Source organism: Sandarakinorhabdus sp. (genome assembly GCF_051860625.1).
Classification (GTDB): domain Bacteria; phylum Pseudomonadota; class Alphaproteobacteria; order Sphingomonadales; family Sphingomonadaceae; genus Sandarakinorhabdus.
In genome coordinates, this window is record NZ_JBHYDQ010000005.1 from 57,672 (window position 1) to 169,836 (window position 112,165).

Consider the following 112,165-nt stretch of genomic DNA (forward strand, 5'->3'; position numbering starts at 1 on the left):
GCGGGAACTTCGTCGCCGTGTCGCGCGGCAATCCCGATCTGCGGGCAACTGTCTCCACCAACTTTGATGCCAGCCTGGAATATTATTTCCAGCAACTGGGCGTGGTGTCGGCCGGTGTGTTCTACAAGGATCTGAAGGATTATGAATTCGACATCGTGCGGTTCGGCCAGTTCAACGGCATGAACGCGCGGATCGCCGAAAAGGACAATGCCGACAGTGGTCGCATTATCGGCTTCGAACTGGCAGCGCAGGGCAATTTCACCTTCCTGCCCGGCTTCCTGAAGAATTTCGGCGCCTATGCCAACTACACCTTCTCTGATGCGAAGATCACGCTGCCGTCGGACGTACCCAATCGCACCGGTTCGGTGCGCCTGCCCAACCAGTCTCGCCACGTTTACAACATGGCGCTGTTCTATGAGGTCAAGGGCTTCAACGCTCGCCTCGCCTACACCGGCCGTTCGGATTATGTGGACGAATTCTTCGGTGATCCGCGTCTGGACAGCTTCTGGGAAGGCCGCGACCAGCTTGACGCAACATTCAGCGTGGACGTGACCAAGAACATCAACGTCTATTTCGAGGCCAAGAACCTCACCAACACCTTGGGTGTGCGTTACAATGGCATCCGGGCTCGCACGCAGGAAGTCGAGCAGTTCGGCCGCCTGTTCTTCCTTGGCGCCCGGGCCAACTTCTGATCCGATCCAATCGTTTGAAAGGGATGGCGATGCGCCGTGTCACGCTTGCGGCCATCGCCATGTTGTTGGCGGCGCCGGCCTTTGCCCATGGCAATCATGGTGGGCTGGCGGCGCAATATCACAACAAGCCGACGGCGGGCGCCGTGCCCGCCACCGGCCGGCAATGGCTGCCCGGTGATCACCATATCCATTCCGAATTCAGCGCCGATTATCAGGCCGATCCGGCCAGCCCGCAGACTGCGCCGATCCCGCTGCTCGGCAAGGATGGTCGCTATGCCATCGTCAAAAATGCCGAAATGGCGCGGCAGTTCGGCTTGCGCTGGATGGTGAGCACCGATCATGGCGGGCCGAACCATTCGAAACTGAACTACGAACAGGCCTGGCCCGAAGTGAACCGCGCCCGCACCGCCGTGCCGGAAATGCTGATTTTCTATGGCATGGAATTCGATACGCCGGCGGGCGATCACAGCAGCCTGATCATCCCGTTCACCGGCGACGAGCGCGACCAGTTGCGTGCCATCGAAGCTGGCTTTTCCAAGCGTGAACCCTGGCCGCGCGATCCGGCGTGGGACACCGAAGGCCGCATGATCGATGCGCTGAAACAGATGCGCGACCAGAAGGCGCCGCCGGTGCTGATCGCCAATCACCCCAGCCGTTCCGCCACCGGCCCTTTCACCTGGGGCCAATATACACCGGCCGAATTCCGCAACTGGAACGATACCGCGCCGCGCGTCGCGATCGGCATGGAAGGCGCGCCCGGCCACCAGGCCAGCGGCCTGAAACCGGGCGGCAGCCGCGGCGGCTATCGCAACAGCCCCACAATGGGCGGGTTCGACCAGATGACGGCGACGCTGGGCGGTTTCTGGGATTCGATGCTTGCCGAAGGCCGGCGCTGGTTTATCACGGCCACGTCCGACAGCCATGCCAACTGGCGCGACGGCGGCAATGATTTCTGGCCAGGCGAATATGCCAAGACCTATGTGCAGGCGCGGCCTGATCATGGCGACATCATCGATGGCCTGCGGTCGGGGCGCATTTTCGTCACCACCGGCGATCTGGTGTCCGAAGTGGACGTGATTGCCACCAGCGGCGCGCGCACGGCCGGCATCGGCGGCACGCTTATGGCCCGCAAGGGCCGCCCGGTGACGGTGACGATCCGCCTGCGCGATCCGGCCGCCGCCAATGCCGCCGGCAACACCCCCAGCGTGGCGCGCGTCGATCTGATCCTGGGGCCGATCACCGGCCCAGCCGCCAATCGCAGCACCGATCGGGCGCCGGGCACGGCGGTGGCCAAACGCTTCACCGCCGCTGATTGGCAGCGCGATGGGGAGATCATCACCATGGCCTGGCAACTGCCGCCGCTCAGCGGCCCGGCCTATCTGCGCGTGCGCGGCACCAGCACCGCCGAACTGGAGCCGACCGCCGACCCCAAGGGCGAGAATCCCTGGGATGACCTCTGGTTTTATGCCAACCCGATCTTCATAGTGGCAAAATGATCATGTCGCGCGCATCCGTTTTCCTCACCACGCTGCTGCTGGCGGCCTGCGCGCCGCCGGCGGTGGTGCCGCAGATCACCACCGTCAGCGTGACGGCAGACGGTGAAACCGTGCCGGTGGCGACCCTGGATGATGCCGCCGACGATCCGGCGATCTGGCGCAATGCCGCCGATCCCGCCGCCAGCCTGATTGTCGCCACCGACAAGAAGCGCGGCCTGCACGTCTATGGTCTGGATGGCGCCGAGCGTAGTTTCGTGGTGGCGGGGCGCGTCAACAATGTCGATCTGGCGACCACCCCGGCCGGCGTGATCGTGGCGGCCAGCGATCGCAATGATGATGCCAACGGCAAGATTGCGCTGTTCCGGCTCGACCCCGGCACAGCGCGGCTGCTGCCGCTGGGCGTTGTGCCCGCCGGCCCCGGCGAAGCCTATGGCATCTGCCTGTGGGCAACGCCGGGCGCGTTGACCGCCTTCGTGACGTTCAAGGAGGGCACTGTCCGCCAGATCGAGCTGGATGCGCCGGCCGCAACCGGGCGGATCGTGCGCACCATGAAACTGGGCAGCCAGCCCGAAGGCTGTGTGGTCGATGCGCGCACCGCCCGGCTGTATGTCGGGGAAGAAGATATCGGCATCTGGCGTTTCGATGCGCGCGCCGCCGCCGGGCCGAAAGGCACGCTGATCGCCCGCGTCGATGGCAAGCGGCTGTTCGATGATGTCGAAGGGCTGGCGATTGCCACCGAGGGCACGACGAACGGTGGCTATCTGGTGGCGTCTTCGCAGGGGGACAACGCCTTTGCCGTCTATCGCCTGTCCGATGAGCGCTATGTCGGCCGCTTCCGCATCGGCGATGGCCAATTCGGCGGCACGCAGGAAACCGACGGGATCGAGATCAACGCCGCCGATTTCGGCGCGGCCTACCCGGGCGGGTTGATGGTAGCGCAGGATGGCGACAACCAGCCGGCGCAGAATTTCAAGCTGGTCAGCTGGGCCAAGGTGAAGGCTGCGCTGAAGCTGCGCTAACTGCGCGTTTGACCCGCCGCGCGTCCTGCTTCACCTTGCGCAAAACAGCTTGGGGAGAGGCGGCGATGGCGCTGCTTGAGGGATATCAACGTTTCACCTTCGCGCGCGGGGGCTTCGGCCATGCACGCGTGCTTACGGCCACCATCACCGGCAACAATCCGGTCAACGGGGTCGATGAGCAGATGCACCATGAACTGGCGCGGGTGTTCACCGATCTGCAGCAGGACAAAGACAGCGATATCATCGTGTTGACCGGGGCGGGGCGCGCCTTTTGTGCTGGCGGCGATTTCGACTGGTTTGAAGAACAGATCGCCAATCCCGCCCAGTTTCGCGATATCGGCTGGGACGCCAAACGCATCGTCACCAGCCTGCTCGATATCGAAAAGCCGGTGATCTGCCGGATGAACGGCGCGGCTGCCGGGCTGGGCGCCACCATCGCCCTGCTGTGCGATATCATCGTGGCCGACGAAAATGCGGTGATCGGCGATCCGCATGTGAAGGTCGGGCTGGTGGCCGGCGATGGTGGCGCAGTGATCTGGCCACAATTGATCGGCTATGCCCGCGCCAAGGAATTTCTGATGACTGGCGATCTGATCAAGGCGCCGCGCGCCGAAGCGATGGGCCTGATCAACTACAGCGTGCCCGGCGATCAACTCGATGCCAAGGTGACCGAGATGGTCAGCAAATTGATGGGCAATCCGCGCTTTGCGGTGCGTTGGTCGAAAGTGGTGGCCAATCAGCCGCTGCGAGTGCTGGCGCAGCAGTTGATGGATGCCTCCATCCCCTATGAAACCCTGTCCAACCTGGCTGCCGATCGCGCCGAAGCCGTCCGGGCTTTTCGCGAACGCCGCGCACCGAATTTGACGGGCGAATGAGCGCGCCCGCCCTGCCACCGGTGACCTACACCGACGAGCCTGACCATGTCGGCCAGTTGCGCGACACGATCCGAAAGTTCGTCGCCGCCCATGCGCCGCGCGAAAAGCGCATCCAGTGGGACCGCGATCAGCGCTGGCCGCGCGATGTCTATGCCGAATTGAACAAGCTGGGGCTGACCGCGCTGACCGTGCCGGAGGAATTTGGCGGCGCTGGCCAGGATCTGGTCGCGGCCATCGCGGTGATCGAGGAATTGTCGCAGGCTGGGGCGTTTCTGGCCGGGCCCTATATTCACACCGCATTTTATGGCGGCATGAACCTGTCTGAAAACGGCAGCGCCGAACAGAAGGCCGAATTCCTGCCCCGGCTGGCCCGCGGCGAATTGTTCTTCGCCTATGGCCTGTCGGAGCCTGATGTGGGCGGCGATCTCGCCAGCGTCACCACCCGTGCGCGACTGGAGGGTGACGAGGTGGTGATCGACGGCGCCAAGCGCTGGTGCACCGGTGCCGACTGGTGCCATTATATCTATACGCTGGTGCGCTCCGGCCCTGCAGAGGACCGCTATCGCAACCTGTCGTTCGTGCTGATCCCTTGCCATGCGCCCGGCGTGCGGATGCAGGATATCCACCACGCCAACCTGCGCTACACCGCCAGCCAGGATGTGTATTTCGATGGCGTGCGGGTGCCGAAGGCCAATATCGTTGGCGGCGAAGCCATGTGGAACCAGGGCTGGAAACTGCTCGCCGGCCGCGCGCTGGATGTGGAGAAGCTGGAAATCACCGCGGTCGCCTTCGGCATCGCCCGCGCTGCGCTGGATGAAGCGTGGGATTATGCCCAAAGCCGCGTGCAGTTCGGCAAGGCGATCAGCCAGCATCAGGCCGTGCGCCACAAGTTGGTGGTGGCGCGCACCAAGCTGCAGGCGGCGCGGCACATGCTGTATCACGCGGCGTGGCTGGCCAATGAAGGCCGGCCGTGCAGCGCGGAAACCAGCATGGCGAAACTGTTTGTCGCCGACGTGGGCGTGGAGATCGCGCTGGCGTGCCAGCAGGTGATGGGCGCCTATGCGCTTTCGGACGCGTTCGACATGGAGCGCCATGTGCGTGATCTGCTCGGCATGCCGATCGTGGGCGGGTCCAGCGACATGCAGAAGAATAATCTGGCCGGCCTGTGGAAATTGTGATGGGCGCCCTCTCAGCCGCTCTCGCCCTTGCCCCCACCATCACCGCCCGCGCCGCCGATACCGAGCACGCGCGCCGCCTGCCGGCCGATCTGGCCACGGACCTGGCCCATGCCGGCCTGTTCCGGATGCTGGTTCCACGCGTGCTCGGCGGCAGCGAAACCAATGTGGCCACCATGTTTGCCACGTTGGAGGCCCTGGGACGCGCCGATGCGGCCACTGGCTGGTGCGTAATGATCGGCGGCACCACGGCGCTGCTGTCGGCGTGGCTGCCTGAAGACCATGCGCGGGAAATCTGGGCTGATCCCAACGTGATCACCGGCGGTGTGTTTGCGCCGATGGGCAAGGCGGCGGCCGACGGCGATCATTATGTCGTTTCTGGCCGCTGGGCCTGGGCATCGGGCAGCGCCAATTGCGCCTGGCTGCTCGGCGGCGCGGTGATCCTCGATGATGGCCAGTTGCGGCGACTGCCGAACGGCGCGCCCGATCACCGCATGATGGTGATGCGGCGCGATGATGTGGAACTGCTCGATACCTGGGATGCGCTGGGCATGCGCGGCACCGGTTCGGGCGACATGGCTGCCAGCGATGTGCGCGTGCCGCAGAGCCGCAGCGTGTCCTTCTTCACCGATACGCCCCGCCACGATGGGCCGCTGTATCGCTTTGCGCCGTTCGGCCTGCTGGCGCTCGGCATCGCGGCGGTGGCCAGCGGCAATGCGCTGGGTGCGCTCGATGATCTGAAGGCGCTGGCCACCGCGAAAAAGGGCCAGGGATCAAGCCGCACGCTGGCAGAACGCAGCGTGGTGCAGGCGGATTTCGCGGTGGCCCACGCCGATCTCGATGCCGCGCGCGCGCTGGTTCATGCCGAAATCGCCAGCGCCTGGGACCGGGTGACCGCCGGCGATACGCTCGATCTGCCGGCCCGCGCCCGGCTGCGATTGGCAGCGACACGGCTGACCCAGGTTTCGGCGCGGGTGGCGGCCAAGATGCACGAACTGGCCGGCGGCAGCTCGGTCTATGCCAGCCATCCACTGAACCGCCGCTTCCGCGATGCGCATGTCGCCACCCAGCATGTGATGGTGGCACCGCCCACGCTGGAACTGGCCGGGCGGGTGCTGCTCGGCCTGCCCACGGATGACATGCTGCTATAATCCGCGATTGGCGGGACGCACCTGCACGGTGACAGGCCCGGCCGGGACATCGGTGATCGTGCTGGCAAAGGCCAGACGTTGATCGGGGGCAATCATCGCGGCCGGCGGCGGGATCGTCCAGTCCCGCACCGCTTCACCGCCCACCAGCATCTGCGCATGCAGCGCCGGGACGGCAACGGAACGGCGGCCGGGGTTGGCGATGGTGCCGGTCACTTCCAGGATGGCGCTGCGGCCGGGCAGGCTGGTCTTGCGCGCGGTAACCGCCACATCGAGCCGCGGCGGCGGCGGTGCAACTTGCGCCAGCAGATCGCCGACACCGGGCAAGGATTCGGGATCGATGCGGCCAATCCACAGCCCAACCGACGCGGTGGTCAACGCCGCGCCCAGCACGATCGCCAGCAGCCATTTGCCCCATTGCGGCCGATCGGGATCGGGCTGCGGCGCGGCGTCTTCGGGGTCTGGCGCGGTTTGCGGATCAGGCTCCGGCGGCGGGTTGCGGGCGGCGCGCACCTCCTCCTGCACGGCGGCGACCGCCTCATCCTCGTCAATCTCTTCGCCCGGCACCCAGCGCAGGTTGCAATCGGCGCATTTCAGCCTGGCCCGGCGCATGACGACGCCGATCTCCAGACGATATTGGGCGGCGCATTGGGGACAGGTGACGATCACGCTGCCACCATAGGACAAAGCCGCGTGGATAAGGAAGCGCCGGCTTGCAGGCTGGGCGCGAGGCGGGCAAAGGCAGAGGCATGCACGATATAAAGTTTCTGCGCGCCGACCCGGAAGGCTTTGCGGCGGCCCTCGCCCGGCGCGGCGTGACCGACGCTGCATCGGCCCTGCTGGCGGCTGATACGGCATGGCGCAGTGCGGAAACCGCGCTGCAGGAGGCATTGGCCCGCCGCAATGCCCTGTCGAAGGACATCGGCGCCGCCATGGCCGCGAAGGACGGCGCCCGTGCCGACACGCTGAAGGCCGAAGTCGCGGCGTTGAAGGAAACCATGGCGGGTCTGGAAGAGACTGCACGCACCGCATCGGTGGCCGCGGATGCGGGCCTGGCATCGCTGCCCAATCTGCCGGCCGCCGACGTGCCCGATGGCGTGGACGAGCATGGCAATATCGAAGTGCTGCGCTGGGGGACCCCGCGCGCTTTCGATTTTCAGCCACTGGAGCATGACATCGTTGCAGCGAAACTGGGCTATGATCCCGAAGCGGCGGCGCGTGTGGCCGGGGCGCGCTTTGCCGTGCTGAAAGGTCCGCTCGCCCGGCTGCAACGCGCACTCGGCCAGTATATGATCGACGTGCAGACGGGGGCGCATGGCTATAGCGAAACCTATGCGCCGCTGCTGGTCGGGCGGGATGCCGCTTATGGTGCGGGTCAATTGCCCAAGTTCGAGGACGATCTCTTCAAGACCACCGACGGCCGCTACCTGATCCCCACCGCCGAAATGAGCCTGACCAATCTGGTGGCCGGCCAGATCATCGACGCCGCCGACCTGCCGATCCGCATGACCGCGCTGACCCCCTGTTTCCGCAGCGAAGCCGGCAGCGCCGGGCGCGACACGCGCGGCCTCATTCGCCAGCACCAGTTCGAAAAATGCGAGCTGGTGACAATCTGCACGCCCGAACAGGCCGAGGCCGAGCACGCGCACATGCTGGCCAGCGCCGAAGCCATCTTGCAGGCGCTGGAATTGCCCTATCGCCGCATGCTGCTGTGCGCCGGGGACATGGGCTTTTCAGCCCGGAAGACCTATGATCTGGAGGTCTGGCTACCCGGCCAAAATAGCTATCGCGAAATCTCGTCCGTGTCCGATTGCGGTGATTTCCAGGGCCGGCGCATGAACGCCCGTTGGAAAGTCGCTGGCGAAAAAGGCAGCCGCGGCCCGGTCAATACCTTGAACGGCTCCGGGCTGGCGGTTGGTCGCACCCTGGTTGCCGTGATTGAAAATTATCAGCAAGTCGATGGCAGTGTCATCATTCCGGCGGTGCTGCAGCCCTACATGGCCGGCATTACCCGGCTGGAGCCTTGATTATGCGTATATTGGTTACGAACGACGATGGCATCAACGCCCCCGGCCTGGTCGCGCTGGAGGCCATCGCTGCCGAATTGTCGGATGATGTCTGGGTGGTCGCCCCGGCCGAGGAACAGTCCGGCGCCGGGCACAGCCTGACGCTGAGCCAGCCGGTGCGGCTGCGCGAAATCGCACCGCGGCGCTTTGCCGTGCGCGGCACCCCCACCGATTGCGTGATGCTGGCGCTGGGTGCGGTGCTGGAAGATCACAAGCCCGATCTGATCCTGTCCGGCGTCAACCGCGGCGGCAATCTGGCCGAAGATGTCACCTACAGCGGCACCGTGTCGGCTGCGATGGAAGGCTGCCTGGCCGGCATCCGTTCCATCGCGCTGTCGCAGGTGATGTCCGATTACACCGCCGGCATGGAGGATTTCACCACCGCAACGGCACATGGGGCGGGCATCATCCGCCGCGTGGCCGACACGGAATGGCCGGAGGGCGTGCTGATCAACATCAATTTCCCGCCGGTCGCCGCCGATGCCGTGGCCGGCGTGCGCGTGACCGAGCAGGGTTTCCGCGATTACGGCAATATCCACCTGGTCAAACGCACCGATCCGCGCGGCTTTCCCTATTACTGGCATGGGTTCGGCAAGGAAAAGCCAGCGCCTGGCCATGAAACCGATCTGAAGGCGATGCACGAAGCCTGTATTTCGGTGACGCCGCTGCATCTGGACATGACGCATTATCATTCGCTGGCCCGGTTGAAATCCGCATTGGCGGATCTGGCCGAACGCTGATGCGGGCCGCCGGCGCCCCGGCCCTTCTGTTGCTGGTCGTGCTGGCCGGCTGTTCCAGCAGCCCGCGCTCGCCATCGTTGCGCTCGACGATCCGGGTTGTACCGCCGCCGGCCCCGGCGCCGGCGCCGAAACGCACCGATTGGGTGGCGCGCAAGGTGGTGCCGGGCGCTGTCGTGACGCCGCAAGGGCGGTTCCATATCGTCAAGCAGGGCGAAACCGGCATCGCGATCGCGCGCGCCTATGGAGTGCCGTGGCGGGAAGTGGTGGCGCTGAACCGATTGTCGGAGCCTTATGTGATCCGCGTCGGCCAGCGCCTGCGGCTGCCCGGCCCGGGCACGGCACCAGCGCCGCCGGCCGCGCCGCCCACCGCCGCCAGCCTGGAAGAACGCGCCCGCGCCTTTGCGCTGAATATCGATGATGTGGTGACCGGCGGCCAGCCCGCCGCGCCCCGCCCCGCCCGGCCGGCCCCCGCCACGGTGGAAGAGCCGCCGACCCCGCTGCCCGCCGTCACCGGCAGCGCCCCAGCCTTTCGTTGGCCGTTGCCCGGCCGGATCATCTCCGGCTTCGGCCCCAAAGCCGGCGGGCGCTTCAACGATGGCGTCAATCTGAAGGCCAGTGCCGGCGAACCGGTGCGCGCGGCCGGGGACGGCGTGGTGGCCTATGCCGGCGATGCCATTCCGGGCTTCGGCAATCTGTTGCTGGTGAAACATGCCGGCGGCTGGGTATCGGCCTATGGCCATAACGAGGCGCTGCTGGTGGCGCGCGGCGCTCGCGTGAAGGCTGGCGAAGTCATCGCGCGGGCCGGCCAGACCGGCGCGGTTGCCGAACCGCAACTGCATTTCGAACTGCGCCGCGGCCGCGCGCCGGTGGATCCGGCCAAGGTGATTGGCGGGCGTTAGCATGACGTGTCACACTTGCGTCGCGCCGGATTCCAGTTCAGGGGCCGCGCCATGAACGACAGCATCGCCACGGCGCCGCGGGTCGGCATGGTGTCGCTGGGCTGCCCCAAGGCATTGGTCGATTCCGAACGCATCCTCACCCAGTTGCGCAGCGACGGCTATGCCCTGTCGGGCGATTATGCCGGCGCCGATGTGGTGATCGTCAACACCTGCGGGTTCCTGGATTCGGCCAAGGCCGAAAGCCTGGAAGCCATTGGCGAAGCCATCGCCGAAAACGGCCGGGTGATCGTGACCGGCTGCATGGGCCATGAGGCCGACGCCATCCGCGCCCGCTTCCCGGCGGTGCTGGCCGTGACCGGGCCGCAGCAATATGATCAAGTGGTCAGCGCCGTGCACGATGCCGCGCCGCCGGTTCGCAGCGCCTATGTCGATCTGGTGCCCGACCTCGGCCTGAAGCTGACGCCGCGCCATTATGCCTATGTGAAAATTTCCGAAGGCTGCAATCACACATGCGCCTTCTGCATCATCCCTGATCTGCGTGGGCGCCTCGTCAGCCGCCCGCCGGCCGCCATCATCCGCGAAGCCGCTGCGCTGGTGAACAGCGGCGCGAAGGAACTGCTGGTGATCAGCCAGGATACCTCGGCCTATGGTGTCGATCTCAAGCACGCCCGGTCGTCGCTGGGCGGGGTGGATCGGCGCGCGCACATCACCGATCTGGCGCGCGAGCTCGGCGAACTCGGCGCCTGGGTGCGGCTGCATTATGTGTACCCATATCCGCACGTCGATGATCTGATGCCATTGATGGCCGACGGGCTGGTGCTGCCCTATCTCGACATTCCGTTCCAGCATGCGTCGCCTGCGGTGCTGAAGGCGATGAAGCGTCCGGCCAACGAAGCCAAGGTGCTGGAGCGTATCGCCAAGTGGCGCGGGCTGGTGCCCGATCTTGCCATCCGCTCCACCTTCATCGTCGGCTTTCCCGGCGAGACCGAGGAAGATTTCCAGTATCTGCTCGATTGGCTGCAACAGGCGCAGATCGACCGCGCCGGCTGTTTCAAATATGAAGCGGTGGACGGCGCGCGCGCCAATGCCCTGCCGGGCGCGGTGCCGGAGGATGTGAAGGAAGAGCGCTGGCATCGCTTCATGGCGGTGCAGAGCGCGATTTCCGAAGCGCGGCTGGCGCAGAAGATCGGCCGCACGCTGGATGTGCTGATCGACGAGGTTGACGACGAAGGCGGTGCGTCGGGCCGCAGCAAATATGACGCGCCGGAAATCGACGGCATGGTGCATCTGCGCGATTGCAGCGGCGTGGCCCAAGGCGACATCATTTCGGTGCGCATCGAAGATGCCGACGAGGTCGATCTGTTCGGGGTACCGGCATGACCGATTTTGCCGCGATGTTGGCCCCGGCCGATGGCCAGCCGGCAGTGCCGTTGATCCCGCTGGCGGCCGATCAGTTGGCAGCATGGCTGGCAGGTCAGGGCGAGCGGGTGCGCACTGGCGTGGCCGCGCAAGGCTTCAAGGCGGCGGCTGATCAGGTGGCGATGATCGCTGGCGATGGCCCGTCCGACTGGCTGGCGCTGGCCGGGGTGGCGACTGGCGCGCTGGGGCCGTGGGCACTGGCTGCGGCGGCACAGAAATTGCCGCCCGGCCGCTATGCGCTGGCCGGCGAATTGGGCCAGGCCGGGCTGGGCTGGTGCCTCGCCCAGCATCGCTTCACCCGCTATCGCCGCGCCGAACCGGTGGCCCCGCGCGTGCTGACCACAACCAGCCTGGCCGCGATTCACGCCGCCGTGCCGGAGGCCGAAGCCGTGGCGCTGGTGCGCGACCTGATCGACACGCCGGCAGGCGACCTGACCCCGGCCGATCTGGCGCAGGCGGTGATCGACATCGCACGTCCCTTCGGCGCCGATGTGCGCGTGGTGACTGGCGAGGCGCTGCTGTCGGAGAATTTCCCGGCCATCCACGCCGTCGGCCGCGCCGCCAGCGCTGCGCCGCGCCTGATCGAGCTGTATTGGGGCGATGCGGCCCACCCGCGCCTGGCCATCATCGGCAAGGGCATCACTTTCGACAGCGGCGGGCTGAACATCAAGCCGACCAGCGGCATGGCCAACATGAAGAAGGACATGGGCGGCGCCGCGCATGCGCTTGCACTGGCCCGGCTGGTGATGCAGGCGGGCCTGCGCGTGCGGCTGCATATGCTGATCCCGGCGGCGGAAAATGCCATATCCGGCAATGCGTTCCGGCCCGGTGACATCATCGCGACGCGCGCTGGCAAGACGGTGGAGATCACCAACACCGATGCCGAAGGCCGGCTGGTGCTGTGCGATTGCCTGGCGCTCGCCGCCGAGCACAGCCCGGAATTGATGATCGATTTCGCCACGCTCACCGGCGCGGCGCGGGTGGCGCTGGGGCCGCAATTGCCGGCGCTGTTCGCCAATGATGATGCGCTGGCCAGCGAATATCTGGCCGCGGGCGCCAGTGTTGGCGATCCATTGTGGCGGCTGCCGCTGTGGGCGCCCTATCAGGACATGCTGAAATCCGAAGTCGCCGACATGGTCAACAGCGCCGATGGCGGCTTTGCCGGCGCGATCACTGCGGCGTTGTTCCTCGAACGCTTCGTGCCGGCGGGCCTGCCATGGCTGCATCTGGATACCTTCGCCTGGACGCCGGCCGCCAAGCCCGGCCGGCCCAAGGGCGGCGAGGCGCTGGGGCTGCGCGCCGCCTGGGCGATGTTGCGCAGCCGTTATCAATGAGCTGGGTGCTGAAAGGCCCGGCGCAACGCTTCGAGCCGCGCGAATGGTTCGCCGGGCCGGAGCATGTCGAACTGGCGCTGGCCGGCGACATTGCTGCGGTGCGTTTCGTCGAGCCGCGGTCTTTGGTGTGCACCGTGCCGCGCGTGATGCTGCGCAAGGGGCCTGGCGCACACGTCGAGGCGGTGAGCGAATTGCTGTTCGGTGAGACGTTCGAGATCGTCGATGTGAAGGACGGCCATGCGCTCGGCCGCTGCAGCCAGGATCGCTATGTCGGCTGGGCGCCATTCGACGCGCTGGCACTGCCCGGTTCAGCGCCCACCCATATGGTCACGACGCGGCAAGCCCTGGTGTTTGCCAGCCCCAGCATCAAGGCGCCGGTGCTGATGGCGCTGCCACACGGCGCGCGGCTGACCGGCCAGAGCGACGGCAATTTCCTGGCACTGGCTGGCGACGGCTTCGTCCATCGCCGCCATGTCGAGGCTGCCCCGGCCAACCGTTTTGCGGCAGCCGCGCTGTTCATGGGTGCGCCCTATCTGTGGGGCGGCCGCACGCCCGATGGGGTCGATTGTTCGGGCCTGGTGCAGGCCGCGCTGGCCGCCGAAGGCATATCACTGCGTCGCGACACCGATCTGCAACTGGAACAGGGTGAGGCGGTCGAATTTACCGCCCGCACCGCCGGGGATCTGGTGTTTTTCCCCGGCCATGTCGGGCTGCTGCTGGCGGATGACCAACTCTGCCACGCCAATGCGCACTGGATGGCGGTGGTGATCGAGCCGCTCAGTGATGTGATTGCGCGCGGCAGTGCGGTGACCGGCGTGCGCCGGTTCTAACCCCTCTCCCTGCTGGGGGAGAGGGGTTTCACATCAAGGCTTCATGAACTTCAGCGTCATGCGGTCGCTCTCACCGATCGCGGCATATTTCGCCCGGTCCGTGTCGCCCTCGGTGAAAGTCGGCGGCAGGGTCCACACGCCCTTGGGATAATCCTTGGTGTCCTTCGGATTGGCATTCACTTCCGAGGATCCGACCAGCTTGAAGCCGGCCTTTTCCGCCAGCATCCGCACATGGCTCGCCTTCATGTAGCCGCTCTTCTTCTGGTCGGCGTCGGGGCGGGCTTCGGGCAGGCGGTGCTCGACCACGCCCAGCGTGCCGCCCGGCTTCAGCGCCTTGAAGAAGGCGTTGAACGCCTCCTGATCCCAATCGCCCATGTGCCAATTATGCACGTTGCGGAAGGTCAGCACGACATCGGCGCTGCCCGGCGCGACGATATCGGCCACGCCCTTGCCGAAGGTGCCAATGCCGATGTCGCCGTAGATCGCCTTGTCGGCATATTTGGCCTTGAAGGATTCAACGCTCTTGGCGGCGTTCACCGATGCCAGCGGGTTGGCGAGGCCGGCGACATATTTGCCGTTACCCTTCATCGCCGGCGCGAGGATTTCGGTGTACCAGCCGCCGCCCGGCGACACTTCCACCACCGTCTGGCCCGGCTTCACGCCGAAGAAGGCCAGGGTTTCGGCTGGATTGCGATACTGGTCGCGGGCCTTGTCGGCAGGCTTGCGCCACGGGCCGGCAATGGCGGCATCAAAGGGGCCAGCGGCAATGGCCGGCGCGGACACAGCAGCAACAGCAAGGGCAGTGGCAAATGCGATGGAACGGATCATGAGTCGTCTCCCCGAAAAATTACCGTGATGGGTAAACCTGTGGTCATAGCCCTGCAAGGCGCATCATTGCGCTGCGCTGAACCGACTGCCAAAGCGCGGCCGATGGACGCGCAAACCACCTGGATCATGCTGGCCGCCGGGCTGGTGGCTGCGGTGATCGGCGCCATCGGCGGGCTGGCGCGCGATCGGGCGCCGCTGGCCTGGCATGCCTATCTGCCGTGGAATGGCATGGCGTTCGGCGGCGTCGCCATCGCGCTGGTGGCGGCCGTGCATCTGGCCACGCTGTTCAGGGCCGCATGAACGGCGCTGCAATTTCGGGCCGCACCCGCGCCAGCCGGCCGCTGGCGCGGTCGAGAATCGCCCACGTCGTCACCGCCTTCACTCGCAACTGTCCCTCGGCGCCGCTGATGTCCACATAGCGATCAAAGCGCGCGCCCTTGGGCTCACCGACCCAGGTGGTCAGCGTCAGCGTCTCGCCCAGCAAGGTCGGGCGCAGATAATCAATCTCGTGACGCGTCACCACCCACACATAGGCCGCGAGATGTTCGGGCGCCGCCACCGCGCTCCAATGCGCCGTCGCCACATCCTGAATCCAGCGCAAATAGACCGCATTGTTGACATGGCCGAGTTCATCGATGTCGGCCGCGCCCGCGGTGACATTCAGCCGAAAGACCGGCCGGTCAGCGCTGTTCATTGCGGAAATAAAAACCGATGACCAAGGTGACCACTGGCAGCAACACCTGGGCCACGACCGCCAACATGGCTTTCGACACCTCCACCCACAGCGCGCCCTGCCACAGGGCAAGCACCGGCGTCGCAACCAGCACGATCAGGATCGAGCCCGCGAACAGCCTGAGGGTGAGTTTCGCAATCCAGCTCCGGTCTTCGTCAACGCGCGGCTGCGTGGATTGCGCGATGGCCTGTGCCCGCGCGCGCAGCTGCGAGAGATCGGCTTCCAGATCAGATAATTCTGCGGTCAACGCGTTTACCGCGGAATGCCGTCAAGCCGTTGGCTCAGCATTCTGGCTTCATCGCGCAGTGTCTGCACTTCCTTGACCAGCATTTTGCGGTGGTCATTGTCTTCCGGCAGGGCGCGTGCCTCTTCAAGTTTGGCCTGCGCCCGGCCAATGACTTCCAGGATGATGGTGCTAACGGTGTTGGCCTGGATCGCCTGATTGAGATTGGCTGCCATCGACTGCTCCTTGACCTGAATATATATCGTTTGGCGCGGGCATCGACAAGGCGGCTATTTGACGGCCAGCCCGAACTGTTCGAGGATGAAGGCATATTCCTCCGCCAACTCCTCAAGCGCGGCAAAGCGCCCGGATTTGCCGCCATGGCCGGCGCCCATGTTGGTCTTGAAGATCAGCGGGTTGTTGTCGGTCTTGGTCACCCGCAGTTTCGCCACCCACTTCGCCGGCTCCCAATAGGTGACGCGCGGGTCATTCAGCCCGGCGGTGACCATCAGCGGCGGATAGGCCTGGGGCCGCACCTGATCATAAGGCGAATAGCTGCGGATCAGTTCGAAATCAGCCAGGGAAGTAATCGGGTTGCCCCATTCCGGCCACTCGCCCGGCGTCAGCGGCAGGCTGTCATCCAACATGGTGTTCAGCACATCGACGAACGGCACATGCGCGACCACCGCGCGGAACAGCTCGGGCGCCTGGTTGACAATGGCGCCCATCAATTCGCCGCCGGCCGAGCCGCCACTGGCCGAGATCATGCCCGGCGCCGCCCAGCCGGCCGCGTTCAGGCCGCGCGCCGCATCGACGAAATCGTTGAACGTGTTGGTGCGCTTGGCCAATTTGCCATCCAGATACCATTGATAGCCCAGATCATCACCGCCCCTGATCTGCGCGATGGCAAAGGCCATGCCGCGGTCCAGCAGGCTCAGCCGGTTCGCCGAAAAGCTCGGCATCATCGGGATGCCATAGGCGCCATAGCCATAAAGATGCAGCTTGCCGGTGCCGTCCGGCTTGAAGCCCTTTTTAAACACGATTGCCACCGGCACCTTCGCGCCGTCGCGCGCCGTCACCCAGATGCGCTGGCTTTCATATTGGCTGGGGTCATAGCCCGAAGGCACATCCTGCACCTTGCGGTTGATCAGCTTCGCCGCCTTGACGTCATAGTCAAACACGGTGGCCGGCGTGACCATGGAGGCATAGCTCAGCCGCAGCAGCGGCGCGTCCGGCTCCAGATTGCTGCCCAGCCCGGCGGTGAACGCTGCTTCGGCAAAGGGAATGGCGGTCTCGCTGCCATCATCGCGGCGCAGCACGATGCGGTCCAGCCCGTCGCGGCGGCCCTGAATGGCGAGGTAAGACGTGAACGCCGCCAGCCCGATGATATAGTCGCGATCGCTACCGGCAATCAGCGTCTGCCAGTCGCCCGGCCTGGCGATGCTGGCGGTCGCGACGCGGAAATTCACGTGCTCATCGTTGGTGCGGATGAACAGCGTATCGCCCCGCACATCGACATCATAAGCCACGCCCGCCTGCCGGCTGCGCACCAGCAGCGGCGCGGCCGTCGGATTGCCGGCCGGCACCAGCCGCACTTCGCTGGTCACGTGATCCGATGTGCTGATGATGATCCACTGGCCGTCCTGGCTCTTGCCGACACTGACCCCGAAGCCCTTGTCCTCCGTTTCCTCATACAGCACGCGGTCCTCGCCAGTTTGGCCGAGCACATGCAGCCGCGCCTTGATGCGCCGCCAATTGTCGTTGACCTCGGTCCACACGATGGCACTGGAATCGGCCGTCCACACGATGCCGCCGACGCTGACCTTGGTCACCGTTTCGATATCGGCGCCGCTCGCGATGTCGCGGATGCGGATGGTGAAGCGCTCGCTGCCGTCGCTGTCGGTGGCATAGGCGATCAGCCGGCCATCCGGGCTGACGCTCTGCGTGCCCAGCCGGAAATAATCATGGCCCTTGGCCAGTTCCGGTTCGGCCAGCAGCACCTGCTCGGCACCGCCGGCTTTGGGTCGGCGCAGCCAGGTGCGATATTGATCGCCCGGCTGGAACTGCCACCAATATTCGAAATCGCCATTGGGCACCGGCACCGAGGCATCATCCTGCTTCACCCGGCCCTTTAACTCGTCGTAGATGCGGTCCTTCAGCCCGGCGATCGGCGCCATGTGCGCCTCGTACCAGGCGTTTTCGGCCTTCAGATAGGCCAGCACATCGGCATCATCGACCTTGGGATAGCCGGGGTCCTTCAGCCAGTTGTACGGGTCTTCCACGGTGATGCCGTGATGGGTGAAGCTGTGCGGGCGGGTCGGGGCAATCGGAGGGTTCATTGGAGGTGGCTGCATCTGGGCAAGGCTTCCGGAAGCGAGGAGGAAAGAAACAAGGGCAGCGGTGATCAGGCGCATCAAATATCCCGTGCTTGAGGCGCACTGCCAGCACGCCTATCTGAAGGGGCTTAGATAAAGGGTTGAACTGCCATGTCCATCACCGCCGCCCGCCTTGCCGCCCAGAGACTCTCTGCGCTGCGTGCGCAATTGGTCCATAATGGCCTCGCCGGCTTCGTCGTGCCGCTGACCGATGAACATATGAGCGAATATGTCGGCGAATATGCGCAGCGGCTGGCCTGGCTCACCGGCTTTGGCGGCTCGGCCGGCAGTGCCGCCGTGCTGGCATCGCGCGCTGCGATGTTCACCGATGGCCGTTACACCGTGCAGGTGCGCCAACAGGTCGCCGGCGATCTGTTCGAGTATCAGGACGTTCCCGCCACCAGCGCCGCGCAGTGGCTGGCCGAGCATGTGGAGGCCGGCCAGCGCATTGGCCATGATCCCTGGCTGCACACCCGGGCCTGGGCGCAGGGCACGGCAACCTTGCTGCAGGCCAAGGGCGCCGAACTGGTTGCCGTGGCCGCCAACCCGATCGACGCCGTCTGGCACGACCGGCCGGCACCGTCGGCAGCGCCGCTGGAACTGCACGATGAGACCTTCGCCGGGCGCAGCCACGCCGACAAGCGCGCCGACATCGCCGCCTGGCTGCAGGCGCGTGCCGCCGACGCCGTGGTGATCGCCGCGCTGGATTCCATCGCCTGGCTGCTCAATATCCGCGGCCGCGATGTGGCGCGCACGCCGGTGGCGCTGGCCTTTGCCGTGGTGCACGCCGATGCCAGTGTCGATCTGTTCACCGCGCCGGCGAAGATCACCCCCGCTGTGCGCGCGCATCTGGGCCCGGACATACGCTGCCAGCCGCGCGACCAGTTCGAAGCTGCCCTCAACGCCATGGCCGGCAAGACGGTGATCGCCGATCCGCAAAGCTGCGTGGCGGCGATCTTTGCCGCGCTGGAGGCTGGCGGCGCACGAATCCGTGAAGCGCGTGACCCGTGCGTGCTGCCGCGCGCCATCAAGAATGACGTTGAAATCGCCGGCACCACGGCCGCGCATGTGCGTGACGGCGCCGCGCTCACCCGTTTCCTGGCCTGGTTCGACCATGAAGCACCAAAGGGCGGCCTCGATGAACTGAGCGCGGCCGAACGGTTGCGCCAGTTCCGCGCCGAGACCAACAGCCTGGAGGACCTGTCCTTCGACACCATCTCTGCGGCCGGCCCCAACGCTGCGCTGCCGCATTACCGGGTGAGTGCGCAGACCAACCTGCCCATCACCCGCGACAGTATCTATCTGGTCGATTCCGGTGGCCAGTATCGCGATGGCACCACCGATGTGACACGCACCATCGCTGTCGGCACGCCCAGCCCCGAAATGCGCGATCGCTTCACCCGCGTGCTGAAGGGCCATATCGCGCTCGCCCGTGCGCTGTTCCCGGCCGGCACCAAGGGCGTGCAACTCGATGCACTGGCGCGTCAGCATCTGTGGATGGCGGGGCTGGATTATGCGCACGGCACCGGGCACGGGGTCGGCAGCTATCTGTCCGTCCACGAAGGCCCGCAGCGCATCGCCGCGGCCTGGTCGGCGCAGCCGGGCAATGACGAACCGTTGCAGCCGGGGATGATCCTGTCCAACGAGCCGGGCTATTACAAGCAGGGCGCCTATGGCATCCGCATCGAAAATCTGGTGCTGGTGGAATCGCGCGAGGTGCCCGGCGCCGAGCGGGACATGATGGGATTCCGCGAACTGACGCTGGCGCCGATCGACCGCCGGCTGGTGGATGTGGCGCTGCTCAGCGCCGAAGAGCGGGTTTGGTGGAATGATTATCATGCGCGCGTGGCGGCCGAGATCGGGCCATTGCTGACCGATGCGGAGGAGCAGGCGTGGTTGGAGCAGGCCTGCGCGCCGCTTTGAGATGCAACGGACGATCTTCCGAACAAAGTGACCAGTTATCGCGGACTTGATCCGGGATGACTGGGATCAGCGCCACGCCATGCGCTTCGTTGGAGGCATTGGTCCCATGGGTCCCGGATCAAGTCCGGGATGACTGATTTCTGTTGAGACGCGGGCCCACGCGCAAAGACGCCCCGCGACCCTGCGTCACCCTACGCCTTCGCGCCGGTGCGACATCATGCTATGCCACCACCAACTTTGGATGGGAGAAACGACATGATGAAGCAGATCACCCCAAGGCTGGCACTCGCCGCCGTTGCCATGGCCGCTCTGGTTGCTGCTGCGCCGGCCGCGCAGAACCTGCACCAGTTCAACCTGAAGACCATCGACGGCAAGCCGATGCCGATGGCGCAATACAAGGGCAAGGTGGTGCTGCTGGTCAACACCGCGTCGATGTGTGGCTTCACCCCGCAGTATGAAGGCCTGCAGCAGCTCCACGACAGCTACAAGGCCAAGGGCTTCACCGTGATTGGCGTGCCGTCGGGCGATTTCGGCGATCAGGAATATGGCAGCAACAGCGAAGTGAAGCAGTTCTGTGAATCGAAGTTCGGCATCAAGTTCCCGATGACCGAAAAGGCTGTCGTCAAGGGTGCCAAGGCCATCCCGCTTTACAAATGGGCGGCGAACACGCTGGGTGAGGAACAGACCCCGCAGTGGAACTTCCACAAATATCTGATCGGCAAGGACGGCAAGCTGATCACCGCTTTCGGCACCAAGACCACGCCAACCGCGCCGGAAGTGACCGCCGCCGTCACCAAGGCGCTGGCCGCCAAGGGCTAATCGGAATCGCGGGCGGGATGCCGGTCCTTGCTGAGGTCAGCCGAATTGTTTGATGGGTGCTGATCCTCAAGTGGATCAGCACGCCCGCCCACACCCTTGCGCTTGCGCAAATTCGCCCGCAGCGCCGCCGCCAGCCGTTCAGCGCGCGCTTGCGCCTGTTTATCGGGTTCCTTGGTCATTCCCCTGTTCTAGCCGATTGCCCCGCGTCCGTCAGCGCATCCCTCAACGCTTGACACCATGGCGGGGCTTGGCCATAGGGCCGCTTCCTGACGGGTCAGCCCGGCAGGCTCAAGCGTGGGGCCGTGCTGCCGTAGCTCAGTGGTAGAGCGCATCCTTGGTAAGGCTGAGGTCGGGAGTTCAATCCTCCCCGGCAGCACCACCCCCCGCTTCCCTTATGTTCGTCTGGCCATGACAGAGTGCCCGTCATGCATGATCGCGCTGCCATCACGCGGATCGGCGAAGGCCTGATTGCCGCCACCCTGCCCAAGCCGGAATGGACCCACGCCGCGCATGTGGCGGCAGCCGTGCACATCATCATGGCCCGGCCCGACATCGATCCCGAAGCCGACATGCCCGGCCTGATCCGCCGCTACAATGTCGCCTGCGGCGTCGTGAACAGCGATACCATGGGCTATCACCACTCGATCACCCTCGCCTCCATCGCCGCGGTGCGCGCCGGGCTGGCGCTGGCGCCGGCAGGCGATCTGGCCGCGCAGCTTGCCTGGCTGATGGGCGGCATGCTGGGCGACAAATATTGGCCGGAGCGCTTCTGGCATTACGACACATTGTTCAGCCCGGCAGCGCGGTTGGGCTGGCTGGCGCCGGATCGGGCGCGATTGCCGTTCAGTGTACGGGTGTGAACGCCGCCCAATCGACCCCGGACGGCGGCGATATCCCCTGCACCTGCGCGGCCACCGCCAGGCTTGCCGCTGGCCCGCCGGAAAAGCCCATCCACGGCACATAGTTGATGAATACGCCCGGCGCCTGGGGCAGCTCACCGATGATCGGCAGCCAATCGTCGGTGCCGTTGACGAACGCCGCCCAGCTGCGCACCAGTTGCAGCCCGCCCAACGCCGGCACCACCCGCGCCGCCACGCCCAAATTGCGGCTGAGATTGGCCATGTCCACCTGCGGGCGGCCCTGTTCGTCCAGCCGCGCATCCCAGCCACCGCCGATCAGCAGCGTGCCATTCTTCGCCTGTTTCAGGGTCAGTTTGGCGCCGGCGCAATAGACAAGATGCGGCACCAGCGGCGCTGCCGGCTCGGTGACGCTGACCTGAATCGGAAAGGCCTGGATCGGCAGATGCGCGCCCAGCGGCGCCGCCAGCCGCCCGGTGGCACTGCCGGCCGCCAGCACATAGGCCTCTCCGTCGCGGGCAATCGCCACATCACCGGTACCTGCCTCGATGACCGCACCCGCTGCCGCTGCGGCACGCGCCACGGCGGGCGTCACCACCAGCGGATTGGCCTTGCCCTCCCCTGCACAAAAGGCGCCGCCGACGGCATCCCTGCCGAGATAAGGTGCCAACGCCTGCAGCGCGAATTGGTCGAGCAGATCGATCTCCAGCCCGGCGGCGCGCTCGATGGCCACTTTCGCGCGGATTTCCGCCATTTCCCTCTCGCTGTGCGCCACCAGCAGGCCGCCGCCGAAATGCACTTCCAGATCAGCGCCAAGCAGCGCTTCCATCTCACGCCACAGCAGCAGCGACTCCTTCAGCATCGTCACCGCTGGCGCAAAGCGTGTCGCCCAGCCTTCGCCCAGGGTGCGAAACGGATCGTGCGGGATTTGCGCGTGGAGGCTGCCGGCATTGGCGCTACTGGCCTGGCCGCCGATCACCCCGGCCTCGATCACGCGCACCGCCACGCCGGCGCGCGCCAGGTGCAGCGCGGTCAGGCAACCGGCCAGTCCGCCGCCGACAACGATCACTTCATCTGACATACTATCCGGGAATCCTGTGCAAATAGCGGCGATTGCTGCATCAAGCACACACACAACGCCGGTGAAAGCGCGACATGATCGAACAACCCTGGACGCAGAGCGAAGCCGATGTGCGCAAGTTGATCGGCCGGGTGCGCGCCGGCCAGTCGCTGCGCCCGGCGCAGTGGCCAGGCGGCGCCCGCGCGGCGGTCGCGCTCAGCTTCGATTGCGATCATGAATGTTTCGAGCTGGGCGGCGGCGGTGCTGCAATGGGCCGGCTGGCATGGGGCGAATTTGGCCGCCGCGTCGGCGTACCGCGCATCCTCGCTGTGCTCGCCCGCCACAATGTGCCGGCCAGTTTCTTCATGCCGGCGATGTGTGCACTGCTCGATCCCGACGAGAGCCGGCGCATCGTCGGTGCCGGCCACGAGTTGGGCCTGCACGGCTGGATTCACGAGAACAACAGCAAGCTCGATGCCGCCACCGAGCGCGATCTGATGCTGCGCGCCCATGATGTGATCGCACCGTTGGCCGGCGGCGGGCGCCTTGGCTTTCGTTCGGCCAACTGGGATTTGTCAGCCAACACCATCGAAATCGTCGCCGAAATGGGCTTGGCCTATGACTCATCGCTGATGGCCGACGATGATCCCTATGAACTCAATATCGACGGCCGGCCGAGCGGGCTTGTGGAAATTCCGGTCGAATGGCTGCGTGATGATGCCGTCTATCTGCTGTTCAACCGCAATCCCGCCACGCGGCCATGGACGCCGCCGGACCAGGTATTCGATATCTTCGCGCGTGAACTGGATGGCGCGATCGCTGATGGCGGCCTGTTCCAGCTGGTGATGCACCCGTTCGTCATCGGTTATCGCAGCCGCATCTGGATCCTGGAGGCGCTGATCGAGCGGGCGCAGGGCCGGGTGTGGTTCGCCACCCATAAACAGGTGGCCGAATGGGTCGCGCAGCAGGCCGGCCTGTGATTACAGCCCGCTGGTGATCGCCTGAGATGCCGCCAGCAATTGCGGCAATATCTGCTTGCGCATCTCGTCCTGGGTCATGCGCGAGGAGGGGCAGCAGACATTCAGCGCCGCCATCACCCGGCCTTCGGCGCTGCGGATCGGCACCGAGATCGAACCGAGGCCGATTTCCAGTTCCTGATCGACGATGCTGTAGCCTTCGCGCCCGGCCCGTTCGATCTCGCTGCGCAACTTTGCCTTGGAGGTCAGCGTGTGCGGCGTGAACAGCTTCAGCTTCACCCGGTCCAGATAGCGGGTCAGCGCGTCTTCCGGCTCGGCCGCCAGCAGCACCCGCCCGGTCGACACCGCATGCGCCGACGCGCGGCCACCCACCGCCACCGACACGCTGACGAACCGATCCGATCGCGCGCGCGCCACATAGGTCACGTCTTCACCGGTCAACACCGCGCAAAACACCGATTCGTTCAGGGTGCGCGCCAATTCATTCATCACTGGCTGCGCCACATCGAGGATGCCCATCGACGACAGCGCCGAATAGCCAAGCTCCAGCACCTTGGGCTTCAGGCTGAAGATCTTCTCGTCCTTTTCGGCATAGCCTTCACGGACCAGCGTCAGCAGCAGGCGGCGCACGGTGGCACGGGTCAGGCCGGTTTCCTGCGCCACCTCGCTCAGCGTCATGCGCGGGCGGGTCCGGGTGAAGGCGCAAATCACATCGAGGCCGCGTGCCAGCGAATTGACATAGTCGCGGTCAGTCAGATCGTCGATTTCGGCCACATTCATCCGTAATTCGCCTTCAGATCTTGCACGCACACCGAGTCTAGCGGCGAATGTGCGGCGATGCACAGGGATTTCACCGCCTGTGCAAGCCCGAACATGGCCGCAGCATCACGTCAATCGCCGGGCAGCGCGTTGCCATGCTTGCGGCGCCACGCTGCCCAGGTCGTCGCCCAATTGGCCGGATCATCGAGGTTGGTATCGTCCAGCTTGCCCACCACCTGGTTATAGGGTGCATTACGAACCAGCGCCGGATCGCGATAGGCTTCCTCGATCACCTGGGCCAGACCATCGATCCAGTAATCGATATCCTCCTGGCTCCACATTTCGCCAGCTTCGGGCGTGAACGGCTGCGGCACGATCCACGGTTCATGGCTGAGCCAGAAGGCATCGATGCCGAAATCCGCCATGCGGTTCTGCACCTCCACCGCGCTGATGCCGGTGTCTTCGAACAAGGTGCCAAGGCTGTAGCGGGTCATCTCCAGCCGCGGCAGCGCCTGATCAGGGTGCGATCGGGTGACGCCGCGCAAGCCCAGCAGCCGGGTTTCCATATAATTGTTGAGCAGCACCGACATGTCGGACGCATCGGCCAGCCCCTCAGCCCCCATCGCGCGGAGCCACGCCCAGGCCTTCACCACCTGCTGCAGATTGCCCATATATTCGCGCACCCGCGCCGCCATCTGCGCCGGCTGTTCCAGCGCATAATGCCCATCGCTGTGCGTGACCAGCGGGCCAGGCAGAAACGGCGCCAGTTCGGCGGTGCAGCCATAAGCGCCCACCGCCGGCCCGCCGCCGCCCTTCGACACGCCGAACGTCTTGTGCAGCATGAACATGCAGGCATCGAAACCGAGATCGCGCGCGCGGATCTTGGTCATCACGCCGTTGAAATTGGCATGATCATAAAAGGCCAGCGCGCCGGCCTGCTTGGTAAGCCGCACCCATTCGGTGATTTCGGGATTGTAGACGCCCATATCGTCCGGGTTGTTGATCATCAGGGCCGCGGTGTTCGGGCCAAGCGCGGCCTGCAGCGCCTCCAGGCTGGGATAGCCGTTCGCGCCCAACGGCAGGGTGATGATCTCATAGCCGGCCGTGGCGGCGGTGGCCGGATTGCACGGGTGGCTTTGCAGGCTGGTGATGATCTGGGTGCGCTGATTGCCCTGCCCACGCGCTGCATGCCAGGCCCGGGTGATCACCGCCTGCGTCCACGCCGCATCGGCGCCGCCGGCCGCCTGAAAGCTGAAGCGATCCATGCCCGACAGCGCCCGCAGCGCCAGATCGAGACCGTGCACGCATTCCAGCAAGCCCTGCATGGTCTCGGCCGGCTGCTGCGGGTGTACGCCGGCCAAAGCGCGCGCGGCCTGCTCGCCGGCGCGCGGGTTGTATTTCATCGTGCAGGTGCCGAACAGGCTGACCCCCAGCATGCCCATCGTCTGCTGCGACAGCCGCAGATAATGGTGCAGCACTTCGGGCTCAGCGAGTTCCGGCAGATCGGGCGCAGTGGTGCGCGCCAGCCCTTCCGGCACCAGATCGGCGCCGTCTACCAGCGGGAAATGCTGCCCGCGCCGGCCGGGCGCGCCGATGCGGTGGATCAGCGGCTCGTCCCAGCTTGCAGCCTGAAAGCGACGCAGCTTGCTCATGCCAGGACCTCCGCCAGCGCCGCACCAAGCCGGGCGATGTCGGCCTCATCATGGCATTCGGTTACGGCAAACAGCGCGCGATGCGTGTCGATGGCGATGCCGCCCAATATATCGTGACCGTCCAACAGCGCGGCATTGATGCTGGCCACATCACGGCCGGTGCCGGCGAAATCCACCACCACCTCCTTGAAGATGCCGCGCGTCACCGGCACCGTCACGCCCGGTACCGCCGCCAGCGTGTCCGCCAGCAGCGCGGTGCGCGCGAGGATCAGCCGCCCCAGCTCGGCAAAGCCGGCCGGCCCGAGCAGCGCCATGTACGCCGCCGCCGCAATCGCCCACAAATAGGTGCTGTTGCCGGTCCAGTCCTTGCCCAATTCCCGGCTGCCATAGCTGGACTGGTGGAACAGCATCAGCCCGAACCCCATCTGGCCATCGACCGTTGTGGCCAGACTGTTCAACAGCGTCGGATATTCGGCGGCAATGCGCGGATCATCCGCACTGGCGATGAAGCCGCCCAGCCCGCCACCGGCATGCATGTGGATGCCCAGCGGCTGGATCGTGCCCACCGCAATATCGACGCCAAGCGCACCGGGCGGCGCGATCACCCCCAGGCAGGACGGATCGATGCCGGCAATCACCAGCGCGCCGGCGCCGTGCGCCTGGGTCGCCAGCGCGGCAGCACCCGTTTCCAGCCCGCCCAGCCACGCCGGATTTTCATAATAAACCGCCGCCACATCATCGCCAAGCATCGCGCCAAGCGCCGCCAGATCGATCCGGCCCGCCGCGTCACAGGGCACCGCCTCCACCAGGATTTGCATCGCCGGATCCACCGATGCGGCATAGCCATCGAGCATCGCGCGCCGCTGCGGACACATTGCCGCCGGTACCAATAGGCGCCGCCTGCCCGTCAGCCGCAACGCCATCCGCGCCGCATGGCCCAGCGCCGCGCCCCACGAATAGACCGGCAGGCCAACCAACTCCATCTCCAGCAGCGCCCCCAACTGGCTGGTGAATTCGAACCACGCCTGGTTGCGGCCGAAATCGCTGCTCGGCGTGCCCCATACCGGGGTCAGGAACTCGCTGCGGCCGACGATTTCATCGACCACCGCCGGCACATGATGCTGCCAGATGCCGCCGCCCAGAAAGCTCAAGCCATCCGCGGCCGGCCGATTGCGTGCCAATGTCTGCTTCAGATAGCGCGCCAGTTCGACCTCGCTGGTCAGCGCCGGCGGCAGGTCCGGCAGCGCCGCCAACCGGTGCGCTGCGGGGATCTGGGCAAACAGGGGCTCGACGTGATCGAGGCCCAACACAGCGAGCAGCGCGGCTTTGCGGTCGTCGGTATCGTTGGGCATGAACGGGTGGGCGCGGCTGGTCATTGCTCTCTTTCGCATTGCAAAGCTTTTGGTCTCGGTGCGCATATCGCACAATATGACATATTGCGCACAATTCTGGCCAGTGTAAGTTAGGGGCAGGATGATGCTGCCAGACCAATTCACGCCCCTGCCCGATCTGATCCGCGCGGCTGCCCGCCAAGGTGACAAGCCGGCGATCATCTGCGGTGATGCCACGCTGGGCTGGGCCGCGCTAGACGCGCGCGTGGATCGCGTGGCCGCAGCCCTGGACCGCGACGGCCTGGGCAAGGGTGACTGCATCGCCATTTCCGCAACGATGCAGCCGGATTATCTGGTGTTGTGGCTGGGCGCGCTGCGTGCCGGGCTGGCCGTGGCGCCGCTGCCGCAATCGGCGACGGCCGACACCATCGCCACGATGGTGGCAGATGCCGACGCCGCACTGTTCTTCGACGATGCCGCGCTGGCTGCTCTCGATACCTGGCTGGCCCCGCCCGGCACCGCAGCGCCCGCCGCCACAGCGCCCGACGTGACGATCGGCCCCGATGATCCGTTCAACCTGATCTACAGCAGCGGCACCACTGGCCGGCCCAAGGGCATCGTGCAGCCGCACCGCCAGCGCTGGGCGCATGTGCAGCGCGGAGTCACCCAGGGCTATGGACCCGATGCGGTCACGCTGGTGGCGACCCCGCTCTACAGCAACACCACGCTGGTCAGCGTGATTCCGACCCTGGGTCTGGGCGGCACATTGGTGTTGCTGCCGAAATTCTCGGTCAGTGATTTCCTTGAACGCGGCGAGCGCCATGGCGCCACCCACACCATGCTGGTGCCCGTGCAATATCGGCGCATCATGGACCACCCGGATTTCGATCGGTTCGACCTGTCGTCCTGGCGCCGAAAATTCTGCACCTCGGCGCCCTTTTCCGCCGCGCTGAAGGCCGATGTGCTGGCGCGCTGGCCCGGTGGCCTCACCGAATATTATGGCATGACCGAAGGTGGCGGCACCTGCATCCTGCAATGCCACGACCACCCCGACAAGCTGAGCACCGTCGGCCAGCCGGCGGCCGGCAGCGATATCCGCATCATCGACGAACAGGGCCAGGAACTGCCGCCCGGTGCTACCGGCGAAGTCGTCGGCCGCTCCCCCGCGATGATGACCGGCTACCACAAACTCCCTGACGCCACCCGCGCCGCCGAATGGTACAGCCCTGACGGTACGCGCTTCATCCGCACCGGCGACATTGGTCGGTTTGATGCCGATGGTTTCCTCACCCTGCTCGATCGCGCCAAGGATGTGGTGATTTCCGGCGGCTTCAACATCTATCCGATTGATCTGGAACAGGTGTTGCTTACCCACCCAGCCGTGCAGGATTGCGCCGTGGTCGGCGTGCCGTCCGACGCCTGGGGCGAATCGCCGGTCGCCTTCGTGGTGCTGCGGGATGAAATCGCGACCGATGTGCTGCTGGCCTGGGCCAATGCCCGGCTCGGCAAGACGCAGCGGCTGATCGCCGTGGAAACCCTGCCCGAACTGCCGCGCAGCGAGATCGGCAAGGTGCTGAAACGCCAGCTTCGCGACGGCTGGCGCAGCCTCCAGCGTTGAGTATCCCGCCAATTGGCCCTAACGCGCTGGCATCATTGCACGCCGCGCCAAACATTCAGGAACATGATTCATGCTCATCGGTGTCCCTCGAGAAATCAAGCGCCACGAATATCGCGTCGGCCTGACCCCGGGCAGCGTGCGTGAATGCGTGGTGCATGGTCACAGCGTGCTGGTCGAAACCGGCGCGGGGGCCGGCATCGGCGCCGATGATGCGGCCTATGTGGCGGCCGGTGCCGAAATCGCGCCCGACGCCGCCAGCGTGTTTGCCCGCGCCGACATGGTGGTGAAGGTGAAGGAGCCGCAGGCCCCGGAATGGGCCATGCTGCGCGACGGGCAGATCTTGTTCACCTATCTCCATCTCGCCCCCGATCCGGACCAGGCGCACGGCCTGATCGCCAGTGGCTGCACCGCCATCGCCTATGAAACCGTGACCGATGCCGCCGGCCAATTGCCGTTGCTGGCGCCGATGAGCGAAGTCGCCGGGCGCATCGCCATCGAAGCCGCCGGCCAGGCGCTGCGCCGTCACGCTGGCGGCATGGGCCTGTTGCTGGGCGGCGTGCCGGGCGTGAAGCCGGCGCGCGTGGTGATCATCGGCGGCGGCGTGGTCGGCACCCAGGCCGCGCGCATGGCGGTGGGGCTTGGCGCCGAAGTCACCATCATCGATCGCTCGCTGCCGCAATTGCGCAGATTGGATGATCTGTTCGGCGGCCGCGTGCGCACCCGTGCCGGCAGCCGCGCCGTGCTGGAGGAAGAACTGGCCGCCGCCGATGTGGTGGTCGGTGCTGCGCTTGTCGCCGGGGCCAGCGCGCCGAAATTGATCACCCGCGCCGATCTGCAACTGATGACCAAGGGCGCGGTGATCGTCGATGTCGCCATCGATCAGGGCGGCTGCGCCGAAACCAGCCGGCCGACGACGCATGATGACCCCACCTATGAAGTGGATGGCATCATCCATTATTGCGTCGCCAACATGCCCGGCGCCGTGCCGAAAACCAGCAGCACCGCGCTCAACAACGCGACCCTGCCCTATGTGCTGGCGCTGGCCAACAACGGCCTTGCCGCGCTGCACACCGACGCGGGCCTGCGCGCCGGGCTGAACGTGCATCGCGGGCAGATCACCTATGCCGCCGTCGGTGCGGCGCTGGGCCTGCCGCATCATGATCCGCTGGCGGTGCTGGCCTGAGCCATGCGTCCCGCAGTTGACCTGACCGGCAAGACCATCCTGCTCACAGGCGCGTCCAAGGGCATTGGCGCGGCCACCGCCGCCATATTGGGTGCCGCCGGCGCGCATGTGGTGGCGCATTATGGCAGCGACCGCGCTGGCGCCGAAGCCGCGACTGCCGCCATCCCGCCCGAACGCCTGTTGCTGGTGCAGGCCGATCTGGCCGATCTGGACGCGGTGGAGGCGCTGTGGGACGCAGCGCTGGCGTGGCGCGGACGCATCGATGTGCTGGTCAACAACGCCGCGGTGATGGATTTTTCCGGCGGCATCGATGCACCGCTGGAAATCTGGGATGCGGTGTGGGACGCAGCGCTGACCGTGAATGTGAAGGCGCCGTCTCGTCTGATGCGCCGCGCCGTGCAGCATTATCTCTCCGAAGGTGGCGGCGCGGTGATCAGCATCGGCAGTTGGGCGGCGCAGCGCGGCGTCACCAACCCTGCCACCATCGCTTATGGCGCCTCGAAAGCCGCCATTCGCGCTGCCACCCAGTCCATTGCCCGCGCCTACGCCCGGCAGAAAATCCTCGCCTATGTGATCACGCCCGGCGTGGTGCGCACGCGGCTTTCCGAACAATTCGCCGCCACCAATGGTGGGGAGGCCGCCGTTTCAGCAACATTGGCCAGCGGCGAATGGGTGACGCCGGATGAACTCGGCCGGCTGGTGGCGTTCCTGGCGTCGGGCGCGGTGCCGCAATTGTCGGGGGCGACCCTGGACGTCAACGGCGCGAGCTATATCCGATGATGCGTGTGGGCCTGCCTGGCGTGCAGCGGGTGGGTGCCGGGTTCGGCCTGCTGTTCGAAGGCCGCACCATCCGGGCCTGGCCCGGCGAGACGCTGGCCGCAGCATTGCTCTCCGCCGGCGAACCGGTGCTTCGGCAAACCGCAAAGGGTGACGGGCGCGGCGTGTTTTGCGGCATGGGCGTGTGCGGCGAATGCACGATGCTGGTCGATGGCAAGGCGCGGCGCACCTGCATGACAGCGGCAGCGCCCGGCCAGTTGGTGGAGCCGCTGCCGGCGCGCGTGCAGGCCACGGCACAGGCGGCCAAGGCGCAGTCCCACCATGATTGCGATCTGCTGGTCATCGGCGCTGGCCCGGCTGGTCTTGCCGCCACGCTGGCGGCGCGCGCTGCCGGCCTGTCGGTGATCCTGGTGGACGAACGCGCCAAGCCCGGCGGCCAGTATTTCAAGCAACCCGGCGAGGGCCTGGCGCTCGACAGTGCCGCGCTGGACCGGCAATTTTCGGCAGGCCGCGCGCTGATTGCCGAGGTCGCCGCCAGCGGCGCCGCGATCTGGCGGGAAAGCCAGGCCTGGCACGCCGCGCCGGCCGACGATGGCGTGACCGTGGCGATCACCACCCCCGACGGGCCGGCGCAGGTGCGCGCCCGCCGGCTGGTGGTCGCCGCCGGCGCCATGGAGCGGCCGTGGCTGGTGCCCGGTTGGACCCTGCCCGGCGTGATGACCACCGGTGCTGCCCAAACGCTGGTGCGCGGCAGCGCCACTGCGCCCGGCCGCAATGTGCTGATCGCCGGCAATGGCCCGCTCAACCTGCAATTGGCCTGCGAACTGCTGGCGGCGGGCATCAACATCTTGGCGGTGGTTGAGCAGGCGCGGCGGCCAGGCCCGGCGCTATTGGGCGCCTTGCTGAACATGCTGACGAGCCACAGCGGCCTGGCGCTCACCGGCGCGGCGCAGGTTGCCAAGTTGGCCAGCGCCGGCGTGCCCTTGCTGTTTGGCCATGTCGTGACCCAGATCACCGGCAGCGACCGTGCCGAGCGTGTGGCGGTGGTGTCAGCCGCCGGCAAGGAACGCTGGTTCGATGTCGACGCGGTCTGCATCGGCGCCGGCTTTCAGGCGCAGGCCGAGCTGCCGCGCGCGCTCGGCTGTGCGATGGCCGCCGATGGCCTTTCGGTGCAGCGCGACGACAGCGGCCGCACGTCGGTGCCAGCAGTCTTTGTCGCCGGCGATGGCGGCGGGCTCGGCGGCGCCGTGGCGGCGCAGGCGCAGGGCTGGCTGGCCGGCGCGGCGGCTGCCCGCGATCTGATCGGCGCCTTGCCGACTGCGCTGGCCAGCCAGGACGCCAAGGCCCGCCGCGAACTGGCGCGTGCACAGCGTTTTCAGCGCGGCCTGTGGCAGTTGTTCGCGCCCGCCGGCCCGACCGCGCCGCCGACCACGCCGGACACATTGGTCTGTCGCTGCGAATCGGTGTCGCTGGCCCGGATCGATGCGCTGATCGCGGCCGGTGAGCGCGACATCGGCAGCATCAAGCGCGCCACCAGGCTGGGCATGGGTCGCTGCCAGGGCCGCTATTGCGCGCCGTGGCTGGCGGCGCGGCTGGCACAGGCCGGCAGCCCGCCCGATCTGTTTGCGCCGCGCCCGCCGTTCAAGCCGGTGACCATCGCCGCCATCGCCGCGGTGAACGACGCATGATGCGTGCGATCATCGCCCTGATTTTCCTGCTGCTGGCGCTGCCGGCTGCCGCGCGCGACCTGGCGGAGATCAAGGCCAGCGGCGTGTTGCGCGTTGGCGTCAATCCCAATTTCCCGCCGATGAGCAGCTATGGCCCCACCGGCCAGTTGCAGGGTTTCGATGTCGATGTCGCCCGCGCGCTGGCGAAACGGCTGGGCGTGCGCGCCGAACTGGTGCCCACCGAATCGGCCAGCCGGGTGCCCTTCCTGGTGTCGGGCCGCATCGATGTCTCGCTGGGCGCGCTCACCATCACGCCGGAACGCCGCGCGTTGATCGACTTTTCAGTGCCGCTGCACGCCGAAGCCATGGGGGTGATCACCACCGATCGGCTGACCGTCACGCGCTGGCAGGAGCTGAACCGCAGCGACGTCACGCTGGTCAACATGCGCGGCAACCAGTCGGTGGGGGTGCTCGCCGAAAAACTGCCTTTGCCCAAGACCCTGCTGGTCGATGGCAATGCCGATACGATCCGCGCGATTGCGCAGGGCCGCGCCGATGCGCTGGTCGAGAATGTCGATTTCTTCCTTGGCTTCACCAAGCTTTATCCCGACATCAAATGGCGGGTGCTGCCCGAACCGATCTTCACCGCCTGGTGCGGCATTGGCCTGGCCAAGGGCAATGAGCCGCTGCGTGCCGCCATCGATACCGCCCTGATCGCCTTGCACCGCGACGGCAGCATCGGTGAGCTGTGGACCACGGCCTATGGCGCGCCGATGAGCGTGCCGCCCAGCGCCGAACAATTGCGCCCGGTCGCCGCCAGCGTGGGCGGTGGCGGCTATCGCTTCGATTGGCAGCCGGTGCTCGCCGCGCTGCCCTATCTGGCTGGCGGAGCGTTGGTGTCCTTGCAGATCGCTGGCATCGCCTTTGCCGCCGGCGCGGTGCTCGGCCTCGGGCTGGCGCTGGCCCGGCTGAATGGCCCGGCCTGGGCGCAGCGCGCGGCCAGCGCCTATGTCTCGGCGATCACCAACACGCCGGCGCTGGTACAGATTTTCCTGCTCTATTACGCGCTGCCTGATGCCGGGGTGCTGCTGCCGGCGTTCGTGGCCGTCACGCTCGGCCTCACGCTCAACGCTGCGGCCTATCTGGCTGACATCCTGCGCGGCGGCATCGCGGCGCTGCGTGCGGCGGAGCTGGAGGCCGCCGCCGTGCTCGGCCTCTCACCCTTCGATCGGCTGCGTTTCGTGATGCTGCCGGCCATCGTCACCACCGTCTATCGCCCGCTCGCCAATTTCTTCATTGTGCTGGTGCTGGGCAGCTCGATGGCCGCGCTGTTCGGCGTCGAGGAGTTGACGGGGCGCGCCATCAACATCTCCACTGCCAATCTGCGCACCATCGAGACATTTGCGGTCACCGGCCTGATCTACATCTTGCTCACCCTGATCGCATCCGCCGCGCTCGGCCTGTTCGGCCGCCATGTGCTGAAGCTGCAGCGCTGATGGCCGGCGCCGACGCCTTTTTCACCGCCGATACCGCCTGGTTCCTGATCCAGGCGCTGGGCCGCACGCTGCTGATGACCGTCATCGGCTGCAGCATCGGGCTTGCCGTAGGCGGCGCGCTGGCCGTGCTGCGCGGCAGCAGAACGCCCTGGCTGGCCCCGGCGCGGGCAGTGGCGGCGCTGCATGTCGAGACGTTCCGCCGCCTGCCGTTTCTGGTCATCCTGATGCTGGTGCTGTTCTGCGTGCAGGCCATCGCGCCCGATCTGTCGGTGATCGGTGTCGCCACCATCGCCGTCACGCTGGCGGCTTCGGCCTATCTGTCCGAAATCGTCCGCGCCGGCCTCGAATCGGTGCCCCAGGCGCAGCGCGACAGCGCCGACATGCTCGGTCTGTCGTGGTTCGACACGCTGCGGCTCGTCATCCTGCCGCAAGCCTGGGGCGTGATCCTGCCGCCCGCCGCCGCCTTCATGGTGATGTTCATCAAGGACACCGCGCTGGCCAGCCATGTCGGCGTTGTCGAGCTGGCGTTCGCCGGCAAGATCATGGTGGGCAAGGGCGTGTCGCCCATGCTCGGCTTCGGCGCTGTGCTGATCCTTTATGCCTTGCTCAGTTGGCCGCTGGGCCGCGCGGCCAAGGCGCTTGAAACCCTGCTGGAGACTCGCCGTGGCGCTGCTCACCATCGCTGATCTCACCGCCGGCTATGGCGGCACGACCATATTGAACGGCGTCAGCCTGACCGCCGAACGCGGCGATATCATCAGCCTGATCGGGCCATCGGGATCGGGCAAATCCACCCTGCTGCGCGTGTTGATGGGTCTGACCCCGGCCAGCAGCGGCAGTGTGATGCTGGATGGCGCGGCGGTCGATTACCGCAGCAAACCGGCGCTCACTGCGCTGCGCCGGCGCATGACCATGGTGTTTCAGCAATATAATCTGTTCCAGAACATGACCGTGCTGGCCAATGTCACGCTCGCCCCGGTGCGGGCGCTCGGTGTGCCAGCCGCCGAAGCCGAAGCGCGTGGCCGCGATCTGCTGGCGCGTGTCGGCCTGGCCGATCATATGGCGAAATATCCGGCGCAATTGTCCGGCGGGCAGCAGCAGCGCGTCGCCATCGCCCGCGCGCTGGCCATGCAGCCCGACATATTGCTGCTCGATGAAGTCACCTCCGCGCTCGATCCCGAACGCGTCGGGGAAGTGCTCGACACCGTGCGCGACCTTGCCGCGACCGGCATCACCATGTTGATCGTCAGCCACGAAATGGCCTTCGTGCGCGAGATTTCCAGCCAGGTGGTGATGATGGACGCCGGCCAGGTCATCGAGCGCGGGCCGCCCGCCACCATGTTCACCGCCCCCACCCAGCCGCGCACCCAGGCCTTCATGCGCGCCATCATCCGTCATTGACGATGCCACCAAGGGATTTTACCCCCGCACTATTGTTCGCTCTGCCATCATTTGTGCGCAAACCGACCATTCAAACAGGGATCTCGTCATGACCAAGCAATTTCGCGGCAGCCATTCGGTGATTGTCACCCCATTCAACGATGATGGCAGCGACATCGATCTGGGGCGCCTCAACGCCTTTCTGGATTGGCAGCATGACTGCGGCGTGCCCGGCGTCATCATCCTGGGCACCACTGGCGAATTTCTGACCATTTCCGATGATGAGCGCCGCCGTCTGGTCGATGCCACCGTCAAGCATGCCGCCGGCCGTTATCAGGTGATGGTGGGCACCATGAACGCCTATACCGCCACCGCCGTGCGCTACAGCCGCGAGGCACAGGATCTTGGCGCCGATGGCCTGATGATCATCCCGCCTTATTACTACACGCCAACCGACGATGAAATCTTCAACTATTACCAGGCGATCTGCGCCGCCGTGCAGGTGCCGATCATGATCTACAACAACCCGTTCACCGCCAATCGCGACATGAAAACCCCGCTGGTCGCCCGGCTGACCGCGGCGTTCGAACAGGTGCGCTACATCAAGGAAGCCAGCCAGGACATCGCCCGCGTGTTCGAGATCGTCGAGGAAACGCATGGGGTGATGAACGTGTTTGCCGGGGAGAAGCCGGTGGAAAGCTTCCTGCTCGGCGCCGTCGGCTATGTGAACCCCTATGGCAATTATCTGCCCTACCAGACGACGCGGATGTGGAACCTGCTGGAGGAAGGCCGCATCAAGGAAGCCGCGCGCATCCAGCATCTGGTGCACAAGTTCGACAAGGTCATCGCCGAAGGCCACCCGACCTATGGCCATCAATGCTATTCCAAGGCGCTCGCCGCTGCCCAGGGCTATCCGGTGGGCGACGTGCGCGATCCGCTGACCAAATTCGCTTCGCTCGGTGAAGAAGGCCGCACCAAGCTGAAGGCCATCCGCGCCGTGTTCGACGAGATCGACGCCGCGCTGATCGAGATTGACGGGCGCGCCGCGGCATGAGTGTGCCCCAACTGTTCACGCCGCTCACCATCCGCGGCGTGACCTTCCCCAACCGCGTGATTCTGTCCCCGATGTGCCAGTATCGCGCGCGTGATGGCCTGGCGCAGCGCTGGCACACCGCCCACCATGGCCGGCTGTCGCTGTCCGGCCTGGGCGGCGCCATCTTCGAAGCCTCGGGCGTCTTGCGCGACGGTCGCATCACGCCGGGCTGCCTGGGCATCTGGAGCGACGCCCATGTTCCGGGCCTCCGCGACCTGACCGCGCTTTATCATGATCAAGGCGTGCCCGTCGGCATCCAGCTCGCCCATGCCGGGCGCAAGGCCGCCGCTGCCACGCCGTTCGATGGCGCACGGCCGCTGCCCGCCGATCATCCCGATTGGTGGGCCAGCGTCGCCCCCAGCCCGATCCCGTTCGGCGATGGCTGGCAGGTGCCGCAACCACTCGACGCCGCCGGGATTGCCGCCGTGATCGACGCTTTCGTTGCCGCCGCCCGGCGCAGCATCGCTGCTGGCTTCGATTTCATCGAACTGCACGGCGCCCACGGCTATCTTGCCGGCAGCTTCTTCTCGCCGGCCAGCAACCAGCGCGACGACGAATATGGCCGGGATCGCGGCCTGTTCGCCGAAACGCTGGTGCGCGCTGTCCGCGCCGCCATTCCCGATTCAATGCCGTTGTTGTGGCGCACGTCCGCCGTCGATACCGGCGTGACCATCGACGACACCGCAAAACTGGCGCAGCGCCTGCACGCCGCCGGTGTCGACCTCGTTGATTGTTCTTCGGGCGGCAGCAGCGGGCCGTCCGGCGTCTCCGGCAGCCCGCCAGCACCCGGTTACATGGTGCCGCTGGCCACGGCCGTGAAAGCCGCCGGCGTGCCGAGCATGGCCGTTGGCCTGATCATGGACGGCACCCTGGCCAATGGCGTGATCGCCGATGGCCGCGCCGATCTGGTGGCGGTGGGGCGCGAGTTGCTGGCCGACAGCAGCTTCGTCTATCGCTGCGCCCGCGAGCTCGGGCTGGAAAAACCGCAGCGGGTGTTGCCGCAGGAACTGCATTTCTGGCTGGAGCGCCGGAAATATGAAGGAATGGACGCATGAAGACATTGATCGCCGCGCTGTTGCTGGCTGTGGCTGGCCCCGCTCTGGCGCAAGACTACCAGCGTCCCGGCGTGCCCAATCTGCGCGACCGCGTCGCTGCCCATGATCGGCTGATCAAGGCGCGGCTCGATACGGTGGTGCCGCGCATCATGCGCGAGGTCGGTGTCGACATGTGGGTGCTGGTCGCCCGCGAATATAACGAGGATCCGGTGGTCAAGGCGATGCTGCCCGCCACCTGGGCATCGGCGCGGCGGCGCATGGTGCTGATCTTCTTCGACAATGGCACCACGGTGGAACGGCTCGCCATTGCCCGCTACCCGGTCGGTGATCTGTTCCCGTCGCTGTGGAACCCCGAAGAACAGCCCGAACAATGGGCCCGCGTCGCCCAGATCATTGCCGAACGTGACCCAAAGCGCATCGCCATCAACATCAGCCGCGATTTCGCGCTGGCCGATGGCATGACCGTTGGCGAGCATCGCCAGTTGGTCACAGCGCTCGGCCCGATGGCCAACCGGCTGGAAAGCCACGACCGCCTGGCACTGGGCGTGCTGGAAACCCGCACCCCCGAAGATATGGACGTCTATCAGGGCATCATGCGCGTCGCGCACAGCCTGATCCCGGAAGGCCTGTCGGAAAAGGTGATCACGCCCGGCGTCACCACCACCCAGGATGTCGTGTGGTGGTATCGCGAACGGCTGGCCGATCTGCGCCAGGATGCCTGGTGTCAGCCGTCGGTCAACATCCAGCGTGCCGACAAGGCAGCGACCACGCCCGGCCAGCAGACGCTGCCCGAAAACACCGTCATCATGCCCGGCGATCTGCTGCACGTCGATTTCTGCGCCGGCATGCTGGGCCTGAAGACCGACACGCAGATGCTGGCCTATGTGCTTCGCCCCGGCGAAACCGAAGCGCCAGCCGGGCTGCGCGCCGGCATGGCTGCGGCTAACAAGGTGCAGGATGCGCTGACGTCATCGTTCCGCACCGGCCTGACCGGCAACCAGTTGCTGACCATCGCGCGCGAAAAGGCGACTGCGCAGGGGCTGAACCCGGTCATCTACACCCACAGCATCGGGCTGAACGGCCACGGCGCCGGGCCGTGGATCGGTGCCTGGGAACGGCAGGACATGATCCCCGGCCTCGGCGAATATGGCATTTATCCCGACACCGCCTGGTCGATCGAACTGACCGCAGTGCACAATGTGCCGGAATGGGGCGACAAGGAAACCCGCTTCCCGCTGGAGGTCGACGGGTTTTTCGATGGCACGGGCTGGCGCTGGATCGATGGGCGGCAGACGGAGCTGCTGCTGATCCCGCGCGCGGCGAAGTAGGGGGGTTAGCCCAAACCGCCCTCACGGCATCGGCGGCGCATCCCGGAACCGCTTCACCTGGCCTTCATCGCCCAGCATCTCCCACCGCGTCAGCGCGATCGGGATGATGCCGCTGGCGATGAAACGATCATGGAACCGGCCCAGGTTGAATGCCTGGCCTTCCTTGTGGCCGACTTCGGCCAGCAACTGTTCCAGTTGCAGCTTGCCGAAATAATAGTTCAGCCCCAGCCCCGGCTGCCGCAGATACAGCGCCATGTCGTACACGGCGGTATCATCGGTCTTGGCCATCCAATAGGGCGTGCGTCCCGCCAGGCTGGTCAGCGCTTCGTCCAGGCTCCATTCGCCCGAATGCACCTTCAATTCCGGCGCCAGCCGCGCGGCGCGATTGGCCTGCAGGATATAATGAATCTCGCGCGCCTTGGGCCGGGCATCGAGCCAGCCGGCCTGCAGCATCATTTCCTCCAGATAGAAGGCCCAACCTTCGAAGCGCTGTGAATCAAGGAAATTCACCCGCGCCTGCCCGCGAATTGGGCGCGGGTCGCGGCTGCGCCACAGGAAATCGAAGATATGGCCAGGCAGATTATGCGCCCGCAAACTGCGCGGGTCGCGATCTTCGGCCTGGCGGAAGAAATTGCGGCGGATCGGCGGATCGAACGGGCCACCAACGGCCGGATCCTGATTCTGCGGCATCACATACGGGCCTTCCGGCGGCGGCACCACCAACCAGTCCGGCACGGTCATCAGGTCCTTGGCTTTCAGATAGGCCAATATATCCTCGTCCGCCTCCCGCCTGATGCGTTCGAAATCGGCGAGCGTCGTCACCGCCGGCAGCATCGGCTGGCCGCGATGCTCATGCTCCTCCATCTTCAGGAAGGCGACGCTGCGTTCCCACTCGCGCTCACCCAGCACCGCCATTTCGGCGGAATTCCACGGGAAATACAGCACATGCACCAGATACCAGTCCATCGCGGCCTGGCCGATGCCGGCGCCGGCCGGCACCTTGGAGTGCGTCTGTTCCAGCCAGTCGGCAAAGGATTTTGACGCGGCCTCCGCGGTACGCGCCGCTTTCGCCAGTGCCGGATCACTCTTCCCCAGATCGGCCGCCATGCGCGCATAGAGCCGGGCTTCGATACGGTGATGCGCCAGCGCCAGCGTGATCAGATCGCCCTTCATATCCGTCAGCGATGCACGCGCGGCGGTCAGCACGGCCGGCACGCTGGCCAGTTTCTGCGCCAGATCGGCGCGTGCGGCGGCATCTTTCAACGGCAGTTTTGGCGGCGCCCACGCCGTATCGACCTTCGGCCCCCAGCCGATGTCCAGCGTTGCCCACCACGACGGATCGCGTTGCCATTGGCGCAGATGGCGATGCTGGAACAGCACAGCACGCATTTCGCCAAGCGCGATCATCCAGTCGACGCGCTCCGCCACCGGCCAGCCGCTGTCGTCCATCGCCTCCAGCCGCACAAGCGCCGTGCGCGCTGCCGCTTCGCGCCGCGCCATGGCAGCCGGCGTGTGATCGGGCACGTTGGCGTTCGCGGTGAAGCCAATGTCGGCGCGGAACTGCGTGTAGAGCGCCACCAGATCGGCGTGGGTTGCCGCCAGCGCCGGCGTGGCAAGCAACAGCGCCGCCACGACCAGGCGCAGCGCCCACATCATGGCTGCACACCCATCGCCGTCACTTCATCCGTCGCGCCCAGCCACTGCCAGCGGATCATGCTGACCGGGATCATGCCGAAATCGCCGAGTCGGTCATAAAATCCCTTCACGGTGAAGCTGTCGCCCGGCAATTGCGCGCGCTCCTTCTCGGCCAGTTCGGCGAACAATTGCTCGATCTGGGCCTTGCCGGTGATGTAGCTGGGGCCATAGCCGGGGAAGCGCAGATACAGCGTCTGTTCAAAGCCGAGCAGTGGCAGATCGGGGCTCATCCAGCCGTTGGGCGTGCGCGACACCTGCATGGCCATCGCCGCCTTCAGGTCGATCTGATTGGCCTGGGCATAGAGCGCCGCCAGCCCGCGCGCGGCACGCTGGGCCTGCATGATCCACACCACCTCGCGGCTGCGCGGTTCCTTGTCGAACAGGCCGGCATCCAGCATCATCGCTTCCATCGCGGTGGCATTGCCCTCCGCGCGGCTCAGCCAGATATTGTACAGCAGCGCGTCGCGGCGGATCGGCGAGGCATGCGGGCGCGCCTGCATTTCGGCCAGATCCCACCAGTGATAGAAATGCGCGAACAGGCTGTTGGGTGCGCGCCCTTGGGCGATCGCGAAGAAATTCTGTTGGTCCGCCGGCACCCATTTGCCGATGCGCTTGGCCAGTTCCGGCTTCATGTAGGGGCGGATGGTCGCCACGCCGGTCTGGTCCATGAAATCGATGAAATAATCGATGTCGGCCAGGCTCTTGGCGTCCCATTCGGCCTGGCTGGTCGGGCTGGTCAGCGCCGGCAGCGCCTTGTGGTGATTTTCCTCCAGACGCAGGCCGCTATGGGCGCGAGCCAGCTCACGCTTCAGGATCGCGACCTCGTCGCTCCAGGTATAGGGCGAGAGCTGCACATTCTTCAGAAACCAGTCATAGGCCGGGATGCCGACGCCCGACGGCCCGGTCTTGGTTGGCCCTTGCGCCTTCACCCAGGTGATGAACGCTTCGGTCGCCGCCAGCGCATCGGCCGTGGCCTTCTCCAGCGCGCGAAACTCTTTTCCCTGGCCCTTGATCCTGCCCTGCAAACCACGCAGCGCATCGGCCTGCTCGCCCAGCGTGACCGGGCTGGCGTTCCACAAATCGCCGGCATTGCCGGTCAGATTGCCGCGCGCCTGTTGCAGCAGCCCCGGGATATGCGCCAGTTCACCGGCCAGCTTCGCTGCATCGGCCGTGCTCAGCGGAAAGCTGTACTGCCACAATTCAACGGGCGCGACGTGCACCGGGCCTTCGTGCGCCGGCGTGTCGCTCTGCGCCGACCACACGCTCAGATACCAGGCCGGATCGCGCTCCCAGGGCTTGGTCACCTCCAGATCGAACTTCAGCCCGTTCATTTCGGCCTGCACCAATTGCCGATCGACCTTGTCGGCCACCGTCCAGCCGTTGGTGTCGATCGCGTTCAGCCGCGCCTGGAACTGCGCCAGGCCGGCCGCCCGCGCCGCATTGGCCGCGGGCGTATAATCGGGCACGCCGCCGGTACCGCGTGAATTGTGGAACTGCCGCCAGTCGGCAAACAGCGCGTGCAGCTCCGCCGGCGTGCTGGCCTGCGCCGGGGATAGAGCGGGCGCGGTGGCCATCACGGCCGCCACAGCGATTGCGATCAGATATTTCATGCGGGCACCCCCCAGATAAGGTTCGTTGTAAAGCGCGGTCACTTGTTCGCATAGAATACATCGGTGCGCAAAGCGCGCAAATTTCTTGACGCTGGCCGGGCTGGCCGGCAGGCTGGGTTCAGCATTTTCAAACAGGATAGGGGGTCGGACATGACGCGGCAAATGGCAATGATGGCCTCGGCACTGGCTTTGGCGTTGAGCGCGCCGCTGGCGCTGGTGGCGGCGCCAGCCCACGCCGCCACCGCAGCGCCGGCAACCCCGCCGCAAGGCCGCGGCGATTACCGCGCGCTGAATGCCGTGTGGCAGGAATTTCTCGCCTGGCGCGATGCCCGCCCGGCCGCCGGCCTGCCCGATTTCACGCCGCAGACGATCGCGCGCCAGAATCTTGAACTGAACGCGCTGATGGCCCGCGTCGAGGATATGAACGTCGCCAGCTTCAGCCGCGCCGAGCAGGCGGACTGGCTGGCGGTGCGGTCGAAAATGGCGCAGCAGATGTTCTGGCTGCAGGTGTCCAAGCCGTTTTCGCGCGATCCCGGCTATTATGTCGATCAGATGCTGTATCCGCCGATGACCGAACTGCCGGTCAGCGGTGCCGACAAGGATCGGCTGCAGGCCCGGCTCAAGATGATCCCGCTGATCGCCGAACAGGGCAAGCGCACGCTGACCGAAGCCGCCGCCGACTATGCCGATCTGGCGCTGTATAATCTCGAAAATGCCGACGGCGTTGGCCACAATCACCCGTGGCGGCCGGTGCCGCCGGCCGGCGTGATCGGCTGGTTCGACGACATGGCGGTGCGCGCCAAGGAAAAGCAGCCCGAACTGATCCCCGAGATCATGGCGGCGCGTGCCGCAGCCATCCAGTTCCGCGACTGGTTGAAGGCCAACCGCCCGAAGATGACCGCCAAGGCCGGCATCGGCGAGGCGCGCTACAACTGGTATCTGAAAAACGTCAAGCTGCTGCCTTACAACACCGATCAGCTTTATGTGCTCGGCGCCCGCGAATCGCAGCGGCTGTGGTCGATCCACGCGCTGGAGGAACATCGCAACCGCAAGCAGCCGCCGCTGCTGCCCGCCGCCACCAAGGAAGACTATGATCGCCGCAAGGCCGACACCAAGGCCGCGATCACCAAGTGGCTGACCGACGAGGAGATCATCACCATCCCAGCCGATATCGGCAATCTGTATGTCAACGTGCCGTGGATCGAGCGGCAGGGCGGCCGCAACTTCTGGGAAGAAGTCCAGTATCGCGATCCCACCCCCGATCTGCTGCACGCCACCGTGCCCGGCCACGCCTTTGATGGCGCCATGGGCAAGCGTGACACCCACCCGATCCGCTCGCGCATTGGCGATGGCGTCCGCGCCGAAGGCTGGGGCGTGTATCTGGAAGAGGCCGCGCAGAAATTGGGTTTCCTGGCCGACCGGCCGCGGACCCGCGAGCTGATCGACATTTTCGGCATCTTCCGCGCCGTGCGTGTGGCCGGTGACATCGATCTGCAGCTTAACCGCAAGGGCGTGAAGGAGATTGTCGAGGAATGGCGGCAGATGACGCCCTGGCTCGACGAGAATGTCGCCCGGGTGGATGCCGAAATCTATCTGCGCCGCCCGCCTGGCTATGGCATCGGCTATACGGTCGGCATGATCGAGATGCAGAAACTGCTGGCCGACGTCCGCTTCCAGGAGGGCGACAAGTTTGAACTGAAGCGCTTCCACGACCGAGTCATGACCATCGGCCGCATCCCGATGAGCCTGATCCGCTATGACATGACCGGCCGCGACGACGAGGTGAAGCATTTCTGGCGGATGGATCCCCTGCCACCGGCTTGACCGGTGGCAGCATTACCAACCGCCACCGGCTTGACCGGTGGCAGCATAACAGTTGCCGCCGGCGTGATGCCCGGCCTATCCTTCCCCACCATTTGCATGAAAGCCCGACGATGAACCGCCCACTCAGCGCCGCCGACCTGTTGGCCATGGACCAGGCCCATGTCTTCCACCCGTTCACCATGACCGCCGATCATGAGGACAATGGCCCGGCGGCGATGATGGTCGGCGGCAAGGGTTCGCGGCTGACCGACGTGCAGGGCAAGGAATATATCGATGCACTGGCCGGGCTGTGGTGCGTGAATGTCGGCTATGGCCGGCCCGAACTGGCCGAAGCCATGCGCGCCCAGGCCGAACAACTGCCCTATTTCCACGGTTTTTCCGGCATGGCCAATGATGTGGTGGCGCAGCTTTCCGCGCGGCTGGTCAAGCTGGCGCCGGCCGGCATGAAGAAGGTGTTTTACGGCAACAGCGGGTCGGACGCCAACGACACCCAGGTCAAGATCGCCTGGCTATACCATGCCGCCAAGGGCAAGCCGGCCAAGCGCAAGATCCTGGCGCGCAGCCGCGGCTATCATGGCGTGACGGTGATGACCGCCGGCTTGACCGGCCTCACTGGCCTGCACGATGGCTTTGGCCTGCCGCTGCCTGGCATCAGCCATGTGATGGCGCCGCGTCGCATCTGGGAAGGCCATGGCCTGTCGGACGCCGAGTTCGCGCAGAAGCTGGCCGACGATCTGGAAGCCACGATTGCGCGCGAAGGCGCTGACAGCATCGCCGCGATGATCATGGAGCCGCTGATGGGCGCCGGCGGCGTGCACGCCCCGCCCGCCGGCTATTACCAGGCCATCCAGCCGATCCTGAAGCGCCACGATATCCTGCTGATCGCCGATGAGGTGATCTGCGGCTTCGGCCGGCTGGGCGCCATGTTCGGCAGCGAAGTGTTCGGCATCCAGCCCGACATGATGACGGTCGCCAAGGGGCTGACTTCGGCCTATTTCCCGCTGTCTGCCTGCATCGTGTCGGATCATGTCTGGCAGGTGATGCGCACCGCCGAAGGCAAGTTCGGCGCGTTCGGCCACGGCTATACCTATTCCGGCCACCCGGTCGGCGCTGCGGTCGCCATGGCCAATCTCGACATCATCGAGCGCGAAAATCTGGTGGCGCAGGCAGCCGTCACCGGCAATCACATGCAGGAGGCGCTGCGCGCCGCCTTCGGCAACCATCCGCTGGTCGGCGATGTGCGCGGCCAGGCGCTGATCGGCGCCGTCGAATTCATTGCGGGCCGCGATGGCGACGGCCGACCGGTGGCCTTCGATCCTTCGCTGAAAGTGTCCGCCCGCATCGTCAACGCGGCGCGTGCCCGCGGTGTGATCGGCCGCGCGCTGCCGGCATCGGATTCGGTGGCCTTCTCACCGCCGTTCGTGATCACCAGGCAAGAAATCGACACGGTGGTGGGCGTATTCCGTGAGGCTGCCGACCAGGTGATGGGCGAATTGCGTGCGGCGGGGCAGTTCTAAAGCCCCGTCTTCGCTTTCAGCCATTTCGCCGCTTCAGCCGGGCTGCGCTTGTCGGCCGGCCGGTCCGCCTGCCAATTGGCCTCACGCATCGCCTCGACGGGAATCCGCCCCTCATAGCGCGCCAGCCGACGCACAAGTGCATCACGCCCCGGCGCCACCAGCAGCAGCGCATCATAGGCCGGCAAGGCGCTGCGATCGTCGGTGATCAGCACCAGATCATCGCCAGCCAGCGTGCCATCGCTGCTGTAGGCGGTGATCACATCCGCAGCGCCATCGCGCAGCGCGGCCATCATCAGCACCGGCGTAAAGGCGCGGATATTGGCAAAGCCCAAGCCATAGCTGCGCTGCAATGCCGCCCATTCGGCGCGCGACAGAAATTCCAGATCGGTGGCCAGCCGCAATTTGCCGGACACGCGCGCCAGATCGCTGATGGTCTTCACGCCAAGCCGTGCTGCATCCTCCCGGCGCATCGCCAGCGCATAGGCATTTTCAAACCCCAGCCGCGCCGCCACCGTCACGCCGTACCGCGCCTTCAGTTCGCGGGCCAATATCGGCAGCATCACGTCGCGCGGCGGCGTGTCGGTGCGGCCCAGTGCCTGCGTCCACAGCGTACCCGAATAATCGATGCTGATGTCGATGCCGCCGGCCGCCACGCTCTGGAAGGCGATGCCCGATCCCAGCCCGGAGCGCACGCTGGCCGGCTGGCCGATGCTGGCCAGATCATCGGCAATCAGTTCGGCAAGAATATATTGCTCGGAAAAGGTCTTGGTGCCGATGGTCACGGCCGGCATCGCCGTGGCCGGCCGATCCAGCCGCCACCACGCCGTGACGCCGCCTGCAATCAGCGCCAGCAGGATCAGGCCCTGCGCCGCCGGCCGCCAGCGCCGCTGCGCAATCCCGGCCTGGCACCAGCCGAGTGCCCCATCGACCAGCAGCGCAACCCCGGCCGCCGCGACGCAGCCCAGCAGCACCTGCCGCCAATCCTGCAACTGCAGCCCGGCAAAGATCAGATCGCCCAGGCTTTTCTGACCGACCATCGTCGACAAGGTGGCAGCACCGATCGTCCACACCGCTGCGGTGCGCAAGCCGCCCATCACCACCGGCGCGGCCAGCGACAGCTCGACATGGAACAGGCGCTGCCAATCGCTCATGCCGATGGCGCGGGCCGCATCGCGCACGCCATCGGGCACCGCCGCCAGCCCGCCGGCCAACCCGCGCAGCAGCGGCAGCAGCGCATAAAGCGCCAGCGCCAGCAGCGACGGCAACAGGCCCAGCGACGGCACCGGCAGGCCGGTCACGTTGCGCAGCAGCACCAGCAGCGGGAAAAACAGCGCCAGCAAGGCCAGCGCCGGCACCGTCTGCACCACGCTGGCAAAGCCCATCACCCCGCTCCGCAGCCACGGCCGCGCCGGCATCAGCAGCGCCAACGGCACCGCCACCAGCAGCGCCAGCAGCAGCGCCGCCGCGCTGATCGCCAGATGCGCCGCCAGCGCCGAGGGCAGGACGGCCAATCCGCTCATTTCAGCTCAGCCCCCAAACCATGCAGCGCCTGCGCCTGCGCCAATGGCCCCGCCACCAGCGCCTGCACAGCCGGGTGCGGGTCAGCCGCGACCTGCGCCGGCGGCCCCGCCGCCACGATGGTGCCGGCATCCAGCACCAGCATCAGATCGGCACGCAACAGCGCATCCACCAGATCATGGGTGACCAAAATGGTCGTCAGCCCCTGCGCCCGGTGCAGCGCCACCAGCCGGTCGGCGAGCGCGGTGCGGGTTTCCGGATCGAGCGCGCCGAACGGTTCATCCAGCAACAGCAGGCGCGGGGACACCGCCAGCGCCCGCGCCAGCCCGACCCGGCTCGCCTGCCCGCCCGACAATTCGCGCGGAAACCGGTCGGCCAGATGCAGCGGCAACTCGACGAGCTCCATCAGCGCGGCAGCACGCGCCTGCCGCCGCGGCTTGTCCCAGCCCATCAGCCAGGGCACCGCCGCGATATTGTCCGCCACCGTCCAGTGCGGAAACAAGCCGCCGCCCTGCACGGCATAGCCGATGCCGCGCCGCAGCGTTTCGGCATCAACGCCGGCGATATCCTCGCCCGCGATGCGGATCGTGCCTTCGCCCGGCTGCACCATGCGATTGATCAGCCGCAACAGGCTGGTCTTGCCCGCACCCGAGCTGCCGACCAGTGCCACCAGCGTGCCGGGCGGGATGACCAGATCGATCCCGCGCAGCACCGGCCGCCCGCCCAGCGCCAGCGTTACGCCAGACATCGCCAGCGCCGATGGTTCCTTGTCTGGCAATTGCCCCATGGGCTGCTTCTGGCACAGGCATGGCGTGCGCCCCAACTCCAAAACGCCACTAGCGCGACTCTGCGTCCCTCGCTAACCCATGCGTCCATGCCAAACCGGATCGCTCTGCCGCTCGCTCTTGTTGCCGGTTGTCTGGCTGCGCTGGGTTTTGCCCCGCTCAGCCTGTGGCCCGTCGCGCTGGCGGCGGTAGCCGGCCTGTTGTGGCTGGTGTCGCGCGCCCGCGGGCCGGGAACGGCGGCGCTGATCGGCTGGCTGTTCGGCATCGGCATGTTCGCGGTATCGCTGAACTGGATTGCCACGGCCTTCACCTACCAGGCCAAGATGCCACCGGTGCTCGGTTGGTTCGCGGTGGTGTTGCTGGCCATGTATCTGGCGCTGTTCGTGGCAGTGCCGGCCGGGCTGGCGGCGATCCTGCGCAGCCCGTCGGCGCGGATGCTGGCGCTGGTGGCGCTGTGGATCCCGGCGGAATGGGCGCGCGGCCTCATCCTCACCGGTTTTGCCTGGAACCCGCTTGGCGCCATCTGGCTGCCGGTCATCGGCATGGCGCAATGGGCCGGCACGGTCGGCGCCATCGGCCTGACGCTGATTTCGTTGCTGACGGCAGCCGGGCTGGTGGTGCTGCTGGTCGGGCCGGACCGGCTGGCGCGCGCGGGCGGTGGCGGGTTGATCCTGGGTGCGGCCGTCGCCGGGGTGATCGGCAATGGCGGGATCGTCGATAGCGGTTTCATCGGCCCGGCGTTGGTCGTCGTGCAATCCGGCATCAGCCAAGGCGAGCGTTATGATGCCGAGGCCGTGGAGCGCCACCTCAACATCCATCTCGATCTGACACGGCTGGGCCTGGAACGCGTCGAAAGCAATGCGCGATCCGATCTGCCCGATGTGTCGATCCGCGAAACCCGGATCGGCGTGGCCGAAGGCATTGATTCGCCGCTGCGCCCCAGCATCGGCAAGGTTACCGGCGATCTCGACAGCCAGATTGCCGCCGGCCTGGCCTTGCCGCCACCCGCTGCTATCGGCAGCAGCCGCAGCAACCGGCTGGCCATGCCCGGCGCCGAGGCTGATGCGCCGGTGGCGGGCCCCGGTGGCAACCCGCAGATCGTGCGGCGCGCGCCGGCCAAGACGATACCGACGCTGATCGTCTGGCCCGAAGGCGCCATCGACAGCCTGATTGAAGAAGATGCCGCCACCCGCGCCCGCATCGGGGCGGTGCTGCGCCCTGGCGATCTGCTGCTGGCCGGCGGCACCGGTGTGACCCGCACCGGCGGCACGACCCGTTATTCGAACAGCCTGTTCGTCCTTGATTCCGAAGGGCGGATCCGCGGCCGTTACGACAAGGCGCATCTGGTGCCGATGGGCGAATATGTGCCGTGGCGCCATATCCTCGAGCCGATGGGCATTGCCCGGCTGGTGCCCGGTGACACGGATTTTGCGCGTGGCCCGGGGCCGCGCACGGTCGAATTGCCGGGGTTCCTGGGGGTATCGCCGGTGATCTGTTACGAAATCGCTTTCCCGCAGGCCGTGGCCCAGGAAACGCCGCGCCCCGCCTGGATTGCCAATGTCTCCAACGATGCCTGGTTCGGTGCCTGGGGCCCGCCCCAGCATGCCGCCCAGGCGCGGCTGCGCGCCATCGAGGAAGGCCTGCCTGTCGCGCGCGCCACCCCCACCGGGCAGACCGTGGTGATCGACGGCTATGGCCGCGTGCTGAACACGGTGGCAGGCACGACGGCCGAAGCCATCGTCACCACCATGCCGCCGCCGTTGCCGACACCGTTGTTCGTGCGCGTCGGGGCTGGGCTGGCCATGCTTGGCGCCCTGCTGGTGGCGGGCCTGGCGCTCTTGCTGCATGCCCGCACCGTGCAGCGCGTTGGCAGCGTGCAGGCCGTCTGAACCGGCGACGACCGGCATATAAACATCTCGTTATATCACTTGCGCAGGTGCCGTGGCCTGCGTATGACGGCCGCGCATCAGCAGTCGGGATATCGATATGGGCCGTTCCTCTTTCCTGTTCACGTCTGAATCCGTTTCGGAAGGCCATCCCGACAAAGTGGCCGATCAGATTTCCGACGCAGTCGTCGATCTGTTCCTGGCCCGCGATCCCGAAGCCCGCGTGGCCTGCGAGACGCTGACCACCACCAACCGTGTGGTGCTCGCCGGCGAAGTGCGCGGGGCCGGCATGATCGATGCCAACGGCAATTGGGAACCGGGCGCGCAGGAAGACATCCAGCGCACCGTGCGCGAAACCGTCAAGCGCATCGGCTATGAGCAGGATGGCTTCCACTGGCAGAATCTCACCTTCGAAAACCATCTCCACCCGCAATCGACCGACATCGCGCAAGGGGTGGACGCCAGCGGCAACAAGGATGAAGGTGCCGGCGATCAGGGCATCATGTTCGGCTATGCCACCGATGAAACGCCCGATCTGATGCCGGCGACGCTCTATTATTCGCACCGCATCCTGCATCGCATGGCCGCCGATCGCCACAGCGGCGTGGCGCCGTTCCTGGAGCCGGACGCCAAGAGCCAGGTGACCCTGCGCTACGAAAACGAAGTGCCAGTGGCCGCCACTGCCATCGTCGTTTCCACCCAGCACGCGCCGGACTATTGCACGCCTTATGAAAAGCACGGCGCTCGCGGCGGCGACGCGGCCAAATATGCCGAGCTGCGCGATTATGTTATGGGCGTGCTGCGCGACGTGCTGCCGGCCAGCTTCCTGTCGGCCGACACGGTCCTCCATCTCAATCCCACCGGCAAGTTCGAAATCGGCGGCCCGGATGGCGACGCCGGCGTGACCGGGCGCAAGATCATCGTGGATACTTATGGCGGTGCCGCCCCGCACGGCGGCGGCGCGTTCAGCGGCAAGGATCCCACCAAGGTCGATCGTTCGGCCGCCTATGTCTGCCGCTATCTGGCCAAGAATATCGTGGCCGCCGGCCTCGCCAAGCGCTGCACCATTCAGCTGAGCTATGCCATCGGTGTGGCAGCGCCGCTGTCGATCCATGTCGATCTCCACGGCACCGGCACCGTGGCGGAAGCCGCAGTCGAAACCGTGCTGGCCGATCCGGCCAAGCTGGGCTTCGCGCTCACGCCGCGGGGAATCCGCGTGCAACTGGGCCTCAATCGCCCGATCTATCAGCGTTCGGCCGCCTATGGCCATTTCGGCCGCACGCCGGATACCGATGGCGGTTTCAGCTGGGAACGGCTGGACCTGGTGGATGCCCTGAAGGCCGTGCTCTGAGCCTCACGCCACCCCGTCGAGATACTCCACGTCCGGCCGCCCGGCCAGGCTGGCCCCCAGCGCCGGGCCAGCGGCCTTGAAATGCGCACTTTCGCCATGCGCCTTCAACGCATCGGCGTCGGCATAAAGTTCCAGCACCTTGTAGGTGAGCGGATCGGTCTTGGAGCGGGTGAGCTGGTAGGCCAGATTGCCCGGCTCATTGGCCCGCACCGCAGCGCTCAACGTGCGAAACGCCGCCTCGAACGCCTCGGCGGTGCCGTCCTTGATCTTCAACGTCGCGATAACCCCGATCATCTGCATCTCTCCTGCTTGCCGCCGCAGCGTGGCGCAGGCAGCGCCGTTCCCCAAGCTGGCAAAATGAGGGACGCCGGACGGCCGCCGCAGCGCAGCGATCAAATCGCCCGCTTCGGCGCCGCAAATACCCGGCGAATCTCGGGCTCAAAGCTTTCCAGGCTGTCCACATCGTAATTCGGGTCGAACGCCGGCGCGTCCCATTTGTCGACGATCTTTTCCGCCATGTCGAACCACGGCTGGCCGCGATATTGCTCGCGGGCATTCGGGTCCTTGCCCAGATGCTCGTAATAATAACGGCCCTGGAAATCCTGATGGTGGACGATGGCGTGGTAAATCTCGTCCGACACATAGGGTTTCAGCATTTCGCCGGCGATGGCGCCATGGTTGGGAATGCTGAACAATTTGCCGATATCGTGGCACAGCGCCGCCACCACTTCTTCATCAGTGGCGCCATCGCGGCGGGCCAGCGTGGCGGTCATCAGGCTGTGCACCAACTGATTGGCGCCAAAACCGACCTCGATCGCCTCAAGGCGTTTCAGGGAATCGATGATCTGATCAGCGGCGGCCGAGCGCTGGTGCTTCCCATGCTCGGCCGCGATGTGCATCCAGTCGTCTTTGGTGCCTTCCAGCATGGTGGTGAACATCATCTCTCTCCCGATTCGAGGCAGGTCAGCCCGCCCAGATGGCACGATATTGCTTGCGCAAGGACACCTTGTCGATCTTCGCCGATCCCAGCTTGGGCAATTGTTCGGCCGCCATCCACACCTTGGCCGGCACCTTGTAGGCCGCCATCGTGCCCTTCAGGAAATCCACCAGCGCATCCGGGTCCATATGCTCGCCCGGTTTGGCATAGACCACGGCACCGACAATCTCGCCCAGCCGCTCATCGGGCAGGCCGAACACACTCACCTCCGCCACCGCCGGATGGGCATAGATGGCCGATTCCACTTCCTGGCAGCTGATATTCTCGCCGCCGCGGATGATGATGTCCTTCTTGCGGTCGACGATGAACAAATAGCCTTCCTCGTCGAGATACCCAAGATCGCCGCTGCGGAACCAGCCATCCCCAACGAACGCCGCAGCGGTGGCCTCGGGCTTGTTCCAGTAACCGCGGCAATTGCACACCGACCGGATGCACACTTCGCCCACGGCGCCGGGGGGCAAGGCATCGCCCACCGCGCCATCGCCATCAGCAATGCGGATTTCCACCAGCGGCGGCGCCGCGCGGCCCGTGGAGGCCGGCTTGGCGCGATAGGATTCGCGGATATTGCCGGCACCCACGCCATTGGTCTCGGTCAGCCCATAGCCCTGCACCGGGTGCTTGCCGGCAAATTCGCCGGCCAGCCGCTCGACATGCTCGGGCGGGCGCGGCGCGCCGCCGCTGGCGATATCGACCAGGGTGGAGAGATCATATTTGTGCCGGTCCGGGTGCTGCATCAGCTCCAGGCTCATCGTCGGGACGCCGACGAAATAGGTGCAGCGCTCCTTCTCGATCAGGCGCAGCGCTTCGCCGGCATCCCATTTGTGCATGATGATCATCTTGCGGCCGATGGCGATCGACACCAGCAGCACCGGCACCAGCCCGGTGATGTGGAACAAGGGCACATTCAGCAGCATCACCTGCTGTTCGGCCGGCGCCACGCCCGCCTTGGCCGACAATTCCAGCAGGGCCAGGCCGGTGACCAGATAGTTCATCGATGCCGACACCTGCGCGCGGTGCGTCGACACCGCGCCTTTCGGGCTGCCGGTGGAGCCCGATGTGTACATGATCGTGCAATCATCTTCCGGCGACAGCTCGGGCAGATACCACATCGTGTCGGGGCTGGCCGCCAGTTCATCCTCGGCGCGGGCAAAGCCCAGCTTATGCGCGACCTCGCCCGACGTGCGCACGGTGATCACCTTGGCCGAGCACGACAAGGTGGCCAGGCGGCGGGCGCGTTCTTCATCGGCGACCACCAGCGGGGCGCCGGAATCGCTGATGCCGTACCCCATTTCCTCGGCCGTCCACCAGGCGTTCATCGGGATGCACACCGCGCCCATGTGCACGATCGCGCAATAGGCGATGATCCATTCCGGATAGTTGCGCATGGCAACACCCACCCGGTCGCCCTTGGCGATACCATGGCGGTGCTGCAGCATGGCGGCAAATTTCAGGGCGCGGGCATGGACATCGGCAAAGGTCAGCCGTTCGTCGCCAAAGACCAGAAACTCCTTTGGCCCTTGCGCCGCAAAGAACATGGCCAGAAATTCGCGCATCGTCGGCGGCGCCGCCGTGAACATCGGCATGGTCACCCCGCGCACCGGCGTTTGCGCCACGCCCAGCATGCCGCCCGGTGCGGTGATGCCGGCCACCACATCATCAAGCGCGGTATCGAGCGCGGATTTCATGATCTTCTCCCCAAATATCGGCAGGCCGCTCCCACGGCTCTAACATTGCCTTTGTGACATGTTGAGCAATGCTTGCAAGCGCAAGGATTTGGGGGGTTTTGCCGATCAGGTGCCGGGCTTGGGCGAAAGCCTCGGCGTTTCCGGCGCATGCGCCGCGGTTTCCACCAACAGATAGAAAAAGCGGTTGAAATCCTGCGCGGCATCCAGATCCATCGGCGTCGTCATGTCGTCCTGCGGGCGGTGGTAGCGGCGCACGTACCAGTCGCGATACAGACGTTCTTCCTGGCTGCGCGGGTTGAACGCGAAGATGAAGTTCACCGCCGGGATGCCGGCCTCCATGAACGGCCACGAATCGACGCGGCGGATCAGGTTGCGCTCCGGTTCCAGATCGGGGCGAATGCCGATCTTCAGGCCCTCAGCGACGGCCTTCGCGGTGTCGGCCAGCGTGTTCTGCCCCAGGCCGTGCAGGGTGAGCGCCTTCAGCGGGAACAGCGGCCGCAATTGGTCGAGATTGATGACGCCGGCCAGTTGATCTTTCGGCACGGTCGGGTGCTGCAGCCACCAGCGCGCGCCAAGCAGGCCCTTTTCCTCCGCCGTCCATGCCGCGAACAGCAGCGGCCGGGCAAAGCCCTTCCCTTTGCGACGCGCCGCCAACTGGCTGATCAGCGCGACATAAGCGGCATCATCGAGCGTGCCGTTGTAAAGCGCATCGCCATTCACCGGCTCACCAAAGCCATAGCCATCGATATGCGCGCCAAGCAGCAGATATTCGCCGGCTTTCGCCGGATCAGTGCCGGGCAGCAGGCCGATCAACTGCTGGCTGGTGAATTTGCGCTGCGACGTCGTCAGCTTTGCTTCGAAGCGGCCGGGCAGATCGAACGACTCGAGATCGCGGTGCAGGCCGGCATCGGTGAGGATGGCCGCCGCCAGCCGCCCAGACCCGGCAATCAACGTGGCCAGGGCGGCGCCATTGACCCGGAACTGCGGCAGGCCGCTCGGCAATGTCACGCCATCATGCGCGACGCTGCGCGCATAGGCATCCGGCCAACGCGGCGGCTCGACCAGAAAACCGACATCATCGATGGTCAGCAACGCGATGGCGCCGGCGGCAGTGACGGCAGCCAGGCGTTCTGCGCCATTGGCGCGACCGGTCCGGCGGCTGCCGAAACACACCGCGATCTTGCCTTGCAGCGCCGGGCCAGCCTCTGCCCCAATCTCCTTAGCGCTGCAATAACCGGCAAAGCGCATCGCGCCGCCGAGCGTCGCCGGCAGATCCGTTGCGGGTCGCGGCGTGATGTCATGCAGAAACTTCAGCGGCACAGCGCTGCCATCCGGCGCCACCACGCGCATCTCCGCGCTGGTCACGGCGACTTCGTGCAGCGGCACCGTCTGCCGGAAACTGCCATCTTCCCCGGCCGGCTGCAGCCGCGCGTCCTTGAACCAGCGTTCCACCAGATCGATGGCGCGGGCATGGCCGGGGCTGCCGGCATCACGGCCTTCCATCGCATCGCTGCTCAATTCCGCCGTGCGCGCCAGCCAGGCGCGGGTGTCGGCATCAGGTTTGGCGAAGGCCGGCGCGGCGAGAAGGGCGAGCAACGGGAGGAGGTGGCGCATCATCGCAAGCATGGCCGCCCTCAATCCTCGCCGAACTTGTCCTGCACCAGGCCGACCAGCTTCGCGAGCGCCGCCTCCGCCTCACGCCCGGTCGCGCTGATCTCGATTTCATCACCGATCGCAGCGGCCAGCATCATCAGGCCCATGATCGACGTGCCAGTCACCGAAGCGCCATCGTGCGATACGGTCACCTCCGCATCGAAGCTGGAGGCCAAGGTGACGAATTTCGCACTGGCCCGGGCATGCAGGCCGCGGCGGTTGCAGATGGTGACCCGGATGGGCCCAAACACCTGGCTCAAGCCGCCTCGCCCAGCATGCGGCTGGCCACGGCAATATATTTGCGTCCGGCATCCTGGGCGGCCTGCACCGCGGCCTCCACGGTGCCGGCCTTGCGTACGCTGGCCAGCTTGATCAGCATCGGCAGGTTGACGCCGGCGATCACTTCCACCTGCGGCCCGAGCAGCGAGATGGCGAGGTTGGACGGGGTGCCGCCAAACATGTCGGTCAGCATGATGACGCCCTGGCCGCTGTTGCAACGCTGCACGGCCGCCGCGATATCGGCGCGGCGGATTTCCATGTCGTCGTCGGCGGCGATGCAGATCGCCTCCACGCTGGTCTGCGGACCAACGACATGTTCCATGGCCGCCAGAAATTCGGCTGCCAGCCCCCCATGTGTTACCAGAACCATCCCGATCATCGGCCGCTGGCCTCACGCCCTTCGCCTGAGTCTGTCAATGGGGGACCTGCCACAACGGCGGCATCACCCGCCAATTTTGCGATGTCCCGATGCAACAGGGCCACGGGTTGCCCGGAGCCACGCAGCCGGGCGGCCAGATCGCGGGCGGTGGCGACACTGCGATGGCGGCCGCCGGTGCACCCGATGGCGATGGTCAGATATGCCTTGCCCTCCCGCGCATAGCCGGGAAGCAAGGTGCGGACCAGATCGTCGAACTTGTCGAGCGTGGCGGCATAGAGCGGATCGGCCGCGACAAAGGCCGCGACTCGGTCATCCTCCCCGGTCAGCGGCCGCAGCGCGACATCCCAGTGCGGATTGGCCAGGAACCGTACATCCAGCACCAGATCGGCATCGCGCGGCAGCCCGGCGGCAAAACCGAAGCTGAGGATGGTCACCGTCAACCCCGGCGAGGAGCCGCCAAAGCGCTCGGCGATGCGGGCGCGCAGATCGGTGACCGACAGATCGGTGGTGTCGATCACCAGATCGGCGGCGCGTTTCAATGGCACCAGCAGGTCACGCTCCGCCACAATCCCATCGATGGCCGGGCGATCGAGGCTGAGCGGGTGACGGCGGCGGGTTTCGGAAAAGCGCCGGATCAGCACATCATCGGCGCATTCCAGGAAAATCAGCCGCACATCGCGCCCACCATCGCGCAAGGCGGCAATGCGCAGCGCCAGCGCGGCCGGATCAAAGGCGCGGGTGCGGCTGTCGATGCCCAGCGCCAGCGGGCGCGTCGCCGCGCCGGCGATCAGCGCATCGAGCAGCGACAGCGGCAGATTGTCGACCACTTCATGGCCTGCATCCTCCAGCGCCCTCAGCACGGTGGACTTGCCGGCACCGGACAGCCCGGAAATGATGAGGATCGGCTGGCTCACGCGGCAGCTTGTGCCCGGCAAGCCGTGGCTTGCCAAGGCCCGCGCCGCGCGCTGCGGCGCTGATGCGCCTGACGGGTCGAACGGCAGCAGCGGGATGGTTTCGCCGGCCAGTTCCATCTGCTCGATTTCGGGCATGCGGGTCGGTGGGCGGGAGAGGTCGAGCGCCAGGGCGATCCGCGCCGGCGCGGTTGGTTCCGGCACGATGCCGACGCCGCGCACTTCCAGCAGGCCTGAAAGCCGTGGCGGCGCGCTGGCGATCAGCACTGGCCCGGCTTTGGATACCAACACGCGATCATCAGCCACCAATTGCCAGCCATCGGCCACCAGACGCAGCGCCATATCGGATTTTCCGGCCCCCGATGGCCCCAACAGCAGCACCGCACGGCCATCCAGCGCAACTGCGGTCGCGTGCAGGGTTTCAGGCGCGGTCATGCAGCCGGCAGCAGCACACGGAACCAGGCGCCGCCGCCGGGCGCATCCTCCACCACGATCTGGCCGCCATGTGCCGCCACGATGGCCGCCGCGATCGACAGGCCCAGGCCGGAATGGCGGCCGAAATCCTCCTCCGGCGGGCGTTCGGAGTAGAATCGGCTGAAGATATCCCGGCGATTCGCGGCTGGCACGCCGGGACCCTGGTCGCTGACCGCCAGTTCGACCTGATCCCCGCTGCGTTCGACCGTCAGCGTGACAATCCCCTGTTCAGGCGAGAAGCTGATCGCATTGTCGATCAGGTTGCGCAGCACCTGGGCGAGCCGGCTGGCGTCGCCTTCGATCATTACCGGCGCCGACAAACCGGCCCGCTGCACGGTCACGCCGCGCGGCTGGCCGGCGATGCCATAGGCGCTGACCAGGCCATCGGCGAGCGCGCCGGCATCCAGTGGCTGAAACCCGGTGCGCGACAATTCCGCGTCCAGCCGGCTGGCATCGGCAATATCGGTGATCAACCGATCGATGCGGCCAACATCATCCCGAATCACATCAAGCAATTGATTTCGTAAAGCGGGTTGCTCGACCTGGCCCAGCACATCGACCGCCGACCGCAAGGAGGCGAGCGGGTTTTTCAGCTCATGCGCGACATCGGCGGCAAAGGCCTCGGTGGCATCGATCTGGCGCCGCAGCGCAATCGACATGTCGGATATGGCCCTGGCCAGCGCACCGATCTCGTCACGGCGCTCGGGCAGGCGCGGCACCACCACCTCGCGGCGCCGGCCGAGCCGCACCCGGTGCGCCGCCACCGCCAACAGGCGCAGTGGCCGCACGATGGTGCGCGCCAGATACAGCGACAGAAACAGCGTCAGTGCCGTGACCGACAGCAGCAGCCAGGCCGAGGTCAGTCGTTCACGCCGCAGGATATCGGCCAGATCATCGGCCGAGTCGGTGAACAATATCGCCCCCACCCCCGGCGCCGCCGCGGCCGCCGAGACGATCAGGCTGCCATCGTTGGCGCGGCGCAGATCGGTCGCCGCCCCGCCGCGCGCCATGGCCACGCCAAGTTCCGGCCAGGCCGCCGCGATATCGCGCGACGGTTCGGCATAGGGCGCCGCAGTCTGGAACCCCAGCACGGCATCAATGCCGCGGTCAATTGCCTTGGCCGACGCGCGCTGCCAGCCATATTCGGCTGGATTTTCCACGACAAAACGGGGGTTTGCCGGCGATTGCCAATTGTCGGCGAGGCGATTGCCGTCGAGGCCATAGAGGCGCACGCGGGTGCCGCGCGCCAGGCCCAGCCGGGCAATGCTGGCGGCACGGTCGGGCGGCGGCAATTCGCCCACCAACCGCACCACCGTCAGCGCCTCATTGGCCAGCGCCGCCGTGCGTTCATCCAGCAACCGCGAGCGCACCGTGTCGAGATAGAGCAACATGATCGCCAGCACGATCACCGCCACCAGATTCACCGCGAAGATGCGGGCGCGCAACGATCCAAAGCCCAGGCCCCGGCGCCATTCCTGCACGGCCTCCTCGCCGCGGGCGCCAAAGCTACCGGGCGCCAAGGTCAGTCTTCGTTGAAGCGATAACCGACGCCATACAGCGTCTCGATGCCCTTGAACTGGTGATCGACCGCGCGGAACTTCTTGCGCAACCGCTTGATATGGCTGTCGATCGTGCGATCATCGACATAGACGTCGTGGGCGTAGGCAGCGTCCATCAACTGGTCCCGCGACTTCACGAACCCAGGCCGCTGCGCCAATGTTTCCAGAATCATGAACTCGGTCACGGTCAATGCGACATCGCCGCGGCGGCCTTCGCCAGCATCCCAGAATACGCGGTGACGGGCCGGGTCCATGGTCAGCCGCCCGCGCAGGATCGGCTCCACCGCCACCGCATCGACGGCGTCCGGCGCCGCCCGGCGATTGGCCGTGCGGCGCAGCACCGCCCGGATGCGCTCGATCAACAGCCGCTGGCTGAACGGCTTGCCGATATAATCGTCGGCACCCATGGCAAGGCCGAGGGCTTCGTCGATTTCGGTGTCCTTGCTGGTCAGGAAAATCACCGGCACCTGGCTTTTCTCGCGCAGGCGGCGCAGCACCTCCATGCCATCCATGCGCGGCATCTTGATATCCAGCACCACCAGGTCGGGCAGGTTTTCCACCAAGGCTTTCAAGGCAGTATCGCCATCGGAATAGAGCCGCACCGCAAAGCCTTCGGCCTGCAGGGCAATCGACACCGACGTCAGGATGTTGCGATCATCATCGACGAGGGCGATCGTGGGGGATGGCGAAGGGACTTGATCCATCGTGGCCTATGTGAAGCGCCAGCGCGTGTTTCGCAAGGCCGGCGGCTAATATCTGTAATTGGTCGAGTCGCGGCCCGGTTGCCATGATGCGGCACAGTTGCGACGCTTTGACGAACGCAAACGCGTCGGCTATGCGGGCCGCGTTTGGGCGGTTGGGCAATTCCTGCCTGGTACTCAGACCCGAATTCAGGAGTGAAAGCTGTGCCATCAACTGTCGTTTCCGCCTTCGGACTTGAGCGGCAGGGCCTGGCCACCACCGCCGACCTGCACTGGAATCTCGCCACTGCTGCGCTGGTGGAGCTGGCCGTGCAACGCGGCGAAGGCCTGTTGTCGGAACATGGCGCGCTGGTGGTGCAGACCGGCAAGCACACCGGCCGCAGCGCGAACGACAAGTTCATCGTGCGCGATGCCGATACCGATGGCACCATCTGGTGGGACAAGAACAAGAGCATCACGCCAGCCCAGTTCGCCGCGATCAAGGCCGATTTCGAAGCCGCGCTGAAGGACAAGGCCGATCTGTTCGTGCAGGATCTGCACGGCGGCAGCCAGCCCGAACACCGGGTACGCGTGCGGGTGATCACCGAATTTGCCTGGCACAGCCAGTTCATCCGCACGTTGCTGGTGCGGCCTGATCCCAGCGAACTGGCGGATTTCGTGCCCGAATACACGATCATCGATCTGCCGTCGTTCCGGGCAGACCCGGCCCGCCACGGTTGCCGCAGCGAGACGATCGTGGCTGTCGATTTCACCAACAAGACCGTGCTGATCGGTGGCACCGCCTACGCCGGTGAGATGAAGAAGTCGGTGTTTTCGATCCTCAACTATCTGCTGCCCGAAAAGGGCGTGATGCCGATGCATTGTTCGGCCAATATCGGGCCAGATGGCGACACGGCGGTGTTCTTTGGCCTGTCTGGCACCGGCAAGACGACCCTGTCTGCCGATGCCAGCCGCACGTTGATCGGCGATGACGAACATGGCTGGTCCGACACGGCCGTCTTCAACTTCGAAGGCGGCTGCTACGCCAAGGTGATTCGCCTGTCGGCCGAAGCCGAGCCGGAGATTTACGCCACGACCCGCCGCTTCGGCACGGTGCTGGAAAATGTCGTCATCAATCCCGAAACCCGGGTGATCGATCTGGACGACAACAGCCTGGCCGAAAACAGCCGCGGCTCCTACCCGATCGAGTTCATCCCCAATGCGTCTGCCGACAACATGGGCCCGGTGCCGCGCAACATCATCATGTTGACTGCCGATGCGTTCGGGATCCTGCCGCCGATCGCCAAGCTGACGCCGGACCAGGCCATGTATCATTTCCTGTCCGGCTACACCGCGCGTGTCGCCGGCACCGAAATCGGCGTGACGGAGCCTGACGCGACCTTCTCCACCTGTTTTGGCGCGCCGTTCATGCCGCGCCACCCTTCGGTTTACGGCAATCTGCTGAAATCGCGCATCGCCAGCGGCGGTGTGGACGTGTGGCTGGTCAACACCGGCTGGACGGGCGGCAGCGCCACGGCAGGCGGCAGCCGCATGCCGATCAAGGTGACGCGCGCGCTGCTGAACGCGGCGCTGGATGGCAGCCTGAAGACGGCGGAGTTTCGCACCGACGCCAATTTCGGCTTTGCCGTGCCGGTGGCAGTGCCGGGCGTCGACAGCACGCTCCTCAATCCACGCGATACCTGGGCAGACAAGGCGGATTACGACACCAAAGCCAAAGCACTGGTCGGCATGTTCATCGCGAATTTCGCCCAATTTGAAGCACATGTCGATCAAGGTGTGCGCGAATCGGCCCCCAGCGCCGCCTGATCCGATTGCATTTGGCGCTGTGGCCGTAAGGCCACATCCATTGCAAAATGTGCGCCAACGAACGCAACTGCGCAATTTGCCTTGTTGTCATCACATCACTGCAGCGCAACAAAACTGTTGCAATCGTAGTGATGGGGCAAACCATGGTAATGAAGAAGATGCTGTTGCTGGCCGGTTCCGTGTTGGCCGGAACAATCGCCACCGCCGCGATGGCGCAGGACCAGGTAATGGCAGCGGCAGAGGCAGAGGCTGCGGCTGAGGAACTGGTCGTCACCGGTTCGCGGCTGCGCTCCAACCCGAACGATACGGCAGCACTGCCGATCACCACCGTCGATGCCGCCCAGTTGCGCGCCCTTGGCAACAGCGATCCCACCGCAACGCTGCGTTTGATCCCGGCGCTGCTGGCATCGGGTACCGTGGCCGATTCCATCGAACGCGGCGCCGGCGGCGTCGGCCAGGCCACGCTGAACCTGCGCCAGCTTGGTGCCAACCGCACGCTCGTGCTGATCGACGGCTGGCGGCATGTGTCGGGCGTGGCCGGCAGCCAGACGGTCGACGTTGCCACCATCCCCAACGCGCTGATCGAGCGGGTGGACGTGCTCACCGGCGGCGCTTCAGCCGTCTATGGTGCCGATGCCGTCACCGGGGTGATCAACTATGTGCTGAAGAAGGATTTTTCGGGCCTGACCCTGGATGGCCAGTTCGGCATTTCCGATTATGGCGACGGTGAAACCTATCGCATCGAAGGCACCTGGGGCACCAATTTCGCCGACGGCAAGGGCAATATCACCTTCTCGGCCGGCTATACCAAGGACAGCGAAGTGCTGTTCTCGGATCGCCCGTTCACGATCGACAATGGCCGCGGCAACAACTCGACCACCTATGCCAACCCACTGCGTCGGTTCCAGCGCGGTGATATCGACGCCAGCACGCCGAACTTCGCGCAGCGCTTCAGCCAGGCGGCCGGGCGCCTGAACTATGGTTTTGCGATCCCCACGGCGGCGCAGTTCAACACATTCTTCCCAGGCCGCACGCCGACGCCGGCCGAACAGGCACTGATCAATCGCGCTGCCACCGTGCCGACGTTCGTGATCGCCCCGCAGCCGGCGTTCGCCATCTCGTCCTACTCCGGCCTGATCTTCCGCAATGATTTCGATTTCTTCAATGCGGATATCAACAGCAACGGTATCAACGATTGCCGCGAAAGCTTCATCGGCCTGACCGGCTTTGGTGGCGGCGGCTGCTACGTCTCCACGCCCGGCGGTGGCGTGCGCATCTTCCAGGATGGCATCGTTTCCACCAGTTCCAACCAGTTCGGCGGGGACGGCGCGGCCGAACGGCCGAATGTGGCGTCGCTGCTGCCGGGTTCGGAGCGCATCTATGCCAACTTGCGCGCCCGTTACGAATTTTCGCCGGCGGCCGAGGTGTTCATCGATGCCAAGTACACCCGCAACGATGCAATCAGCCGCAACCAGTACAACAGCTTTTATGATTCGCTGCTGATCTTCCCGGACAACCCCTTCATTCCTGCCGTGCTGCAAGCCGACGCGAATGACGCCGGCGGCCTGCGCGTGTCGCGCGACATGACCGATCTGGGCCAGGGTGTGCAGAACGCCCGCCGCGAAACCTATCGCATCGTCGGCGGCCTGCGCGGCGAGATCTCCTCGCACCTCAGCTATGAACTGGTGGGCAATTATGGCCGCACCGACAACGCGGTGACCAACCAGAACCGCGTGCTCTATGATCGTCTGTTCGCGGCGCTGGATGTCGTGCGTGGTCCAAATGGTCAGCCGGTCTGCCGGGTGAACACGGGCGACACCACCCCGCATCCGGGCTCCGAAATCTTCCCGGTGATCGCGCCGGGCTTCTTCACCTTCCGCCCTGGCGACGGCACCTGCGTACCGGCCAACATCCTGTCCGGCCCGGATTCGATCAGCCAAGCTGCTGCCAACTGGATCACCCAGCCGGCGACCAACCGCTTCCGCCTGGAACAGACCGTTGTTACCGCGCTGCTGACCGGCGATACTGGCGGCTTCTTCAACCTGCCCGGCGGCGCCATCCAATATGTGCTGGGCGGCGAGTATCGCAAGGAAAAGTCCAGCTCCAGTTTCGATCCGCTGGTGCTCGGTATCATCCCGGGCACGGGCCCGGCCAATCTGGTTGGCCAGTTCATTGGCGATATTGAACCGACCAACCAGTCGTTGGTGTTCGATCCCAGCAACCGCACCAACAATGCCGGCGGCCAATTCGACGTGGTCGAAGTGTTCGGCGAAGTGAAAGTTCCGCTGCTGCGTGACGTGCGCTTTGCGCAGGAACTCAGCATCGGCGCCGCTGGCCGCTATGCCGATTATTCGACCATCGGCGGCGCGTTCACCTGGAATGTCAACGGCATCTGGGCGCCGATCCGCGATCTGAAATTCCGCGGCAGCTATGCCCGCGCCATCCGCGCGCCGAACATCGCCGAACTGTTCGATCCGGCACAAGGCGCCACCTTCCGCCCGGCCGATCCCTGCGATCTGATCAACCAGAACGCCACCACCAACCGCAAGGCCAATTGTATTGCGGCGGCCACCGCGCTGGGCATTGCCAACCCGACGGCCTTCATCGAAAGCTATAACGATCCGCTCACCGCGCGTTTCGGCGGCACCATCGGCGGCAACCCGAACCTGACCCAGGAAACCGCCACCACCTTTACAGCGGGCACGGTGATCACCCCCGGCTTCCTGCCGGGCTTCACCTTCTCGGCAGATTATTACTCGATCAAGATCAGCAACGCGATCGCTACCGTCACCGCGCAGGACATCGTCAACACCTGCTATGACAATACCACCTTCCCGTCGCAATTCTGCTTGCTGTTCGATCGTAACGGGCCAGTCGCGCCTGGCGCGACTTCAGCGACGCAGCCGACGCTGTTCGGTTTCCGCACCCTGCGGCAGTCCCAGTTGAACTTCGGCCGTATCGAGACATCGGGCGTCGATTTCTCGATCAACTATCGCTTCACGATTGCCGAGAAGAATAATTTCAACATCAGCCTGAACGGCAACTGGACGGAGAAGGTGAACCGCTTCTTCGATCCGCAGGACCCGACGCTGGTCAACCCGGCCCTGCGTGAATTGTCGGTGCCGGAATGGTCGGGCGTTGCCTCGCTGAACTGGAACCGCGGACCGGTCACCCTGGGCTATACGCTGCAATATGTGCAATCGACGGCGGTGGCTTCGGCCATCCAGATCGAGCGTATCATGACCGAATTCGGCCCGGCCGGCTTTGCGCCGGATTATTGGGTGCACAACGCCAACTTCAACGTGGACATCATGAAGGATCGCTTCAGCGTCTATGGCGGTATCAACAACATCACCAACGCTGCGCCCTATCTGTCGTCCTCGGCCTATCCGGTGTCGGGCATGGGCCGCTTCTACTTCCTGGGCATCCGCGCCAAGCTGTGATGCAATTTGGCTGACACGCGAAAGGGCGGCCCCGGCCGGGCCGCCCTTTTTCGTTTGCGGGCGATGGTGCGCCCTGGCAGCCTGGCGCCATGAACCGCGCTTGGGCCGACGCACCTGCAGATTTGTTCGCGGCCTTGTCGCAGCAGCAACTGCTGGGCGAATTGGCGTCGAGAACCCAGTTCGCTGCCGAACTGGCGCAGATCGAGGCCTGGAAATTCACGATCCGGCATCTCCAAGCCCTGGCCGTCGCACTGCCCGGCAGCCATGTCTTCATGGAATTTTCCATCCCGCGCATGGGCCGGCGTGCCGATGCGGTGATCGTAGCCGGGCCGTTGGTGTTCGTGCTGGAATACAAGGTCGGGGAGCGCGGCTTTCCCCGCCACGCCATCGAGCAAGTGCATGGCTATGCCCTTGATCTGAAGAATTTTCACGTCACCAGCCATGACAAGCCAATCGTGCCGATCCTGATCAGCAGCGAAGCCCCGCCGCAGCAACTTGGGCTCGGCTTCTGGGCGCCCGACCGCGTGCACGAGCCGCTGCTGCTGGCGCCGGAGGATGTGTTGCCAACTATCCAGCGCCTGCTGGCCACCGGCGATGGCCCAGAAATTGCCGCAACGGCCTGGGCCGACGGCGCCTACCGCCCAACACCCAACATCATCGAAGCCGCCGAAGCGCTCTACGCCGGCCACGACGTGATCGAGATTTCGCGATCCGAGGCCGGTGCCGAGAATCTGTCACGCACGGCAACAGCAGTGGAGCGGGTTGTCGATCGGGCGCGCAAGGATGGCCACAAGGCGATCTGCTTTGTCACTGGCGTACCCGGTGCCGGCAAAACGCTTGCGGGGCTCAACATCGCATGCAGCCGCAATCCCGAATGGCCCGAGCAACACGCCGTGTTCCTTTCCGGCAACGGCCCCCTGGTGGAGGTGCTGCAGGAAGCCTTGCGCCGCGATGGCAAACGCAAGCGCGCATTGCCCGATCTGCCGGAAGCCCGCATTGTCCAAGCGCAAGAACCCAGGACATTCATCCAGAATGTCCATCATTTCCGCGATGAATATCTTGGGCCGGATCAGATCCCGCCCGAACATGTCGTGATTTTCGATGAGGCCCAGCGCGCCTGGGACAGCGCAATGACCAGCGATTTCATGCGCCGCAAACGCGGCCAGCACGGCTTTGACCAGTCGGAGCCGGCGTTTCTGCTGTCGGTCATGGATCGCCGCCCGGATTGGTGCGTGGTGGTTTGCCTGATCGGTGAGGGTCAGGAAATCAACCGCGGTGAGGCCGGCGTCGCGGAATGGATACGTGCCTTGCAGGCTGACCTGCCCGACTGGCAGATTTTCCTGCCGCCGCATTTGATGAGCGATGATGGCCCGTTGGATGCCGGGCTGCGCTGGCATCTGGGGCATCGTACCACGACGCAGGATGCTGACCTGCATCTGGCCACCTCCGTGCGGTCATTCCGGGCAGGGCGCGTTTCGGCGTTCGTGGCAGCACTGCTGGATGAAGACACTGATAATGCCGAAGCTTTGCGGCCCGACCCCACGCAATTCCCCATCTGGCAAACCCGCGAATTGGCCACGGCGCGCCGCTGGCTACGCAAACAACGCCGGGCCGGGGAACGCGCGGGCCTGCTGGCTTCGTCAAACGCCTTGCGGCTGAAACCTGAAGGCCTGCACGTGAAGGCGCCAATTGATGTCTGCCACTGGTTCCTCAACGGCAATGACGATGTGCGCGCCTCCAACGCGCTGGAGGATGCCGCGACGGAATTCGCCGTTCAGGGGCTGGAACTGGACTGGACCTGCGTCGCCTGGGATCTGAACTTGCGGCGCGAAGGCGGCTGGCAGGCGCGGGAGTTTCGCGGCACCAAATGGCAGGCAATCCGGACCAGTGCCGACGGCTTCTCGCGGGCCGATTATGTGAAGAACGCCTATCGCGTGCTGCTGACCCGTGCCCGGCAGGGGATGGTGATTTTCGTACCGCGGGGTGATGCGGCCGATGCGACTCGCCCGCCGGCCGAATATGATGCCATTGCCGAGTGGTTGAGCGACTGTGGAATTCCGTCGCTGCCCTGAAATCAAAATACCGGCTGGTGTATCCCGCACTCGGTCTTGTCCCAGTGGCGCCAGCGGCCGGCGCGGGGGTCTTCGCCGGGTTGCACGCGGCTGGTGCAGGGTTGGCAGCCGATGGAGGGAAAGCCTTGCGCCTCCAGCGGATGGCGGGGCAGGTCGCGGGCGATGAAATGCGCGTCGATGGCGGCCTTGTCCCAATCGGCGAGCGGGTTGATCTTCAGGCGGCCCTCATCAAGCTCGAAGCGCGGCAGGCTGGCGCGGCCGGCCTGAAAGCCCTTGCGCCCCGATATCCAGGCTTCGAACGGCGCCAATGCGCGGCGCAGCGGCGCCACTTTCCGCAGATCGCAGCAGCCATCGGGATCATAGGCCCAGCGCAGTGATTTGCTGTCCTGCGCTGCGATTTCATAGGGGTCGGGGCGATAGACACGCAGATCGGTGAAACCCAGCTGCTCGGACAAGGCATCGCGATAGGCCAAAGTCTCCCCGAACATCTTCTGCGTGTTGACGAAAATCACCGGCACGCTGCGGTCCACCGCCGCCACCAGATCGAGCAGCACCGCCGATTCCGCGCCAAAGGACGACACCACCGCCACCCGGCCCTTGAGTTCGCCGCCCAGCAGGTCGGCCAGCATCGCCGCCGTCTCGTGGCCGGCCAAGCGCGCCGCGAGTGCCGCTACCTGCGCCGCCGTGAAGGCCGGCGCGGTATCAATCACATCGCGGCGCGCCGGCACGATCATGCGCCGGCCCGCAGCGCCCATACCGGGGCCAGTCCGTCGGCCGCCTTCATGTAAACATGCGGGAAGCGCGCCAGCGTGGCGGCCACCACGGCGGGATCGAGCGGCTTGTTGGGCGCGAAACTGTCAAACCCCACCCGGCGCATGAAACCCAGTTGATCGACCAGCACATCGCCGGCTGCGCGGATTTCGCCGGCAAAGCCCGCCTCCCGCAGGATGCGCGCCGAGCTGTAACCGCGGCCATCGCGGAACTTGGGAAAGGCGATTTCCACCAGCTTCAGCCGGCCGAGGTGGGGCAGCAGCGCGCGCACATCCTCACCCGGATCGATGCGCACCGCTGCGAAATTGCCGCCAGCGAGAAAATCACCCAGCGGCGCAATCGGGCTTTCGAACGGCGCGTCCTCGCGAAACCGCAACCGCGCCGGCGCGTCATCCAGTGCTGGGGCAGGTGCGCCAGCGACGGCCTGTTGGTCTTGGTTATCAAGCATAAACAGCTTCCTTGAACGGTGCAGCGCCGAGGCGGCGATAGGTGTCGAGGAAGCGTTCGCTCGGCCCGCTGCGGGCGCTGCGATAGAAAGCGATCAGCTTTTCCACCGCCACGACAATGCCATCCTCGTCAAAGCCGGGGCCGAGGATCTTGGCCAGCGTCGTGTCTTCGGCGCCGGAGCCGCCGAGCAGCAACTGATAGGCTTCCTCGCCCTTCTTATCGACGCCCAGGATGCCGATGTGGCCGGCATGGTGATGGCCGCAGCCGTTGATGCAGCCGCTCACCTTGATCTTCAGTTCGCCGATGTCGCGCTGGGTTTCCAGATCCTCGAACTTGGCGGCGATTTTCTGGGCAATCGGGATCGAACGCGCGTTGGCCAGCGTGCAATAATCCATACCGGGGCAGGCAATGATATCACTGACCAGATCGAGGTTCGGCGTGGCCAGCCCCACGGCATCCAGGCCCTGCCACAGCGCATGGAGATCGGCCTTCTTCACATGCGCCAGCACCAGATTCTGGCTGTGCGTCACGCGGATTTCATCATGCGCAAACCGCTCGGCCAGATCGGCGACCGCATCCATCTGCGCCGACGAGGCATCGCCAGGAATGCCGCGTTTCGGCTTCAGGCTGATCGTGGCGATGGCATAGCCCGGCGCCTTGTGGGCATGGACATTCTGGCTCACCCACACGGCAAAATCCGGATCGGACAGGTCGAGCGTGTCGGGCGCATTGGCGTTAAACGCCGGCGGTGCGAACTGCGCGATGATGCGGTCATATTCTTCACGCGGCGCATCCAGCCCGAGCGGTGCCAGTTCGGCCCACTCGGCTTCCACCTGGCGGGTGAATTCGGCCACGCCAAGCTCGTTCACCAGTATCTTGATGCGCGCCTTGTAGATATTGTCGCGCCGGCCATGGCGGTTGTAGACGCGCAGGATGGCTTCGGAATAGCTGAGGAACTGGCCCGTCGGGATCCAGTCGCGCACCACGCTGCCGATCACCGGCGTGCGCCCCATGCCGCCGCCGACATAGACACGGAAGCCCAATTCGCCGGCATCGCCCCGGCGCAATTGCAGGCCGATATCGTGCAACTGGATGGCGGCGCGGTCCGTTTCGCTGGCGATCACGGCAATCTTGAACTTGCGCGGCAGGAAGGAAAATTCCGGGTGCAGCGTCGACCATTGCCGCAGCAGCTCCGCGTACGGCCGGGGATCGTCCACCTCGTCGGCAGCTGCGCCGGCGAACTGATCGGAACTGATGTTGCGGATGCAGTTGCCGCTGGTTTGAAAGGCATGCATTTCCACGCTGGCCAGATCATCGAGCAGATCGGAAAACTGCTCCAGCTTGATCCAGTTGTACTGGATATTCTGGCGCGTGGTGAAATGGCCGTAATCGCGGTCGTACTTGCGGGCGATATGCGCCAGCATGCGCATCTGCGTGCCCGACAGCGTGCCATAGGGGATGGCGACGCGCAGCATATAGGCGTGCAGCTGCAGATAGAGGCCGTTCATCAGCCGCAGCGGCTTGAACTGGTCCTCGGTAATCTCATTCCTAAGCCGGCGGCCGACCTGGTCCTTGAACTCGGCGACGCGGGCATCGACGATGGCCTGATCATATTGGTCGTAGCGGTACATCAGATGACTTCCCCTAAATCACTTCAACGCTAAGGCTGCCGCGCGCGAGATCGGCGCGGACGCTGGGGCCAGAGGCGCGCACGCGCTCGCGGGTGGTGGTGGGCAGCCAGTTGCCAGGCGTGCCGGTAACATCGATCAGGGCCGGATCGTTGATGCGTTCGGCGGCGACCAGTTCGGCCACCAATGCTTCGCCTTCATCGCCAATGGCGACCGCATCGCTGAGCAGGTGGCTCCAGTCGCTGCCGTTCCACCACAGCACATCGCCGGTTTCCAGGCGGTTGCCGGTCAATACACGGGGCATGGATTTTCCTTCATCTTCGCAATTGCTTTGGCCTGTGCCGGCAAGGTCGCCACATCGCCGACAATGATCAGCGCCGGGGACTGGATGGCTTCGCGCGCCACCAACCCACCCAGATCGGCGAGCAGCGACGTCACCAGACGTTCCTGCGGCTGCGTGGCGCGTTCGATCACCGCCACCGGCGTGTCGGGCGCCAGGCCATCGGCCATCAACTTGTCGGCGATGGCAGTGGCACCGGCCAGGCCCATGTAGATCACCAAAGTGCGGCCCTTGCCGGCGAGACCCACCCAATCCTGATCCGCCAGTCCGCGGCATTCGCCGGCGACGAAGCTGACCATCGAGGCATGATCGCGGTGGGTGAGTGGCAGCAGCAGGGAGGCGGCGGCGCCATTGGCGGCCGAAATGCCGGGGATCACCTCGACCGGCACGCCGGCCGCCTGGCAGGCCGCGACTTCTTCGCCGCCGCGCCCGAAAATGAACGGATCGCCGCCCTTCAGCCGCACGACCGTGTGGCCGGCCAGCGCTTCGGCGACCAGCAGCTCGCCGATCTGGTCTTGTGGCAGTGTGTGGCGGGCCCGGCGCTTGGCCACGCCGATGCGGCGAGCATGCGCCGGGATCAGCGCCATCACCTCGTCGCCGACCAAGCCGTCGTGAACGACGACATCGGCCGCCGCCAGCGCGCGCACCGCCCGCACCGTCAACAGATCGGCAGCGCCAGGACCGGCGCCAACCAGGATCACACGCCCATTCGGTGTAGGAATTGCCATGTCCCCCCAATGCCGCAGCCAGCGACATTGGGGGAGGAAGGCTTTCTTTGCCCGGCGTTAGCGCAAGTTGGGCGTTGCCGAACCGATCAGTGTCACTGGGCGCCGAAGGTGCGCTGCCACCAGCCCTTGCGCACCGGTGCAGCGGGTTCGGCAGGGGCAGGCTCAGCCGGCGCTTCGACAGCTTCAGCCACGGCTTCGGGCACGACTTCGGGTGCTGGTTCCGCGGCAACCGGTTCCGCAGCGGCTTCCACCACCACGTCAGCCTTCTTGCGCCGGGTGCGCTTGGGCGGCGTGACGGCTTCTGCTGCGGGCGCTTCGGGCTCGACCGGTGCCACGGCGACGTCCACTGCCTCCGGTGCTGGTGCCTCGGCGGCGACATCGGCCTTCTTGCGCCGTGTCCGCGCTGGCTTGGCTTTCGGCGCGTCCGGTTCGGCCGGCGCGGGCGCTGCTTCAGCCGCAGGCGCCGGTTCAGGCGCAGCAGCCGGCTCGGCGACCGTTTCAGCCGCAACAGCGTCAGTCTTCTTGCGGCGGGTGCGCTTGGGCTTGGCCGGCTCTTCTTCCGCAACCGGTTCAGCCACCGGTTCCGGTGCTGCAACCTCGTCTGGCCCAGCCTCGTCCGGCCCAGCCCCATCCGGCACAGCCTCGTTCACGCCATCGGTTGCGCGATCACCGCTGCCACGGCGGCCACGACGACCGCGACGGCGGCGCTTGCGGCGGGCGGCGCCATCGCCGTTTTCGCCGTCGCCCCGTTCGGCGTCATTATTGTCTTCGGCATCGCTGCTGTCGTCGCCATCGTCTGTTGCCGCGTCCTCATCGGGGATCGCAACCTCGCTTGTCGGCGCCTGTTCATTGCTGTCATCCGCGCGATCATCGGCCCGATCATCGCCCTTCCCGCGACCGCGGCGACGGCGGCCACGGCGACCGCGGCGGTCATCGCGCGAACCCTCTTCACGGCCTTCGTCCTCGTCACGGCCGTCGTCCTCGTCTGCGTCGGAATCCGGCAGTTCCGGCTCATCGTCCACCGGCACGATCGTCGGCAGCGGCGCCATGTCGACGCGCTTGCTCGGCGGCGGGCCGCCGGCATCGATCTCGAAATTGGGGCCGATCAGGCCATCGTCCGGCCGCGTCAGGATCTGTACGCCGTACAGTTCCTCCAGTTCAGCCAGTTCGATGCGCTTGCGGTTGAGCAGATAGACGGCGACTTCCTCGCCGGCGCGCAATGACAATTCGCTGTGGCGGCCACGCAGCGCCTCGGCTTCCAGCGCGCGCAGCGCGGCCAGCGCTGCCGACGCGACCGAACGCACCATGCCGGTGCCTTCGCACATCGGGCAGATGTGAGTGGAGGCTTCCAGGATGCCGGTGCGCAGACGCTGCCGGCTCATTTCCATCAGGCCGAAGCTGGAAATGCGGCCGATCTGGACGCGGGCGCGGTCGTTCTTCAGCGCCTCCTTCATGGCCTTTTCGACCTTGCGGACGTTCGAACCATTTTCCATGTCGATGAAATCGATCACCACCAGGCCGGCCATGTCACGCAGCCGCAACTGGCGCCCGATTTCGTCGGCGGCTTCCAGGTTGGTCTTGGTCGCGGTTTCCTCGATGCCATATTCGCGCGTCGAGCGGCCGGAGTTGATGTCGATCGACACCAGAGCCTCGGTCGGGTTGATGACCAGATAGCCGCCAGACTTCAACTGCACGACCGGCTGGTACATGCTCTCCAGTTGCCCTTCGACGCCAAAGCGCTGGAACAAGGGCACCGTGCCCTGATATTCCACCACCTTGGCGGCATGGCCGGGCATCAGCATCGACATGAACCGGTGCGCGGCATCAAAGCCTTCGCGGCCTTCGACGAGCACCTGTTCAATGTCGCGCGTGTAGATATCGCGGATGGCCCGCTTGATCAGGCCGCTGTCTTCGTGGATCAACGCCGGTGCCTGGCTGGCCAGCGTCTTGTCGCGGATTTCATCCCACAGGCGCGTGAGATAATCGAAATCGCGGCGGATATCGTCAGCGCTGCGCTTCAGCCCGGCCGTGCGCACGATGGCGCCCATGCCCGACGGCAGATGCAGATCGGCCATGACCTGCTTCAGGCGCTTGCGATCGGCCGGGTTGGAGATCTTGCGGCTGATGCCGCCGCCATGCGCCGTGTTGGGCATCAGCACGCAATAACGGCCGGCCAGCGACAGATAGGTGGTCAGCGCAGCGCCCTTCGACCCGCGCTCTTCCTTCACCACCTGGATCAGCATTACCTGGCGGCGGCGGATGACTTCCTGGATTTTATACCGACGGCGCAGCGCCATGCGCTTGCGGCGCAGCGATTCGGTCGGCTCGTCATGCTGGCCCCCGGTTTCCAGCACGTCGTCGCCATCATCGCCGTCATCGTCATGGCCATTGTCGTCGGCAGCCAGTTCGGCTTCCTCGCGCAGCAGGGCTTCGCGGTCTTCCTTGGGGATCTGATAATAATCCGGGTGGATTTCGCTGAAGGCCAGGAAGCCATGGCGGTTGCCACCATATTCGACGAACGCCGCCTGCAGCGATGGTTCGACGCGCGTGACCTTGGCGAGGTAGATATTGCCCTTCAGCTGACGCCGGTCAGCCGATTCGAAATCAAATTCCTCGATGCGTTGGCCATTGACCACGGCCACCCGGGTTTCTTCCGGGTGGCGGGCGTCGATCAGCATGCGATATGACATGGAGTTGCTCCGTAGCGCGCGGCCATGCGCCCGGGCCCGAACAGACTGGCTGGGGGGCGGCGATGCGGCGGCGCGAATTGAAAAAGCCGGCAAATGGCCGGCGGGGTGTGACAATGGCAAGGGGTGGACGCGAGCTGACAGCGGCACTGTCGGCCGTGCAGAGCGCGGTGCGCAAAGCGTCAGCCAGAAAGTGCGGTGCGTTCATCCGAGTCCCTGCAATGCGGTGCCGGGCCGACGAGCGGCTCCAGCCTGTTTTTTGCCCGATTCCGCCAAACACCAGGCCCCAGGCCGGCAGCGCGGAAGCGCACAAGAAACGGCAGCGCGACATGCGCTGTCACTTTTGTGCTAGCAGGCACAAGGCGACGCGGCAAGTGTGCGACATTGACGCCGGATTACATTAACGTAAATCAAGACGTTAGCAGGGGGAGCAGACATGCAGCATCCGGTATGGTTGGGAATTGCGCTGATGGCGATGACAAGCAACATGGCGGCCGCACAATCGGTAACGCCGGCCGAAACCCTGACCCTGGAACGCGTATTCGCCTCGCCGGCCTTGACGGGGCCGCGGCCGCGGGTGCTGAAATTGTCGCCGGATGGCCGCCTCGCGACCTTGCTGCAGAACCGCGCCGATGATCGCCGGCGCTTCGATCTGTGGGCCGTCGATACCGTCACGGGCGAACGCCGCATGCTGCTCGACTCCACCAGGCTGGGCAGCGGCGGGCCGTTGTCCGAAGCCGAACGCATGAACCGCGAACGCCAGCGCATCGCCGATGTGACCGGCATTGCCGATTATGCCTGGGCGCCGGACAGCCAGCGGCTGCTGGTGCCGGTGGATGGCGATTTGTGGGTGGCCGGGCTGGACGGCAAGGTGCAGCAACTGACCAACACGCCCGAAACCGAAACCGACGCGAAATTGTCGCCCAAGGGCAGCTATGCCAGCTTCGTGCGCGATGGCCGGCTGTTCGTGACCAGCCTCGCCACCGGGCAGGCGCACGACGTGGCCGGCGAAGACACGCCCAAAGTGCGCTGGGGCGTCGCCGAATTCATCGCCCAGGAAGAGCTCAGCCGCTTCGATGGCCATTGGTGGTCACCAACCGAAGCCCGCATCGCGGTGGCGCGGGTAGACGAAACACCGGTGAACGAGGTGACGCGCGCTGCCATCGGCGCGGATGGTACCCGCTTGTTTACCCAGGCCTATCCGGCGGCCGGCACCGCCAATGCCGATGTGACGCTGTGGATCATCAGCCCGGACGGCGGCGGCAAGGTCCAGGTCGATCTCGGGCCGGACAAGGATATCTACATCGCCCGCGTCGCCTGGGCCGCCGATGGCAAAACGCTGTATGTGCAGCGGCTGCCGCGCGATCAGAAACGGCTGGACATATTGGCCGTCGATCCGGCCACCGGCGCCTCGCGCGTGCTGCACAGCGAAACATCCACGACCTGGATCAACCTGCACGACACATTCCGCCCGCTGCAGGACGGCAGCATCCTGTGGGCCAGCGAGCGTGACGGTTATCGCCACCTCTATCGCCTGGCCGGCGGCAAGGCCGCGCAACTGACCAGCGGGCGCTGGGTGGTCGATGATCTGGTCGGCGTGGACGAGAAGCGCGCCCGGCTGTGGTTCACCGGCTTTGCCGATTCGACGCTGGAGAGCCATGTCTACGCGCTCGATTGGAAGCAGCCCGGCGCCAGGCCGGTGCGGCTGACGGCACCCGGCGGCTGGCACGAGGCGGTGATGGACAAGGCCGGGCAGCGGCTGATCATCACCTCCACCACGCCGCGCCAGCCGCCGCAGGTCTGGCTGGCCGATGGCGCCGGCCGGCGCTTGGCCTGGGTGGTGGAAAACAAGCTGGATGCCAGCCACCCCTATGCGCCCTATCTTGCCGCCCATGTCGAACCCGAGTTCGGCACGATGCCGGCCGCCGATGGCCAGGCCATGGACTGGCGCCTGCTGAAACCGAAAGGCGCCGGGCCGTTTCCGGTGCTGATGCAGGTCTATGGCGGGCCGCACGCGCAGAATGTGCACAAGCGCTTCCCGGCGCCGATCGAACAATATCTGGTGCAGAACGGCTGGGCAGTGTTTCAGCTCGACAATCGCGGCAGCAACAACCGCGGCAAGGCGTTTGAAGACCCGTTGGGCCGCGCCATGGGCAGCGTCGAAGTCACCGACCAGTTGCAGGCGCTGGCCTGGATCAAGCAGCAGGCGTGGGCCAAACCGGACAAGGTGGCCGTGAACGGCTGGTCCTACGGCGGTTACATGGTGCTGAAATTGCTGGAGGCAGCGCCGGGCGCGTTCGCTGCCGGCATCGCCGGTGCGCCGGTGGTGCGCTGGGAACTGTATGACACCGCCTATACCGAGCGTTATCTGGGCAATCCCGCCAAGGACCCGGCACCCTATCAGACGTCGGGCGCGCTGGCCGATGCCACCAAGATCGCCGATCCGCTGCTGCTGATCCACGGCATGGCGGATGACAATGTCGTGTTCGAGAACAGCACCGCCCTGATGTCGGCGCTGCAACGCGGAAACGTGCCGTTCGACCTGATGGTCTATCCCGGCGCCACCCACGCCACGCCGGGGCTGGAGCGGCACACGTGGATTACCCGGCTGAAATTCCTCGGGCGCACGGTGTCGCCGACGGGCTACTGACACGAAAAAGGGCGGCCCCGATGGGACCGCCCTCTTCTGTTGGCCACTGGCCCCGAATCAGCGCGAGTAAAACTCGACGACCAGATTGGGTTCCATCTTCACCGGATACGGCACTTCATCCAGCGTCGGGATGCGCACGTAAGTTGCCTTCGGGCCTTCCACGGACACATATTCCGGCACGTCGCGCTCGGACAGGCTCTGCGCTTCGAGCACCAGCGCCATTTCCTTGGCGCGGCTGCCCAGTTCGATCACGTCGCCCGGCTTCATGCGGGCCGAACCGATGTTGCAGCGGCGGCCGTTGACCAGGATATGGCCATGGTTGACGATCTGGCGGGCGGCGAACACGGTCGGCGCCCACTTGGCGCGATAGACCATCATGTCCAGCCGCTGTTCGAGCAGGCCGATCAGATTCTGCGAGGTGTCGCCCTTCATGCGCACCGCTTCGGCATAAACCTTGCGGAACTGCTTTTCGGTCACATCGCCATAATAGCCCTTCAGCTTCTGCTTGGCGCGCAGCTGCAGGCCGAAATCGCTGACCTTGCCCTTGCGGCGCTGGCCGTGCTGGCCGGGGCCATATTCACGCTTGTTGACCGGGCTCTTGGGACGACCCCAGATATTTTCGCCCATGCGGCGATCGAGCTTGTATTTCGCGTTGGAACGCTTTGACATGAGTAATCCTTGGCTTTTGCGACGACGTTGTTCCCGGTCCCGCCGCGCCAGCCCACAGACTCAACTGTCGCTGGCGAGGGCCACCGCTTCACCGGGGTGCGGGGCCAAACGCGAAGCGCGTGCCCTAGGGGCGCCACTCACCAGAGTCAAGGTTATGACGGTGATGACAGGCCAATTTCCTTGACTTTGCGTGCCCAACTCGTCACCAGCACCGCTTCATTCGATTTTATTTCCGGAGCCAATGTTCATGGCACGTGTGACTGTAGAAGATTGCGTCGACAAGGTGCCGAACAGGTTTGACCTGGTGCTGCTGGCCGCGCATCGCGCCCGCAACATCTCGTCGGGTTCGGAACTGACCATCGATCGTGACCGCGACAAGAACCCGGTCGTCGCCCTGCGCGAGATCGCCGAGCAGACCATCAAACCGGCCGACCTGCGCGAATCCATGACTGTGGGCATGCAGAAGGTCCAGGCCGAGGATGACGATACGCCGGACGTGATCGGCTCGCTGTCGGCCTCGGCTGAGGCCTTGCGGATTACCGCTGCGCAGCCGCCGCGCAATCAGAATATGGGCGGGGAGTACGAGTAAGGCGGCTGAAAATAGCGCAGCTATTTTCAGACTCGCCGCACTCCGGCCGGCGACCAAAAAAGGCGGCTCTCCAGCCGCCTTTTTCGTGAGTCGTCCGACGGCGCGGCTTTGCCGCGCACTTTCTTCCTTCCTAAACACCCCCAGCGGACTCGGCGGCTCCGCCGCCGGCCGCGCCCGCAAGGCCCAAGCGTCGGCCGGGCGACACAACCCACCCCCAACCCCTCCCGCAAGCGGGAGGGGAGCCGCTTGGTTCCCGCAGCACACAAAGTCCCACCACCCTTGCGCCCCCCACCAATCCCCCCCAAGATGCTAGGTGATGTTGCGCCAGTATGAGTTGGTTGAACGGGTCAAGGCCTATGATCCTGATGCGGATGAGGATCTGCTGAACCGCGCCTATGTGTTTTCGGTGAAGGCGCACGGCAGCCAGCTGCGTGCCAGCGGCGATCCTTATTTCAGCCACCCGATCCAGGTTGCCGGCATCCTCACCAACCTCAAGCTCGACGACAAGACCATCGCCTGCGCCATCCTGCACGACACCATCGAGGATACGGTGGCGACGCATGCGGAGATCAAACGCCTGTTCGGGCCGGAGGTGGCGCGGCTGGTCGATGGCGTCACCAAATTGTCCAAGATCGAAACCCAGACCGAAAGCGAGCGCCAGGCCGAAAATCTGCGCAAGTTCCTGCTGGCGATGTCGAGCGACATCCGCGTGCTGCTGGTCAAGCTGGCCGACCGGCTGCACAACATGCGCACGCTGCATCACATCAAACGAGAGGAGAAGCGCCGCCGCATCGCCCGCGAAACCATGGACATCTATGCGCCGCTCGCCGAGCGCATCGGCATGTATGGCTTCATGGAGGAGATGCAGGAGCTGGCCTTCCGCCAATTGGAGCCCGACGCCAGCGAGACCATTGCCCAGCGCCTTGATCGGCTGCGGGAGACCACCGGCGCCAATGTCCACCGCATCAGCGGCGCCGTGGAGGGCCTGCTGCGCAGCAAGGGCATCGCCGCCAGCGTGACGGGCCGCGAAAAACGTCCCTATTCGATCTGGCGCAAGATGCAGGCGCGCGAAATGAGCTTTGAACAATTGTCGGACGTGATGGCGTTCCGGGTGATCGTCGATGATGTCAGCGATTGTTATCGGGCGCTGGGCATCGTGCATGGCCGTTGGCCGATGGTGCCCGGGCGCTTCAAGGATTTCATCTCCACGCCCAAGAACAACGGCTATCGGTCGCTGCACACATCGGTGCTGCTGGGCAGCGAGGCGGCGCGCATCGAAGTGCAGATCCGCACCCACCTGATGCACGAAGAGGCCGAATATGGCCTCGCGGCGCACTGGGCCTACAAGCAGGGTAAGGATGGCGCGCCGGCGCGTGAGGCCTATCCGTGGATCGATGATCTGCTGGAGGTGCTGCAGGACGCCGCCAATCCCGAAGAGCTGCTGGAAAATGCCCGGCTGGCGATGTTCCAGGATCAGGTGTTCGTGTTCACGCCCAAGGGCGAGCTGCACCAATTGCCCGGCGATTCAACACCGGTGGATTTTGCCTATGCCGTGCACAGCGATCTGGGCGACAGCTGCGTGGGCGCCAAGGTGAATGGCCGGGTGGTGCCGCTGCGCACCCGGCTGATCAATGGCGATCAGGTGGAGATCATGAAGGGCAAGGTGAAGGCCCCCGATCCAGCCTGGGAAAGCTTTGTCGCCAGCGCCAAGGCGCGCGCCGCCATCCGCCGCCATGTCCGCCACAAACGCCGCGAGGAATTGCAGGCGATGGGCAGCAAATTGCTGGATGCCATGGCCGGGCGGCTGCAGGTGGCCCTGACCGACGACATATTGAGCCCGGCGCTGGGCCAGTTGAAACTGCAGGATCGCCCGGCGCTGGAGCTGGCGATGGCCGAAAACCGGCTGACCGACGAAGAAGTGTCAGACGCACTGGCACCCGGCGCCGTCGTCCGCGCGCCGCGGTCGCGCAGCACCAAGGCCAAGGCCGCCGCCGCCATTTCCATCGAGGGCCTGACCCCCGGCGTCGGTTTCCTGCTGTGCGATCATTGCCGGCCGGTGCCGGGCGACCGCATAGCCGGGAACCGCGCACCGGATGGCCCGATCTGTGTCCACATGATTGATTGCGATCTGCTGGTTGCAACCGGCACTGACTGGCTGGATGTGCGCTGGGGTGCCGAAACCGCGGGCGCCGTGGCGCGAATGGCCGTGGTCGTGCACAACCAGCCCGGCGCGCTCGCCAGCCTGGCGGCCAGCATCGCGGCGAACAACGCCAATATCGTTGGCCTGGCCCTGAAGCACCGCGACCGGGAATTTCACACCGACATATTGGATATCGAGGTGGAAAGTGTCGCGCACCTCGCCACCATCATGGCCGGCTTGCGCCAGGTGAAGGCGGTGGTCTCGGCCGATCGGGTGCGCCAGTAAGGTGGCTTGGCAAAGCCGCGCCACGCTGTAAATCGCGACGGATCAACGAACGAGAGACATGCAATGACCGATGATGAGGTGCTGGCCGAGTTTCGCGCCGCCGAGGCGCTGCTGGAAGGCCATTTCATCCTGTCGTCGGGCCTGCGCAGCTCGCGATACCTGCAGTGCGCACGCGTGCTGATGGACCCGGCCCGCGCCGAGCGACTGGCCCGCGCGCTGGCGGCGAAACTGCCCACCGACTTGGAGGCTGAAGTGACAGCCGTGATCGCGCCAGCGATGGGCGGGCTGATCTGCGGCCATGAACTGGCCCGCGCGCTGGGCGTGCTGTCGATGTTCGTGGAGCGGCCAACCGGCACCTTCGAACTGCGCCGCGGCTTCCGGCTGGAGCCAGGCCAGAAGGTGCTGCTGATGGAAGATGTCGTCACCACCGGGCTGTCCAGCCGCGAAGCCATCGCTGCGGTGAACGCTGCTGGCGGGCAGGTGATCCACGCCGCGTCGCTCGTCGACCGGTCGGGCGGCACGGCTGATCTGGGCGTGCCGTTCACGCCGCTGATCCGGCTGGATGTGCCGAGCTACCAGCCGGATGCACTGCCGCCCGAACTGGCGGCCATCCCGGCCATCAAGCCAGGGAGCCGCGCGGCATGACCAATCACCTGCGTCCCAATCATCTGCGTCTAGGCGTCAACATCGATCACGTCGCCACCATTCGCAACGCGCGCGGCGGGCTGCATCCCGATCCGCTGCGCGCCGCCGAAATGGCGGCAGCGGCCGGCGCCGATGGCATCACCGTGCACTTGCGCGAAGACCGGCGCCACATCACCGATGCCGATCTCGACCGGCTGAGCATCGGCGTCGCCTTGCCGATCAATCTGGAAATGGCCGCCACCGATGAAATGCTCGGCATCGCGCTGCGCCACCGTCCCCACGCTGCCTGCATCGTGCCGGAACGCCGCGCTGAACGCACCACCGAAGGCGGGCTGGATGCCGCCGGGCAGCATAATGTGCTGGCGCCGATCATCAGCCGGCTGCGCGACGCGGGCATGCGGGTCAGCCTGTTCATCGCGCCCGAAGAACGCCAGCTCGAAGCCGCGGCCCGTTTGGGTGCGCCGGTGGTGGAGCTGCACACCGGGCCTTACGCGCACGCCGAAGGGGAAGCAGTGGCCGCCGAACTGGCGCGGCTGGAGCGGGCCGTGGCGATCGGCACCGCCATGGGCCTCGAACTCCACGCCGGCCACGGCTTGACCTACGACAATGTCACCCCGGTGGCGGCGCTGCCGCAATTGGCCGAACTCAACATCGGGCATTTCCTGATCGGTGAAGCCGTGTTCGTCGGCCTGTCTTCTGCCATCGGCCGGATGCGCGGCTTGATGGATGCAGCCCGGGCATCCGCATGATCGTACCGCAAGGCCTGTTCGTGCTCGGCCTGGGGTCTGATCTGTGCAACATCGATCGCATCGCGCGCAGCATCGAACGCTTCGGTGATCGCTTCATCAACCGCATCTTCACCGATACGGAACAGGCCAAGGCCAACCGCCGCCAACTGACGCGCGTGGCCACCTACGCCAAGCGCTTCGCCGCCAAGGAGGCTTGTGCCAAGGCGCTGGGCACCGGTTTTCGCGACGGCGTGTTCTGGCGCGACATGGGCGTGGTCAATCTGCCCAGCGGCCAGCCGACCCTGATCCTGTCCGGCGGCGCTGCGGCAAGGCTGGCGCAAATCACGCCCACCGGGCATAAGGCCGCGATTCATCTTTCGATGACCGACGACCATCCGTGGGCGCAGGCCATCGTTCTGATCACGGCGGCACCGGAATGAACGAAGCAGTGGCGAAGAAAAAGACCAATTGGGCCGAGGAAGCCTGGCAATTGTTCCTGTTGGCGCTCGCCGTGCTGGCGGTGCACACGCTGGCGGCCAAGCCATTTTATATTCCGTCGGGATCGATGCTGCCCACATTGCTGGTCGGCGATCGGCTGATCGTGTCGAAATTTCCCTATGGCTATTCCTATCTGTCGCCATCGCTGAACGTGCTGCCGCGCATGGACGGCCGGCTGTTCGGATCGCTGCCCGAACGTGGCGACATCGTGGTGGTCAAATCGCCGATCGCCCAGGATGACTGGATCAAGCGTGTGATCGGCCTGCCCGGCGACACTGTGCAGATGCGGGACGGACAATTGTGGCTGAACGGGGCGCCGGTGCTCAAGGTGAAGGTGGCGGACACCGTCATGCTGGTGACGCCGAACAGCGAATGCACCAGCATGGTGGACGCGCAATATCGGGTGATCACGCCCGATGGCGTGGCCGAATGCCATCTGCCCACCTATCGCGAGACCCTGCCCGGCGGCCGGTCCTATCTGGTGCATGATCTGGCCAACCTGCCGCAGGACAATACCGAGGCGGTGATCGTGCCGGAAGGCCATGTGTTCCTGATGGGCGACAATCGCGACAACAGCGAAGACAGTCGCTTTCCGGCCGAAGTCGGCGGGCTGGGCCTGTTGCCGGTGGAAAATATCGTCGGCCGCGCCGAGTTCACCACCTTCAGCCTGGATGGCTCGACCAGCTTCAATCCGGTCACGTGGGTTACCGCGCTGCGCAACCGCTGGTTCCTGTCGCTGCGGGATTGAACCCACATCGTCATCCCGGCGTTCGCCGGGGTGACGGCCACCGGGTTACGCGAACAGCGCTTATTCCGCCGGCTTCACTGCCAGCAGTTCGATATCGAATTCCAGCACGGCGCCCGGCGGAATCACGCCGCCCGCGCCTTGCGCGCCATAGGCGAGCTGCGGCGGCACCACGAAATGATATTTCGAACCAGTCGGCATCAACTGCACGCCTTCGGTCCAGCCGGGAATGACCTGATCGAGCGGGAAGGCCGCCGGCTGACCGCGGCTGTAGCTGCTGTCGAACACGGTGCCGTCGATCAGCTTGCCTTCATAATGCACCAGCACAGTATCCTTGGCGGTCGGCCGCGGGCCGGTGCCTTCGCGCACCACCTGATATTGCAAACCGCTGCTGGTCGTGATCACGCCTGGTTTCCCCTTGTTTTCGGCCAGAAAATTCATGTCGGTCTGGCGCACGGCCTCCACCTGACCCTGGGTGCCGGTGTAAACCAGCACGCCGACCACCGCCAGGATGACGGCGCCCGCCGCCAACCATTTGCCGATGCCGATACCGCCTGGATTGCCTGCTGCCTGACCTGACATGATGTGCCCCGATATTGTGGTTGGCGTGATCGAATACTGGTTCGCGTGATTGGCGCAGACCATGGCGAGCACGCGCTCACGGGTCAACTCGCCAATGGCATCCCGGAAAAACGATCAGGGCCGGACAGAGATGTCCCTGCCCGGCCCGTACGATCGATTCAATTGGATCTTACTTGACGCCGTCGCGTTCCATGCGCTTGCGCTCCATCTTGCGGGCGCGGCGCACGGCAGCGGCCTTTTCACGGGCACGCTTTTCGCTGGGCTTCTCATAATGGCGGCGCAGTTTCATTTCGCGATACACGCCTTCACGCTGCAGCTTCTTCTTCAGGGCGCGAAGGGCCTGATCAACATTGTTGTCGCGAACCATGATCTGCATGAGGTGCCGTCACTCCAATAATTTGGGGCGCCGCCCCGACAGGTTTCTATCCGCAAAAAGCCGTTATCCACCGAGTCGCCCCGGCGGCGAGGGCTGGGGAACTAGCAGATGCCCCCGGACGGGGCAAGGCCCGCAACCCCGCTAACGTCCGACACAAATCTCTGCTATCTCTCGTCAACAATGGACCGGTTTTCGGATTTTGGCGCGATTCAGCCCTGGTTCCAGCGACCGGATGCCATGTTGGCCCAGGCTGGCGACATGGCCGATGCGTTGGCCGCCGCACAGCGCCAGCGCCTGCCCACCGACCGTGACTGCCCGCTGTTCCGGGATGACTCCGTGCAGGCAGCGCTGTTTGATGCCGATGGCCGGCAAGTGTTGGCAACGCCGGGCTTTGCAGCGGTCTGTGATCGGGGCGCGGTGCGCCGCGCCGCCGCTGGCCGGCCGGCAACGGCTGCTACCGTCACCGGGCCGGATGGTGCGCCGTCGGTCACCGTCTATGCGCCGGCGGGGGCCATTGCCGGCTGGCGCCTGCCGCCGGCCATTGTTGCAGCGGCCCGGCCGGGCCAGGCGGTGGTGCTCACCAGCGCCGGCAGCATCAGTGGTCGGCCGCTGGCCGATGCGGCCTTTGCCTTTGGCTTGTCCGGGCTGGAAGCGCGCGTGACCATCGCCACCATCGAATCGGGATCGATCCGCACGGCCGCCGATCGCTTGGGCATAGCCTACCAAACGGCCCGCGAAGCCATTGCCGGTGCCATGCGGCGGGCCGGCGTCAACCGGCTGCCGGCGCTGGTTTCGCGCCTGTCCAGCCTGGGCTTCGGCATCCTGCCGCAGGGCCGCGACGACGCCAGCCTGCTGGCCGATGCCTGGGGCATCAGCCCGCGCCAGGCCACGCTGGGCCTGTTGCTGGCCGAAGGCCTGTCGCGCAGCGAGGCCGCCGCCGCGCTCGGCCTTTCAGATGCGGTCACCAAGAAAGAAATAGACGCGCTCTATCAGACATTGGGCGTCAGCAGCGCAGCCTCGCTGGCCCGGTTGGTGATCGAAGCCAACACCATGGCCTGGGTGATGCAAGCCACCGCCGACGAAATCGGCCGGTTCGACAGCAGCCGGGAACCGCTGCGCTTTGCGCTGCGCGGCGATGGCAGCCGGGTAGCCTTCAGCGATTACGGCCCCGCCGGCGGTCGCCCGGTGCTGGTGGTGCACAGCAGCATGACCACGCGCTTTGTTTCCCGCCGGCTGATCAAGGCCCTGCAGGCGCGCGGCTTTCGCCCCATCGCGATTGATCGGCCGGGCTTTGGCCTGTCCGATCCGCTGGCAGGCTGCGTGGCCGGCGCCCATAATCCGTTCGAAGCCGCCGTTGCCGATGTGGTGCTGGTGGCCGATCATGTGCGCCTGCGTCGGTTCGATCTCGTCTCGCGCGGCGCGGCGCATCATGTGCTGGCGCTGGGCCGGGCACTGCCGGAACGGCTGGGGCGGGTGGTGATCGCCAATCCCGATCCCGATTCAGCGTCTGATCCGCGCCGGATCGGCTTTCTGGGCGCCGCCAAGGAAGCACAGTTGCGCCGCCCCACGTTGGTGCGCGCCATGTCGGCGGTGCTGGCCAGCCAGTTGACGGAAACCAAGTTCCCGCGCCTGTTCGCCCGATCCCTGCAGGGCAGCCCGCCTGACGAGGCGGCGATGGCGCAGGCCGATATCGTGGAGGATTACTGGCGCGCCGTGCGCCCCTTCGCCACCGGGCGCATCGATGGCTATGTGAATGAACAGACACAGCATGCCACCATGGCCCCGGCCATCCCGCTGCCCGGCACGCACCACTGGCATTTCATGGTGACCGAACATGATGTGCTGTATGATCCCGCCTTCGTGCTGGCCTATTGGCAGCGCACTCTGCCCGATGCGTCCTGCGAAACCGTGGCCGGCAGCGGCCGCCTGATGACGATGACCCACGCCGATATCGTGGCCGATCGGCTGGTGCAGGGTTAACAACACCCTACAAAACGGGATGGGCGGCCCCGTTTGCGAACACTACCCGTGCAGTGTTTCAGCAGGGGCAGTTTATGCGAACGACAAAATCGGCAATGTTTGCAGTCGCGCTGATTGCAGCAGCGCAGGCGCAGGCGGCAGCGCAGATCGATGTGGACAATCTGATCGTGGGGCAGCCCTCGACCGGCCGATTGGTATCAACCGCCTTTGCCGGCGGCATGATGCAGACATGGACGGCTGGAACAACCGGGCGGCTGACGCAAATCGACATGTTCACAATGGCTTACTACAATGGCGATCCGCCGCCCGACCCTTCGGAACGGGCCGTTCTTGAAATCTACGATGCCGGCAGCTTTGGATCCGCGGACTATGAACAGAATATAGCCGCCGCCACGCTGCTGGGATCGGCCAGCCTGCCCCTGAATGGCCGGCCCAATGGCAGCCAGATTTCGGCCGTGCAAACCTTCATATTGTCCTCGCTCAACATCGATGTGCAACAAAACCAGCGCCTCGCCTTTCGGATGCTGGGACAATGTTCACCCTGCAGCGCCAATGCATCCTATTGGGTGAACTGGACCTCGCTGGAAGGGGCGCCGTTCATCAATTCAAACGGATATGCGGGCGGGGGACATTTCAATCCTGTCGGCGCACCGGGGCTTTATGGCGCGACCGGTGCCGATCTCAACTTCCGCACCTGGGTCGATCCCTCGGCGGCCGGCGCCATCCCCGAACCCGCCAGTTGGGCCATGCTGATCGCCGGCTTCGGCCTCACTGGCGCCATGGCGCGGCGACGGCGCATGCTGCGGGCAGTCACCGCCTAAGCTCTGCAGGCAACGCCTTTTCGAAGCGATCAGAAACACAGGAGACTCATCATGAAAATCTCGCCCGCAATCGCCGCTGCCCTGCTGGCCAGCCTGTCGCGTGCCCCTGCACAGGCAGAAACCGTGAACATGACCATGCAAGGTTATCTCCAGGCGCTCCCCCATCTGGGCTTCGGCCTGAACCCGTTCACCGCGACACTGCGCTATGATCTCGACAGCCTCGGCTATCAGTCCATCAGCTCCCCAACCTTTTCCAATGTTCATTACGGCAGCCAGGGACCGAATGGGCCGGTTGCAGGCACCGGGAGCCTGACCCTCACCAGCGATTATTTCAGCATTGCCACGCAGCATGTCTTCATCAATTTCCTGCGGGAAACCCCCTGCACAGCGGCCCTCAGCCTGCAATGCGCCTATTTCCAGATTTCGACAGGGCAGAACACCGATTCCGACAACACGCGACTGACCTTCTGGACGACTGACCTTGCGACCTTTTCCAGTCCCTATCTGCCGGCCATCGCGCCATCGAGCGATACGGTCACCTATGCCGAATTCTACGTCCGCAATCCCAACGGCGACCGCATTGCCTATATCAATCGGCAGGCAGTCGATCCCAACGCGCCGCCAAGCCTGATTCAATTTGGCCCGGCCAGCAATGCCGTCCCCGAACCGGCCACTTGGGCTATACTGATCGCCGGCTTCGGTCTGGTTGGTGCTGTGGCGCGCCGGCGGCGCACGGGGCTTCTGTTGGCGGCGGCATAACCGCCGCGACGCAATTGCGGCTGGGAAGCTGTGCCGTGGCGGGGTAAAAGGCAGGTATGACCGACGATACGCCTCTCGCCGAACTGGCACCGCAATTGATCGCCGCCATGTTGCCGCATGTCGCCTTCGACGGCTGGAGCGACAAGGCCCTGGCCGCTGGCGCACGCGACATCGGGGTGGATGCCGATATCGCCGCGCTGGCGCTGCCCGATACGGCCGCCATGCTGACGGCCTGGGGCGCCCTGTCGAACGCCCGCATGGCCGAAGCCATGGCCGGCGCCCACAATCTGAAAATCCGGGAACGCATCCGCATGGCGCTGGTCACGCGGCTGGAACAAGGCGACCGTGAAGTCACCCGCCGTGCCCTGGCCCTGCTCGCTCAGCCACAGCATGGCGCGCTGGCGGCCAAGCTGTTGTGGAACGCCGCCGATGCTATGTGGCGGGCCGCCGGCGACACCGCGACTGACTATAATCACTACACCAAACGCGCGATCCTCTCGGCCATCTATTCCGCCACGCTGCTGCACTGGACGCAGGACGACAGCGCAGATTTTGCCGATACCCGCGCCTTCATCGAACGCCGCATCGATGGTGTGATGCGCTTTGAAAAGACCAAGGCCAAGCTGATCAATGCCGGCGCCAAGTTTCCCGATCCAGCGCGTTTTCTGGGTCGCCTGCGCTATCCGGCGGTGTAGGTCACTTGCCGGTGGCGCTGCCGTCGATTAGTTGATAACGGCTCGCAATTCTTGCGACCGGATACGGAATTGATCCAACAAAACCGCCTGATCGACAGCCTGCTGCCCGGCGAAATCGCGTTGATCGCTGCGATCGACCGCGCCGGGCTGGCACCGGAAACCGCGCAGCGTCTGTGCGAACTCGGCTTTGACGAAGGCGTCGATGTCGAGATCCTGCACCGCGCGCCGTTCGGCGGCGATCCCATGGCGGTACGCGTCGGCAACATGGTGGTGGCCCTGCGCCGCGACATGGCCCGCCTGATCGAAGTCTGCGCATCATGAACGTGCATGCGGGCACGCTGGCGCGCCAGCCGGTCGTGGCGTTGGTCGGCAATCCCAATGCCGGCAAGACCAGCCTGTTCAACGCGCTGACCGGCAGCCGGCAGAAGGTCGGCAATTATCCGGGCGTCACTGTGGAGCGCAAGGCCGGGCGGCTGGCCCTGCCGAATGATGTGCTCGCCGAGTTGATCGATCTGCCCGGCACCTACAGCCTTGATCCCCGTTCGCCCGACGAAGCCGTCACTCGTGATGCCATCTTCGGGCGGATTCCCGGCGAAAAGCCGCTGGACGTCATCGTGGCGGTGATCGACGCCACCAATTTGCGCAATCACCTGCGCTTCGTGCTGGAATTGCGCGCGCTGGGCCTGCCGCTGGTGGTGGCACTCAACATGGCCGACCTGGCGGCGCGCGATGGCATCGTCATCGATGTGCCGCGCCTGGCCGATCTGCTCGGGGTGCCGGTGGTGGCGACGGTCGCGGTGCGCAAGCGCGGTCTTGATGCGCTGGGTGCGGCCGTGGCCAGCCACATCGGGGCGGCACCGCCCGCATTGCCCACCGAACAGCCCGAAAACACCCGGGCCCTGCAGAAAGAAGCCCGCCGCATCGCCGCCGCGGTGGAGACGGCCACCGGCAGCGCCAAGCGCTGGTCACAGCGCATCGATGCGGTGGTGCTGCATCCTGTCGCCGGGCCGTTGCTGCTGGCGGCCATCCTGTTCTTCATGTTCCAGGCGGTGTTCAGTTGGGCCGAAGCGCCGATGGGCTGGATCGAAGCCGGTGTCGGCGCGCTGCAAGCCGAGTTGACGGCGATTTTGCCCGAAGGCTGGCTGCTGTCGCTGCTGAATGATGGCGTGCTGGCCGGCGTCGGCGCCGTGGTGGTGTTCCTGCCCCAGATCCTGATCCTGTTCGCCTTCATCATCACGCTCGAACAATCCGGCTACATGACCCGCGCGGCGTTCCTGATGGACCGGCTGATGGCGCGCGTCGGCCTGAATGGCCGGGCGTTCATCCCGCTGCTTTCCAGCTTTGCCTGCGCCATCCCCGGCATCATGGCGACACGCAGCATCGATTCGCCGCGCGACCGGCTGACCACCATCCTGATCGCGCCGCTGATGACCTGTTCGGCGCGGCTGCCGGTCTATGCGGTGGTGATCGGCGCCTTCATCCCTTCGCGAGACGTGGGCCCGTTCGGCTTGCAGGGCCTGGTGCTGTTCATTCTCTATCTGGCCGGCATCTTGGGCGCGCTGGTCGCCGCCTTCGCACTGCGCCGCACCGTCACCAAGGGCGCCGCACCGCCGTTCCTGATGGAAATGCCCAAATATCAATGGCCGGCGCCGCGCGATCTGCTGATCGGCCTCTACAGCCGCGCGCTGGCCTTCCTGCAGCGCGCCGGCACCATCATCCTGGCCTCCACCGTCGTGCTGTGGGCACTGGCGAGCTGGCCACAACCGCCGGCCGATGCGGTGAAGCCCGGGATCGAATATAGTCTGGCTGGCAAGATCGGCACCGCGCTGGAACCGATCTTCGCACCGGTCGGCTTCAACAAGGAAATCGCCATCGCACTGGTGCCCGGCATGGCGGCGCGCGAAGTGGCGGTGTCGGCGCTCGGCACCGTCTATGCGCTGCAAGGGGTGGACGATGAAAACACCGGCAGCCTGGTCGAGCAATTGCGCGCCGCCTGGCCGCTGCCGACCGGACTGGCATTCCTGGCCTGGTTCGTGTTCGCGCCGCAGTGCCTGTCCACGCTGGCCGTGACTCGCCGCGAAACCGCAAGCTGGCGCTGGCCGATCTTCATGTTCACCTATTTGTTCGCCGCTGCCTATGTGGCGGCCGGCATCACATTCCACGCTGCAACGGCGCTGGGGCTTTGAGCAGCACACGCAGCAGCAACCCCGCCGCCAGCACGCCAAAACTGATCAGCGATCCCTGCAGGCCCACGTAACGCACCGAACTTTGCAGCACGAACAGGCAGCCGCCGGTGAACAGCAAGGGTACCAGCGGATAGAGCGGCACCTGAAACGGCCGCGCCACACCCGGCGCACGCCGGCGCAGGATGATCAGCGCCGGGCCGGTGAGGGACAGGAACAGCCAGAACACCGGCGACAGGAAATCAACCATCTGGGCAAAGCCACTGGACAGCGACCCCCATGCGACCAGACACAGCGACAACCCACATTGTGCCCAGATCGCGACGCGCGGCACGCCGGCCGCTTCGTCCCAGGCCGCGAGCCGTGCCAGCGCCGGCTCGTCGCCAGCCACGGCATAAAGTGTGCGCCCGCCAACGATCACCAGCGCGTTGACGATGGCCAGCGCCGCGCAGGTGACAAACACCACCATCACCACCTGCCCCACAGGGCCGAAGGCGCGGGCCATCAGCGCCGCCGCCGGCGCGTTGCTGGCCGCCAACCCGGCGCCGCCCAGCCCGGCGAGATAGGCCCAGTTCGCCAGGCAATAGAGCGTGGTGACCAGCGCCATGCCACCGACCATGGCGCGGGTCATGTCGCGCGGGGTGCGCACTTCGGCCGACAGCGTGGCGGCATCGTTGAACCCGCCAAAGGCCAGCATCACGAACACCATCGCCTGTCCGAACGCCGCCGCACCGAACGGCTGTGGCGCCATGGTCGGCGCAAGCGGCGGTGTGCCGCTGGCAATCAGGCTGGCGGCCGCGATCCCAAGCGCCAACAGCGCGATCACATCCCCGGTCACCAGCACCATCTGGCCGCCCGTGGAGCGCTTGACGCCAGCCAGATTGAGCGCGGTCAGCGTCACGATGGCCAGCGCCGCCACGCCGCCGCGCGCGCCGGCCGACATTGGCACCAGTTCGGCAATATAGTCCGCCGCAACGAACGCCAGCAGCGCTGCGGAGGCCGAAAAGATCACCGCAAAGCGCGACCAGGCAAACAGAAACGCCGGCAACGGGCCGTAAGCCAGCCGCAGAAAACGATAATCGCCGCCGGGGTGCGGAAATGTGCTGGCCAGTTCGGCATAGACCAGCGCCCCGCACAGCGCGAACACCCCGCCAACCGCCCACGCGGCCAGCACCAGCACATCATTCTGCAAGGTGGCCGCCACCAGGCTGGCCGACCGGAAAATGCCGGCCCCCACCACCATGCCCACCACCACGGACGCCGCGGCAAACGGGCCCAATATGCGGCGGGGTGCGGCACTGCTCATGCCGGCACGGTGGCGAAGCCGATCAATTGCAGCAAGGGGTGAATGCCCCGCCGCCAGCGCCTTGCCTACCGCCGTCCGGCAAAAAAATCGCGCAGCAGGGCCGCAGCCTCCACCTCGGCAACGCCCGTCACCACTTCGGGCTGGTGATGGCTCTGGCTGTGGCTGAACACCCGCGCGCCGTGCATCACGCCGCCGGATTTGGGATCGGCTGCGCCATACACCACCCGGCTCAACCGCGCCGCCGCGATGGCCGCCGCACACATGGCGCAGGGTTCCAGCGTGACCGTGATCGTGCAGCCCGTCAGCCGTTCCGAGCCGATTGCGGCACAGGCGGCGCGAATGGCCAGGATTTCGGCATGGGCCGTCGGATCGCGATCTTCGCGGGTACGATTGCCAGCAGCAGCGATCACGTTTCCGGCGGCATCCGTCACCACCGCGCCCACCGGCACTTCATCGCGCACAAAGGCCAGCCGCGCCTCGTCAAGCGCAAGGGCCATCGCTTTGGAGGGGGGAAACGCCATCCGCTCCCTCTAGCCCGGCGCCGCGCTGCGGCCTAGTCTGCCGCCATGACCGACACATTACACCCCGTCACCGCCGCTGCATTGGCGATCACCCGCACCACCGCCGAACAATATCAGGCGCTTTATGCCCAGAGCCTGGACGACCCGGATGGTTTCTGGCGCAACCAGATCACCCGGCTCGATTGGCACCGCGCGCCAACCGTGATGGGCAATTGGCGCTGGGACCCGGTGGCGATCAAATGGTTCGAGGATGGCGTGCTGAACGCCAGTTGGAACTGCCTCGATCGCTGGGCCGATACAGCGCCGGATCGCACCGCGATTCTATGGGAAGCCGATGATCCCGGCGCCGCGACCCGCCGCATCACCTATGCCGAATTGCGCGAAGAGGTGGCGCGCATGGCCAATGCGCTGGTGGCGCTTGGCGTGGACAAGGGCGACCGGGTCACCATCTACATGCCGATGATCCCCGAAGCCGCGATGGCGATGCTGGCCTGCGCGCGCATCGGCGCCGTGCACAGCGTGGTGTTCGGCGGCTTTTCCGCCGACAGCCTGGCCGGCCGCATCGCGGACGCGCAGAGCCGCTTCGTCATCACCGCCGACGAAGGCCGGCGCGGCGGCAAGCCCATCCCGCTCAAAACCGTCGTCGATGCCGCCTGTGAACGGGCCGAAGCCGCCGGCACCCCGGTGGAATCCGTGCTGGTGGTCCGCCACACCGGCGGCAAGGTGGCGATGCACGAAGAGCGCGATCATTGGTGGCATCAGGTGCGCAGCGACGTCCCCGCCACGTGCACGCCCGAGCCGATGGGCGCCGAAGACCCGCTGTTCATCCTCTACACCTCCGGCTCCACCGGCAAGCCCAAGGGCGTGCTGCACAGCACCGCCGGCTATCTGCTGTGGGCCAATCTCACCTTCGAAACCGTGTTTGATTATCAACCCGGCGAGATCTTCTGGTGCACGGCCGATGTCGGCTGGATCACCGGCCACAGCTATATCGTCTATGGGCCGCTCAGCGCCGGCGCGACCGTGCTGATGTTCGAAGGCGTACCGAGCTGGCCGGCGAACGACCGTTTCTGGCAAGTGGTTGCCAAGCACCAGGTCAATATCTTCTACACCGCGCCCACCGCCCTGCGCGCCATCATGCGCGACGGCGATGAACCCATCGAACGCCACGATCTGTCATCCTTGCGCCTGCTCGGCACGGTGGGCGAACCGATCAACCCGGAAGCGTGGAACTGGTATCACCGCGTCGTCGGCAAGGAAAAGCTGCCCATCGTCGACACCTGGTGGCAGACCGAAACCGGCGGCGCGCTGATCACGCCGCTGCCCGGCGCCACCGCGCTGAAACCGGGCAGCGCCTGCCAGCCGATGTTCGGCATCGAGCCGGCGCTGGTGGAGGCCGATGGCACCATCATCTCCTGGACGCCGGGCCAGGACATCAGCGGCAATCTGATCCTGCGGCGCAGCTGGCCCGGCCAGGCGCGCAGCATCTTCGGCGATCATGATCGGTTCGCGCAGACCTATTTCACCACCTATCATGGCCAGTATTTCACCGGCGACGGCGCGCGCCGTGATGCCGATGGCTATTGGTGGATCACCGGGCGCGTCGATGATGTGATCAATGTCTCCGGCCACCGCATGGGCACGGCCGAAGTCGAATCAGCCCTGGTCGCCCACCCCGATGTCGCCGAAGCGGCGGTGGTCGGTTATCCCCACGATGTGAAGGGCCAGGGCATCTATGCCTATGTCACGCTTAACGCCGGCATCGAAACCTCGCCGGCGCTGGTCGATGCGTTGCGCGCCACCGTGCGCCGCGAGATCGGCGGCATCGCCGTGCCGGACCATGTCCACCTCACCCCGGCACTGCCCAAGACGCGCAGCGGCAAGATCATGCGCCGCATCCTGCGCAAGATCGCCGAGAATGATTTTTCCGCGCTGGGCGACACCTCGACGCTGGCCGATCCATCCGTGGTCGATGCGCTGATCGAAGGGCGCCTCAACCGTCAGGCCGGCGCGTGACGTTCCCACAGCCCGACCAGGTGGTCGTGATACCGCGATTCGCCGAAGATCGAAAAGCCGCAGCGACGCGCCACCACGATACTGGCAGCGTTGGCCGGATTGATCATCGCCACGGTGCGGGCAAAGCGCGGATCGGCGCCGCTTGCGGCCTGTTGATCGGCCCATTCCAGCACACAGGCCACCGCCTCGCTGCCATAACCCTGGCCATGCGCTTCGGGGTGAAAGCTCCACGCGGCTTCCGGGTTGCCAAAGGCCGGGACGCCCATGCGCTCACCGTGCAGAAACCCGACATCGCCCATGTGCAGGTCTTCACCCAAGCGGGTGACGGTCCACATGCCATAGCCCATCAATTCCCAATGGCCGACATAGCGCAGCAGACGGTTCCAGCTGTCTTCCCGGTCGAACGGCTTGCCGCCGAAATGGGTGACAACCGATGGATGCGCCCACATCGCCGCCAACCGATCAAAATCGGACAGGCGCGGCCGGCGCATCAACAGCCGTTCCGAATACAGGACAATTTCATGTTCCATCACGCGATCCATAATCGGTCATTCTGCCAACTTCCAGTAACCGCTTTGTGACAGACGATCGGCAAACGCGGCCCATGCTGATCCGTCTGGCCCTCCCTGACGATCTGCCGCTGCTGCCCGCGGTGGAGGTGTCGGCCGCCACGCTGTTTGCCGGCACCGACGTGGCGCATCTGGCCCACGGCCCCACCACGCCGCTGGCAAATCTGGTGCGCGGCTGCGAATCGGGCAGCCTGTGGGTGGCGGTGGACGCTGAACCGGTGGGCTTCCTGCTGGGCGCGACCATATCGGGCTGGCTGCACCTGCAGGAATTGTCGGTGGCGGCGCCCGCCCAGCGGCGCGGCATTGGGGCTGCGCTGATGAACACGGCCATCGCCGCCGCGCCCGGCCTTGGCTGCACGCGGCTCTCGCTGACCACCGATCGCCTGCTGGCGTGGAATGCGCCCTTCTATGCGCGGCTGGGCTATCGCGAGGTGGACGCCGATGATGCATCGGTGCCACGCTGGTTGGCGACCAAATTGGCACCGAGCCCCGGCCTTGATCCGGGCCGGCGCTGCCTGATGATACGCAGCGCATGACTGATCTGGAACGGCTGGCGGCGTGGCTGCCCACGGTTGGACTGGCATTGGCACCGGGGGCCGTGCTGCAACCGCTGGGCGGCGGCATCGCCAACCGCAACGAAGGCATCGAACTGGCCACGGGCCGCGCCGTGCTGCGCCGGCCACCACCCGGCCTGCTCGCCGCCGGCGCCAGCGACATGGCCCGCGAAGCCAGGGTGCTGGCGGCGCTGGCCCCGGCATTCCCGCTGGCGCCGCGGCTGATCGCTTATTGCGATGACGATGCCGTGCTCGGCACGAAATTCCAGTTGCTGGAATGGCGCGATGGCATTGCCATCGGCGGCACCCTGCCAGACGCAGTCGGCGACGGACGGGCTCTGGTCGATACCAGCCTCACCGCCATGGCGGCGCTGCACGCGCTCGATCCGGCCGCCATGGGCCTGGGCGATCTCGGCAAACCCGAAGGTTTCTTCGCCCGCCAGTTGAAGGGCTGGACCGCGCGGGCGCAAGCCGTCTGGCCGGATGACCTGCCCGCCGACGCCGCGGCCCTGATCGCGGCCCTTGGCCGGTCTGTGCCCCCTGATGACGACGCCGTGCTGCTCCATATGGACCTGAAGCCTGACAATCTGCTCGTCGATCCCGTCACGCTGCGCCCCCGCGCCATGATCGATTGGGATATGGCCACGCGCGGCCCGCGCCGCTTCGATCTGGCCATCCTGCTGTCCTACTGGATCGAACCGGGCGATCCGGCGGCGGTGCAGCTACTGCAGGCGGTGCCTTCGCTCACGCCCGGCTGGCCGCGCCGCGCCGAAGTTGTCGCGCGCTACCAGATGATCAGTGGCCATGATGTGGGCGATCTCGTCTGGCCGCTGGCGCTGGCCCGGTTGCGGCTGGCAGTAGCCTGGATGCAGTTATACCGAAAATGGCAGCGCGGCGAAATGACGGGAACCCGCTATCAGGGCTTTGAACCGCTGGCACTGGCGATCCTTGCCCATGCCTGCGACCAGTTCAGGAAAGGCGCGCCGTGACCGATTTCACTCTGCCCGAAGCCACCAAGGCACTGGCCCGCCGCACCCGCCAGTTCGTGATCGAGCGTATCATCCCGTTCGAACGCGACCCGCGCCTCACGCAACACGGCCCCACCGACGGTCTGCGCGATGATCTGGTGGCGCTGGCCCGCGCCGAGGGCCTGCTCACCCCGCAGGCGCCCACTGAGCTCGGCGGGATGGGTTTCGATCACGCCACCCAAGCCGCGGTATTCGAAGCCGCCGGCTGGTCCACGCTCGGCCCGGTGGCGATGAACTGCGCCGCGCCGGACGAAGGCAATATGTATCTGCTGTCGCGCATCGCCCGCCCGGATCAGGTGAAGCAGTTTCTGCAGCCAATGGTGGCCGGCGATCGCCGCAGCGTGTTCGCCATGACTGAACCGGATGGCGCCGGCAGCGACCCCGGCCAGCTGAAGACCAAGGCCGTGTTCAACGGCAATGATTACGAGATTTCCGGGCTGAAATGGCTGATCACCGGCGCCAATGGCGCCAAGACCTGGATCATCATGGCCAATGTCGAGCCCAACCCGCACGGGCCCCACGGGCCGACCCTGTTCCTGTGCGAAGGCGACACGCCGGGCATCCACATCGAGCGCGTGATGGAATCGATGGATCGCAATTATGTCGAGGGGCACTGCGTGGTGCGCTTCGACGGCCTGCGGCTGGGGCCGTCGCATCTGCTCGGCGAGATCGGTTCGGCCTTCCGCTATGCCCAGATGCGGCTGGCACCGGCGCGGCTGACGCACTGCATGCGCTGGCTGGGCGCGGCGGCGCGCTGCCAGCATATCGCGCTGGAACATGCGCGGGTGCGCACCGCGTTCGGCAAACCGCTGCTGCAGCACCAGGGCGTCAACTTCATGCTGGCCGACAATGAAATTGCCCTGCACCAGGCGCGGCTGGCCATCCGTCACGTCGCCTGGCTGCTCGACAATGGCGTGCGGGCCCGCCACGAAAGCAGCATCGTCAAGGCCAGCGTGTCGGAAGATCTGTTCAAGGTCGCCGATCGCTGCGTGCAGATATTGGGCGGGATCGGCGTCACCAACGAAACGGTGGTGGAGATGATCTTCCGCGATATGCGGCCCTTCCGCCTGTATGACGGCCCGACGGAGGTGCATAAATTCGCCATCGCCACGCAACTGGAGCGCACCGGCACGGCGTTTGCCGATCCGGTGGGGTGGTAGCGCCTAAAATTGCAGCCCCGTCGCCGCCGCCAGATCAGCCAGCGCCTGTGCCTCGCTCACCACCTTGATCGCCGTCATCCCCAACGCGGCAGCCGGTTTGCAGTTGATGCCCAGATCATCGAGATAGACGCAGTCCGCCGGCGCCACGCGCAGCGCCTCGCACATCATCAGATAGATGCGCGGATCGGGCTTGCGCACGCCGGCCTTGCTGCTTTCGATCACATGATCGAACAGCGCCAATATGTCGGCCACGCTGCTGCCCCAGCCGATATCCTCGGCACTGGCGACATTGTTGGTGATGCACCCCACCTTGTATTGCGCCTTGCAGGCCTTCAGCGCGGCCACCATGCCGGGCCGCACATCACCGGCCAGCAGCGGCAGCACATCAGCGCCCGGCACATCATGGCCCAGCGCAATCGCCTCGGCCCGGAAAATCGGATCGAATTCGGCCGTGCCGATCTCGTTGCGCTCCAGCCGGGCCCAGGCGTTGTGATCCGGGTTGGTGGCGTTGACGGTGCGGATGAAATTCGCCGGCAGGCCGCGCGCCGCTTCATAACGGGCAAAGGCTTCGAACGGCGACGAGGTGATCACCCCGCCAAAATCGAAGATCACCGCTGTTACCATTGCCTTGCTCCCGTACCCGTTGTTTGTGCGCTCAACCGGCCCGCGATAGCATCAAAGCGGTTCGGGGAAAGGATCAACATTTGCGGATCGGCCTGATCGTCAATCCCCTGGCCGGGCTGGGTGGGCCGCTGGCGTTGCAGGGCAGCGATGGCGCGTTGGCGGCAACCGCCGTGGCGAAGGGCGGCGAACCGCTTGCCGGCCAACGCGCCGCGCGGGCTCTTGCCGGACTGGAAGGGATCACCATCCGCACCGCGGCCGGCGCCATGGGCGCGGACGCGGCACAGGCAGCGGGGCACCGGGCAACGATCCACCATCAACCGCAATCCCCGTCCACACCGGCGGATACCACTGCTGCCGCGCGCGCCCTGTGCGCGGCCGGGATTGATCTGCTGTTGTTCGCCGGCGGTGACGGTACGGCCCGCGATCTGATCGGCGCCACCGCGGACGTGCCGGTGCTGGGCATTCCAGCCGGCGTGAAAATGCACAGTGCGGTGTTCGCCACCAGCCCGGCGGCCGCCGCTGCCCTGCTGGCTGATCTTGCGCGCGGCCGGCCGCTGCGGCGGCACATGGCCGAGATCATCGATCGCAATGCCGGCGGCACGCCCATGCTGCACGGTCTGCTGCCTGCGCCGCTCGATGCCCGGCGGCAAGCGGCCAAGGCCGGCGGCGGCGGCGCACCCGATGCCGATCTTGCCGCAGCCTGCACGCTGTTGGCGCGCGACCTTGCCGATTGCCCGCTGGCGATTGTCGGCACCGGCGCCACGATGCTGGCGGTCAAGCAGGCGCTGGCGGGGACTGGCACATTATTGGGTGTCGATGCCTATGCCCATGGCCGGCTGATCGCCAGTAACGTCGATGAACGGGCGTTGTGGGCGCTGGTATCACAGGCGGATCAAGCCCGGCTGGCGCTTGGCGTGATCGGCGGCCAGGGCTTTCTGCTGGGCCGCGGCAACCAGCAGCTTTCCGCGCGCATCGTGCAGCGAATCGGGCGAGCGGCGATCACAATATTGGCCAGCACCGAAAAGCTGGCGAGCTTGCCCGGCGGGCGCCTGCTGGTCGATTCAGGCAGTGAGCGGATCGATCAGTTGTTGGCAGGCCAGATCGGCGTGCTCACCGCGCCACGTCGCCGGATGATGATGCTTGTGGCGCCGGCCTGACCGGGCTGCATCACACTGAAAAGCTGGACCCGCAGCCACAGCCCGATGCGGCATTGGGATTGCGCACTTCAAATGCGGCGGCGCCGATCTTCTCGACATAATCCACTTCCGCACCGGCCAGGAACGGCAGGCTGTCGGGATCGACCACCATGGTGACGCCATGGGCCTCGATGGCCACATCATCGGCGCCAGGCGCTGCCTCCAGCCCGAACCGATACTGAAATCCGGCACAGCCACCGCCATCGACGGCCAGACGCAGCATCAGGCCAGGCTTGCCCTGCCGGGCTGCAATGGCGGCAACGCGGCCAGCAGCCGCTGCACTCAGACGGGGGAGTTGTTCCATGCGCTCAATATAAGCGGCCCGGCGCTTCCGTGCAACCGGGGGCGCCTTAGCGGCCGGTGCGCACCGTCCAGCTGCGACCTGCGGCCATCACCATGTCGTCGCTGGCAAACGGCGCAAACGGTTCATCGCTGGCATAGTTCAGCGGCGCCACCACCGCCGGGCGCGGCTTGGCCGGGGCATCGACACCATAGCTGGCCAGATCGAGGAACGGCTGCGGGTTCATCGGCCGGCCATCAAGCCGGATTTCGAAATGCAGGTGCGTGCCGGTCGAGCGGCCGGTCGAGCCCATGCCACCAATGACCTGACCCTGGTGGATCACATCACCGGCCTTCACATGGAAACGCGACATGTGGCCGTACCGGGTTTCCATGCCATTGCCATGGTCGATCACCACCACCTTGCCATAGCCGCCCCACCAGCCGGCCCGCACCACCACACCATCGGCCGCCGCATGAATGGCGTCGCCGGTACGGCCCGTCAGATCGAGCCCGGCATGAAAGGCGCCGCCACCGTGAATCGGGTCGGAGCGGTAACCGAATTCCGAAGAAGCGTGCAGCTTGCTCACGGGCAGGAACGCCGGAATGGTGGCAAATGTTACGGAAAGCGCGGCCTGGCGCGCCGCATCGGCCTGCAACGTGCGCACGCGCGGATCGCTGGCGGCGATGAACGGGCCACCCTGCGCCAGCGGATTGCGGTCGGCCATGAAGCGCGCAGGATCAAGGCCAAGCCGCTGCAGGACGGCTTCGGCGCGGGCGGCGCCGGCCGGGGCGGCGCCGATCAAGGCGGCAACCGGTTGCCCGGCGCGCGGCAGCAGCCGCGCCAGCACAGCGGCATCAGCCCGCTCGCTGGCCAGCGCCGCCAGAAATTCGCGGCGCGCCTGCGCCATGGTGGATGCCGGATTGGTTGCACTGTCGTCGGCAATCATCGCGAAGGAGGCGCTCTCCACCGTCACCGGCGCAAGCGGACCAGAACCGAAAGCGAGTGGCGCGACCGTCTGGGCGACACCAGGCGCAGCCATCATGGCCAGCCCGAAACCCATGATGGCGATTTTGCCAATCCGAAATTGCATGATCCGGTGCAACCTTTCTGCCGCCGGGGCATTGGAAACGCATCTCCCCTGTCACCGGTCTCGAAAACCGGTGTTGTCCTGAGATGCGCCCTCTGGTCCCCCTCGTCAGCGACACATGCCGCTGACGCATGAGGTGAAGCAGCGGCGGGCCCGGCAAACAACCGGTCATCCTGCCCCGAGCGCCCAAACGTTGGGCGCGGGCGGTGAAGTGTGACAAAATCGTTCCGATAAGGCGCAACTCTTGTTCAGCGCGGGCCGTAAATGTGGATTAACGCCGCTTGCAGCGCCGCGACGCTCGATCCGTCGCACGGCGAACTGCGTAATTTCCGAATCGCAACCAATCGTCGGCAGCCCGATTCGATGCCGCCCCTGATTCACCGCCGCTGATCGGTCACGCCAACGCGCGCGCTGCTGCCAGCACCGCTTCGGCATGGCCAGGCACTTTCACCTTGGGCCATATCTCGGCAATCACGCCATCCCGGCCGATCAGAAAGGTTGCCCGTTCGATCCCCATGTATTTCTTGCCATACATGGATTTTTCCACCCACACGCCATAGGCCTCGGTCACGGCGCCCTCGTCGCTGCCCAGCGCCACTGTCAGACCCTGCTTGGCGCGGAACTTGGCATGGCTGGCGACACTGTCCCGCGATACGCCGACAATCGCCGTGTCAGCCGCGGCAAACTCGGCCTGCAGCGCCGAAAAGGCCTTGCCTTCCGTCGTGCAGCCCGGTGTGTCGTCCTTGGGATAGAAATAGAGCACCAGCTTCTTTCCCGCGAAATCGGCAAGCGCGATTGTGCCATTATCCCCGTCCATCCGAAAATCGGGGGCGGCGTCACCAGCTTTGGGCATTATGGTCACTCCTGTTCAGGCTTTCACGGTCATGATGCTCGTCCATGCCATGCGCACCGCGGATTTGGCGATGGCAAGTTGCTGCTGCACGGCGGCGAAATTTGCCGCACCCAGCCCGTCGGCGAGCACCTGGCCCAACATCGGCGGAATATTATCGGGCACCCTTGCGCCTGGATAAAGCAACCGCAGCCACATCAGGAACCGGCTCAACACATCATGGGCGTCGGCCAGATCGCCGGGCAACAGGCCGGCTGCCACGAATTCATCGATTGCCGGGCGCAGTTCGGGCGTCAGCCCGCGCCCGGTGGTGAGCTGCCGGAAATGCACCAGAAATTCCAGATCAACCAGGCCGCCCGGCGCCAGTTTCACGTCGAACCGGCCCTGGGTGGGCTTGGCCGCCGCAATGTCGTCGCGCATCGCCAAGGCCGCCTGCCGCAAGGATTCGGCATCACGCGGCTGCGCCAGCACGCGCGCGACAACGGCATTGGCGGCCGCCACCGGCCCGGCCACAACCCGCGCCCGCGTCAGGGCCATATGCTCCCAGCTTTCGGCGTCCTCCAGTTGATAACGGGCGAAACTGTCCACCGACAGCGCCAGATTGCCCTTGGCGCCCCACGGCCGCAGCCGCGTATCCACCTCATATAGCGCACCCGCCGCCGTCGCGACCGACAGCGCGGTCACCAGACGTGCCGCCAGCCGATTGAAATATTGGCTGGCCGGCATGCTGCGCGGGCCATCCGATACCGCCGTGTGATCGCCGGTGAACAGGAACACCAGATCGAGATCCGATGCATGGGTCATCGCCCGGCCGCCGTAACGCCCCAGCGCCAGCACCACCAATTCGCTGCCCGCGACCACGCCATGGCCACGCACGAAGTCGGCGGTCACCACCGGCAACAGCACGGCAATGGCGGCATCCGCACAATCAGCGAGGCCGCGCCCCACCACCAGCGCATCGACATGGCCTTCCACCAATTGCGCGCCGAGCTGAAAGCGCAGTTCCGCCGTCCAGCGCCGCACCCTGTCCAGCACATCCTCCACACCGGCCGCATTGGCACACAGGTGCGCCAGCCCGCGGCGCAGCTCCTCGCCGTCGGGCAACGGCGCAAAGGCATCGGGCGACAACATCACATCGAACAGCGCTGGATCGCGGGCCAGCGCCTCGGCCAGCACCGGCGTCACCCCGATCAGATTGCCGAGCAGCGCCACCAGCCGCGGATTGGCGCGCAGCAGCGCCAGGAACCGCGCGCCGGCCGGCAAGGCCGACAGAAACGCATCCAGCCGCACCGCCGCTGTCGCCGGATCGGCCGATGCCGCCAGCGCCGCCAGCAAACCCGGCAGCACGGCTTCGAAATCGACGCGGGCGCTTTCGGCCCGCAGCGCACGATATTTGCCCTGCCGCCAGGTGGCGATCAGCGACGGCAACAGCTTGGTCAGCGCGGGATGATGCGTCTTCAACCAGGCGCGGGGATCGGCCGGCACCGTGGTGCCTTCCGGCAACGCCGCCGCCACCAACTGGTCATAGGCCGCCGCAACCGGCGCCGTGATACGAACCAGCGCCGCCTCCAGCGCCGGGCCGTCCTTCAGCCCGCTCAAGCGCGCCACGGCATGGCGATCGGCAACCAGGCGCGGGATCGCATGGGTCTGTTCGTCCCGGCGCATCTGCAACCGATGTTCGAGCGTGCGCAGCGCGCGATAGGATGCAGCCAAGGCCTGCGCATCGCCCGGCGGCACATGGCCGGCCTTCGCCAGCGCCGCCAGGCCCTCCAGCGTTGCCGGGCAGCGCAGCTCCGGCGCCCGCCCGCCCCAGATCAGTTGATTGATCTGCGCGAAAAACTCCACCTCGCGAATGCCGCCGCGCCCGCGCTTCAAATCGAATCCGGCGCCGATGGCCTGCCCGCCTTCGAAATGATCGCGGATGCGCAACGAAACCGACTGGATATCGCGCACCGCCGTGTAATCCAGGCTGCGCCGCCATACGAACGGGCGGATGCGATCCAGAAAGCCATCGCCCATCGCGACATCGCCGCCCACCGCGCGCGCGCGGATGAACGCCACCCGTTCCCAGGTCAGCGCTTCGGATTGATAATATTGCTCGGCCGCCGGCAGGCTGATCGACATCGGCGTGATTTCCGAAGCCGGTCGCAGCCGCAGATCAATGCGCGCGACATAGCCGTCGGGCGTCAAGTCGGCGAGGATCGCCACCGCCCGCCGCGTGATGCGCACCGCCGCCTCGCCCGGATCCTCGCTGCCGCGGCAGGGAATCAGATCCGGATCGTGCAGGAAAATCAGATCGGCATCCGACGAATAGTTCAGCTCCCGACTGCCGAGTTTGCCCAGCGCCAGCGCCACCAGCCCGCGCGGGCCGACACCGCGTTCGGCCAGCGCGGCCGCAATGGCAGCATGGATCGCGCAGTCGGCAAAGTCCGACAGGCCCGCCGTCACCCGCTCAAGGGGCCATAACCCGGCCAGATCGGCCAGCGCGGTGATCAGCGCCACGTCGCGGCGGGCGGTGCGCAGGCGCGGCATGATGGGCTGGCTGTCATCACCAGCCAGCGCCAGCGCATCGGCCAGCGCCGCATCCGGGCCCGCCTCGGCCAAAGTTGCCATTGTCGCCCGCCGGCCACGAATCAAGCCTTTCAGAAACGGCGCATTGAACCAAGCGGCCACGGCGGCGTTCTGCAGGGGGCTGGACAGGCCATTTGGCAACACGGCCGCCAGATCGGGCGGCGGCTCGGCTGCGGGCAAGGTGAACGCCATGCGCCGGTCATGCCAGCCCGTGCGGTCGCCAGCAAGCCGGCAGGCGGCAAGCAGTTCGGAACGACAAACGGAGACAGATCATGAAGACCACGTCAATCGGCCTGCTGGCTGCGCTCGTCCTGCTGACCGCCTGCAACACGGTGGAAGGCGCCGGCCGCGATATCGAAAGCGCGGGTGACACGATCGCCGATACCGCCAAGGATGCGAAGGATGATGCGGGCCGCGATGAGGATGGGCGGGATTAAGAGCTGGACGCCGCTTCCACCTTGGCACGGCGCCGTTCGGTGAACCAGATCGCGATGATCGAGATCTCGTACAGCAGCACCAACGGCACCGCCAACGCCAGTTGCGACCAGAGATCGGGCGGCGTCAGCACCGCCGCCACCACGAACGCCGCCACGATGGCATAGCGCCGGCCGGCCTTCAATTGCTGGCGGTTGACGATATTGGCCCGTTCCAGCAGCATCAGCAGCACGGGCAGCAAAAACGCGACCCCAAAGGCCAGGATCAGGCTCATCACCAGATCGAGATATTCGCCCATCGCCGGCAGCGCCTCGCGATTGATGCCGCCAACGCCGCCTTCCTGCTGAAATCCCAGGAAAAACCGGAAGGCCGCCGGCATCACCATATAATAGGCCATGGCGGCGCCGCAGGTGAACAGGATCGGCGTCGCCAGCAGAAACGGCAGCAGCGCCCTCTGTTCCCGGCGGTACAGGCCCGGCGCCACGAAGCGCCACAATTCGTTGGCGATGAACGGGAAGGCCAGGCAGAAGCCGGCAAAGGCGGCCACGCGGATTTCCACCAGAAACGCGTCATACAGCTTGGTGTAGATCAGCCGCGCGCCATTGCCCGATGCCTCCACCAATGGCTGCACCAGAAAATCGAACACCTTGTCGGCCTGGCTGAACGCCAGACCAAAGGCGATGATGAAATAGACGAGACTGCGCAGCAGCCGCCCACGCAACTCGATCAGATGATCGAGCAGCGGCGCCTTGCTGGCATCAATGTCGGATCGGTCAATTTCCTCGTTCATGCCGCATCGCTTTGCGGGGCCGTGGCGGATTCGGCTTCGGTCGCCGGCTTGGCCGCCGCCGCAGGCTTTGCCGCCGCCGCAGGCTTTGAACGCGGCTTGCGCTTGGGTTTGGCAGGCGGCGCTTTCGCCAAATCTACGCCCGGTTCAGGCGCCATCGGCTCGGGCAGCGCCGGCGCTTCGTCCACCGGCGTGATCGGCCAGGCATCATAGGAGGTTTCGGTCGGGAACGGCCCGGCGAGGTTGGGCAGGCTGTTTTCCGGCAGCGCCGATGCCTTCATGATCGCATCATTCTGCGCCGCCCACAATTTCTGCATTTCTTCCAGTTCGGATTCGCGCATCATCGCATCGAATCCGGACCGCAGATGCCGGCTCATGGCGCGCGCCTTGCCCGTCCATTGCCCCAGCCAGCGCATGGCGCGCGGCAGATCCTTCGGGCCGATCACCAGCAAGGCCACGACCGCGATGACCAGAAGTTCAGACGAATCAATGCCAAACATGGAGCAATGCCGTTACCCGGGCGCCCGCCGCCTCAGCGGCGGGTTTCTTCGCCCATCGGCGCCGGCTGCGGCTGGCCGGCATTGGTCACCTGCGGCGGCGCCGGGGTCGGCGCCGGCGGCGAGTCACTGTCGCTCAGGCCCTTCTTGAAGCTGTTGATGCCCTTGGCAAAATCGCCCATCAGATCGGAAATCTTGCCGCGGCCAAACAGCAGGATGAGGACCAGGATGACCACCAGCCAATGGGTGAGGCTGAACGAACCCATGTCATGTTTTCCTTGGCGAAAATTGCTCTACGCCTCTCTTCTACGCCCATGGCCGGGGATATGCCAGCCCGGTGCCGGCCCTGCGATCAGACTCGCACCAGCCGCCGGCCGAAACTGGCGCCGCTGAACAGGCCGCAAAAGGCTTCGGGCAGACTGGCAAGACCATCAAAGATTTCCTCGCGATAGGCGACCTTGCCATCGCGGATCAGCTCGGCCAGCTGTTCTTGCGCGGCGGGAAACTGCGGCAGATCGTCGAACACCACCATGCCTTCCATCCGCAGCCGCTTGCCGATGAATTCGCGGGTGTGGTGGATGCCGGGCGCCGCTTCGGGCGTCAGATTATAATCCGCGACCTGGCCCGAGACCACGATGCGGCCCTTCATCCGCATCACCGGCAGCGCGCGATCGATGCTGGCATTGCCGACATTGTCGAACAGCACATCCCAGCCATCTGCGCTGGCCTCGGCAAAACGCGCCTCGAAATCTGGCGCCTTGTAATCAATCGCGTCATCGAATCCGCACACCTCCGTCAACCAGCGGCATTTCTCCGCGCCGCCGGCAATGCCGACCACGCGCCCGGCGCCCCACAGCTTGGCCAACTGGCCCGCTGTTGCCCCCACCGGCCCGGCCGCGCTGGTCACCAGCACGCGCTCGCCGGCAGCCAAGTTCGCAACCCGCTTCAGCCCGAACCACGCCGTCATGCCCGGCACACCCAAGATGCCGTTCCACAGGGACAGCGGCACGCCCAGATCAGGCACTTTCGACAAATAGCCGCGCCCGTTCGAGACCATGTGCGTCGCCCAACCGGTGCCCATCACCAGATCACCGGCACTGAACTTCGGGTGGCGGCTCTCCACCACCTCCCCCACCGCAAAGCCATCGACCATCGCGCCAGCCTTCAGCGGCGGCGCATAGGAGGCGCCCGGCGACAGCCGGGATCGGGTGCCGGGATCGCAACTGATGAAGCGGTTGGCGATCAGCAACTGGCCGTCCTCCAGCGCCGGGATCGGCAGCACCTCCAGCCGGAAATCATCGGGCGTCGGCGCCCCAACGATATGCCGTGCCAGCACAATGCGTTTCATTTCGGCGGTCGCCATGCCATCGTCTCCCCAATCAACCGGAGTTCACCCATGGACCAACGCATCAGCATCGTCACCCTCGGAACCGACAATATGGCCCGCGCCGTCGCCTTCTGGGAAGCCATGGGCTGGCCGCGCAAGGCCCGAAAATTCGAAGCCATTGCCATGTTCCAGTGCGGCGGGATGGCCTTTGCCATCTATCCGTTCGACAAATTGGCCGAAGATTGCGGGATGTCGGACCGGGGGCCGGGCTTCGGCGGCTTCACCCTGGCCCATAATGTCGGCAGCAAAGCCGAAGTCGACGAACTTCTCGCCCGCGCTGTCGTCAACGGCGGCACCTTACAAAAGCCCGCCCACGATGCCTTCTGGGGCGGCTACTCGGGCTATTTCTGCGATCCTGACGGCCATCCCTGGGAAGTGGCCTACAACCCCTTCATGCTGCCAGGGCCGGACGGCACCGTGACGCTGGCGGATTAGGCCAACTGTTCCCCCAGCAATTCCAGCGCCACCACCGCAAACGCCAACATGTTCGCCTGTCGGTCGCTCGACCCCGTCGCAATCGTGCGGGCCATCTGCACCGGGCCACTCACCGCCACCACATCATGCCCCGCCGCGTGGCCATAGGGGTTGCCGTTCGGCCCGGCCGCGCCGGTTTCGCCGATGCCCCAGGTGGCGCTGTGCTGTGCGCGGATAGTCTCGGCCATCAGCAGCGCGAACGGTTCCGTGGCAGACATGAACCCACGCACATCCTCCCGCCGCAGCCCGAGCAGCCGGTGGCGAGCACGCGGTGTGTAGACGACCGCGCCAGCGAGATAGAAGGCCGAAGCCCCCGGCACGGCCAGCAACGCCGCCGAAATCAGGCCGCCGGCCGCCGATTCGGCGACGGCGACGGTTTCGCGCCGGGCTTTCAGGCGCTCACCGATACGGGCGGCGGTGGCGAACAGGGTTTCCATGGACATGGGTGCAGCTTGCAGCCTCGGCGTCTGCCCATCAATGAAAATCCCGGCTGCGCGGCAGGATGCGCACGTCACGCGGGTGGCTGCCGCGCGGGTTTTTTGGCGGCGGCGGTTTGCGGCTCGTCGGTCCGTGCACCAGATCCTCGCTGGCCCGCGCCAGTGCCGGGGTGGCGTCGTGCGCGTCCGACAGGCGGTCCAATACCGCGCTCATATCGGTGATGCTTGTGGCCATCAGGTGCATCACGCCTTCGGGGCTGCGCTGCACTTCGCCGTCCACCTGCATCAGGCGGCTGGCCATGATGGCGCGGCGATAGCGTTCGAACAGGCGCGCCCACACCACCACATTCACCACGCCGCTTTCATCCTCCAGCGTGATGAAGATCGCATTGCCGCCGCCCGGCCGCTGCCGCACCAGCACCACGCCGGCCACCGTCGCGCGCCGGCCGTTCCGCGCCACATTGAACTGCGCCGCGCTCATCACGCCGGGAAACCACGGCCGCAATAGCGCCATCGGGTGGGCGCGCAGGCTGAGCCGCAGCACCTGATAATCGGCGGCCACCTCCTCGCCGGGCGCCATCAGCGGCAGATCGGCCTCCGCTTCAACACCCAGATCGCTGGCATCGGCGGCGGCGAACAGCGGCAGGCTCTCCGTCGGCGTGCGCAGCGCCTGCCAGCCGGCATCGCGGCGGCTAAGGCCCAGCGACGCACAGGCATCGGCATCGGCGAGCAATTTCAACGCGCGGGCGGGCAGGCCGGCGCGGGCGAGATCCTCCAGGCAGCGGATCGGCCGGGCGGCGGCGATGGCGGCGGCCCATTCTTCGCGGAAGCCGGTGATCTGACGCAGGCCGAGGCGCAGGGACAGGAGGGGGTCGGCACGCGCTTCCCCACCCCCGGCCCCTCCCCTGAAGGGGAGGGGAGCATGAGGGGCCGGGCGCAAACGTCTCCCCTCCCCTTCAGGGGAGGGGCTGGGGGTGGGGAAGGTCTCCAACGAACAATCCCACCCACTGAAATTCACATCCACGCCGCTCACCGCCACGCCATGCTCCGCCGCATCCCGCACGATCTGCGCCGGCGCGTAAAACCCCATTGGCTGCGCATTCAGCAGCGCGGCGGCAAACACCGCCGGGTATCGGCATTTCAGATAGGCCGACACCCACACCAGCCGGGCAAAGGCAATCGCGTGGCTTTCCGGAAAGCCGTAACTGCCGAACCCCTTGATCTGATTGAAACACCGCCGCGCGAAATCTTCCTCATATCCGCGCGAGACCATCCCATCGATCATCTTGGCTTCGAAAAATTCCATGCCGCCCTTGTTGCGGAACGTCGCCATCGACCGGCGCAGGCGGTTGGCTTCGGCGGGCGTGAAACTCGCCGCGGTGATCGCCAGTTTCATCGCCTGTTCCTGGAACAAAGGCACCCCCAGCGTCTTGCCGAGCACCATTTTCAGCTCATCGGGGTCATGCGGCGGGCCGGGGCTGGGGTAATGCACCGCCTCACGCCCCTGCCGGCGCCGCAGATAGGGGTGGACCATGTCGCCCTGGATCGGCCCCGGCCGCACGATGGCCACCTGAATCACCAGATCATAAAATTCCGCCGGCTTCAGCCGCGGCAGCATGTTCATCTGTGCGCGGCTTTCGACCTGGAACACACCGATGGAATCGCCCTTTTGCAGCATCGCATACACATCAGGCGCATCGCCCGGCACATTGTCGAGCGTGTAACGGGGGCCCACCTGCGTCTCGATCATGTCGAACGCCCGCCGGATGCAACTCAACATGCCCAGCGCCAGCACATCGACCTTCATCAGGCCGAGCGCGTCGATATCGTCCTTGTCCCATTCGATGAAGGTGCGGTCGGCCATGGCGGCATTGTGGATCGGCACCAGTTCATCCAGCCGGCCTTCGGTCAGCACGAAACCGCCGACATGCTGGGACAGATGGCGCGGCATGCCCATGATCTGCCCGACCAGGCCCGACAGCCGGGCAATCTCCGGGCTGTCGGGATCGAGCCCGCTTTCGGCAAAGCGCTCGCGCTCCATCTGATTGGAAAAACTGCCCCACACCGTGCTCGACAGCCGGCTGGTCAGATCCTCGGTCATCCCCAGCACCTTGCCGACCTCACGCACGGCGCTGCGTGGCCGGTAATGGATCACGGTGGCGGCGATGCCGGCGCGTTCCCGGCCGTATCGCTCATAAATCCACTGCATCACCTCCTCACGCCGCTCATGCTCGAAATCGACATCGATATCGGGCGGTTCCTTGCGCTCTTCGGAAATGAACCGCGAAAACAGCAGGTTGTGGACCGACGGATCGACCGCGGTGATGCCGAGCACGAAGCACACCGCACTGTTCGCCGCACTGCCGCGCCCCTGGCACAGGATGCCGCGGCTTTGCGCAAACTGCACGATATCGTGCACGGTCAGGAAGTAAGGCGCATAGCCAGCCTTGGCGATGATGCGGAATTCCTCCGCAAGCAGGGCCAGCATCCTGGGCGCTATGCCATCGGGCCAGCGTTCCCGTGCCTTTTGCAGGGTCAGCGTCTCCAGCCAGCCCTGCGGCGAATATCCCGGCGGCACCGGCTCATTGGGATATTCGTATCGCAACTGATCCAGGTTGAAATCGATGCGCGACAACAGCCGCGCCGGCTCGGCCAGGGCATCGGGGCGATCGCGGAACAACCGCGCCATGTCGGCGGCGGATTTCAGGTGCGCTTCCGCATTGGCCAGCAACTGCGTGCCGGCCGCCTGCAAGGTGCAGCCCAATTTGATGCAGCGGATCACATCATGCAGCGGGCGCTGCGCCGGCGTCGCATAAAGCGGCGCATTCAGCGCCAGCAGCGGCAGCCCCTGCGCATCCGCCACCCCGGCCAGCGCCGCCAGCCGCCGCCGATCCGCCCCCAGCCCCCACATCACCGCCCCCTGCCACAGCCGGCCGGGGCAGGCACGCGCCAGCTCGGCCAACCGTGCCTGCTGGCCGGGCTGCGGCGGCATGGCGATCAACAACAGGCCATCGGCATGTTCGATCAGATCGGCGAGATGCAGGATGCACCCGCCCTTTTCGGCGCGGCGATTGCCGGTGGTGAGCAGCCGGGTCAGCTGCCCCCAGCCGCGCCGATGCGCCGGATAGGCGATCACATCGGGCGTGCCATCAGCAAAAACCAGCCGCGCCCCCACGGCAAGCTTGAAGGGTGGCAGTTCGGTGCCGGCCTCCTGCGCGGCTTCGGCCAGATCCCGCACCGCCACATGGGCGCGCACCACGCCAGCCACGCTGTTGGTGTCGGCAATGCCGATGCCGGCATGGCCCAGCGCCACGGCCGCCGCCACCATCTCGGCCGGGCTGGAGGCGCCATCCAGGAACGAATAATGGGTTGCCGCCGCCAGCTCGGCAAAGCCGGCAACTGGCGGCATCATGCAAACAAACCATGCAGATACCAGCGCGGCGCCGCCGTTTCGCGTTCATACAGCCCATGACGGAATAGCCAGAACCGCCGGCCATTCGCATCCTCCACCCGCCAATAATCCCGCGTCAGCCCGGCGCCATCCTTGCGCTGCCACCATTCGGCCGCGATGCGTTCCGGGCCTTCCTGTGCCGTCACATCATGCACCTGGCGGCGCCAGCGGAAGCGGCGTGGCGGGCCATCGGGCACTTCGGCAAGCACTTCGATCGGTTGCGGCGGATCGAACAGGCGGATCGGGCGGGTGGGTGGTTCGCCCGGCACCGGTGAAGGCCAGGCGGCGGCCGGGCAATCCGCCAGCGCACCCAGGAAACTCGCCTGTTCGGGGATATGCGTCTCGGCCGCCACCGGCCGGCGCAAGCGGCCCCGCCCCAGCCGCGCCGTCAGCCGATCGACCAGTTCGTTCAACTGGGTTTCCGCCAGCGCGCCGCCATCCAGCCCAAGCTGCGATTCGTCCAGCCGCGCCGTGACCGGAACGCTGAGCCGCAACAGATCATAGCCGAAACCGGGATCGAGCGGATCGTTCAGCGCTGCAATCCGCTCATCGAACAGCCGCAGCACGGCCCGCGCGTCACGCTGCGGTTCGGCCGTATCCACCGCCAGGCGCGCGACATGGCCGTCGCTGCGATACAGGGCCAGCGCAAAATGCCGGCCGCCCACCCCAAGCGCCCCCATCTGCGCCGCACAACGCCGCAACAACCGCTCCAGCGCCACCCGCACCGCATCCTGTTGCACGATCGGGCTGGCAAAGCGTTGTTCGGCCAGCACGTCGGCTTGCGGCAGCAGCGGATCGAGCGGCTCCGGCACTGCCTCGGTAAGGGCATCCAATGCCGCCAGCAGCGCTTCACCAAAGCGCGAGGCGACCGCCGCCCGCGACAGGCGCGCCACATCGCCGACACAGCGCAAGCCGGCGCGGCGCAAGCCGATCTGCACCGGCTCCAGATCAGACAGCGCCGCCAGCGGCAACTCGCTCACGCGGGTCCCGCCGAACCGCGCCAGCGCCAGCGCG

102 protein-coding genes, 1 tRNA gene and 1 pseudogene (2 of these 104 only partly in view) are annotated in these 112,165 nt (G+C 65.9%); 55 read left to right on the top strand and 49 right to left on the bottom strand.

Going from position 1 to position 112,165, the window contains the following annotated elements; genetic code table 11:
- The 6 genes from ACTIEZ_RS06430 to ACTIEZ_RS06455 form a co-directional block, all read left to right on the top strand.
- Nucleotides 1-692, top strand: partial view of a TonB-dependent receptor gene (locus ACTIEZ_RS06430; RefSeq protein WP_439545837.1) — the final stretch only. It extends 2,110 nt beyond the left edge of the window; only the last 692 of its 2,802 coding nucleotides appear in the window; the start codon falls outside the window, past its left edge; it ends in the stop codon at nt 690-692.
- Nucleotides 693-721: 29 nt separating this feature from the next.
- Nucleotides 722-2,188: a phosphoesterase gene (locus ACTIEZ_RS06435; protein ID WP_439545838.1), complete on the top strand. Its 1,467-nt coding sequence runs from the start codon at nt 722-724 to the stop codon at nt 2,186-2,188.
- Between the two features lie 2 nt (nt 2,189-2,190).
- Nucleotides 2,191-3,207: a phytase gene (locus ACTIEZ_RS06440; protein ID WP_439545839.1), complete on the top strand. Its 1,017-nt coding sequence runs from the start codon at nt 2,191-2,193 to the stop codon at nt 3,205-3,207.
- A 65-nt stretch (nt 3,208-3,272) separates the two neighbouring features.
- Nucleotides 3,273-4,082, top strand: a complete 810-nt coding sequence (locus ACTIEZ_RS06445) for an enoyl-CoA hydratase/isomerase family protein (RefSeq protein WP_439545840.1) — start codon at nt 3,273-3,275, stop codon at nt 4,080-4,082.
- Nucleotides 4,079-5,260 carry an acyl-CoA dehydrogenase family protein gene (locus tag ACTIEZ_RS06450; RefSeq protein WP_439545841.1) on the top strand — a complete coding sequence of 394 codons (1,182 nt, stop codon included), beginning with the start codon at nt 4,079-4,081 and terminating at the stop codon, nt 5,258-5,260. The genes ACTIEZ_RS06445 and ACTIEZ_RS06450 overlap by 4 nt, the downstream gene beginning before the upstream one ends.
- Complete coding sequence (locus ACTIEZ_RS06455; protein ID WP_439545842.1) at nt 5,260-6,408, top strand: acyl-CoA dehydrogenase family protein; 1,149 nt, start codon at nt 5,260-5,262, stop codon at nt 6,406-6,408. Before ACTIEZ_RS06450 ends, ACTIEZ_RS06455 begins: the two co-directional genes overlap by 1 nt.
- Here ACTIEZ_RS06455 and ACTIEZ_RS06460 read toward each other — a convergent pair.
- Nucleotides 6,403-7,074 (bottom strand): hypothetical protein, encoded by a 672-nt coding sequence (locus ACTIEZ_RS06460; RefSeq protein WP_439545843.1) that lies wholly within the window; start codon nt 7,072-7,074, stop codon nt 6,403-6,405. The two genes, ACTIEZ_RS06455 and ACTIEZ_RS06460, sit on opposite strands and share 6 nt — an antisense overlap.
- Before the next feature lie 80 nt (nt 7,075-7,154).
- Here ACTIEZ_RS06460 and serS point away from each other — a divergent pair, with 80 nt between their 5' ends.
- From serS to ACTIEZ_RS06490, 6 genes are read left to right on the top strand one after another with little or no spacing between them, the layout of a single operon-like run.
- Nucleotides 7,155-8,432: a serine--tRNA ligase gene (gene serS / locus ACTIEZ_RS06465; RefSeq protein ID WP_439545844.1), complete on the top strand. Its 1,278-nt coding sequence runs from the start codon at nt 7,155-7,157 to the stop codon at nt 8,430-8,432.
- A 2-nt stretch (nt 8,433-8,434) separates the two neighbouring features.
- Complete coding sequence (gene surE, locus ACTIEZ_RS06470) at nt 8,435-9,211, top strand: 5'/3'-nucleotidase SurE (protein WP_439545845.1); 777 nt, start codon at nt 8,435-8,437, stop codon at nt 9,209-9,211.
- Nucleotides 9,211-10,110, top strand: coding sequence for a peptidoglycan DD-metalloendopeptidase family protein (locus ACTIEZ_RS06475; RefSeq protein ID WP_439545846.1), 900 nt, complete (start codon nt 9,211-9,213; stop codon nt 10,108-10,110). Before surE ends, ACTIEZ_RS06475 begins: the two co-directional genes overlap by 1 nt.
- A gap of 51 nt (nt 10,111-10,161) precedes the next feature.
- Complete coding sequence (gene rimO / locus ACTIEZ_RS06480) at nt 10,162-11,490, top strand: 30S ribosomal protein S12 methylthiotransferase RimO (protein WP_439545847.1); 1,329 nt, start codon at nt 10,162-10,164, stop codon at nt 11,488-11,490.
- The gene (locus tag ACTIEZ_RS06485) at nt 11,487-12,863 is read left to right on the top strand and encodes a leucyl aminopeptidase family protein (RefSeq protein WP_439545848.1); all 1,377 of its coding nucleotides are present in this window, start codon (nt 11,487-11,489) and stop codon (nt 12,861-12,863) included. Before rimO ends, ACTIEZ_RS06485 begins: the two co-directional genes overlap by 4 nt.
- Entirely contained in the window at nt 12,860-13,693 is an 834-nt protein-coding gene (locus tag ACTIEZ_RS06490; protein WP_439545849.1) for a C40 family peptidase, read from the top strand. Before ACTIEZ_RS06485 ends, ACTIEZ_RS06490 begins: the two co-directional genes overlap by 4 nt.
- Before the next feature lie 33 nt (nt 13,694-13,726).
- Here ACTIEZ_RS06490 and ACTIEZ_RS06495 read toward each other — a convergent pair whose 3' ends face one another.
- A complete protein-coding gene (locus tag ACTIEZ_RS06495) occupies nt 13,727-14,521 on the bottom strand; it encodes a class I SAM-dependent methyltransferase (RefSeq protein ID WP_439545850.1) in 795 nt (264 codons plus the stop codon).
- A 102-nt stretch (nt 14,522-14,623) separates the two neighbouring features.
- On the opposite strand from ACTIEZ_RS06495, the gene ACTIEZ_RS06500 reads away from it, so the two are divergent.
- Nucleotides 14,624-14,821: a hypothetical protein gene (locus ACTIEZ_RS06500; protein ID WP_439545851.1), complete on the top strand. Its 198-nt coding sequence runs from the start codon at nt 14,624-14,626 to the stop codon at nt 14,819-14,821.
- Here the strand turns inward: ACTIEZ_RS06500 and ACTIEZ_RS06505 are convergent.
- The 4 genes from ACTIEZ_RS06505 to ACTIEZ_RS06520 are packed head-to-tail and all read right to left on the bottom strand — an operon-like array spanning nt 14,808 to nt 17,816.
- Nucleotides 14,808-15,215, bottom strand: a complete 408-nt coding sequence (locus ACTIEZ_RS06505; protein ID WP_439545852.1) for an acyl-CoA thioesterase — start codon at nt 15,213-15,215, stop codon at nt 14,808-14,810. The two genes, ACTIEZ_RS06500 and ACTIEZ_RS06505, sit on opposite strands and share 14 nt — an antisense overlap.
- A complete protein-coding gene (locus tag ACTIEZ_RS06510) occupies nt 15,202-15,501 on the bottom strand; it encodes a hypothetical protein (protein ID WP_439545853.1) in 300 nt (99 codons plus the stop codon). Before ACTIEZ_RS06510 ends, ACTIEZ_RS06505 begins: the two co-directional genes overlap by 14 nt.
- Before the next feature lie 5 nt (nt 15,502-15,506).
- A complete protein-coding gene (locus tag ACTIEZ_RS06515) occupies nt 15,507-15,713 on the bottom strand; it encodes a hypothetical protein (RefSeq protein ID WP_439545854.1) in 207 nt (68 codons plus the stop codon).
- A gap of 54 nt (nt 15,714-15,767) precedes the next feature.
- Entirely contained in the window at nt 15,768-17,816 is a 2,049-nt protein-coding gene (locus ACTIEZ_RS06520) for a S9 family peptidase (RefSeq protein ID WP_439545855.1), read from the bottom strand.
- 147 nt (nt 17,817-17,963) lie between these two features.
- Between ACTIEZ_RS06520 and ACTIEZ_RS06525 the strand changes: the two genes are divergently transcribed.
- Nucleotides 17,964-19,775 (top strand): aminopeptidase P family protein, encoded by a 1,812-nt coding sequence (locus ACTIEZ_RS06525; RefSeq protein WP_439545856.1) that lies wholly within the window; start codon nt 17,964-17,966, stop codon nt 19,773-19,775.
- 255 nt (nt 19,776-20,030) lie between these two features.
- A complete protein-coding gene (locus tag ACTIEZ_RS06530) occupies nt 20,031-20,594 on the top strand; it encodes a glutathione peroxidase (RefSeq protein WP_439545857.1) in 564 nt (187 codons plus the stop codon).
- Here the strand turns inward: ACTIEZ_RS06530 and ACTIEZ_RS06535 are convergent.
- Nucleotides 20,591-20,773, bottom strand: a complete 183-nt coding sequence (locus tag ACTIEZ_RS06535; RefSeq protein ID WP_439545858.1) for a hypothetical protein — start codon at nt 20,771-20,773, stop codon at nt 20,591-20,593. The two genes, ACTIEZ_RS06530 and ACTIEZ_RS06535, sit on opposite strands and share 4 nt — an antisense overlap.
- 125 nt (nt 20,774-20,898) lie before the next feature.
- Between ACTIEZ_RS06535 and ACTIEZ_RS06540 the strand changes: the two genes are divergently transcribed.
- Together ACTIEZ_RS06540 and ACTIEZ_RS06545 are read left to right on the top strand one after the other, a co-directional pair.
- A tRNA-Thr gene (locus tag ACTIEZ_RS06540) sits at nt 20,899-20,973 on the top strand.
- A gap of 46 nt (nt 20,974-21,019) precedes the next feature.
- Nucleotides 21,020-21,454 carry a hypothetical protein gene (locus tag ACTIEZ_RS06545; protein ID WP_439545859.1) on the top strand — a complete coding sequence of 145 codons (435 nt, stop codon included), beginning with the start codon at nt 21,020-21,022 and terminating at the stop codon, nt 21,452-21,454.
- On the opposite strand, the gene ACTIEZ_RS06550 is transcribed toward ACTIEZ_RS06545, so the two are convergent.
- Nucleotides 21,438-22,532 carry an NAD(P)/FAD-dependent oxidoreductase gene (locus tag ACTIEZ_RS06550; protein WP_439545860.1) on the bottom strand — a complete coding sequence of 365 codons (1,095 nt, stop codon included), beginning with the start codon at nt 22,530-22,532 and terminating at the stop codon, nt 21,438-21,440. The genes ACTIEZ_RS06545 and ACTIEZ_RS06550 overlap by 17 nt on opposite strands.
- A 74-nt stretch (nt 22,533-22,606) precedes the next feature.
- On the opposite strand from ACTIEZ_RS06550, the gene ACTIEZ_RS06555 reads away from it, so the two are divergent.
- The gene (locus ACTIEZ_RS06555; protein ID WP_439545861.1) at nt 22,607-23,491 is read left to right on the top strand and encodes a polysaccharide deacetylase family protein; all 885 of its coding nucleotides are present in this window, start codon (nt 22,607-22,609) and stop codon (nt 23,489-23,491) included.
- Here the strand turns inward: ACTIEZ_RS06555 and ACTIEZ_RS06560 are convergent, their stop codons facing one another.
- The 3 genes from ACTIEZ_RS06560 to ACTIEZ_RS06570 form a co-directional block, all read right to left on the bottom strand.
- Nucleotides 23,492-24,268, bottom strand: coding sequence for an IclR family transcriptional regulator domain-containing protein (locus tag ACTIEZ_RS06560; RefSeq protein WP_439545862.1), 777 nt, complete (start codon nt 24,266-24,268; stop codon nt 23,492-23,494).
- 110 nt (nt 24,269-24,378) lie between these two features.
- Nucleotides 24,379-25,899, bottom strand: coding sequence for an aminomethyl-transferring glycine dehydrogenase subunit GcvPB (gcvPB, locus tag ACTIEZ_RS06565; protein WP_439545863.1), 1,521 nt, complete (start codon nt 25,897-25,899; stop codon nt 24,379-24,381).
- A complete protein-coding gene (locus tag ACTIEZ_RS06570; RefSeq protein ID WP_439545864.1) occupies nt 25,896-27,275 on the bottom strand; it encodes a hypothetical protein in 1,380 nt (459 codons plus the stop codon). The genes gcvPB and ACTIEZ_RS06570 overlap by 4 nt, the downstream gene beginning before the upstream one ends.
- Nucleotides 27,276-27,372: 97 nt before the next feature.
- Here ACTIEZ_RS06570 and ACTIEZ_RS06575 point away from each other — a divergent pair, with 97 nt between their 5' ends.
- From ACTIEZ_RS06575 to ACTIEZ_RS06620, 10 genes are all read left to right on the top strand, one after another.
- Nucleotides 27,373-28,848, top strand: coding sequence for a class I adenylate-forming enzyme family protein (locus tag ACTIEZ_RS06575; protein WP_439545865.1), 1,476 nt, complete (start codon nt 27,373-27,375; stop codon nt 28,846-28,848).
- Between the two features lie 70 nt (nt 28,849-28,918).
- Complete coding sequence (ald, locus tag ACTIEZ_RS06580) at nt 28,919-30,031, top strand: alanine dehydrogenase (RefSeq protein WP_439545866.1); 1,113 nt, start codon at nt 28,919-28,921, stop codon at nt 30,029-30,031.
- A gap of 3 nt (nt 30,032-30,034) precedes the next feature.
- On the top strand, nt 30,035-30,811 hold the full coding sequence (locus ACTIEZ_RS06585; RefSeq protein WP_439545867.1) for an SDR family NAD(P)-dependent oxidoreductase: 777 nt from the start codon (nt 30,035-30,037) through the stop codon (nt 30,809-30,811).
- Nucleotides 30,808-32,496 carry an FAD-dependent oxidoreductase gene (locus ACTIEZ_RS06590; protein ID WP_439545868.1) on the top strand — a complete coding sequence of 563 codons (1,689 nt, stop codon included), beginning with the start codon at nt 30,808-30,810 and terminating at the stop codon, nt 32,494-32,496. The genes ACTIEZ_RS06585 and ACTIEZ_RS06590 overlap by 4 nt, the downstream gene beginning before the upstream one ends.
- Nucleotides 32,493-33,971, top strand: coding sequence for an ABC transporter substrate-binding protein/permease (locus ACTIEZ_RS06595; protein WP_439545869.1), 1,479 nt, complete (start codon nt 32,493-32,495; stop codon nt 33,969-33,971). The genes ACTIEZ_RS06590 and ACTIEZ_RS06595 overlap by 4 nt, the downstream gene beginning before the upstream one ends.
- Nucleotides 33,971-34,657: an amino acid ABC transporter permease gene (locus tag ACTIEZ_RS06600; protein ID WP_439545870.1), complete on the top strand. Its 687-nt coding sequence runs from the start codon at nt 33,971-33,973 to the stop codon at nt 34,655-34,657. Before ACTIEZ_RS06595 ends, ACTIEZ_RS06600 begins: the two co-directional genes overlap by 1 nt.
- A complete protein-coding gene (locus ACTIEZ_RS06605) occupies nt 34,635-35,372 on the top strand; it encodes an amino acid ABC transporter ATP-binding protein (RefSeq protein WP_439545871.1) in 738 nt (245 codons plus the stop codon). The genes ACTIEZ_RS06600 and ACTIEZ_RS06605 overlap by 23 nt, the downstream gene beginning before the upstream one ends.
- Before the next feature lie 88 nt (nt 35,373-35,460).
- Entirely contained in the window at nt 35,461-36,405 is a 945-nt protein-coding gene (locus ACTIEZ_RS06610; protein WP_439545872.1) for a dihydrodipicolinate synthase family protein, read from the top strand.
- Nucleotides 36,402-37,499 (top strand): oxidoreductase, encoded by a 1,098-nt coding sequence (locus tag ACTIEZ_RS06615; RefSeq protein WP_439545873.1) that lies wholly within the window; start codon nt 36,402-36,404, stop codon nt 37,497-37,499. Before ACTIEZ_RS06610 ends, ACTIEZ_RS06615 begins: the two co-directional genes overlap by 4 nt.
- On the top strand, nt 37,496-38,827 hold the full coding sequence (locus tag ACTIEZ_RS06620) for a M24 family metallopeptidase (RefSeq protein WP_439545874.1): 1,332 nt from the start codon (nt 37,496-37,498) through the stop codon (nt 38,825-38,827). The genes ACTIEZ_RS06615 and ACTIEZ_RS06620 overlap by 4 nt, the downstream gene beginning before the upstream one ends.
- Nucleotides 38,828-38,848: 21 nt before the next feature.
- Here the strand turns inward: ACTIEZ_RS06620 and ACTIEZ_RS06625 are convergent, their stop codons facing one another.
- Together ACTIEZ_RS06625 and ACTIEZ_RS06630 are read right to left on the bottom strand one after the other, a co-directional pair.
- Nucleotides 38,849-40,483, bottom strand: a complete 1,635-nt coding sequence (locus ACTIEZ_RS06625) for a DUF885 family protein (protein ID WP_439545875.1) — start codon at nt 40,481-40,483, stop codon at nt 38,849-38,851.
- On the bottom strand, nt 40,480-42,174 hold the full coding sequence (locus ACTIEZ_RS06630) for a DUF885 family protein (RefSeq protein WP_439545876.1): 1,695 nt from the start codon (nt 42,172-42,174) through the stop codon (nt 40,480-40,482). Before ACTIEZ_RS06630 ends, ACTIEZ_RS06625 begins: the two co-directional genes overlap by 4 nt.
- Nucleotides 42,175-42,294: 120 nt before the next feature.
- Between ACTIEZ_RS06630 and ACTIEZ_RS06635 the strand changes: the two genes are divergently transcribed.
- Nucleotides 42,295-43,956 (top strand): DUF885 family protein, encoded by a 1,662-nt coding sequence (locus tag ACTIEZ_RS06635; RefSeq protein ID WP_439545877.1) that lies wholly within the window; start codon nt 42,295-42,297, stop codon nt 43,954-43,956.
- A 110-nt stretch (nt 43,957-44,066) separates the two neighbouring features.
- Nucleotides 44,067-45,473: an aminotransferase gene (locus ACTIEZ_RS06640; RefSeq protein WP_439545878.1), complete on the top strand. Its 1,407-nt coding sequence runs from the start codon at nt 44,067-44,069 to the stop codon at nt 45,471-45,473.
- On the opposite strand, the gene ACTIEZ_RS06645 is transcribed toward ACTIEZ_RS06640, so the two are convergent.
- The 3 genes and pseudogenes from ACTIEZ_RS06645 to ACTIEZ_RS06655 form a co-directional block, all read right to left on the bottom strand.
- A complete protein-coding gene (locus tag ACTIEZ_RS06645) occupies nt 45,470-46,993 on the bottom strand; it encodes an ABC transporter permease/substrate-binding protein (protein WP_439545879.1) in 1,524 nt (507 codons plus the stop codon). The genes ACTIEZ_RS06640 and ACTIEZ_RS06645 overlap by 4 nt on opposite strands.
- The gene (locus ACTIEZ_RS06650; RefSeq protein ID WP_439545880.1) at nt 46,990-47,778 is read right to left on the bottom strand and encodes an ATP-binding cassette domain-containing protein; all 789 of its coding nucleotides are present in this window, start codon (nt 47,776-47,778) and stop codon (nt 46,990-46,992) included. Before ACTIEZ_RS06650 ends, ACTIEZ_RS06645 begins: the two co-directional genes overlap by 4 nt.
- 49 nt (nt 47,779-47,827) lie before the next feature.
- Nucleotides 47,828-47,908 (bottom strand): annotated as a pseudogene (locus ACTIEZ_RS06655) (hypothetical protein); the annotation flags it as partial.
- 2 nt (nt 47,909-47,910) lie between these two features.
- On the opposite strand from ACTIEZ_RS06655, the gene lnt reads away from it, so the two are divergent.
- The gene (lnt, locus tag ACTIEZ_RS06660; RefSeq protein WP_439545962.1) at nt 47,911-49,665 is read left to right on the top strand and encodes an apolipoprotein N-acyltransferase; all 1,755 of its coding nucleotides are present in this window, start codon (nt 47,911-47,913) and stop codon (nt 49,663-49,665) included.
- A 97-nt stretch (nt 49,666-49,762) separates the two neighbouring features.
- Nucleotides 49,763-51,013 (top strand): methionine adenosyltransferase, encoded by a 1,251-nt coding sequence (metK, locus tag ACTIEZ_RS06665; protein WP_439545881.1) that lies wholly within the window; start codon nt 49,763-49,765, stop codon nt 51,011-51,013.
- 3 nt (nt 51,014-51,016) lie between these two features.
- On the opposite strand, the gene ACTIEZ_RS06670 is transcribed toward metK, so the two are convergent.
- The 9 genes from ACTIEZ_RS06670 to ACTIEZ_RS06710 all read right to left on the bottom strand — a co-directional run bounded on the left by ACTIEZ_RS06670 (nt 51,017) and on the right by ACTIEZ_RS06710 (nt 59,654).
- On the bottom strand, nt 51,017-51,307 hold the full coding sequence (locus tag ACTIEZ_RS06670) for a putative quinol monooxygenase (protein ID WP_439545882.1): 291 nt from the start codon (nt 51,305-51,307) through the stop codon (nt 51,017-51,019).
- A gap of 98 nt (nt 51,308-51,405) precedes the next feature.
- On the bottom strand, nt 51,406-51,954 hold the full coding sequence (locus tag ACTIEZ_RS06675) for an HD domain-containing protein (RefSeq protein ID WP_439545883.1): 549 nt from the start codon (nt 51,952-51,954) through the stop codon (nt 51,406-51,408).
- Nucleotides 51,955-51,976: 22 nt separating this feature from the next.
- Entirely contained in the window at nt 51,977-53,695 is a 1,719-nt protein-coding gene (locus tag ACTIEZ_RS06680; RefSeq protein WP_439545884.1) for a class I adenylate-forming enzyme family protein, read from the bottom strand.
- Between the two features lie 105 nt (nt 53,696-53,800).
- A complete protein-coding gene (locus ACTIEZ_RS06685; RefSeq protein ID WP_439545885.1) occupies nt 53,801-55,312 on the bottom strand; it encodes a M28 family peptidase in 1,512 nt (503 codons plus the stop codon).
- Nucleotides 55,313-55,329: 17 nt separating this feature from the next.
- Nucleotides 55,330-55,599, bottom strand: coding sequence for an HPr family phosphocarrier protein (locus tag ACTIEZ_RS06690; RefSeq protein ID WP_439545963.1), 270 nt, complete (start codon nt 55,597-55,599; stop codon nt 55,330-55,332).
- Nucleotides 55,600-55,604: 5 nt separating this feature from the next.
- Entirely contained in the window at nt 55,605-56,006 is a 402-nt protein-coding gene (locus tag ACTIEZ_RS06695) for a PTS sugar transporter subunit IIA (protein WP_439545886.1), read from the bottom strand.
- Nucleotides 56,003-57,352 carry an RNase adapter RapZ gene (rapZ, locus tag ACTIEZ_RS06700; RefSeq protein WP_439545887.1) on the bottom strand — a complete coding sequence of 450 codons (1,350 nt, stop codon included), beginning with the start codon at nt 57,350-57,352 and terminating at the stop codon, nt 56,003-56,005. The genes ACTIEZ_RS06695 and rapZ overlap by 4 nt, the downstream gene beginning before the upstream one ends.
- A complete protein-coding gene (locus ACTIEZ_RS06705) occupies nt 57,349-58,911 on the bottom strand; it encodes an ATP-binding protein (RefSeq protein WP_439545888.1) in 1,563 nt (520 codons plus the stop codon). The genes rapZ and ACTIEZ_RS06705 overlap by 4 nt, the downstream gene beginning before the upstream one ends.
- A gap of 2 nt (nt 58,912-58,913) precedes the next feature.
- On the bottom strand, nt 58,914-59,654 hold the full coding sequence (locus ACTIEZ_RS06710; protein ID WP_439545889.1) for a response regulator transcription factor: 741 nt from the start codon (nt 59,652-59,654) through the stop codon (nt 58,914-58,916).
- Nucleotides 59,655-59,855: 201 nt separating this feature from the next.
- Between ACTIEZ_RS06710 and ACTIEZ_RS06715 the strand changes: the two genes are divergently transcribed.
- From ACTIEZ_RS06715 to ACTIEZ_RS06725, 3 genes are all read left to right on the top strand, one after another.
- Nucleotides 59,856-61,457, top strand: a complete 1,602-nt coding sequence (locus tag ACTIEZ_RS06715) for a phosphoenolpyruvate carboxykinase (RefSeq protein WP_439545890.1) — start codon at nt 59,856-59,858, stop codon at nt 61,455-61,457.
- A 143-nt stretch (nt 61,458-61,600) separates the two neighbouring features.
- Nucleotides 61,601-64,900 carry a TonB-dependent receptor domain-containing protein gene (locus ACTIEZ_RS06720; RefSeq protein ID WP_439545891.1) on the top strand — a complete coding sequence of 1,100 codons (3,300 nt, stop codon included), beginning with the start codon at nt 61,601-61,603 and terminating at the stop codon, nt 64,898-64,900.
- Between the two features lie 89 nt (nt 64,901-64,989).
- On the top strand, nt 64,990-66,972 hold the full coding sequence (locus tag ACTIEZ_RS06725; RefSeq protein WP_439545892.1) for a DUF2075 domain-containing protein: 1,983 nt from the start codon (nt 64,990-64,992) through the stop codon (nt 66,970-66,972).
- A 2-nt stretch (nt 66,973-66,974) separates the two neighbouring features.
- Here ACTIEZ_RS06725 and ACTIEZ_RS06730 read toward each other — a convergent pair whose 3' ends face one another.
- From ACTIEZ_RS06730 to ACTIEZ_RS06755, 6 genes are all read right to left on the bottom strand, one after another.
- The gene (locus tag ACTIEZ_RS06730; RefSeq protein ID WP_439545964.1) at nt 66,975-67,706 is read right to left on the bottom strand and encodes a phosphoadenylyl-sulfate reductase; all 732 of its coding nucleotides are present in this window, start codon (nt 67,704-67,706) and stop codon (nt 66,975-66,977) included.
- Entirely contained in the window at nt 67,703-68,191 is a 489-nt protein-coding gene (locus ACTIEZ_RS06735) for a DUF934 domain-containing protein (RefSeq protein WP_439545893.1), read from the bottom strand. The genes ACTIEZ_RS06730 and ACTIEZ_RS06735 overlap by 4 nt, the downstream gene beginning before the upstream one ends.
- Complete coding sequence (locus ACTIEZ_RS06740; RefSeq protein WP_439545894.1) at nt 68,184-69,821, bottom strand: nitrite/sulfite reductase; 1,638 nt, start codon at nt 69,819-69,821, stop codon at nt 68,184-68,186. The genes ACTIEZ_RS06735 and ACTIEZ_RS06740 overlap by 8 nt, the downstream gene beginning before the upstream one ends.
- Before the next feature lie 13 nt (nt 69,822-69,834).
- Nucleotides 69,835-70,122 carry a DUF2849 domain-containing protein gene (locus tag ACTIEZ_RS06745; RefSeq protein ID WP_439545895.1) on the bottom strand — a complete coding sequence of 96 codons (288 nt, stop codon included), beginning with the start codon at nt 70,120-70,122 and terminating at the stop codon, nt 69,835-69,837.
- Nucleotides 70,107-70,886 (bottom strand): uroporphyrinogen-III C-methyltransferase, encoded by a 780-nt coding sequence (gene cobA / locus ACTIEZ_RS06750; RefSeq protein ID WP_439545896.1) that lies wholly within the window; start codon nt 70,884-70,886, stop codon nt 70,107-70,109. The genes ACTIEZ_RS06745 and cobA overlap by 16 nt, the downstream gene beginning before the upstream one ends.
- 92 nt (nt 70,887-70,978) lie before the next feature.
- A complete protein-coding gene (locus ACTIEZ_RS06755; RefSeq protein ID WP_439545897.1) occupies nt 70,979-73,576 on the bottom strand; it encodes an Rne/Rng family ribonuclease in 2,598 nt (865 codons plus the stop codon).
- 466 nt (nt 73,577-74,042) lie between these two features.
- On the opposite strand from ACTIEZ_RS06755, the gene ACTIEZ_RS06760 reads away from it, so the two are divergent.
- Entirely contained in the window at nt 74,043-76,223 is a 2,181-nt protein-coding gene (locus ACTIEZ_RS06760; RefSeq protein WP_439545898.1) for a S9 family peptidase, read from the top strand.
- A gap of 57 nt (nt 76,224-76,280) precedes the next feature.
- Here ACTIEZ_RS06760 and rpsD read toward each other — a convergent pair whose 3' ends face one another.
- Complete coding sequence (gene rpsD, locus ACTIEZ_RS06765) at nt 76,281-76,892, bottom strand: 30S ribosomal protein S4 (protein ID WP_439545899.1); 612 nt, start codon at nt 76,890-76,892, stop codon at nt 76,281-76,283.
- A 247-nt stretch (nt 76,893-77,139) separates the two neighbouring features.
- On the opposite strand from rpsD, the gene rpoZ reads away from it, so the two are divergent.
- From rpoZ to lepB, 6 genes are all read left to right on the top strand, one after another.
- Nucleotides 77,140-77,481, top strand: a complete 342-nt coding sequence (rpoZ, locus tag ACTIEZ_RS06770; protein ID WP_439545900.1) for a DNA-directed RNA polymerase subunit omega — start codon at nt 77,140-77,142, stop codon at nt 77,479-77,481.
- Between the two features lie 316 nt (nt 77,482-77,797).
- Nucleotides 77,798-79,906: a RelA/SpoT family protein gene (locus ACTIEZ_RS06775; protein WP_439545901.1), complete on the top strand. Its 2,109-nt coding sequence runs from the start codon at nt 77,798-77,800 to the stop codon at nt 79,904-79,906.
- A 63-nt stretch (nt 79,907-79,969) separates the two neighbouring features.
- Entirely contained in the window at nt 79,970-80,551 is a 582-nt protein-coding gene (pyrE, locus tag ACTIEZ_RS06780; RefSeq protein WP_439545902.1) for an orotate phosphoribosyltransferase, read from the top strand.
- Nucleotides 80,548-81,300: a pyridoxine 5'-phosphate synthase gene (locus ACTIEZ_RS06785; protein ID WP_439545903.1), complete on the top strand. Its 753-nt coding sequence runs from the start codon at nt 80,548-80,550 to the stop codon at nt 81,298-81,300. The genes pyrE and ACTIEZ_RS06785 overlap by 4 nt, the downstream gene beginning before the upstream one ends.
- The gene (acpS, locus tag ACTIEZ_RS06790) at nt 81,297-81,719 is read left to right on the top strand and encodes a holo-ACP synthase (protein WP_439545904.1); all 423 of its coding nucleotides are present in this window, start codon (nt 81,297-81,299) and stop codon (nt 81,717-81,719) included. Before ACTIEZ_RS06785 ends, acpS begins: the two co-directional genes overlap by 4 nt.
- Nucleotides 81,716-82,525, top strand: coding sequence for a signal peptidase I (gene lepB / locus ACTIEZ_RS06795; protein WP_439545905.1), 810 nt, complete (start codon nt 81,716-81,718; stop codon nt 82,523-82,525). The genes acpS and lepB overlap by 4 nt, the downstream gene beginning before the upstream one ends.
- Before the next feature lie 60 nt (nt 82,526-82,585).
- On the opposite strand, the gene ACTIEZ_RS06800 is transcribed toward lepB, so the two are convergent.
- The gene (locus tag ACTIEZ_RS06800; protein ID WP_439545906.1) at nt 82,586-83,104 is read right to left on the bottom strand and encodes an FKBP-type peptidyl-prolyl cis-trans isomerase; all 519 of its coding nucleotides are present in this window, start codon (nt 83,102-83,104) and stop codon (nt 82,586-82,588) included.
- Between the two features lie 169 nt (nt 83,105-83,273).
- Nucleotides 83,274-83,480 carry a 30S ribosomal protein S21 gene (gene rpsU, locus ACTIEZ_RS06805; protein ID WP_120716269.1) on the bottom strand — a complete coding sequence of 69 codons (207 nt, stop codon included), beginning with the start codon at nt 83,478-83,480 and terminating at the stop codon, nt 83,274-83,276.
- Nucleotides 83,481-83,717: 237 nt separating this feature from the next.
- Here rpsU and ACTIEZ_RS06810 point away from each other — a divergent pair, with 237 nt between their 5' ends.
- From ACTIEZ_RS06810 to feoB, 6 genes are all read left to right on the top strand, one after another.
- Nucleotides 83,718-85,460, top strand: coding sequence for an alpha/beta fold hydrolase (locus ACTIEZ_RS06810; RefSeq protein ID WP_439545907.1), 1,743 nt, complete (start codon nt 83,718-83,720; stop codon nt 85,458-85,460).
- Nucleotides 85,461-85,534: 74 nt separating this feature from the next.
- Nucleotides 85,535-86,281, top strand: coding sequence for a PEPxxWA-CTERM sorting domain-containing protein (locus ACTIEZ_RS06815; RefSeq protein ID WP_439545908.1), 747 nt, complete (start codon nt 85,535-85,537; stop codon nt 86,279-86,281).
- Nucleotides 86,282-86,332: 51 nt separating this feature from the next.
- Nucleotides 86,333-87,040: a PEPxxWA-CTERM sorting domain-containing protein gene (locus ACTIEZ_RS06820; RefSeq protein ID WP_439545909.1), complete on the top strand. Its 708-nt coding sequence runs from the start codon at nt 86,333-86,335 to the stop codon at nt 87,038-87,040.
- Between the two features lie 56 nt (nt 87,041-87,096).
- Entirely contained in the window at nt 87,097-87,735 is a 639-nt protein-coding gene (locus tag ACTIEZ_RS06825; RefSeq protein WP_439545910.1) for a COQ9 family protein, read from the top strand.
- A gap of 69 nt (nt 87,736-87,804) precedes the next feature.
- Entirely contained in the window at nt 87,805-88,056 is a 252-nt protein-coding gene (locus ACTIEZ_RS06830) for a FeoA family protein (RefSeq protein ID WP_439545911.1), read from the top strand.
- Between the two features lie 17 nt (nt 88,057-88,073).
- Nucleotides 88,074-89,921 carry a ferrous iron transport protein B gene (gene feoB / locus ACTIEZ_RS06835; RefSeq protein WP_439545965.1) on the top strand — a complete coding sequence of 616 codons (1,848 nt, stop codon included), beginning with the start codon at nt 88,074-88,076 and terminating at the stop codon, nt 89,919-89,921.
- Here the strand turns inward: feoB and ACTIEZ_RS06840 are convergent.
- Entirely contained in the window at nt 89,887-91,224 is a 1,338-nt protein-coding gene (locus tag ACTIEZ_RS06840; RefSeq protein ID WP_439545912.1) for an APC family permease, read from the bottom strand. The genes feoB and ACTIEZ_RS06840 overlap by 35 nt on opposite strands.
- Before the next feature lie 65 nt (nt 91,225-91,289).
- Entirely contained in the window at nt 91,290-91,721 is a 432-nt protein-coding gene (locus ACTIEZ_RS06845; protein ID WP_439545913.1) for a nucleoside deaminase, read from the bottom strand.
- A gap of 69 nt (nt 91,722-91,790) precedes the next feature.
- Here ACTIEZ_RS06845 and acs point away from each other — a divergent pair, with 69 nt between their 5' ends.
- Nucleotides 91,791-93,761: an acetate--CoA ligase gene (gene acs, locus ACTIEZ_RS06850; protein WP_439545914.1), complete on the top strand. Its 1,971-nt coding sequence runs from the start codon at nt 91,791-91,793 to the stop codon at nt 93,759-93,761.
- On the opposite strand, the gene ACTIEZ_RS06855 is transcribed toward acs, so the two are convergent.
- Entirely contained in the window at nt 93,746-94,291 is a 546-nt protein-coding gene (locus ACTIEZ_RS06855) for a GNAT family N-acetyltransferase (protein ID WP_439545915.1), read from the bottom strand. The two genes, acs and ACTIEZ_RS06855, sit on opposite strands and share 16 nt — an antisense overlap.
- Nucleotides 94,292-94,365: 74 nt before the next feature.
- Here ACTIEZ_RS06855 and ACTIEZ_RS06860 point away from each other — a divergent pair, with 74 nt between their 5' ends.
- From ACTIEZ_RS06860 to ACTIEZ_RS06870, 3 genes are read left to right on the top strand one after another with little or no spacing between them, the layout of a single operon-like run.
- Complete coding sequence (locus ACTIEZ_RS06860; protein WP_439545916.1) at nt 94,366-94,866, top strand: GNAT family N-acetyltransferase; 501 nt, start codon at nt 94,366-94,368, stop codon at nt 94,864-94,866.
- The gene (locus ACTIEZ_RS06865) at nt 94,863-95,873 is read left to right on the top strand and encodes a phosphotransferase family protein (protein WP_439545917.1); all 1,011 of its coding nucleotides are present in this window, start codon (nt 94,863-94,865) and stop codon (nt 95,871-95,873) included. Before ACTIEZ_RS06860 ends, ACTIEZ_RS06865 begins: the two co-directional genes overlap by 4 nt.
- The gene (locus ACTIEZ_RS06870) at nt 95,870-97,072 is read left to right on the top strand and encodes an acyl-CoA dehydrogenase family protein (RefSeq protein ID WP_439545918.1); all 1,203 of its coding nucleotides are present in this window, start codon (nt 95,870-95,872) and stop codon (nt 97,070-97,072) included. The genes ACTIEZ_RS06865 and ACTIEZ_RS06870 overlap by 4 nt, the downstream gene beginning before the upstream one ends.
- A 3-nt stretch (nt 97,073-97,075) precedes the next feature.
- On the opposite strand, the gene ACTIEZ_RS06875 is transcribed toward ACTIEZ_RS06870, so the two are convergent.
- Nucleotides 97,076-97,696, bottom strand: a complete 621-nt coding sequence (locus ACTIEZ_RS06875; protein WP_439545919.1) for an HAD-IA family hydrolase — start codon at nt 97,694-97,696, stop codon at nt 97,076-97,078.
- 80 nt (nt 97,697-97,776) lie between these two features.
- Between ACTIEZ_RS06875 and ACTIEZ_RS06880 the strand changes: the two genes are divergently transcribed.
- Nucleotides 97,777-98,853, top strand: coding sequence for an ATP-NAD kinase family protein (locus ACTIEZ_RS06880; RefSeq protein ID WP_439545920.1), 1,077 nt, complete (start codon nt 97,777-97,779; stop codon nt 98,851-98,853).
- 10 nt (nt 98,854-98,863) lie between these two features.
- Here ACTIEZ_RS06880 and erpA read toward each other — a convergent pair whose 3' ends face one another.
- The 4 genes from erpA to ACTIEZ_RS06900 form a co-directional block, all read right to left on the bottom strand.
- Nucleotides 98,864-99,196 carry an iron-sulfur cluster insertion protein ErpA gene (gene erpA / locus ACTIEZ_RS06885; protein WP_439545921.1) on the bottom strand — a complete coding sequence of 111 codons (333 nt, stop codon included), beginning with the start codon at nt 99,194-99,196 and terminating at the stop codon, nt 98,864-98,866.
- 46 nt (nt 99,197-99,242) lie between these two features.
- Complete coding sequence (locus ACTIEZ_RS06890; protein WP_439545922.1) at nt 99,243-100,265, bottom strand: M23 family metallopeptidase; 1,023 nt, start codon at nt 100,263-100,265, stop codon at nt 99,243-99,245.
- A gap of 391 nt (nt 100,266-100,656) precedes the next feature.
- Nucleotides 100,657-101,115: a peroxiredoxin gene (locus tag ACTIEZ_RS06895; RefSeq protein WP_439545923.1), complete on the bottom strand. Its 459-nt coding sequence runs from the start codon at nt 101,113-101,115 to the stop codon at nt 100,657-100,659.
- Between the two features lie 15 nt (nt 101,116-101,130).
- Complete coding sequence (locus tag ACTIEZ_RS06900; RefSeq protein WP_439545924.1) at nt 101,131-103,875, bottom strand: bifunctional [glutamine synthetase] adenylyltransferase/[glutamine synthetase]-adenylyl-L-tyrosine phosphorylase; 2,745 nt, start codon at nt 103,873-103,875, stop codon at nt 101,131-101,133.
- 80 nt (nt 103,876-103,955) lie between these two features.
- On the opposite strand from ACTIEZ_RS06900, the gene ACTIEZ_RS06905 reads away from it, so the two are divergent.
- Nucleotides 103,956-104,120: an entericidin A/B family lipoprotein gene (locus ACTIEZ_RS06905; RefSeq protein WP_439545925.1), complete on the top strand. Its 165-nt coding sequence runs from the start codon at nt 103,956-103,958 to the stop codon at nt 104,118-104,120.
- On the opposite strand, the gene tatC is transcribed toward ACTIEZ_RS06905, so the two are convergent.
- The 4 genes from tatC to ACTIEZ_RS06925 all read right to left on the bottom strand — a co-directional run bounded on the left by tatC (nt 104,117) and on the right by ACTIEZ_RS06925 (nt 106,765).
- Nucleotides 104,117-104,908 carry a twin-arginine translocase subunit TatC gene (gene tatC, locus ACTIEZ_RS06910; protein WP_439545926.1) on the bottom strand — a complete coding sequence of 264 codons (792 nt, stop codon included), beginning with the start codon at nt 104,906-104,908 and terminating at the stop codon, nt 104,117-104,119. The genes ACTIEZ_RS06905 and tatC overlap by 4 nt on opposite strands.
- A complete protein-coding gene (gene tatB / locus ACTIEZ_RS06915; RefSeq protein WP_439545927.1) occupies nt 104,905-105,405 on the bottom strand; it encodes a Sec-independent protein translocase protein TatB in 501 nt (166 codons plus the stop codon). The genes tatC and tatB overlap by 4 nt, the downstream gene beginning before the upstream one ends.
- A gap of 32 nt (nt 105,406-105,437) precedes the next feature.
- Nucleotides 105,438-105,668: a twin-arginine translocase TatA/TatE family subunit gene (locus ACTIEZ_RS06920; RefSeq protein WP_439545928.1), complete on the bottom strand. Its 231-nt coding sequence runs from the start codon at nt 105,666-105,668 to the stop codon at nt 105,438-105,440.
- A gap of 86 nt (nt 105,669-105,754) precedes the next feature.
- The gene (locus ACTIEZ_RS06925) at nt 105,755-106,765 is read right to left on the bottom strand and encodes an NADP-dependent oxidoreductase (protein WP_439545929.1); all 1,011 of its coding nucleotides are present in this window, start codon (nt 106,763-106,765) and stop codon (nt 105,755-105,757) included.
- A 33-nt stretch (nt 106,766-106,798) separates the two neighbouring features.
- On the opposite strand from ACTIEZ_RS06925, the gene ACTIEZ_RS06930 reads away from it, so the two are divergent.
- Entirely contained in the window at nt 106,799-107,224 is a 426-nt protein-coding gene (locus ACTIEZ_RS06930; RefSeq protein WP_439545930.1) for a VOC family protein, read from the top strand.
- Here the strand turns inward: ACTIEZ_RS06930 and ACTIEZ_RS06935 are convergent.
- The 3 genes in view from ACTIEZ_RS06935 to ACTIEZ_RS06945 are tightly spaced (at most 31 nt apart) and all read right to left on the bottom strand, a layout consistent with a single transcriptional unit that may run on beyond the window.
- Nucleotides 107,221-107,706 carry a CinA family protein gene (locus ACTIEZ_RS06935; protein WP_439545931.1) on the bottom strand — a complete coding sequence of 162 codons (486 nt, stop codon included), beginning with the start codon at nt 107,704-107,706 and terminating at the stop codon, nt 107,221-107,223. The genes ACTIEZ_RS06930 and ACTIEZ_RS06935 overlap by 4 nt on opposite strands.
- Nucleotides 107,707-107,737: 31 nt before the next feature.
- The gene (locus ACTIEZ_RS06940) at nt 107,738-111,112 is read right to left on the bottom strand and encodes an error-prone DNA polymerase (RefSeq protein WP_439545932.1); all 3,375 of its coding nucleotides are present in this window, start codon (nt 111,110-111,112) and stop codon (nt 107,738-107,740) included.
- A protein-coding gene (locus ACTIEZ_RS06945; protein ID WP_439545933.1) for a Y-family DNA polymerase crosses the window boundary here: on the bottom strand, nt 111,109-112,165 show its 3' portion. It continues 428 nt past the right edge of the window; 1,057 of the gene's 1,485 nt are visible here — the last part of the coding sequence; its start codon lies off the right edge, out of view; it ends in the stop codon at nt 111,109-111,111. Before ACTIEZ_RS06945 ends, ACTIEZ_RS06940 begins: the two co-directional genes overlap by 4 nt.

What these genes read in the sequence shown, in the direction of transcription:
- tatC (WP_439545926.1), bottom strand. Translation starts at nt 104,908, where the DNA reads ATGAACGAGGAAATTGACCGATCCGACATTGATGCCAGCAAGGCGCCG.
- ACTIEZ_RS06670 (WP_439545882.1), bottom strand. Translation starts at nt 51,307, where the DNA reads ATGATCGGGGTTATCGCGACGTTGAAGATCAAGGACGGCACCGCCGAG.
- ACTIEZ_RS06935 (WP_439545931.1), bottom strand. Translation starts at nt 107,706, where the DNA reads ATGTCCATGGAAACCCTGTTCGCCACCGCCGCCCGTATCGGTGAGCGC.
- ACTIEZ_RS06435 (WP_439545838.1), top strand. Translation starts at nt 722, where the DNA reads ATGCGCCGTGTCACGCTTGCGGCCATCGCCATGTTGTTGGCGGCGCCG.
- ACTIEZ_RS06530 (WP_439545857.1), top strand. Translation starts at nt 20,031, where the DNA reads ATGATGAAGCAGATCACCCCAAGGCTGGCACTCGCCGCCGTTGCCATG.
- ACTIEZ_RS06755 (WP_439545897.1), bottom strand. Translation starts at nt 73,576, where the DNA reads ATGTCATATCGCATGCTGATCGACGCCCGCCACCCGGAAGAAACCCGG.
- ACTIEZ_RS06860 (WP_439545916.1), top strand. Translation starts at nt 94,366, where the DNA reads ATGCTGATCCGTCTGGCCCTCCCTGACGATCTGCCGCTGCTGCCCGCG.
- ACTIEZ_RS06525 (WP_439545856.1), top strand. Translation starts at nt 17,964, where the DNA reads ATGTCCATCACCGCCGCCCGCCTTGCCGCCCAGAGACTCTCTGCGCTG.
- ACTIEZ_RS06560 (WP_439545862.1), bottom strand. Translation starts at nt 24,268, where the DNA reads ATGAATGTGGCCGAAATCGACGATCTGACTGACCGCGACTATGTCAAT.
- ACTIEZ_RS06515 (WP_439545854.1), bottom strand. Translation starts at nt 15,713, where the DNA reads ATGGCAGCCAATCTCAATCAGGCGATCCAGGCCAACACCGTTAGCACC.
- ACTIEZ_RS06730 (WP_439545964.1), bottom strand. Translation starts at nt 67,706, where the DNA reads ATGATCGTGCCGGCGCGCCGCGATGTGATTGATACCGCGCCGGCCTTC.
- tatB (WP_439545927.1), bottom strand. Translation starts at nt 105,405, where the DNA reads ATGTTTGGCATTGATTCGTCTGAACTTCTGGTCATCGCGGTCGTGGCC.
- acs (WP_439545914.1), top strand. Translation starts at nt 91,791, where the DNA reads ATGACCGACACATTACACCCCGTCACCGCCGCTGCATTGGCGATCACC.
- ACTIEZ_RS06625 (WP_439545875.1), bottom strand. Translation starts at nt 40,483, where the DNA reads ATGATGTGGGCGCTGCGCCTGGTCGTGGCGGCGCTGTTGCTTGCCACG.
- surE (WP_439545845.1), top strand. Translation starts at nt 8,435, where the DNA reads ATGCGTATATTGGTTACGAACGACGATGGCATCAACGCCCCCGGCCTG.
- ACTIEZ_RS06590 (WP_439545868.1), top strand. Translation starts at nt 30,808, where the DNA reads ATGATGCGTGTGGGCCTGCCTGGCGTGCAGCGGGTGGGTGCCGGGTTC.
- pyrE (WP_439545902.1), top strand. Translation starts at nt 79,970, where the DNA reads ATGACCGATGATGAGGTGCTGGCCGAGTTTCGCGCCGCCGAGGCGCTG.
- erpA (WP_439545921.1), bottom strand. Translation starts at nt 99,196, where the DNA reads ATGGAACAACTCCCCCGTCTGAGTGCAGCGGCTGCTGGCCGCGTTGCC.
- ACTIEZ_RS06455 (WP_439545842.1), top strand. Translation starts at nt 5,260, where the DNA reads ATGGGCGCCCTCTCAGCCGCTCTCGCCCTTGCCCCCACCATCACCGCC.
- ACTIEZ_RS06845 (WP_439545913.1), bottom strand. Translation starts at nt 91,721, where the DNA reads ATGGCCCTTGCGCTTGACGAGGCGCGGCTGGCCTTTGTGCGCGATGAA.
- ACTIEZ_RS06635 (WP_439545877.1), top strand. Translation starts at nt 42,295, where the DNA reads ATGGCAATGATGGCCTCGGCACTGGCTTTGGCGTTGAGCGCGCCGCTG.
- ACTIEZ_RS06535 (WP_439545858.1), bottom strand. Translation starts at nt 20,773, where the DNA reads ATGACCAAGGAACCCGATAAACAGGCGCAAGCGCGCGCTGAACGGCTG.
- ACTIEZ_RS06825 (WP_439545910.1), top strand. Translation starts at nt 87,097, where the DNA reads ATGACCGACGATACGCCTCTCGCCGAACTGGCACCGCAATTGATCGCC.
- ACTIEZ_RS06735 (WP_439545893.1), bottom strand. Translation starts at nt 68,191, where the DNA reads ATGCTTGATAACCAAGACCAACAGGCCGTCGCTGGCGCACCTGCCCCA.
- rpsD (WP_439545899.1), bottom strand. Translation starts at nt 76,892, where the DNA reads ATGTCAAAGCGTTCCAACGCGAAATACAAGCTCGATCGCCGCATGGGC.
- ACTIEZ_RS06685 (WP_439545885.1), bottom strand. Translation starts at nt 55,312, where the DNA reads ATGATGCGCCACCTCCTCCCGTTGCTCGCCCTTCTCGCCGCGCCGGCC.
- acpS (WP_439545904.1), top strand. Translation starts at nt 81,297, where the DNA reads ATGATCGTACCGCAAGGCCTGTTCGTGCTCGGCCTGGGGTCTGATCTG.
- ACTIEZ_RS06615 (WP_439545873.1), top strand. Translation starts at nt 36,402, where the DNA reads ATGAGTGTGCCCCAACTGTTCACGCCGCTCACCATCCGCGGCGTGACC.
- ACTIEZ_RS06740 (WP_439545894.1), bottom strand. Translation starts at nt 69,821, where the DNA reads ATGTACCGCTACGACCAATATGATCAGGCCATCGTCGATGCCCGCGTC.
- ACTIEZ_RS06505 (WP_439545852.1), bottom strand. Translation starts at nt 15,215, where the DNA reads ATGAACAGCGCTGACCGGCCGGTCTTTCGGCTGAATGTCACCGCGGGC.
- ACTIEZ_RS06595 (WP_439545869.1), top strand. Translation starts at nt 32,493, where the DNA reads ATGATGCGTGCGATCATCGCCCTGATTTTCCTGCTGCTGGCGCTGCCG.
- metK (WP_439545881.1), top strand. Translation starts at nt 49,763, where the DNA reads ATGGGCCGTTCCTCTTTCCTGTTCACGTCTGAATCCGTTTCGGAAGGC.
- ACTIEZ_RS06545 (WP_439545859.1), top strand. Translation starts at nt 21,020, where the DNA reads ATGCATGATCGCGCTGCCATCACGCGGATCGGCGAAGGCCTGATTGCC.
- ACTIEZ_RS06570 (WP_439545864.1), bottom strand. Translation starts at nt 27,275, where the DNA reads ATGACCAGCCGCGCCCACCCGTTCATGCCCAACGATACCGACGACCGC.
- ACTIEZ_RS06610 (WP_439545872.1), top strand. Translation starts at nt 35,461, where the DNA reads ATGACCAAGCAATTTCGCGGCAGCCATTCGGTGATTGTCACCCCATTC.
- ACTIEZ_RS06445 (WP_439545840.1), top strand. Translation starts at nt 3,273, where the DNA reads ATGGCGCTGCTTGAGGGATATCAACGTTTCACCTTCGCGCGCGGGGGC.
- ACTIEZ_RS06495 (WP_439545850.1), bottom strand. Translation starts at nt 14,521, where the DNA reads ATGATCCGTTCCATCGCATTTGCCACTGCCCTTGCTGTTGCTGCTGTG.
- ACTIEZ_RS06900 (WP_439545924.1), bottom strand. Translation starts at nt 103,875, where the DNA reads ATGGCGTTCACCTTGCCCGCAGCCGAGCCGCCGCCCGATCTGGCGGCC.
- rimO (WP_439545847.1), top strand. Translation starts at nt 10,162, where the DNA reads ATGAACGACAGCATCGCCACGGCGCCGCGGGTCGGCATGGTGTCGCTG.
- ACTIEZ_RS06775 (WP_439545901.1), top strand. Translation starts at nt 77,798, where the DNA reads ATGTTGCGCCAGTATGAGTTGGTTGAACGGGTCAAGGCCTATGATCCT.
- ACTIEZ_RS06800 (WP_439545906.1), bottom strand. Translation starts at nt 83,104, where the DNA reads ATGTCAGGTCAGGCAGCAGGCAATCCAGGCGGTATCGGCATCGGCAAA.
- ACTIEZ_RS06695 (WP_439545886.1), bottom strand. Translation starts at nt 56,006, where the DNA reads ATGATCGGGATGGTTCTGGTAACACATGGGGGGCTGGCAGCCGAATTT.
- ACTIEZ_RS06725 (WP_439545892.1), top strand. Translation starts at nt 64,990, where the DNA reads ATGAACCGCGCTTGGGCCGACGCACCTGCAGATTTGTTCGCGGCCTTG.
- lepB (WP_439545905.1), top strand. Translation starts at nt 81,716, where the DNA reads ATGAACGAAGCAGTGGCGAAGAAAAAGACCAATTGGGCCGAGGAAGCC.
- rpoZ (WP_439545900.1), top strand. Translation starts at nt 77,140, where the DNA reads ATGGCACGTGTGACTGTAGAAGATTGCGTCGACAAGGTGCCGAACAGG.
- ACTIEZ_RS06575 (WP_439545865.1), top strand. Translation starts at nt 27,373, where the DNA reads ATGATGCTGCCAGACCAATTCACGCCCCTGCCCGATCTGATCCGCGCG.
- ACTIEZ_RS06645 (WP_439545879.1), bottom strand. Translation starts at nt 46,993, where the DNA reads ATGAGCGGATTGGCCGTCCTGCCCTCGGCGCTGGCGGCGCATCTGGCG.
- ACTIEZ_RS06650 (WP_439545880.1), bottom strand. Translation starts at nt 47,778, where the DNA reads ATGGGGCAATTGCCAGACAAGGAACCATCGGCGCTGGCGATGTCTGGC.
- ACTIEZ_RS06620 (WP_439545874.1), top strand. Translation starts at nt 37,496, where the DNA reads ATGAAGACATTGATCGCCGCGCTGTTGCTGGCTGTGGCTGGCCCCGCT.
- gcvPB (WP_439545863.1), bottom strand. Translation starts at nt 25,899, where the DNA reads ATGAGCAAGCTGCGTCGCTTTCAGGCTGCAAGCTGGGACGAGCCGCTG.
- ACTIEZ_RS06890 (WP_439545922.1), bottom strand. Translation starts at nt 100,265, where the DNA reads ATGCAATTTCGGATTGGCAAAATCGCCATCATGGGTTTCGGGCTGGCC.
- cobA (WP_439545896.1), bottom strand. Translation starts at nt 70,886, where the DNA reads ATGGCAATTCCTACACCGAATGGGCGTGTGATCCTGGTTGGCGCCGGT.
- ACTIEZ_RS06905 (WP_439545925.1), top strand. Translation starts at nt 103,956, where the DNA reads ATGAAGACCACGTCAATCGGCCTGCTGGCTGCGCTCGTCCTGCTGACC.
- ACTIEZ_RS06475 (WP_439545846.1), top strand. Translation starts at nt 9,211, where the DNA reads ATGCGGGCCGCCGGCGCCCCGGCCCTTCTGTTGCTGGTCGTGCTGGCC.
- ACTIEZ_RS06785 (WP_439545903.1), top strand. Translation starts at nt 80,548, where the DNA reads ATGACCAATCACCTGCGTCCCAATCATCTGCGTCTAGGCGTCAACATC.
- ACTIEZ_RS06500 (WP_439545851.1), top strand. Translation starts at nt 14,624, where the DNA reads ATGGACGCGCAAACCACCTGGATCATGCTGGCCGCCGGGCTGGTGGCT.
- ACTIEZ_RS06600 (WP_439545870.1), top strand. Translation starts at nt 33,971, where the DNA reads ATGGCCGGCGCCGACGCCTTTTTCACCGCCGATACCGCCTGGTTCCTG.
- ACTIEZ_RS06640 (WP_439545878.1), top strand. Translation starts at nt 44,067, where the DNA reads ATGAACCGCCCACTCAGCGCCGCCGACCTGTTGGCCATGGACCAGGCC.
- ACTIEZ_RS06760 (WP_439545898.1), top strand. Translation starts at nt 74,043, where the DNA reads ATGGCGATGACAAGCAACATGGCGGCCGCACAATCGGTAACGCCGGCC.
- ACTIEZ_RS06720 (WP_439545891.1), top strand. Translation starts at nt 61,601, where the DNA reads ATGGTAATGAAGAAGATGCTGTTGCTGGCCGGTTCCGTGTTGGCCGGA.
- ACTIEZ_RS06485 (WP_439545848.1), top strand. Translation starts at nt 11,487, where the DNA reads ATGACCGATTTTGCCGCGATGTTGGCCCCGGCCGATGGCCAGCCGGCA.
- ACTIEZ_RS06855 (WP_439545915.1), bottom strand. Translation starts at nt 94,291, where the DNA reads ATGGAACATGAAATTGTCCTGTATTCGGAACGGCTGTTGATGCGCCGG.
- ACTIEZ_RS06440 (WP_439545839.1), top strand. Translation starts at nt 2,191, where the DNA reads ATGTCGCGCGCATCCGTTTTCCTCACCACGCTGCTGCTGGCGGCCTGC.
- ACTIEZ_RS06875 (WP_439545919.1), bottom strand. Translation starts at nt 97,696, where the DNA reads ATGGTAACAGCGGTGATCTTCGATTTTGGCGGGGTGATCACCTCGTCG.
- ACTIEZ_RS06450 (WP_439545841.1), top strand. Translation starts at nt 4,079, where the DNA reads ATGAGCGCGCCCGCCCTGCCACCGGTGACCTACACCGACGAGCCTGAC.
- ACTIEZ_RS06810 (WP_439545907.1), top strand. Translation starts at nt 83,718, where the DNA reads ATGTTGGCCCAGGCTGGCGACATGGCCGATGCGTTGGCCGCCGCACAG.
- ACTIEZ_RS06710 (WP_439545889.1), bottom strand. Translation starts at nt 59,654, where the DNA reads ATGGATCAAGTCCCTTCGCCATCCCCCACGATCGCCCTCGTCGATGAT.
- ald (WP_439545866.1), top strand. Translation starts at nt 28,919, where the DNA reads ATGCTCATCGGTGTCCCTCGAGAAATCAAGCGCCACGAATATCGCGTC.
- ACTIEZ_RS06865 (WP_439545917.1), top strand. Translation starts at nt 94,863, where the DNA reads ATGACTGATCTGGAACGGCTGGCGGCGTGGCTGCCCACGGTTGGACTG.
- rapZ (WP_439545887.1), bottom strand. Translation starts at nt 57,352, where the DNA reads ATGACCGCGCCTGAAACCCTGCACGCGACCGCAGTTGCGCTGGATGGC.
- ACTIEZ_RS06555 (WP_439545861.1), top strand. Translation starts at nt 22,607, where the DNA reads ATGATCGAACAACCCTGGACGCAGAGCGAAGCCGATGTGCGCAAGTTG.
- ACTIEZ_RS06675 (WP_439545883.1), bottom strand. Translation starts at nt 51,954, where the DNA reads ATGATGTTCACCACCATGCTGGAAGGCACCAAAGACGACTGGATGCAC.
- ACTIEZ_RS06680 (WP_439545884.1), bottom strand. Translation starts at nt 53,695, where the DNA reads ATGAAATCCGCGCTCGATACCGCGCTTGATGATGTGGTGGCCGGCATC.
- ACTIEZ_RS06550 (WP_439545860.1), bottom strand. Translation starts at nt 22,532, where the DNA reads ATGTCAGATGAAGTGATCGTTGTCGGCGGCGGACTGGCCGGTTGCCTG.
- ACTIEZ_RS06820 (WP_439545909.1), top strand. Translation starts at nt 86,333, where the DNA reads ATGAAAATCTCGCCCGCAATCGCCGCTGCCCTGCTGGCCAGCCTGTCG.
- ACTIEZ_RS06930 (WP_439545930.1), top strand. Translation starts at nt 106,799, where the DNA reads ATGGACCAACGCATCAGCATCGTCACCCTCGGAACCGACAATATGGCC.
- ACTIEZ_RS06840 (WP_439545912.1), bottom strand. Translation starts at nt 91,224, where the DNA reads ATGAGCAGTGCCGCACCCCGCCGCATATTGGGCCCGTTTGCCGCGGCG.
- ACTIEZ_RS06895 (WP_439545923.1), bottom strand. Translation starts at nt 101,115, where the DNA reads ATGCCCAAAGCTGGTGACGCCGCCCCCGATTTTCGGATGGACGGGGAT.
- ACTIEZ_RS06745 (WP_439545895.1), bottom strand. Translation starts at nt 70,122, where the DNA reads ATGCCCCGTGTATTGACCGGCAACCGCCTGGAAACCGGCGATGTGCTG.
- rpsU (WP_120716269.1), bottom strand. Translation starts at nt 83,480, where the DNA reads ATGCAGATCATGGTTCGCGACAACAATGTTGATCAGGCCCTTCGCGCC.
- ACTIEZ_RS06815 (WP_439545908.1), top strand. Translation starts at nt 85,535, where the DNA reads ATGCGAACGACAAAATCGGCAATGTTTGCAGTCGCGCTGATTGCAGCA.
- ACTIEZ_RS06585 (WP_439545867.1), top strand. Translation starts at nt 30,035, where the DNA reads ATGCGTCCCGCAGTTGACCTGACCGGCAAGACCATCCTGCTCACAGGC.
- ACTIEZ_RS06920 (WP_439545928.1), bottom strand. Translation starts at nt 105,668, where the DNA reads ATGGGTTCGTTCAGCCTCACCCATTGGCTGGTGGTCATCCTGGTCCTC.
- ACTIEZ_RS06520 (WP_439545855.1), bottom strand. Translation starts at nt 17,816, where the DNA reads ATGAACCCTCCGATTGCCCCGACCCGCCCGCACAGCTTCACCCATCAC.
- ACTIEZ_RS06940 (WP_439545932.1), bottom strand. Translation starts at nt 111,112, where the DNA reads ATGATGCCGCCAGTTGCCGGCTTTGCCGAGCTGGCGGCGGCAACCCAT.
- ACTIEZ_RS06490 (WP_439545849.1), top strand. Translation starts at nt 12,860, where the DNA reads ATGAGCTGGGTGCTGAAAGGCCCGGCGCAACGCTTCGAGCCGCGCGAA.
- serS (WP_439545844.1), top strand. Translation starts at nt 7,155, where the DNA reads ATGCACGATATAAAGTTTCTGCGCGCCGACCCGGAAGGCTTTGCGGCG.
- ACTIEZ_RS06925 (WP_439545929.1), bottom strand. Translation starts at nt 106,765, where the DNA reads ATGGCGACCGCCGAAATGAAACGCATTGTGCTGGCACGGCATATCGTT.